This is a genomic window from Bradyrhizobium sp. 17, assembly GCF_023073515.1.
Taxonomy (GTDB): domain Bacteria; phylum Pseudomonadota; class Alphaproteobacteria; order Rhizobiales; family Xanthobacteraceae; genus Bradyrhizobium; species Bradyrhizobium canariense_D.
The window spans coordinates 1-111,364 of the sequence record NZ_JADPJQ010000128.1; the positions used below are offsets into that span (position 1 = coordinate 1).

Sequence of the window (111,364 nt, forward strand, 5' to 3'; positions counted from 1 at the left end):
CCGCCGAAACCGGCTCGGCCTCGGAAGAGGTGCTGCATTCGGCCAAGACGCTGTCGTCCGAAAGCACCCGCCTGCGCGCCGAGCTCGACCGCTTCATGGGGAATATCCGGGCGGCGTAGCGCTCGACCTTCGCGCCACGCCTCCGCCGTCGTCCTGGACAAGCGCAGCGCCGATCCAGGACCCATTACCCAAGGCGGAGTTGCCGGGCGAACTGCCAACTCCGAGTCATCGCCAAACCGCTCCCTGGGGTAATAGGTCCTGGATCGGCGCTGCGCTTGTCCAGGACGACCTGGCGCTCACTCCCTCCCGAACGCCCGCTTCAGCTCCACCTTTGCCCGCTCCAGCCGCGTGCGCTGCGTCTGCGGCAGCGTCTTGCCGGCGCGGTTGATGTAGAACGTCAGCATCGACAGCGCCGAGCGGTAGGCGCCGGTCTTGCGACGCGCGCTGTGCTCGGCCGAGCGCTTCAACGAAGCCGCGATCTCCTTCGCACTGGTCAGCTTGAACACGCCTTGTTTGAGGTCGAGCGCGTCGCTCTCTTTCGTCACGCGCTGTGACCAGCGCTTCGGTGCGGCGCGTCTGGTGCTCTTGCGCGCCGATGTTTTGCGAGAATGTGTCGTCTTTCTGGCATGAGCCATGCGTCAACTCCTTGCGGCTCCACCGAAAACCAGCGCCGTCAGCGGTCGTTCCTGCTGGAACCCGCCCCTGCCGCAGACGTTGTCGCAGGTGGCAGGCGGAATGCCGCACCCCCTTGATCGGATCGCCCCCATCCACGCCATGTGAACCGGGGCCATGTCCATTGGTCAGATGCAACAACGCGATGGAATTGCAGCGAAGCCCAGCGCCGAACGATGGACCTGTGGTCTCCACGGTGGCCGCGGCCGATCGCATCATCGAAACCAGCATTCCTGCACGGCTTGACGCGCTGCCGTGGAGCGGATTTCACACCCGCGTCGTGCTTGCGCTCGGCATCACCTGGATTCTGGATGGCCTCGAGGTGACCTTGGCCGGCGCGCTCTCCGGCGCGCTGAAGCAAAGCCCCTCCCTGCATTTCTCCAATCTCGATCTCGGCATTGCCAATTCCGCCTATCTCGCGGGCGCGGTGCTCGGCGCGCTCGGCTTCGGCTGGCTGACCGATCGCATCGGTCGCAAGAAGCTGTTCTTCATCACGCTCGCGCTCTATCTCTCGGCGACGGCCGCGACCGCTCTGTCATGGAATGTCGCGAGCTACGCGCTGTTTCGCTTCCTCACCGGCGCCGGCATCGGCGGCGAATATACTGCGATCAATTCGACCATCCAGGAACTGGTGCCGGCGCGCTATCGCGGCTGGACCGATCTCGTCATCAACGGCAGCTTCTGGATCGGTGCCGCCATGGGCGCCGTGGCGGCCATCGTGCTGCTCGATCCCGCGGTGATCGGCCCCGATCTCGGCTGGCGCCTCGCTTATCTCATCGGCGCGGCCATCGGCCTCGTCGTGCTCTTGATGCGGATGTGGATTCCGGAGAGTCCGCGCTGGCTGATGATCCACGGCCGTCCCGACCAGGCCCACGCGATCGTCGACGAGGTCGAGCGCTCGGTGCTCGGACACGGCCAGGAGACGAGCCACGCGCGTTTCGCCAGGATCCGCCTGAAAATGCGGACTCACACGCCGATCCGCGAGGTGGTGCACACGCTGTTCTCGGTCTATCGCCAGCGCGCGATGGTCGGCCTCGTGCTGATGATCGCGCAGGCCTTCTTCTACAACGCCATCTTCTTCACCTTTGCGCTGGTGTTGACCGATTTTTACGGGATCAGCGCCGATCATGTCGGCTGGTATCTGCTTCCCTTCGCCGCCGGCAATTTCCTTGGTCCGCTGCTGCTCGGCCGCCTGTTCGATACGCTCGGCCGCCGGACCATGATCATGTTCACCTACGGCGCGTCGGGCGTGTTGCTGGCGCTGTCGGGTTATCTGTTCTCGATCGGCGCCTTGAGCGCGCAAGGGCAGACCATCGCCTGGATGGTGATCTTCTTCTTTGCCTCGCCCGCCGCGAGCGCCGCCTATCTCACCGTCAGCGAGACTTTTCCCTTGGAAGTCCGCGCGCTCGCGATCGCGGTGTTCTATGCGGTGGGCACCGGCATCGGCGGCGTGATCGGCCCCGCATTGTTCGGGGCGCTGATCGACACGGGATCACGCACGAGCGTGTTCGCAGGCTATTTGCTGGGGGCGTTCCTGATGATCGCGGCCGCGATCGTGGCGTGGCGCTATGCCATCTCGGCGGAACGCAGATCGCTCGAAGAAATCGCGCGGCCGCTTGCGTCCATGGAGTAGACTATGAAATCGGAACTGGCTGAATTGGATCTAAAGCGCACCATGGTCGACGATGAAGCGCCCGATGCGGTGCCGGTGCCCCACGCACTCGTGCCGCATCTCAATGAAACAGCGATCCTGCTCGACATCGACGGGACACTGCTCGACCTGATGCCGACGCCGCGTGAGGTGTGGGTGCCGCCAGGCCTGTCGGAAACGCTGAACCGGCTGACGGAGCGCACGTCGGGCGCGCTGGCGATGGTCAGCGGGCGTTCGCTCAACGACATCGACCTGATCTTCGCGCCCGATGTCTTTCGCGCCGTCGCCGGCCACGGCGCCGAGATGCGGCTTTCCATTGACAACGAAGCCGATGCCGTCAGCGCGCCGCCGCTGGATAAGGAGCTGAAGCGGCGGCTCGCGGCGGTGGCCAAGCTCAGTCCCGGCATTCTGCTCGAAGACAAGGGCTATTCGCTGGCGCTGCACTACCGCCTTGCGCCGCATGCGGAGAAAGCGATCTACGAAGCCGTTTCGCTGATCCGCGCCGACCTGCCCAATGCGCCGATCGAGGTGCTGCCCGGAAAGTTCGTTTGCGAGATCAAGCATTCCGGTTTTACCAAGGCGACCGGCGTGCGCGAGTTGATGAAGCACGAGCCTTTCAAGGGGCGCCGTCCGATCTTCATCGGTGATGACGTCACCGACGAAACCGTGTTCGCGATCATGCCCGACATGAATGGGCTCGCCTTTTCGGTTGGTCGCCGCGCTATGGGGGTCAACGGGCACTTCGACGCCCCGAACGATGTGCGCACGTTCCTTGCGCGGCTGCTCGACGACTCAAGGTTGGAATAAGGCACCGACATCTCGGAGCCACATATCGCGTGCGTAATTCCTCCAGCGCGTCGCTTCATGCTGCGCGCGCCACGGTTCCAAATCCGGCTTTGTGTAGCGAAATCGTCAGGTTGCCTGGAGGTAAACCGGTTCCAACGCGCACGCCCGATTTTGGTTTCAATTGGTGCAAAGGATGATCAGGAACCATATTGATGAACGGCAGTTAAATGGGGTGGAATGAAACAGGAGGGGACGACCTGTGAACTTAGTCGTCGTTTCGAATCGCGTCGCGCGCGGCAAGCCCAATGAGCCCATGACGGGCGGTCTCGCGGCGGCCTTGCTACCCGTTGTGGAACATTCGGGCGCGATCTGGGTGGGTTCCTCGGGCCGTGTGCGTGACGGTCATCAGAAGGAGCCGTTTGCCGAGATCGAAGCACTGGGTTCGGGCGCGATTGCGACGCTGGACCTGCCGGCGGCGCACTATGGCGGCTATTACGAGGGCTTTGCCAATTCGGCGCTGTGGCCGGCGCTGCACTCGCGCAGCGATCTGATCCGCGTCTCGCGCGACGACTATGTCAGCTATCGCGAGGTCAACGCCTTCATGGCGCGCGCCTTGATGCGCTTCCGGAAAGCGCAAACCGCGTTCTGGGTGCAGGATTATCATTTCCTCGCGCTCGGTGCGGAGCTGCGGGATCTCGGCGTCGACGATCCGATCGGCTTCTTCCTCCATACGCCATGGCCTGTCGCCGCGGTGATGCAGGGCGTGCCCAATCATCGTGAGCTGATCACGGCGATGCTGGCCTACGACCTGATCGGCTTCCAGACCAATGACGATTGCCAGAATTTTCTCAGCTATGTCGCGGGCGAACTCGGCCTCGCCGTCGAAGACGGCGTTGCGATCTCGCAGCATGGCCGAACACGCTGCGAGGTGTTTCCGATCGGCATCGACGCCGAGAAGTTCGCGCAATACGCGGCGAAGTCGGCGTCGCATCCGGACGTGTCGCGGCTGCGCCGCAGTCTCAACGGCGAGCGGCTCGCGATCGGCGTCGACCGGCTTGACTATTCCAAGGGCCTCGTCAACCGCATCAGCGCGTTCGATCGGCTCTGGACCGAGCATCCGCACTTTGCGCGCAGCATTTCGCTGCTACAGATCGCAAATCCCTCGCGCGGTGCCATCGAAGCCTATGGCAATTTGCAGAACGAGGTCGCGCGGCTCGTGTCCGACGTCAACGGCCGCCACGGCGAGGCCGACTGGACACCGATCCGCTATCTCAACAAGGGCTTTAGCCAGGCCGTGCTCGCGGGCCTCTATCGCACCGCGCAGATCGGCGTGGTGACCCCGCTGCACGACGGCATGAACCTTGTCGCCAAGGAATACGTCGCTGCGCAAAATCCGGCTGATCCCGGCGTGCTGGTGCTGTCGAAATTCGCCGGCGCGGCCAACGAGCTCGACGCCGCGCTGCTGGTCAATCCGCATGACATCGACGGCATGGCGCGCGCGATCGCGGTCGCGGCGGCGATGCCGCTCACCGAGCGCAAGATGCGCTGGGATGCGATGATGAAGAAGCTGCGCGGCCACACCATCCAGCAATGGTCGGCGGATTTCGTCGCTGAACTGGAGAAGTGCCGGACGGAGAAGGCTGCAGTCGCGCCGCTCGCCAACCAGCCGCCGCAAGCGCTGCGCTGGCTCAAGTCGGCGATCTCAGGCGTGCGGTTGATCTAGTCTTCTTCTCCCCCGTTCTTTACAGCGAGGGCAGGGGCGAAGACGACAGCCTCAATAGCAGTACGACACGCCCTCCAGAATCGCACACTGCCGCTTGTTCGGCGCGTTCGGATCGTCGAGCGGCACCATGCCCTTGCCCTGGCCGACGAACACGCCGGGCCCGACATGCACTGAGCTCTTGTGGCCGATGATGACGCTTTGATGCGGCGTCGCGCTCGAGCGCGTGCCGTCCGGCCAGAGGATGGCATCGCCCGAAAGCATCCCGCGCCGTCCGTCGTCACAGCTGACATCAACCCCGTGCCGGGTGCAGACCTGGGCGGCGGCCGGTCCGGCGAAGGCAGCGGCAAGGGCCCAAATCAGGCTCAGCGCGGCAATGGTGTTGCGGATGGTCATGGTGCCCCCGGACGTGTTTGACGGTCTTGAGTGAATCGTCGCGCCAAACCCGCCGCCGGTTCAGCGGGCGGCCGGTTCCAAGCGTCGCCGTGGCGCCTGATATTGTCTATAAAGTACAATATCTTACGGAAAAATCATCCGATTTCCCCGCGATCCCTTGCAAAATCACCGGCGCCCCTTCAAGAGAGTGCGCTCCGGAGAGATGGCCGAGTGGCTTAAGGCGCACGCTTGGAAAGCGTGTGTGCGGGAAACCGTACCGTGGGTTCGAATCCCACTCTCTCCGCCATCAGCCCCGTGTCCGCTCCAATTGCCGCTGTCCAAATGGCGGCGTCAAAACCCGGTCGCGATGCGGCAACCTGGCCGCAGTTTATTCCATCATTCAACCAGTACATGCGTCGTGGGAAAAGCCCCAAAGGTGCATGAGCGTCTCTCGCGCGCCTTCGGCCGCCACAACGCGTCGTGAAGTCGCGCCATGCAGAAACGCGCCTGTACACGGTGGCGTGACCTCCATAACTTCCGCGGCGCAATGTGAGGAGATGCGACGTGGCGAAGAAGACGGCGACCAGGAAGAAATCTGCTGCGAAGAAAGCAGCGAAGACCTCCAGCAAGACAAGCGCCGTTCGCAAGGGCAAGGTCGCGAAGGCTGCAACCAAGCCGGTCAAGCAGGCAGCTCCGCGCAAATCATCGGCACCACGCCGCCCAAAAGGCCCGGCCTGGCAATGGTCGGCGGTCGAGACCGCAGCCGCCATCCGCTCCAGCGCCATCTCGGCGGTCGAGACCGTCGAGGCGCATCTCGAGCGGATGCGGGCCGTCAATCCGCGACTGAACGCGGTTGTCGTCGATCTCTCTGAGGAGGCGCTGGCCGCGGCGCATGCGGCCGACAAGCGGCGCGCGAAGGGCGGCGAGCTCGGCCTTCTGCACGGCGTACCGATCACGATCAAGGAGAACGTCGACTACGAGGGCCGTCCGAACTTCAATGGCGTCCCCGCCAACAAGGACCTCATCGCGCCGTCGGATTCGCCGGTGGTGCGCAACCTGAAGAAGGCTGGCGCGATCATCATCGGCCTCACCAACACGCCGGAATTCTCCTTCCGCGGCTTCACCGACAATCCCCTGCACGGGCTGACGCTCAATCCCTGGGATCCCAATATCACCTGCGGCGGCTCCTCGGGCGGTGCGGGTTCGGCGGTCGCCGCCGGCATAGGCACCATCGCGCACGGCAACGACATCGGCGGCTCGCTGCGCTGGCCGGCGCATTGCAACGGCGTTGCGACCATCAAGCCGACGCAGGGACGTATTCCGGCCTTCAACGCAAGCGCAACCGCCGAGCGGCCGATGCTGGCGCATCTGATGTCGGCGCAGGGGCCGCTCGCCCGCCACGTCGCCGACGTCAGGCTCGCGCTGGAGGTGATGAGCCAGCGCGATCCGCGCGATCCCTGGTGGGTACCGGCGCCGCTGGTCGGGCCGAAGCCGAAGGGGCCGATCAAGGTCGCGCTCGCCAGGATTCCTGAAGACATGGACGTCGATCCGCACGTCGCGGCGGCGTTGCGTCAGGCCGCCGATCACCTGGAGCGTTCCGGCTATCGCGTCAGCGAGGTCGATGTGCCCGACATCGACGGCGTCTGGCAGACCTGGTGCGACATCATCACCAACGAGACGATGGTGATGCAGGAGGCCGGCATGCTGAAGGTGACGTCGGAAGACTTCCACAAGGCGTGGGGCGGCATGAAAGCCAAGGCCAACGTGCTCGACCTCAAGGCCTGGATGCAGGCGACCGCCGCGCGCAACGGCCACATTCGCGCCTGGCAATTGTTCTTCGAGGAGTATCCGGTGGTGCTGGCACCGACCACGGTGAAGCCGACGCCTAGCCCGCGCGAGGACACTGTCAGCCCCCAGCGCGTGCGCGAGATTTTCTGGGGCGAGATCCGCTTCATCTCCGCGATCAACGTGCTGGGCCTGCCGGGCGCCGTGGTGCCGGTGACGCTGCACGATGGCCAGCCGATCGGCGTGCAGCTCATTGCCGGGCGCTATCGCGAGGATCTCGCGCTCGATGCAGCGGCCGCGATCGAGAAGCGCGCCGGCGTGCTCGCCCATCGGCTGTGGGAACAGATGGACTGATAGGGCAGCGAAGTTGTTTCCCTCTCCCCTTGTGGGAGAGGGTGGCTCGCCGCGCAGCGGCGAGACGGGTGAGGGGTCTCTCTCCGCTAACGCAAGCTTGGCCGTATGGATAGAGACCCCTCATCCGGCGCTTCGCGCCACCTTCTCCCACAAGGGGAGAAGGGAGTGCAGCGTGTTCGCTGCCGCCAACCGCAAAACTTCATTAATCCAATTTGACTTGAATTTTAGCCAATTCCCCAACAACCGTTAGGGTTACTTCCTCGATCTCTAGACGAATTATTGTCCGCTTTACCACCCGCCTCTAACAGAGGGACGGCGGACAACGCACATGCCTCATACAGGCCAATAAGTGCGGCCCGCTCCACGCGGAGGTGGCACGATGCGCAACGAGACGATCGCTATTCACGCCGGCTACGAGCCCGAAGCCACCACGCACGCGGTTGCCGTGCCGATCTACCAGACCGCGGCCTACGCCTTCGACAGCGCCGATCACGGCGCGGCGCTCTTCAATCTCGAGACCGAAGGCTATCGCTACAGCCGCATCGCCAATCCGACCAGCGCGGTGCTGGAAAAGCGTATCGCGGAGCTCGAGGGCGGCGTCGGCGCGCTTGCGGTCGCGACCGGGCAGGCCGCGCTGCATTTCGCCTTCGTCAACGTCGCCGATCACGGCGGCAACATCGTTTCCGTGCCGCAGCTCTATGGCACCACGCATACGCTGCTCTCGCACATCCTGCCGCGGCAGGGCATCACCGGCCGCTTCGCCGAGAGCGACAAGCCCGAGGCAATCGAAAGGCTGATCGACGAGAACACCCGCGCCGTGTTCGCCGAAACCATCGGCAATCCCGCCGGCAATGTCTGCGACATCGAAGCACTGGCGAAGGTCGCCCACGCCCACGGCGTGCCGCTGATCGTCGACAATACCGTTGCAACGCCCATCCTGCTCAAGCCGTTCGATTACGGCGCCGACATCGCCGTGCATTCGCTGACCAAGTTTCTGGGCGGTCACGGCACCACGCTCGGCGGCGCCATCGTCGACTCCGGAAATTTCCCCTGGGCCAAGCACGCCGACCGCTTCCCCGGTTACAACAAGCCGGATGCCTCCTATCACGGCCTCGTCTATGCCGAGCGCTTCGGCCGCACAGCCTATATCGAGCGCGCGCGCAGCATCTATCAGCGCACCATGGGTTCGGTGCTGTCGCCGTTCAACGCCTTCCTGCTGCTCCAGGGCATCGAAACCGTCGCGCTGCGCATGGAGCGCCACTGCGAAAACGCCCGCAAGGTCGCCGAATTCCTGCGCAAGGATCCGCGCGTGGCCTGGGTCAACTACACCGGCTTCCCGGACAGTCCCTATTATCCGCTGGTGCAGAAATATCTCGACGGCAACGCCTCGTCGCTGTTCACCTTCGGCATCAAGGGCGGCATGGAAGCCGGCAAGTCCTTCTACGATGCGCTGAAGCTGATCACGCGCCTCGTCAATATCGGCGATGCCAAGTCGCTGGCCTGCCATCCGGCCTCGACCACGCACCGGCAGATGTCGGCGGAGCAGCAGCGGGTCGCCGGCGTTTTGCCGGAAACGATCCGCTTGTCGATCGGCATCGAGCATTGCCAGGACATCATCGAGGACCTCGATCAGGCACTGGAAAAGGCCTGCCCGTCCGCGCGCCTCCAGGCCGCGGAGTAGGCGGCTGCGCCGATGACGATCCTGATCGACAGGGATCAAGCTATATCGAGCCCGGCGCTGGTGCCGGGAGCGGGCGATCTGGCGCGCGAGCCCGGCGGCACCGAGCTCACGATCGGGTTGATCAACAACATGCCGGATCCGGCGCTGAAGGCGACCGAGCGGCAATTCATGAAGCTGCTGCAAGCCGCAGCAGGTCCGCGCCGCATCCGCTTTCACTGCTTCTCGCTGCCTTCGGTGAAGCGCTCGCCGGAAGCGAGATGGCATGTCGAGAGCGAATACTCGGAACTCACCGAGCTCAGACGCCACAGGTTCGACGGCCTGATCGTGACCGGCGCCGAGCCGATCGCGCCTGAGCTCGACCAGGAACCGTATTGGCGCGATCTCACCGAGCTGATCGACTGGGCCAAGGTCAACACGCGCTCGACGATCTGGTCGTGCCTCGCTGCGCATGCCGCGGTGCTGCATCTCGACCGCATCGAACGGCGGCCGCTGCCGGCCAAATGTCACGGCATTTTCGACTGCGAAGCCGTGACCAGGGATCCGCTGACGCGGGCCGCGCCCGCTCCCCTCAAGGTCTCGCATTCGCGTCTCAACGAGATCGCCGAGAGCGACCTCGTTGAGGCCGGCTACCAGGTGCTGACGCGTTCGGCAAAGGCCGGCGTCGATACCTTCGTCCGCCAATATGCCAGCCGATTCGTGTTCTTCCAGGGCCATCCGGAATATGACGCGCTGTCGCTTCAGCGTGAATATCTGCGCGACATCGGCCGTTATCTCGCGCGTGAGCGCGACAATTATCCGCATCTGCCCGTGAGCTATTTTGACGCTTCGACCGAAGAGAAGCTGGTCCGCTTCGAGAAACAGGCAAGGCACCAGCGCCACCCCGCGCTCAGCAACGAGCTGCCCGCGCTGAATTTGCGTGCCGATATTGCCGCGGGCAGCGCCGCGGCGGCATTGTTCCGGAACTGGCTGCAATATCTCGGCGCGGGGACCGACGCGTCGGTGCTTGCACGTTAGGTCGGGACGACGGCATCGACGTTAGGACTAACGAAGTGTGTAGCTTGCCTCGAGCGGCGCACGAATGCTTCAGTGACGGCGGGGCAGACAGGAAATGCGAGTCGTGTGGTCGGCACTCCAGGGACGCGTGAGCAATCGGCTGGCCCGGCACTTTCGTGCCGCGCCGCACCGTCTGCCCGCGCATGCGCCCATGGTGAGCTTCACCTTCGACGATGCCCCCGATAGCGCCGCAGGCGAGGGCGCCGAGCTTCTGGAGCAGCATGGCGGCCGCGGTACCTTCTATCTCGCGGGCAGCCTGGTCGATCGTCCCTCGGACCATTGGCACGGCCTGTCGAACGACGCGATCGTGCGGCTTCACCGGGCGGGGCACGAGATTGCGTGCCACACCTTCTCGCACCAGAGTGCGGTCAATCTCGACGAGACCGCCATGGCCCGCGAGATCGAGCGAAACCGCAGCCATTTTCGCGGCATCGATTCCTCGATCACGCTCGAAAATTTTGCTTACCCCTATGGCATCGCGTCGGTGTGGCGCAAGCCGCAGCTCGCCAAGACCTTCCGCTCGGCGCGCGGCATCCTTCCCGGCGTCAATCGCGACGTCATCGATCTCCAGTTCCTGCGGGCCTCGCCCCTGGTCGATCGCGAGATCAATACGACGGGTGTCGATGGCTATTTCGACGAGGCGGTCGAGAGCGGCGGATGGCTGATCTTCTACGGTCATGACGTCGCCAACGCGCCGAGCCCGTATGGCTGCACGCCGGACCTGATGCGCCATGCGCTGCAGGCCGCCGCGAGGCGCGACATGCCGATCGTGACGGTCGCGGAAGCGCTGCGGAGGATCGGGGCGTAAGAAAGTTTTCTTCCCACGAAGGGTGGAAGGCGGCGTCCTGCGGAGCAAACAGCCTTGCCACGCCTGCGCGGTCATGCGACTGGCCTTGTGACGAATCTCACGGCCTCACCCCGACATGCCCATGTCCTCTCCTTCCACCGCTCCGCTGCCTGCGCCGGCCCAGGGCCGCGATGCGCTGTCGGTGCTGCGTTCGGTGTTCGGCCTGCCCGGGTTCCGCGGCGCGCAGGGCGAGATCATCCGGCACGTCACCGGCGGCGGCAATTGCCTGGTGTTGATGCCGACCGGCGGCGGCAAGTCGCTGTGCTATCAATTGCCGGCGCTGCTGCGCGAAGGCTGCGGTGTCGTGGTGTCGCCCTTGATTGCGCTGATGCGCGACCAGGTCGCCGCCATGCTCGAAGCCGGGGTCAACGCGGCCGCGCTGAACTCGTCGCTGACCCCGCAGGAAGCCTCCGACATCGAGCGGCGCCTGATCGTGGGTGATCTCGACCTGCTCTATGTCGCGCCGGAACGGCTGCTGACGCCGCGCTGCCTGGCGCTGCTGGCGCGGGCGAAGGTGGCGCTGTTCGCGATCGACGAGGCGCATTGCGTCTCGCAATGGGGCCATGATTTCCGCCCCGAATATGTCGGCCTGTCGATCATCGCCGAGCGCTTTCCCGACGTGCCGCGCATCGCGCTGACCGCGACTGCCGACGAATTGACCCGCAAGGAGATCGTCGAGCGGCTTCAGCTTGCAGACAGTCCGCACTTCGTCTCCAGCTTCGATCGTCCCAACATCCGTTATGAGATCGTCGACAAGCGCAACGCGGTGTCGCAGCTCAAGGATTTCATCCGGGGGCGTCACGCAGGTGATGCGGGCGTCGTTTATTGTCTCTCCCGCAAACGGGTCGAGGAGGTCGCCGCGGCGCTCGACGACGCCGGCATTGCCGCATTGCCCTATCACGCCGGGCTCGACAGCAGCGTGCGCTCGCGCAACCAGGACCGCTTCCTCAACGAGGACGGCATCGTCATCGTCGCGACCATTGCCTTCGGCATGGGCATCGACAAGCCGGACGTGCGCTTCGTCGCGCATCTCGATCTACCCAAGAGCATCGAGGCCTATTACCAGGAGACAGGACGCGCCGGCCGCGACGGCAAGCCGTCGGCGGCCTGGATGGCCTACGGTCTCTCGGACATCGTGCAGCAGCGCCGCATGATCGACGAGTCGAGCGGCTCCGACGAATTCAAGCGGGTCTCGATTGGCAAGCTCGATGCGCTCGTTGGCCTCGCCGAAACGCCGCACTGCCGGCGCCGGCGGCTGCTCGCCTATTTCGGCGAGATCGTGATGGGCGAGGGCTGCGGCAATTGCGACAATTGCCTGACGCCGCCGAAAATGCGCGACGGCAGGGTGCTGGCGCAAAAACTGCTATCCTGTGCCTATCGCACCGGGCAGCGTTTCGGCGCGATGCACCTCATCGACGTGCTGATCGGACGCCTGACCGAGAAGGTGACGCAGTTCGGTCACGACAAGCTCACCGTTTTCGGCATCGGACGCGAGCTCAACGAGAAGCAGTGGCGTACGGTGCTGCGGCAGCTCGTGGCGATGGGACATTTGCTGAGTGACAGCGAATCGTTCGGCGCGCTGAAGCTGACGGATTCGTCGCGCGGCGTGCTGCGGGGCGAAACGGAAGTGTGGCTGCGCGAAGAGGCGCCCGGCGTCCGGATCCGTTCGAGCCGCGCCAAGTCCCGCCGCGGTGATCTGGCCCCGGCAGCCGACGCGCCGCAGGGCGATGTCGATCCTGAATTGCGCGCGCGGCTACGAGCGTGGCGCTCGGACATTGCCCGCGCACGTGGCGTGCCGGCCTACGTCGTGCTGCATGACGCCACCATCGACGGCATCGTTCGCGCATGGCCGACCACGCTGGACGAACTGCGCAATGTGCCCGGCATCGGAGACAAGAAGCTCGAGCATTACGGCGACGAGCTGCTGCAGATCGTCAGGACGCGGTAGGGCGCGGGCACACCTCCGCCGTCATCCCGGACAAGCGCAGCGAAGCGGAGCGCCGATCCGGGATCCATAGCCACGGGCCGTAGGAAAAGGCACGCTGACTGCCTCAGCGTGTTTCAACAATTGGCAGTCGGGGTAATCGGTCCTGGCTTTCGCCAGGACGACACTCGTCGGGAGGTGCGCGCCGCCTCACATCACCGACGCGCTAGCCGTTCCGGAACGCATATCCATAGCCGTTCAGCGCCGGCGCGCCGCCGAGATGGGCGTAGAGGATCTTTGCGCCCTTCTCGAAATAGCCCTTCTGCGTGAGATCGATCAGGCCCTGCATCGACTTGCCCTCGTAGACGGGGTCGGTGATCATGGCTTCGAGACGCGCGGTGAGGCGGATTGCCTCCTTGGTTTCTTCCGACGGCACGCCGTAGGCGGGATAAGCATAATCCTCGATCAGCACGACGTCGTCGGCGACGAGATCCTTGCCGAGCTCGACGAGCTTGGCCGTGTTCTGTGCGATCGAGAGCACCTGCGCCTTGGTCTGCGCCGGGGTGAAGGAGGCGTCGATGCCGATCACCTTTCGCGCGCGGCCATCGGCGGCGAAGCCGACCAGCATGCCGGCATGGGTCGAGCCGGTGACGGTGCAGACCACGATGTAGTCGAACTTGAAGCCGAGTTCGGCTTCCTGCTTGCGCACTTCCTCGGCGAAGCCGACATAGCCGAGGCCGCCGAATTTGTGCACGGAGGCGCCGGCGGGAATCGCATAGGGCTTGCCGCCCGCCGCCTTCACCTCCTCGATCGCGTCCTCCCAGCTCTTGCGGATGCCGATGTCGAAGCCGTCGTCGACCAGGCGCACGTCGGCGCCCATGATGCGCGACAGCATGATGTTGCCGACGCGGTCATAGACGGCGTCCTCGTGCGGCACCCAGGCCTCCTGCACCAGGCGGCACTTCATGCCGATCTTGGCCGCGACGGCCGCGATCATGCGGGTGTGGTTGGACTGCACGCCACCGATCGAGACCAGCGTGTCGGCGTTCGAGGCGATCGCGTCGGGGATGATGTATTCGAGCTTGCGCAGCTTGTTGCCGCCATAAGCGAGGCCGGAATTGCAGTCCTCGCGCTTGGCATAGACCTCGACATTGCCGCCGAGATGCTTTGACAGCCGCTCCAGCTTCTCGATGGGCGTCGGACCAAAGGTCAGCGGATAGCGCGCGAATTTTTCGAGCATCGTCAGGTCATCCCGATTGGCGTTAATGTCTCCAAAAATGCTAGCATCGCTCTGCAAAAAGGTGCTTTCAAATATTGCGCCTCTATTGCGGATGATCTTGCGATAATGGACGAGATGTGTGGTATTCCTTTCGGACTAGGTACTAAGAACGGAAGCTTCTTCCATGTCCGCTCGTCTTGATCGTGTCGACCTTAAGATGTTGCGATTGCTGCAAAATAACGGCCGGCTCAGCAACGCCGAGCTGGCCGAAACCGTCGCCATCAGTCCCGCCACCTGCCATCGCCGCACCCAGCGCCTGTTCGAGCACGGCTTCATCGCCGCCGTCCGCGCCATCGTCGCGCCGAAGAAGGTGGCAAAGGGTACGCTGGTGATGGTCGGGGTCGTGCTCGACCGTTCGACGCCGGAGAGCTTTGCGATCTTCGAGCAGGCGATCACCAGGCTGAAATTCGTGCTCGACTGTCACCTCGTCGCCGGCGACTTCGACTATTTCCTCAAGATCCGCGTCGGCGACATGGAGGACTTCAACCGTATCCACGGCGAGCAACTGATCGCGCTGCCCGGCGTGCGCCAGACCCGCACCTTCTTCGTGATGAAGGAAGTCGTCGACAACGCGCCGCTGGAGTTTTGAGCGGCCTCACAACGCTTGTTCGACGATGCCGTCCGCGACCTGCTCCCGGCCGGCGTCCTCCGGCCGCATCGCGATCACCGCGATCAGCCCGAGGCCGACGCCGATCATCACATAGAAGATCGGCGCCAACGGGGAGCCGGTGAGCGCGATCAGCCATGTCACGAAGAACTGGGCAAAGCCGCCGAATACCAGCACCGCGACATTGTTGACGATGGCAAGCGCGGTCGAGCGGACCCGGATCGGGAACAGCTCGACCAGCGTGGTGCAGTAGACGCCGAGGAAGAAGGCGCTGAAGCAGCCGATGACGACCTGGGCGACCAGGAGCTTTGCGATCGACGGCTCGGAGATCACCCAGCTATAGAGCGGATAGAGCGAGACGAAATAGCCGATGAGCGAGACCAGCAGCAGCGGCTTGCGCGGGTAGCGGTCGGAGATGGCGCCGGCAATGGGGACGACGATCACCATCACGATCGCCGCGATCATCTGAACCAGGAAGCTCTGCATCAGCGGCAGCTTCAGCACCTCCTTGGCGTACGTCACGGTGTAGCCGAAGGTGACGTAGAACGACACGGCGCTCGCCACCACCATGCCTATGCCGATCAGGAAATTGCGGCCGGGATTCTTCAGCGCGGCGATGAAATCCTCCTTGTGCACCGTCGCCATGCTGCGCCGGGACGCTTCGGGCTCGATGACGCTGGCGCGCATATAGAGCAGGATCGGAACGATCACGAGGCCGACGAAGAAGGGAATACGCCAGGCGCCGGCGGCAAGCTGCTCCTGCGTGAAGGTCAGCGTCAGGGCGGCGCCCAGCACTGCGCCGAGCACGTCGGCCATGAGCTGGCCGGCGATCTGCCACGAGCCATAGAAGCCGGTGCGGCCGGGAGGCGCCGCTTCGATCAGATAGGCGGTCGAGGTACCGAACTCGCCGCCGACCGAAAAGCCCTGTAACAGCCGCGCCAGCAGCACGATCAGGGGTGCCCCAATGCCGGCCGTGGCGTAGGTCGGCGTCAATGCCAACAGCGCGACCGACAGCGCCATGATGCCCATGCCGAGCGTCATCGCCGCTTTCCGCCCCTTGCGATCGCCGAAATAGCCGAGCACGAGGCCGCCGATCGGTCGCATGAAGAAGCCGGTGCCGAACAGCGCGGTCGTCAGCAGTAGCGCGTTGATCTCACTGCCCGGAATTTTCGGGTCGACCGGAAAGAACAGGTTCTTGATGACCGGTGTCATCAGCGCGAACACGGTGAAGTCGTACCACTCCATTGCGTTGCCGGCGACCGCGGCCACGATGGCTTTCCTGTTCGTCTGCATCTCTCGCTTGCCTGTCCGGTTGCGCCTATTCGGCGAGTTGATGGGTGGCGTCGGCATCCTGCCATTCGTCGCCAACGAGTTCCGGCGTTGCGAAGGCCTTGAGGTTGGCGAAATGAATCTCGCGATCCTCGACGAAGAGGCGGCGGACGATGCCGCGCGCGAGCCGGTCGGCGCCCTCGCTGATCGCGGGAATATCGCCGGAAAGCTTTCCGTGGCTCAGCGTCGCCGGATAGTTGAAACAGTGCAGCCGTGCCAGCATCGGGCAGGCGCCTGACTGCTTCTCCAGGAACTGAAAGCTGTCGCCGAGGTCGGGCGAGTTTTCCAGCTCCGCATTGTCCATGCCGTCAGGCGTCGGGAAGCGGTCGCTCCAGAAGCGGATATGCGGCGCAAACGCGGCAAGCTCGTCGCGCAACGCGAGGTCGACCTTGAAGCCGGTTCCGAAGATGATGAAGTCGGTCGCATAGCGGCCCTTCGGCGTCGTCACCATGAGATGATCCTCTTTGACGACGAGATCATCGATCGGACTTGCGAGATGGAAATGCGCCTGCGGATAGGCGGAGACGCGCAGCACGCTCTGCCGCGGCGGCGGCGTCTGCGCTTTCAGCGTGTGATCGAGGAAGCGCCATTTCCAGTCGTCCGTCAGGCCGGCAAAGCCGTGCACGACCCCTTGGCTGCCGATACCGGTGAACTTGTTGACGCGCGGGATGTCCGCGCGCCGGATGAAGAGGTCGAGGCGCGCGGCGCCCGACTCCAGCGCCATCGCCGCGTTGTCCATCGCGGATGCGCCCGCGCCGACGACGGCGACGCGCTTGCCGCGGAGCTTTTCGAAGTCGATAGGATCGGCGGAATGCGCCCAGAAGCGCCGGTCGATGCCGTCGGCGAGCGGCGGCACGTAAGCGCCGCCGAGGCCGTCGCGCCCCGTCGCCAGCACGACATGCCGGGCGAGAATGTGTCGCGACGTGCCGCTCTCGCTGATGTCGAGAGCGAACAATTCATCGGGGCGCGCGTGGATACGCGCAACCGAGACCCCGTTGCGGACCGGCAGGCCCAGCACTTTGCGGTACCATATCAAGTAATCCATCCATACCGTGCGCGGCGCGCGGTCGAGCGCCTGCCACGCCTGCTCGCCATATTGCGCTTCGTAGAAGGCGCGGAAGGTCAGCGCCGGCATGCCCATCGCGGGGCCGGTCAATTCCTTGGGCGAGCGCAGCGTCCGCATCCGCGCGAACGTGACCCAGGGACCTTCCTCGCCTGCGCACGCGCGGTCGAGCACGAGCTGGTTGTCGACGCCGAGACGCTTGAGCATGGCGGAGGCGACAAGGCCGGCCATGCCGGCACCGACGATGACGACGTCGAAGACACCCTCGCCATCGACGACGCGGCGGGGCACCCATGACTTGGCGGGCAGTTCGAGCCAGGCCAGATCCTGCTTCAGGCGCGCTTCAAGTGCCCCGAGGCCCGCCGCACCAGGTGTCATCGTCATGAGGAAGCTTTCTCGAATTGACTGGTTTCGTCGCCGGCCTCGGCTAGCGCGGTGGCGCCGCTATGCAGCCTTGCGCCCGGCATCAGCGCGACCGCGGCGCGCAGTGCGCCGTTGAGTGCGGCAACCGTTGGCGTCGGCTCGCGCCCGGTCGGCGCAATCGCGGCGAACAGGAACGAAATGGACACGTCCAACGGCCGGGTGACGACGCCTTCAACCGGCAGGCTGGACGTCAGCACCGGCTCGACCACGGCGATGCCGAGCGACTGCTTGGCCATGGCAATCGCCGTCAGGGAAGCGTTGGTATCGATGACCCCAGCGGGCACGACACCTTCACGCTCCAGCGCCTCCTCCACGCGGCGGCGAAGCCGGTAGGGGTTGGCCATCGTCAGCAGCCGGACGCCACCAAGGTCCTTCAGGCGAATGACCTTCTTCTTCGCCAGCGGGTGATCCAACGCGAGGCACGCAACGCACGGCACCTCGCAGACCCACTGCACGTCGAGCCCGGGATGCTGGATCGGCAGGCTCGCAAGACCGAAATCGACCGACTGCGACAGCACCGATTGCACCACATTCTCGGCCGAGAGCGCCTGCACGTGGATCTGGCTTGGTAGCAACTCGCGTTCGAGCGCTGCGAGCGCAGCCGGGACGAAGCCGGCCGCCAGCGCCGGGATCGCCGCCAGGCTGAGCACGGGAAGCGCACCCGCGCCGATCGCGTTGGCGCGCTGGCGGATGTGCTTCAGGCCCATCAGAAGCCGCTCGACCTCGGCATGAAACAAGACGCCTTTCGGCGTCGGGCTGATGCGCGGGCCATTCCGGGTGAACAGGAGATAGCCGACGTCAGCCTCGAGATCCTGGATCTGACGCGTCGTGACCGGCTGCGAACGGCCGAGCAACCGTGCCGCACCCGTGATGCTGCCGGCCGACATCACGGCGGCAAAGGCCTCGAGAAGGCGAATGTCGATAACGTCCTGGTTCATGGTCTGGTGCCCGCATTATGCGAATATAGAATGAACAATATTTCTTGATGTGCAATAGGCATTATGAGAAGTTGAGGGTCATGTCGATGGAGCCGAACCCCTTTCGCCACCACAATCCGGCCGGACCGGCCTATCGGCGCGGCTGGGTCGATGAGGCCGTGGCGGCGATCGAGGCCGACCAGTGCCGCACCGCCGACACGCATCTGATCCGGCTGATCGTGCCGGCGCTATCAGGCATCGACATCTATCTGAAGGACGAGTCCACGCATCCGACCGGCAGCCTGAAGCACCGGCTCGCGCGCTCGCTCTTCCTCTACGCGCTCTGCAACGGCCACATCCGCGAAGGCACGCCCGTGGTGGAAGCCTCGTCGGGATCGACCGCGGTGTCGGAAGCCTATTTCGCACAGATGATCGGCGTGCCCTTCTATGCCGTGATGCCGCGCACGACATCGGCGGAGAAGATCGCCGCGATCGAGCATTATGGCGGCAACTGCCATCTGATCGATGACGGTCGTGCACTCTATGCGGAAGCGGCGGCGCTCGCCGCCCGCCTGAACGGCCACTATATGGACCAGTTCACTTTCGCCGAGCGCGCCACCGACTGGCGCGGCAACAACAACATCGCCGAATCGATCTTCACGCAATTGAAGGGCGAGACGCGTCCGTTGCCGGACTGGATCGTGATGGGGGCGGGCACCGGTGGCACCTCGGCCACGCTCGGACGCTATTTGCGCTATCGCCAGTACCCGACGCGGCTCTGCGTTGCCGATGTCGAGCATTCCGCCTTCTTCGACTGCTTCCGCTCGCAGGACCGCTCCCATGTTTGCGAGCGGCCTTCGCTGATCGAAGGCGTCGGTCGGCCCCGCTGCGAACCCTCCTTCGTGCCGGGCGTCGTCGATCGCATGATGAAGATCCCGGATGTCGCAACGATCGCAGCGATGAACGTGCTGTCGCGCCGGCTCCGCCGGCCAGTCGGCGGCTCGACCGGCACCAATTTCCTGGCGCTGTGCCGCATTGCCTCGGAGATGAGCAGCGCCGGTCAAACCGGATCGCTGGTCACGCTGATCTGCGATTCCGGCGAGCGCTACCGGCAGACCTATTATGATCCCACGTGGCTGAAAGCTCGCGGCCTTGATCCGATGCCGATCGAGGCTGCCCTGTCGGCGTTTCTCGATACGGCGCAGCCGCCGGCGCTCGCCGTCGAGGACGTCGCCAATCCACAGAGCTCGCGGAGCAATGCTTGACCACGCTGATCGAAACCATTGTCGGCGTGCCCGCGGCGTCGCGGCTCGGCCACGCTCTGAACGCCCGCACCGAGATTTTGCGCCTCAGCGAAGCGGCCCATGACGCGGTGCTGCTGCCGCGCGAGCCCGGCGGTCTGAGCCACGGCTTGCGGGCGGCACTCGCGGCGCGGATGTGCCGTCATGTCGGCGACGGGGCGCTGATCGCGCATTACGAATCCTACCTGGCGCATTCGAGCGATCTTGATTTGGCCGTGCTCACCCGGCCCGGCGGTGTGTGCGGCGATCCTCTTCACGATGCCATGGCCCGCCACGTCGATCTGCTGACGCTTTCGCCGCGCGAGGCGACGCGACAGGACATTGCGGCGCTGAAGGTGGCCGGCGTCAGCGAGGCCGATATCGTGCGGCTGTCCGAGCTTGGCGCCTTCGTGAACTACCAGCTGCGGGTCCTGGCCGGCCTCAGGCTCCTGAAAGAGGTCGAAGCCTGATGAGCGAGGTCGTCCATAGCTTCACCACCACGGTCCCGACCTGGTCGCCTTATGTCACGCCAGTCGAGCTCGCCTCGGCAACGCCCGAGCAGCTCGCGGCGATGAAGGTCACCCCCTCCAACAAGGGCGTCTCGCCTTACGTGCTGACGCTGGCGCATGACCCGGAGTCGCTCGCGGTGCGCTCGCCGCTGTTCAACCTCATTATGTATGGCAAGGACGGCCTGTCCCCGGCGGAGCGCGAGCTCGGCGCGCTGAGTGCCTCGGTCGTCAACCGCTGCATCTATTGCGCCGCCGTGCACGCCTCACGCTTCATCAATTACTCCGGGCGCAAAGAGGTCGTCGAGGAGATCTTTGCCGACGAGCGCGATGCCACGCTGGAGACGCGCCAGCAGGCATTGTTCAATTTCGCTACAAAACTCTCGACGACTCCGATCGAAGCGAGCGCAGACGATGCGCACGCACTTGGCGAGGCCGGGCTGAGCGAGCTTGAGCAGCTCGACCTGGTGCTGTCGGCCGCGATCTTCGGCTGGGCCAACCGGCTGATGCATACGCTGGGCGAGCCGCTGGTGCGGCCGGAAGCATCGTAACCGACGCCATCGGCTCGCCCCAAACCGAATGTCACGGCAACTTCACTTGCCTTGCGAGCGCCTGCGGGCGAGTTTCGCGGCTTCTTAACGAGGAGACCTGCCGTGCGCCTTCCCATTCTCGATCCGAAAGACCTGAGTGCCGAACAGAAGCCGCTCTATGACGACATGCGAGCGGGCATCAAGGACCACTTCAAGGGCTTTGTGAACATTTGCGCGACGACGGCGCGCTGCTCGGGCCCTGGAATCCATGGATCCGCGAGCCGCGCTTCGGCAAGCCTGTGTGGGAGCTGGTCAAGGCGATCGCGGCGAACCCGCTGCTGCCGGCTCCGGTGCGTGAGGTCGCGATCCTCGTCACCGGTTCGCATTTCCGCTCCGGCTACGAGCTCTATGCGCATGTGCTGGTTGCCGAGCAGCGCGGCCTCTCCGACGAGAAGCTCGCGACCATCGTCGCCGGACAGCGGCCGGTCGATCTCACCAAGCAGGAAGCCGTCACCTACGACGTGGCGTCCGCATTGGTCAGCGGCGGCGTGCTGCCGGAACTGACTTATCGGGCCGCGGTCAAGGAATTCGGCGAGCACGGTGCGGCCGAACTGTCCTATCTCGTCGGCGTTTACTGCATGGTGTCGGTCACGCTGAACACGTTCGACGTGCCGGTGCCGGACTGACCACACTGCCCCAGCTGCTGGACTGGACGGAAGCGTCACGGTACCCTGCCGCCGCCATGGCGATGCATTCGCCGGTCACGATCGAAGTGCAATGAAGAGGGAACGACAGCCATGGACACGTCACGCCGCATCCTGCTCGCCGGACTGGCGGGACTCGCCGTTGCGCCGACCGCCGCTGGAGCCGCGCCCTCGACCGCGGCCGATGATGTGACGGTCGCCGAAGAGCGCTTTGCGCGCATGATCGCAGCTGCGCATGCGCCCGAAATCACCTGCGCGCGACAGGCCGAGCGTTATGCGGATGCGCATTGGCCAAACTACGTCGCGGCGGCGCGTTCCGTCATCGGGGCAAGAGCGTGAGGCATTCTCTTTCCTCTCCCGTTGCGGGAGGCGGCAACACCAGGTGCTTCACGTCCCCACCGCCCGCCTGACCTGCTCACCGATCTGCGACAGCACGAGCTGCGCCTGCGGCAGAATTGCGCCCATGGCGTGGAAATTGTGGACCATGCCCTCGTGGCAGACGTGCTCGACCGTGACGCCCGCAGCGAGCAGCTTGCGGGCATAGGCATTGCCCTCGTCGCGCATCGGGTCGAACTCCGCGGTGTGAATGATGGCGGTCGGCAAGCCCGCAAGCCGTGTCGCGCGCAAGGGCGAGATGCGGGGATCGGCAGCGTCCAAGGCTTCGGGCAGATAGTCGGCGAGATCGGCTTCGATCGTGACGCGGTCGATCAGGTGGCCCTCGGCGAACGCCTCGCGCGAAGGCGAGGCCTCCTCGAAATCCAGCACCGGGCAGATCAGGCATTGCGCGACGATGGAAAGACCAGCTGTCTGCGCCGCCTCCTGACACACGATCGCAGCGAGCGTTGCACCGGCGGAATCGCCGCCGAGCACCAGACGCCCGGCGTCGATGCCGAGCGATGCGGCCTCGCGCGCCACCCATTCGGTGGCAGCAATCGCATCGTCCACGGCGGCGGGGAATTTGTGCTCTGGCGCCAGCCGGTAATCGACCGAGACGAGGCGGCAACCGGTCGCATGTGCCAACGCCGCCGCGATGCGGTCATGCGTGGCGATGCTGCCGGCAACGAGCCCGCCGCCGTGAAAGAACACGAAGCCGGGCGCGCGATCATCGGCGCCTGCGGGTGAATAGAGACGATAGGGCAGCGCGCCGCCGGGACCAGGCAGCACGCCGTCGGACGTCGGCACGTCAGGCGCATCGGCGCGCGCAAACTGCATCAGCTTTGCCAATGATTGCCGCCGTGCTTCCACGCTCGGCCGGCTCCGTGCCTGCGGCGCAGCCGCAGCCATCATGGTCAACAAGCGCTTTGCGAGCGGATCGAGCGGCATGGTGCTTCCTTTCCCCTCGCGGGAGGGTAACTCACCATTTTCCCGCAGGGAATCATTTAGAAATTGCGCCCAATAGTGGCGCTATAATGCGGCACCACGCCAAGGGAGAGGCCGGTCATGGCCGAGATCAAAAAGCCCATCGAATATTCGCCGAGCTGGACCTTCTTCGAGGGCAAATGGCACGACGGCAATGTGCCGATCATGGGCCCGCGCACGCATGCGGCCTGGCTCGGCTCGGTCGTGTTTGACGGCGCGCGGGCGTTCGAAGGCGTCGCGCCTGATCTCGACCGCCACGTCGCCCGCGCCAATCAATCCGCGATCAACTTTGGCCTGAAGCCGGTGGTCGATTCCGGAACCTGGATGACACTCGCAAACGAGGGCATCGCACGCTTCGCGCCGAATGCCGAGCTCTACGTTCGTCCGATGTACTGGGCGCGGAACGGCGCGGGCGGCGGCGTGCTGTTCGACCCCGAGACCACCGATTGGTGCCTGTGCATCTACGAGGCGCCGATGCCAAAGCCGGTCGGCAACGCGATCACGCTGTCGCCGTTCCGCAGGCCCACCGCCGAATGCGCCCCGGTTGAGGCCAAGGCCGCCTGTCTCTATCCCAACAATTCGCGCGCGCTTGCCGAGGCTGCCTCGCGCGGCTTCCAGAACGCGCTGATGCTCGACATGCTCGGCAACGTCGCGGAGTTCGGCAATTCCAACGTGTTCATGGCCAAGGACGGCGTGGTCTACACGCCGGTGCCGAACGGCACCTTCCTCAACGGCATCACCCGCCAGCGCGTCGTCAGCCTGCTTCGCGCCGACGGCGTCACCGTGGTCGAGAAGACGCTGCGTTACGCCGACTTCCTCGCCGCCGACGAGATCTTTTCGACCGGCAATTTCGCAAAAGTCGCGCCGGTGATCCGCATCGACGATCGCGAGCTGCAGCCGGGCCCGCTCTACACGCGCGCGCGCAAGCTCTATTGGGACTTTGCCCACGCAGTGAAGCTGGCGGCGTAGCTTCCCCACCTTCGCCGGTACGACGGCGGAGTTGTGGCAGCAAGGCGCGTTAGCGCGTGGCAGGAACCCCTACTCGTCCTTCTTCGACATCCGCTCGAGGCGTTCCTGCATGTCCTTCATCTGCTGGCGCAGATCGTCGATATTGCTGTCCTTTGGGGCTTCGGCGGCCGGCTCGGGCGCCGGCTCCGCGGAGCCCGCGGGGCGGGCTGCGCCGGGCGCGAAAGGCTTGAACATCGAGAAGGTCTGCTGGAACAGCTCCATGTTGCGGCGGACCTGTTCCTCCAGCGGCGCAAACGGGGTTCCCGACAGCGAGGTGGCGATCTGCTTGCGGAACTTCTCCTGCTCCTGAGTGAGCGAGGCGATGGCCTGCTCCAGATATTTCGGCACCACCATCTGCATGCTGTCGCCGTAGAAGCGGATCAGCTGGCGCAGGAAGGTGGTCGGGAGCAGGTTCTGGCCGGCCTTGTTCTCCTGCTCGAAGATGATCTGGGCAAGCACGGAGCGGGTGATGTCGTCGCCAGTCTTGGCGTCGTAAACCAGGAAATCTTCGCCATCCTTGACCATGGCGGCGAGGTCTTCCAGCGTCACGTAAGTGCTCGTCCCGGTGTTATAGAGCCGGCGGTTCGCGTATTTCTTGATCGTGGTGGGTTGGTCTGATTTCGCCATGGGCTCTCACTTGCAAGCGCGGAGAACGGGAACCTGACGGGCTATGCCGCAGGGCGGGAAGAGTACGCAACGCAACAAAATAAGCATTTTCAAAGGGGTCACGCTACCGTTTTGTGCGCCACGGTTAATCGGGCAGCAAAAACGTGCTTGCGAAAGCGCCAAGAACGCTATTTTGAATGCGCTGCGGGATGAATTCGGCCACCGGCCGATTGACATGCCTCAACGACGTTAACAGGATGCCGTCCGAGACTGGCGAGCCGTTTCCCCAGCCCCGTCTGCCCCCATTCAACCCAGGAGATGCCCATGTCAGACGATGTCGTCATCGTCAGCGCCGCCCGCACCCCGGTCGGAAGCTTCAACGGAGCGTTCGCAACCCTTCCCGCCCATGATCTCGGCGCCATTGCCATCAAGGCCGCGCTGGAGCGCGGCGGCATCGAGCCCGGCCGGGTCTCCGAAGTCATCATGGGCCAGATCCTGACCGCCGCCCAGGGCCAGAACCCGGCCCGTCAGGCTTCGATCAATGCCGGCATTCCGGTCGAGAGCCCGGCCTGGGGTGTCAACCAGCTCTGCGGCTCGGGCCTGCGCACCGTTGCGCTCGGCTATCAGGCGCTGCTCAACGGCGATTCCGAGATCGTGGTCGCCGGCGGCCAGGAATCCATGAGCATGGCTCCGCACGCCCAGTACCTGCGTGGCGGCGTCAAGATGGGTGCAGTCGAATTCATCGACACCATGATCAAGGACGGTCTGTGGGACGCCTTCAACGGCTATCACATGGGCAACACCGCCGAGAACGTCGCGCGGCAGTGGCAGATCACCCGCGCCCAGCAGGACGAGTTCGCGGTCGCCTCGCAGCAGAAGGCCGAGGCCGCGCAGAAGGCCGGTAAATTCAACGACGAAATCGTTCCCGTCACCATCAAGGGACGCAAGGGCGATGTCGTCGTCAGCGCCGACGAATATCCGCGCCATGGCGCAACGGTCGACGCGATGGCGAAGCTTCGTCCCGCCTTCGAGAAGGACGGCACGGTCACCGCGGGCTCGGCGTCCGGCATCAACGACGGCGCTGCTGCCGTGGTGCTGATGACCGCCAAGCAGGCCGCCAAGGAAGGCAAGAAGCCGCTCGCGCGCATCGTGTCCTGGGCGCAGGCGGGCGTCGATCCGAAGATCATGGGCTCGGGCCCGATCCCGGCCTCGCGTGCCGCGCTGAAGAAGGCCGGCTGGAACGTCGGCGATCTCGACCTGATCGAGGCCAACGAAGCCTTCGCTGCGCAAGCCTGTGCCGTCAACAAGGACCTCGGCTGGGATACCTCCAAGGTCAACGTCAACGGCGGCGCGATCGCGATCGGCCATCCGGTCGGTGCCTCCGGCGCCCGCGTGCTGGTGACGCTGCTCCACGAGATGCAGAAGCGCGATTCGAAGAAGGGCCTCGCCACGCTGTGCATCGGTGGCGGCATGGGTATCGCGATGTGTGTGGCGCGCGACTGAGATAGTTGACGCGTCATTTGCGCGTGCGCTGCACACGTGACTGAGTGCGTTGCACGCGATTAAAAAGGCAGCGGTTGCAAATCAAATATTCTTCGCAACCGTACAAGCCTCGACTAAAGAGAAACGCCCGGCTCGACGCCGGGCGTTTTGTTCTTGATGTCCGTCAAACGTCCCCCATAATCCGCACTTAAAAACGATCACTCAGAAACGTCCGAAGAGTCCAAGGGAAGGAAATACGATATGGCACGTGTTGCATTGGTGACGGGTGGTACGCGGGGCATCGGAGCTGCGATCAGCAAAGCGCTGAAGGCGGCCGGCTACAAGGTTGCGGCGAGTTATGCCGGCAACGACGCGGCGGCGGAGAAGTTCAAGGCCGAGACCGGCATCGCCGTCTACAAATGGGACGTCAGCAGTTTCGATGCATGCGCCGAGGGCGTGAAGAAGGTCGAGGCGGACGTCGGGCCGATCGACGTGCTCGTCAACAATGCCGGCATCACCCGCGACACCGCCTTCCACAAGATGACGCTCGAGCAGTGGAACGCCGTCATCAATACCAATCTCGGTTCGCTGTTCAACATGACGCGTCCCATCATTGAAGGCATGCGTGCGCGCAAGTTCGGCCGCATCATTTCGATCTCGTCGATCAACGGCCAAAAGGGACAGTTTGGCCAGGTCAACTATTCCGCGGCGAAGGCCGGTGACATCGGCTTCACCAAGGCACTTGCGCTCGAGAACGCCAAGGGCGGCATCACCGTCAACGCGATCTGCCCCGGCTACATCAACACCGAAATGGTGCAGGCAGTGCCAAAGGACGTCCTGGAAAAGAACGTGATCCCGCAGATCCCGGTTAACCGGCTCGGCGAACCGGAAGAGATCGCACGTGCGGTCGTGTTCCTGGCGGCGGACGAGGCCGGCTTCATGACCGGCTCGACGCTGACCATCAATGGCGGCCAATATCAGGCCTGATGGCGCCCATTCTCTTGGCGCAACGTCGCTGAGGCAAAATATGTAGCTTCAGTCGCGACAAGGCGATAGTGAGGACGAAAATGCCCGGCCTTGTGCCGGGCATAAACGTCCTCAGAGCCTTTGATCGATGACTCCCCGCACCGCAACGCTGATCGGATTGACCGCGATCCTGATGTGGTCGCTGCTGTCAGTGATGACGGTGGCGACCGGAAAGATCCCGGCATTCCAGCTGGCCGCGATGACGTTCGCGATCGGCGGGCTCGTCGGCCTGCTCACCTGGATCGGCCGCGGCGCAGCGGCCAAAAGCCTGCGTCAGCCGCTGGTCGTGTGGATCGTCGGTGTCGGCGGACTGTTCGGCTATCACGCGCTGTATTTCCTCGCGCTGCGCTTTGCGCCACCGGCTGAAGCCGGCCTGCTGAATTATCTGTGGCCGCTCCTGATCGTGCTGTTCTCGTCGTTTCTGCCGGGCGAGCGGCTTGCCGTGCATCACGTCGTTGGCGCCCTGCTCGGCCTCGTCGGCACCGTGCTGCTGTTCGCCGGTAACACCTCGGGCTTCACGCAGGGACAATTGCCGGGTTTGGCCGCGGCCTTCATCGCAGCGTTCGTGTGGGCGATCTATTCGGTGTTGTCGCGGCGACTGAAGGCGGTGCCGACCGATGCGGTCGCGGGATTCTGCCTCGCCACCGCGGTGCTCGCCGCGCTGATGCATGGACTGCTTGAAACCACGGTGTGGCCGGACACGACGCTGCAATGGCTCTCCGTCATCGCGCTCGGCATCGGTCCCGTCGGTGCTGCGTTCTACGCCTGGGACATCGGCATGAAGCGTGGCGACATCCGCGTGCTCGGCGCCGCCTCCTATGCGACGCCGCTGCTCTCGACCGGCTTCCTCATCGCCGCTGGCTTTGCCAATGCCAGCGCCAACATCACCATCGCCGCGATCCTGATCGCCGGCGGCGGCCTGATTGCGGCGAAGGACATGTTGCTGCGGAAGCGGTAGCATCATTGCCGGCGCAAGCCGAAGCGACAGGGCCTTAGGGCTCCCAGCCCTTCGGCGCGAGCTCGAACTTCGCGAACTCGAAGGCGGGCGCCACGGTGCAGCCGACCAGGGTCCACTCGCCGGTGGTCTCTGCCGTCTGCCACGCATCGGCCGGCACGATCGCCTGCGGCCGCTCGCCGTTCAACAGGTCCGTACCGAGCCGTACCTCGTGCTGGGAGCAGCCTTCGTGCGCTATCCGCAGGGTCAGCGGGCTGCCGGCGTAATAGTGCCAGCTCTCGACAGCATCGATGCGATGCCAGTGCGAACGCTCGCCGCGCGCCAGCAGAAAATAGATCAGGGTCGAGCGCGCGCGGCCGTTGGCGTCGGTGGTCTGGTCGCGAAACGTCTCTCGGTAATGCCCGCCTTCGGGATGCGGGCGGAGTTCGAGGCGCGCGATGATCTCGGCTGCGGTCGGCATCGATTCCCGTCAGGATCTGTTCTTCAAGACTTGTTCTTGCGCTCGCGCAGCTCGCCGAACACCGCGGTGGCATCCGCGCCCTTCATGTGCAGCCTGGCTGCGATCGAGGGTTCGTCGGCGCGCAGGAACACGTTTGTCCGCTTCTCGTCACCAAGCAGCGCGGGAATGGTCGGCTTGTTCTCGGCCCGCAGCCTCGCCACCTCCGCCGCGCGCGACTGCAGCGCCGCATTGTCGGGGTCGACGGTCAGCGCGAACTTGACGTTGGAGGCCGTGTATTCATGGCCGCAATAGAGCTTGAAGTCGTCGGGCAGGGCACGCAGCTTCAGAAGCGAATCCCACATCATCGGATAGGTGCCCTCGAACACGCGGCCGCAGCCGATCGAGAACAGCGTGTCGGCGGCGAACAGCGCTTTGTCGGTGTCGAACACATAGGAGATGTGGTCGAGCGTGTGGCCGGGCGTCTCCAGTACGCGCCCCAGCAAGCTGCCGACCCTGACGATTTCGGCATTGGCGACGCGCAGGTCGACGTCTGCGATCTCCGTCGTCTTGTCATGCGGCGCGACGACGCGGCAATTGTATTTCTGCTTGAGTTCGGCGACCCCGCCGACATGATCGCCATGATGATGGGTGATCAGAATGTCGGTGAGCTGCCACCCCTCGCGCTCGAGCGCCCTCACGATGGGGCCGGCCTCCGGCGCGTCGATCGACGCCGTCGCCTTGGTTTCCACATCGTGGATGAGGTAACCGAAATTGTCGTTTAAACAGGTGAAAGTACGAATTTCGGCGGCCATGTCATCTCCGATCGCGCTCAGCTCCGTCAGACAAATATGGCGTTAACGTTGCGCAGGCAATGCAATATTCCGCGCGCGGGGGCCGCCTCGTGCATGTTACATTGCGATCATGACCATTGATGTCGTCGACCTCCGCGAGTTCTACTCCCGTCGCCTCGGGATTGTGGCGCGGCAAATGATCAATCGCGGCATTCGGGAGCGCTGGCCGCGCGTCGATGGCCAGCGGGTGCTCGGCTTCGGCTATCCCACGCCCTATCTCGGGTTGTTCCGCGAGGACGCGGAGCGCTGCATCGCCTTCATGCCCTCGGCCCAGGGCGTCCTGAAATGGCCCACCGGACGGCCGGCGCTTGCCTCGCTGGTGGACGAGTTCTCGCTGCCGCTTCCCGACGCCGCGGTCGATCGCATCCTGCTGGTCCACGCACTGGAAATGTCGGACGATCCGGCCGCGCTGCTGCGCGAGGCATGGCGCGTGCTGTCGCCGTCCGGTCGCGTGATTGCGGTCATCCCGAACCGGCGCGGGGTGTGGACCCGCACCGACAGCACGCCGTTCGGTCACGGCCGGCCCTATTCGCGTTCGCAGATCACGGACCTGTTGCGCCAGACCTGGTTCACCCCGACCGCCTGGGGCGAGGCGCTGTTCATGCCGCCCTATGCCGGGGGCTGGGTGCTGAAATCCGCACAGATGTGGGAGCGGGCCGGCGCGGCGCTGTCGCTGCCCTTCGCCGGCGTGCACATCGTCGAGGCGACCAAGCAGGTCTACCGCGCGATCCCCGCCAAGCGCGAGCGGGCGCGGCTCATTCCATCACTGGCGAAGCCGGTGCTGGTACCATCCTCGACGACGGCGACGCGCGGCTAAAAACAAATCGTCCCGGACATGCCGGGACGATTCGGGTCAGGACATCTGGCGCAAGATGTCCGGCGAAAGGCTTACTCGCCGGGAGCCACTTCGTCGCTTGAGGCGGCCGGAGCGGCTTCGCGCTCGGGGCGCGGGCCATTCGGGCGGCGGCGCCGCCGCGGAAAGCGCTCGCCACCACCACCTTCGAAGCCGGCCTGGCCGGGCGCGCCACCGCTCACCTGCGGCTGCGGGCCGGTGATGAAGGAAGGCAAACGATCGACGCTGACGGCGTCGGCGACGACGGGCTGAGGCTGGTTCAGCGGTAGCGGTTGCGGCTGGGGCTGATATTGCGGCTGCGGACGATGGTCGCGTTCGCGATGCTCGCGCGGCTGCTGGTTGTCGCGCTGATAAGCATGGTTGTCGCGGGGCTGATGATCACGCGGCTGATGATCGCGCGGGCCGTCGCGGTCGCGGGTGAAGGGCGGCGGTGGCGGCTGTGGGACAAAACCCGGTTCCTGGCCGAAATTCGAGAAATTCTCGCCGTCGTCCTCGCCGTCGTCACCGCTGTTGTTGCTGATGGGCTCGTCGCCGCGCGGTTGCTGGTTCTGCCGGAACTGTTCCTGAGCCGTCGCGATCAGACGAAAATAATGCTCGGCATGCTGGTAGTAGTTCTCGGCCGCAACGGGGTCTCCGGAGGAGCGCGCGTCGCGCGCGAGCTGGAGATACTTTTCAGCAATATGCGAAGCCGTGCCGCGGATCTTGATGTCAGGTCCGTTGGACTCGTAGACCCGGGTCATCGGGTTCTGGCCGCGCCGGTTATTATTGTTGTTATTGTTATTATTATTGTTGCGGTTGCGCATCCGCTGCTTGTTCTGACCGTTTCTCATGTCCTGCCTTTAATTCCAGCCCTAAAGGTTGCACGCATTACTGATTGCCGAGAGTGACCTGATGACAGCGGTTCACATCGCTTGCGCGCAACCGCACGCAAGAGCGGATTGATCCCTGCCGATGTTCGTCGACCGTCGCGTTCAACAAAAGACGCGTTCCCCACCGCCAGCATCCATCGCCAGCGAACCCATTCATATCGCCTGCCGAAACAAGCCCTGCTTTGTTGCGTAAGTCTTCAAGCGCAATATCAGGCTTTCGTTCACGTTGCGGTCGGTAAGCAGCGCAGCTCAAATGGCCATCGCGCTCAACAGGACCTGCGGCTTGGAACCATTATCAGTAAGCTCTCGCCCGAGAGCCCGGCTTTCGCCCGTAGGTCTACGGGGCCGGCACCGATGTGTTGATAGGAAGGTAGTCGTTCCCAAGGGATATTCCAAGAGGTTTTTTGCAGCCCAATCCGGCTTTTATGGGGGCATTTTCCGGGCCGAAACCGCCCGTGGGATGCCCGCCAGATCGGCCTTGGGCGGCCTGTCCACGACCAACGCGGCAGCCGTCATCAAGGTTTCAATATTGCGGGCCTGGCCCTGTCCGGCCTCGACGATCAGTGCTCCGCCGGGAGCGAGACGTTCAGTCGCCTGCGGGATCAGGGCGCGATAGGCGTCGTAACCGTCATTGCCGCCGTCGAGCGCCAGGTGCGGATCGTGCTCGCGCACCTCGATGCTCAATTTCGGAATTTCGGCCGACGGGATATAGGGCGGATTCGACACGACGAGGTCGAACGGGCCGCGGAGCGCCGCTGCGTAGGAGCAGCCGACGAAGCTGGCGCGGTCGGCGAGGCCAAGAGCCGCGGCGTTGTCTCTGGCGGTCTTGAGCGCGGTCAGACTGAGATCGGTGCCGACGCCGACGGCGCCGGGAATTTCGTGCAGCAGCGCGAGCAGGATGGCGCCGGATCCGGTGCCGATATCGGCGATGCACGGGCGCCGTCCCGAATTCGTAAGCCCATGAAAGATCTCGAGCGCCAGTTCGACCACGGCCTCGGTATCCGGCCGCGGGACCAGCGTCGCCTCGGATAGCTGGAACGGCAGGCCCCAGAATTCCCGAGCGCCGAGAATGCGGGCGACGGGCTCATGCGCGAGCCGGCGCTGCGCATACGCTTCCAGCCGCGCAGCCTCTTCAGGCGCGAGTTGTCGGCCCGCCTGCGTCACCATCCCGGTCAGATCAAGCCTCAGCGCAGCTCCGACGAGCAGGCGCGCATCGAGGGCGGGCTGCTCGATGCCGGCCGATTGCAGCCGTGCCGCAAGCACGCGCCGCGCACTCTCGATGCTGTGTCCTGGATCGAAATCTGTCGCCAATGGAACCATCCTGCCTAGCATCGTGGATAGATCGGCTGGCTTGCTTGCGTCAATGAAAAGGAGCGCGTCAGATCGCGCCTCGCAACCAAGGAGGGTCCATGACGCCCTACGACGATCAGAACGTCTTCGCAAAGATCCTGCGTGGCGAGATCCCCTGTTTCGAGGTTTTCAGGGACGACCGTAGCCTCGCCTTCCTCGACATCATGCCGCGTTCGCCCGGGCACACGCTGGTCGTTCCCCGGGCGCCGGCACGCGGCATCCTCGACATCGCGGATGACGACCTCGCCGCGGTCGCCCGAACCGCCAAGCGGATCGCGATTGCCGCGATGAAGGCGTTCGACGCCGAGGGCATCATCCTTCAGCAGTTCAGCGAGCCGGCCAGCGGCCAGGTGGTCTTTCACCTGCACATGCACGTCATGCCGGTCAGGGCCGGAATCGAGCTGCTGCCGGCGCAGACGCGCAAGGAGGACACGGCGGTGCTCGCCGCTCACGCCAGGCGAATGATCGCCGCTCTCTAGACGCCGAGATAGCGCTGGAGCAGCTCCGGCTGGGCCTTGAGCTCCCGCGCCGGCCCTTCGTGCACGATATGTCCGTTGTTGATGATGTAGATCCGTGTCGCCAGCGCCAGCGTCGCCGCCAGGTTCTGCTCGACCAGCACGATGGTCTGGCCGGCGGCGGCGAGCTCGCGGCAGGCCTTGACCAGATCGTGGACGATGACGGGCGCGAGTCCCTCGAACGGCTCGTCCAGCAGCACGATCTTGGGATCACGCACGAGCGCCCGTGCGATCGCGAGCATCTGCTGTTCGCCCCCGGATAGCTCGGTGCCGCGGTTGTTGCGCCGCTGCTTCAGCCGCGGAAACATCTCGTAGATGCGATCGAGCGGCCAGCGTTTCGGCGCGGTGATGCCGGCGAGGACGATGTTTTCCTCCACCGACAGGCTGCCGAAAATGCGGCGTTCCTCGTGCACGAGCTGCATGCCGGCCTGCGCGATTCTGTGGCTCTTGCGCCCGGCGATATCGATGCCGTCGAATTTCACGCTGCCGCTACGCGGCGTCACGACGCCCATAAGGCTCTTCAGCGTGGTGCTCTTGCCGGCGCCGTTGCGTCCGAGCAGCGCCACCACCTCGTGACGCTCGACATGCATGGCGACGTCGAACAGGATGTGGGAGTCCCCGTAATAGCTGTTCAGGCCGTTGACCTCGATCAGGCTCATGCCGCGATCTCTCCGTGCACGCCACCGAGATAGGCTTCCTGGACGGCGGCGTTGGCCTTGATTTCCTCCGGCGTGCCGGAGACCAGCACCCGGCCTTCCTGGAGCACGGTGACGCGCTCGACCAACTCGAACAGCGAATCCATGTCGTGGTCGATGATGATCATGGTACGGCCGCGCGCGATCGACTTGAGCAGCTTGACGGTCTCGAGACGCTCTCGCGGGCTCATGCCGGCGAGCGGCTCGTCAAGCAGCAACAGGCGCGGCGACGTGGCGAGCGCAAGCCCGATTTCCAGCCTGCGCTTCTCGCCATAGGCGAGCTCGGACACGGGCGTGTCGGCACGACGGGTCAGGTTCACCAAAGCGAGCGTGTGCGCCACCTGCTCCGTCAGGCCCTTGACGCCGCCGAGCGTGCGGAACAGGTCGAGCCGGAATTTTCCGCGCAGTTCGGCAAGGGCTGCGATCGTCAGGTTCTCCCGCACCGTCAACCCGGTGAAGAGCTGGTTGACCTGGTAGCTTTTGGTCAGTCCGAGCTGGCAAACCTCGGTGACCTTCAATCCCGTGATGTCGCGGCCCTCGAACACGATCTGGCCGGAGCTCGGCGCGATCTCGCAGGTCAGCATCTTGAAAAAGGTTGATTTGCCGGCGCCGTTGGGGCCGATGATCCCGCGCAGCTCGCCCCGATTGACGCTGAAATCGATGTCGCTGTTGGCAACGAGGCCGCCATAGCGCTTGGTCAGGCCGGTGGCTTTCAGGATCGGCCCGGAATAGGCGGGGTGCTCGACCTCCTTGGCCTGCATCGGCGCCGGTGGAGGTTGCAGCCTGGCCTCGGTGTCAGCGGCGTCCTGCTCCATCTCCGCATCCGTCTGCTTTCGCTTTCCCGAGACGAGGCGGTAGAGATCGGCAAGGCCGCCGATGATGCCGCCGCGCAGGAAGCAGACCAGCAGCACGAACACGACACCCAGCACCAACTTCCAGGCTGCGCCGAGGCCCAGTGCGGACTGCAGGAAGTCCTGAAGGAACAGCCAAACGGTTGCGCCGACCAGCGGTCCGAACAGCGTGCCCCTGCCGCCGATGGCCGTCTGCATCACGAGCTGGCCCGAGGTGTCGAAGGTGAAGGCGTCGGGCGGCATGAAGGCCTGGAGCACGCCGAGCAGTCCGCCGGCGAAGCCCGCGTAAGCGGCTGCGATCACGAAGGCGGTCAGCTTGTAGCCATGGATGTTGTGGCCGACGGCCGTGGCGCGCAGCGGATTGTCGCGGATCGCACTCAGAACCGCGCCGACCGGCGAGCGCACGATCCTGAGGGCGATGACAACGCCGACGAAATAGCACAGCGCGATGAACTGATAGAGCGACCAGCCATTGGTGAAGTGGATGGAGATGAAGCCGAGATTGAAGCTCGGCGTCGGCACGCCGGGCAGGCCGTTTTCGCCGCCGGTGAAATCGGAAAGTGGATTGAATTCGACGAAGAAGAACACTTCCGCGATTGCCACGGTGATCATCGCGAAATAGATGCCGGTGCGGCGCAATGCGATCAGGCCGATCAGGTAGCCGGTCGCTGCGGCCGCGATCATGCCGATGATCAGCGCGCCCAGCACGTTGCCGAAGCCCGCGCGGGTCAGCAGGTAGGCGGCGACGAAGCCGCCGGTGCCGTAGAAGGCGGACTGGCCGAACGAGAGCAGGCCGGTGAAGCCGAACAGGATGTCGAAGCCGAGCCCGAACAGGCCCCAGACCAGGATCCTGTTCACGGTGTTCGGCGCGAACCCGAGATGAGGCAGCACGAAGGGGGCTGCGATCAAGCCGATCGCAGTCAGGGCTTCGATCAGGAAGGGGCGTTGCTTGAGCATCAGGTGATCGCTTACTCGCGGCCCTGGACGCCGAGCAGGCCATGCGGTCGTACCACGAGTACGAGCGTCATCGCCGCAAACAGCATCACATAGGCATAGCCGGGGTTGAACATGGAGGTGACGCTGATGATCTCGCCGGCGATCAGGCCGCCGAGAATTGCGCCGGGGAACGAACCGACGCCGCCGATCACCACCACCACGAAAGTCTGGACCAGGATGTCGTCACCGATGCCCGGTGTCAGCGACACCACCGGCGCGTTGACGATGCCGGCAAAGCCGGCGGCCATTGCGCCGATGCCGAAGACCACCATGAAGACGCGATAGACATTGATGCCAAGCGAATCCACCATCACCGAATCCTCGATGCCGGCGCGCACAATCATGCCCAGCCGGGTCCGGTAGAGCACGATGAACAATGCGCCGAGGGCGATCGCGACGATGCCGACGACGGCGAGGCGGTAGGTCGGATAGAACATGAAGCCGAGATTGGTGATGCCCTGGAATAGCGCCGGCGGCGGCACCAGCTGCGACTGGCTCGAGAAGATCAGGCGCACGAGCTCGACGAAACAGATGCCGAGCCCGAAGGTCACGAGCAGCTGATCCTCGTGCGGACGATGATAGAAATGACGGATGATGCCGCGTTCCATGAGAACGCCGAGCAGCATCACGAACAGGGAGCCCGCGATCACGGCAAGGGTGAACGACTCCGTGTACTGATAGGCGACGAAGCCGGCATAGCCGCCGATCATGAACATCGCGCCGTGTGCGAGGTTGAGCACGCCGAGCGTGCCGTAGATGATGGTCAGGCCGGAGCTGATCAGCGCGAGCAGGGCGCCGAGCGCGAGCCCGTTGAAAAGCTGTGAAACGAGGTTGGGCCAACTTATCATGCGACAATCGCTGTTGTGGCGCGCGATGTTGCGCGTCAGAAAAAGGCGACGCCGCGGGACCGGAGTGCAGTCCGCGGCGTCACAGGGGTTGGCGAGGTCTCAGCTGTAGTCGCCGAGATGGCAGCCGAAGGCGTCGGGCTTCTGCATCAGGCCTTCACCCGGGACGATCTCGACGACGTCGTACCAGTCTTCCTTGTTCTTCATGTCCTTCTGCTGCTTGCCCTTGACGATGATCACCGGGCGGACGCATTGGTGATCCTCCGGGCGGTAATGGACGTCGCCGACCAGGGAGGGGATCGTCTCGCCCTTCTCGTAGGTCTTGATCACGTCAGGCGGACTGAAGCTGCCGGCCTGCTCGCACATGTGCGCCCAATGCGCGAAGCTGACATAGGCGTTCTCGGCGCCCCATTCGGGCTTGTAGCCGTACTTCTTCTCGAACGCTTCGTTGAACATTTTCGCCAGCGGGAACTTGTCCTCGATGGTCCACCAATAGTCGGTGGCGGCGTAGACGCCCTGCATCAGGCCCCCGGTCTCGCGCGCGATGAAAGGCACCTGGTACGGCACGACCAGCTTCATCTTGTCGAGCACGCCAAACTGCTTGGCCTGTTGTGTCGACAGTACCGCGTCGTGGCCCCAATTGACGTTGATCAGCACGTCGGCGCCGGAGTTGGCGACGTTCAGCAGGTATGAGGAATAGTCGGGGGCGCCGAGCGGGGCGACCTGGTTGGTCACGGTGGTCCAGCCGGCGGTCGCCAGGAAGTCCTGCATCGATTTGGTAACGGTGTGGCCGTAGGTGTAGTCGGGCGTCAGATACGCCGCCTTCTTGCCCTTGCCGAACTCACGTACCATCACCGGGCCGATCGCTGCGGCCGCAGTCTGGCCGTAGAAGTTCTGGCGAAAGCCGTAGCGGACGCAATCCTTGCCGGTGGTGTCGTTCGAGCCGGAAATGCCGCATACGAAAATCACATGTTCGCGCTGGGCGAGCTTGTTCAGCGCCACCGCAACGGCGCTCGACGTGCCGCCGGTGATCATGATCGCCTTGTTCTCGCTGATGAAGCGCTGCTGCGCCTGCACTGCCTCGTTCGGCTTGGCCGCGGAATCGGCGACGCCGAACTTCAGCTCCTTGCCGAGCACGCCCTTGCTGGTCTTGGGCGAGATCTTCTTGATCAGCTCGTGGCCTTCATTGATGTGCTCGATCGCGAGCTGGTAGCCCTTGAGCTCGTCTTCACCCTGCACGGCATAGGTGCCGGTGCGCGGCACCGAGATGCCGATGAAGGCGGTGGAGCCCGAGACCCCTGCGGGGTAGGAGCCGATCGCCGGCTTGTCCTCGGCAAACGCCGGCATCCCCGGCAGAACCGCGCCACCGATGAGGCCCGCGGTGGTCTGAAGCAGGCCACGGCGCGAAAGGCCGCGGCGGATGAGATTGTCAGTCATGATCGTTTCCTCCTAACGTCGTTCTTGTTTGCAGGCAAAGCACGACCTGTCCGACGGCAGCCGGCCTCGAAGGCCTGTCCGCGCCGGGCACGTCACATCCGCGTGTAGCTCTTGGGCGCAAGCATTGCTTGTGAACGCCTTCTGTCAATTTCGTCTTTGGTCGAACGCCGAAAATTATCTCGTGAAAACATATCGCATCACGATATATATTAGCCTTTGTGAGTACGAGGCTGGCGGGTTCGGCGAGAGAAATGGCGCGGCAGACGACAGTGGCGGGTACCCGAAAGCGACGGTCGTGGCCGCAAGGTGCGGAGCGGCAGGAGGCGGCGTGGCCGGAAGAGGTGAGCGGGCAGCGGGCGACACCGCAGTCCGGCGATGCCTCGCGCATGCCCGATCCGCGCAACTGGCCGGCCGGCCGGCGCGGGCCCGCCGTCGGCCCCGTTCAGGCGAAGCGCGCGCCCGGTCCGATGCAGAAGCTGAGCGTGCGCGCCCAGAACGTCCTCAAGGAACTCGCGGTCGAGCTCACTGCCGAGCAACCGCCGAAGGGGAATTGGTCGCCCTCGCGCGAATTGCTGCTTGCGCTGACGGCCGAACGCCTCGCGACCGCGCGCAATTGCGGTCCTCACACGATGAGGGAAATCATCGACTGGGCGCAGGGCTGTGGCGTGACGATCAAGCCGGTGATCCCGCCCGGCGGCTCGCTGTCGCAGATGTGGGCCGAGTTGATTAGCAATGCATCCGCGGGTGCCTTGACCAGCGCCGAGATTGCCGGCGCGCTGCAGCGCTCGATCCGGCGAAAGAGCGTCCGTATCCCGATCGCGTTCCAGGTCATCCTGGTGAAGATCCTGCTGTCCAGCTTCGAATAGGTGGCGATATTTGTGTGTCCGGGGCGCCGGTCGGTTGGTTCGGCTTGGCCTTCCTTGCTAGTCTCGGTGAGGCCGCCCGTTGCACCGGCTGGCTCGACGTCGCAGGCAGGGAATGGCCCCATCGAAGCGGAAGACGACACGCCCGGCGCGTGCTGTGCCCACAAAGGGTGGCGCGATGCGCGAGGCCGACTACGGGGCGCTTGCGCAGTTTCGCTATCAGCTCCGAACCTTCCTGGCCTTCAGCGAAGCCGCGGCCCAGAGCGCCGGCTTGACGCCGCAGCAGCACCAGGCGCTGCTGGCGATCAAAGGATTGGCCGCCCCTGACGGCGCCAGCGTCGGCGACATCGCGCGCTTCCTGCTGATCCGGCACCACACCGCGGTGGAGCTGGTGGATCGCATGGCGAAACTGAAGCTGATTGGCCGGGAAGCCGACCCGGATGATGCGCGGCGCGTCCTGGTCAAGCTGACAGCGAAGGGCGAGCGGAAGCTGCGATCCCTCTCGCGCATCCATCTGGACGAGCTCAGCGCCGCCGCGCCCGGTTTGGGCAAGATCCTGCGAGCGTTTCGAGCCAAGAGACGCTGAGGACACGCTGAAGAAAGCGCGAAGCCGCGAGCTCTACGCCGCCGCGCCCTGAGCGGCGAGCTGCGCGGCCTGGTGCTCGGTGGTCAGTGCGTCGGTCAGTTCGCCCAGCGCTTCGCCCGCCATCACCTGCGGCAGCTTATAGAGCGTCAAATTGATGCGGTGATCGGTGACGCGTCCTTGCGGGAAATTATAAGTGCGGATGCGCTCGCTGCGGTCGCCGGAGCCGACCTTCTCCTTGCGCTCGGCCGAGCGCGCCGCGTCGAGGCGTTGCTGCTCGGCGTCGTAGATGCGCGAGCGCAGGATGTTCATGGCGGAAGCGCGATTCTTGTGCTGCGAGCGGCTATCCTGCATCATCACCACGATGCCGGTCGGGATGTGGGTGATGCGGATCGCTGATTCGGTCTTGTTGACGTGCTGGCCGCCGGCGCCTCCGGCGCGCATCGTCTCGATACGCAAATCATCGTTCCGGATCTCGACGTCGACCTCCTCCACCTCGGGCATCACGGCGACGGTGGCGGCAGATGTGTGGATGCGCCCCTGCGTCTCGGTGTCCGGCACGCGCTGCACCCGGTGCACGCCGGACTCGAACTTCAGCTTCGAGAACGCGCCGCGGCCCTGCACCTCGGCGATGATTTCCTTGTAGCCGCCGACGCTGCCTTCGCTGGCCGAGATCACCTCGACCTTCCAGCCCTGCAGGGCCGCGAAGCGCTCGTACATCCGGAACAGGTCGCCGGCAAACAGCGAAGCCTCGTCGCCGCCGGTGCCGGCGCGGATTTCCAGCACCACGTTGCGATCGTCCATGGCGTCCTTCGGCAGCAGCGCGACGCGGATCTTCTGGACCAACTCCTCGATCTTCGGCGTCAGCTCGCCGCGCTCGGCTTCCGCCATGGCGCGCATCTCGGCATCGGTCGCGGGATCGGCGATCAGCGCCTCGGTGTCGGCGAGCTCCTTGAGGGCCGAACGATAGGTCTTGACCGCTTCGATCAATGGCGTGAGCTCGGCGAGCTCACGCGTGATCTGCACATAGCGTTCGGAGGCGAGCTGACCGAGCGATTCGGCCTCGAGTGAGGCGTGATGCGCGAGCAGGACGTCCAGTTTGGCTTCGGGGAGTGACGACATCGGTTCGGTCTCAAATGCGGAAAAGGGCGAGGCGGCAGGAGGGGGCGACAGGCCCGCTACAAGGCCAGGCCTTCGGCCTCGGCAAATTCCGTCAGCTTCTGCCGGATCGAGACGCTGCCGGCGGGCGCGTCCAGCAACGGCCCGAGCATCGCCTCGGCCTTCTTGGCGTCGAGATCGAGCACCATGGCCTTGACCGGGCCGAGCGCGGTGGCCGAGAGCGACAGCGAGCGATAGCCCATCCCGATCAGCGCCAGCGCGCCGATCGGTTTCGACGCCATCTCGCCGCAGAGCGACAGCGATTTGTTCGCGGCTTGCGTCTTGCGTGCGATGTCGCGAAGCGCGCGCAGGATCGGCGCCGACATGGTGTCGAAGCGCTCCGAGACTTTCGCGTTGCCGCGGTCGACCGCGAACAGGAACTGGAACAGATCGTTGGAGCCGACCGAGATGAAGTCGACCTTCTTCAGGAGCTCGTCGAGCTGATAAAGCAGCGCCGGCACCTCGACCATGGTGCCGATGTCGATCCGCTCCGGCAGCGTGTGGCCGTGCTGGCGCAGATAGGTCAGTTCGCGTTCGACCAGCGCCTTCGCAGAATCGAATTCACCCACCTCCGAGATCATCGGGAACATGATGCGCAGCGCGCGGCCGCCGCCGGCGCGCAGCAGTGCGCGGATCTGGCCGCGCAACAGGCCGGGACGATCGAGCCCGAGCCGGATCGCGCGCCATCCGAGCGCGGGGTTCTCCTCGATTACCGCCTCCATATAAGGCAGCGCCTTGTCGCCGCCGATGTCGAGGGTGCGGAAGGTGACGGGCTTGGTGCCGGCGGCATCCAGCACGGTGCGATAGAGCGCGAGCTGGTCGCTGGTGCGCGGCAGGCTCTGGCCGACCATGAATTGCAGCTCGGTGCGGAACAGGCCGATGCCGGCGCTGCCGGTGTCTTCGATGTGCGGCAAGTCGATCGCGAGACCCGCATTGATCATCAGCTCGACCTTCTGGCCGTCCTTGGTGACGCAGGGCCGGTCGCGCAGCGCCAGATACTGCGCCTGGCGGCGGGCCCGGAAGCGCACGCGCTCGGCGAAGGCCGCTTCGACCTCCTGCGATGGGCGCACATAGATCATGCCGGAGGTGCCGTCGACGATGACGGCGTCGCCGGGATCGGCGATACCAGGCGCGTTCGGGACTTCGCCGACCGCGGGAATGCCGAGCGCGCGCGCCACGATCGAGACGTGGGAATTGGCGGTGCCTTCCTCCAATATGATGCCGCGCAGGCGCTTGCGGTCATAGTCGAGCAGCGCCGCCGGGCCCATCGCGCGCGCGATGACGATGGCGTTGTCGGGCAATTGTTCGCGTGACGGCGCGTGATCCTGGCCGACCAGCTGTCGCATCAGGCGATAGCCGAGATCCTCGAGATCATGCAGCCGGTCGCGCAAATAGGGATCTGTCGAGCGCAGCATGCGCGCGCGGGTGTCGGATTGCACACGCTCGACGGCGGCTTCCGCCGTGAGGCCGGTGGCGACCGCCTCGTGCAGCTTGTGCGACCAGCCCTGGTCGTTGGCGAACATGCGGTAGGCTTCCAGCACCTCGCGATGCTCGCCGCCCTCGGCGACGTCGCCGCGCTCCAGCATGCGGTCGAGATCGGCGCGCAGCTTGGCGAGCGCGGTGTCGAGCCGCTTGATCTCCTTTGGCAGGTCCTCGGCGATGTAGTCCTTGATAACCACGCGCGGCTCGTGCAGCACGACATGGCCGAGTGCGATGCCTTCCGACAGGATGGCGCCGACCTTCTGCGCCGAATGGCGCGCCGCGGGCTCATGGCCTGGCTGGGCCAGCGCAGACAGCTCGCCGGAGGCGATCAGCTCCGCCAGCACCATCGCGGTGGTCTGAAGCGCCTCGAGCTCCTCCTCGACATAGTTGCGCTTGGCGCGATTCTGCACCACCAGCACGCCGAGCGTGTTGCCGGCGCGCAGGATCGGCACGCCGAGGAAGGAGTGGTAAATCTCTTCGCCGGTCTCCGGGCGGAACGAGAAGGCCGGATGGCTTTGCGCATCGCTTAGGTTGAGAGGCGTTGCCTCGCTCGCGACCAGGCCGACCAGGCCCTCATGGGCGCTGAGCACGGTGTGGTGCACCGCCTCGCGGTTGAGGCCTTCGGTGGCATAGAGCTCGAGCGTGTTGTCGACGCGCAGCACATAGACCGAGCACACCTCGGCCACCATGTTGGCGGCGATCAGCACCACGATCTTGTCCAGCCGCTCCTGGGCCGAGACCTGCTCCGCCATGGTTTCGCGGAGCCGTCTCAACAAGACGCGGGGACCTCCCGACGCGCTCCGCATGAACCGTCAATCTCCTCCGTCTGCCGGGGCCGAAAGGACCCGCGGCGGCTCGCCCAGAAATCCAGAAAAACAACAAATTTGCTCGTCCGGCGCCAGCCCCGGCGGTTGCCTGGGCCGAATCAGCACCGCCTCAACTGGGGCACAGTTTCTGGCAGCCCACCCAGTTCGCCGTATAGCGAATTGGGGCTTGTTTTGCCAAGCAAAACGCCTGCCAAACGCGAAAGTGTGGACACCTTCGCGTTTGCTGCGACCGCTAAGAGAAAATTAGCCTAAGCCTGATCGAGACCGTAGAGCGTGTGCAGGGTGCGCACCGCAAGCTCGGTATAGGCGGTGTCGATTAGAACCGAGAATTTGATCTCGGAGGTTGTAATGGCCCGGATGTTGATATTCCGTCCTGCGAGGGCCGAGAACGCCTGGGCGGCAACGCCGGCATGGCTGCGCATGCCGCTGCCGATCACCGAGATCTTGGCGACATCGGTAGCCGTGTCGAGCCGGGCATAATTGATCTGGCTCTTGGCCGCGGTAATCGTCTCCTTGGCCCTGGTGTAGTCGGCGGCCGGGACCGTGAAGGTGAGGTCGGTGGTCTTCCCGTCCTCGGAGACGTTCTGCACGATCATGTCGACGTTGATGTTGGCATTGGCGAGCGGGCCGAAGATCGACGCCGCCACGCCGGGCTTGTCCTCGATCTGGCGTACCGAGATCTGGGCCTCGTCCTTCGAAAAGGCGATGCCGGTGACGATGTGGCTTTCCATGATCTCCTCCTCGCTGCAGATCAGCGTGCCGGGCGGCTGGTTGGCATGCGGGTCGATATCCTCGGGCTTGTCGAAGCTCGAGCGGACGAAAATTGGCATGTTGTGGACCATGCCGAGTTCCACCGAGCGGACCTGGAGCACCTTGGCGCCCTGGGAGGCCAGCTCCAGCATGTCTTCAAATGCGATCTTGTCGAGCCGGCGCGCCTTCGGCACGATTCGCGGATCGGTGGTGTAGACACCGTCGACGTCGGTGTAGATGTCGCAGCGGTCCGCCTTCACGGCGGCGGCGATCGCCACGGCCGAGGTATCGGAGCCGCCGCGGCCGAGCGTGGTGATGCGGTTGGTCTCGGGGTTGATGCCCTGGAAGCCGGCGATCACGGCGACTTCCTTGCGCTCCCTGAAGCGCTTGATGATCTCGCTGCCGTCGATGCCCTCGATCCGGGCCGAAGCATGGGCGTCGCTGGTCGTGATCGGGATCTGCCAGCCCTGCCAGGAGCGGGCCTGGATACCCATGCCCTGAAGCACGATGGCAAGCAGGCCGGACGTCACCTGTTCGCCCGAGGCGACCACGGCGTCGTATTCGCGCGCGTCGTGCATCGGCGAGGCCTCGGTGCACCAGGCCACCAGCTCGTTGGTTTTACCGGACATCGCCGAGACGACCACGGCCACTTCATGGCCGGCGTCGACCTCACGCTTCACATGGCGTGCGACGTTGCGGATACGTTCGATGTTGGCGACGGACGTGCCGCCGAATTTCATCACGAGGCGGCTCATGACGACGCGTGCATTCCTTCATAAGGATCAGTATGGTGGCCCGCACTGGACGGGCCTCGCGGACACCGACCGCGCGTATACATAGCGGCGGGGCCGGGGGCAAGCGGGTTCCTGCGGGGCAGGGTGCGGGGTAGTGGGTTAACCGAGATCATGGCGCGCTATATCGACGAGATCCTGCAGCCTGGCGAGAAGGTGCTGTATTCGACCAATGCGCACTGGATCTTCTATTTTCCGGCGATCCTGGCCTGGATCGTGGCGCTGGTCCTGTTCGTCCTGTCCCGGCAAACCACCGTCGAGGGGCTCGTCATGCTCTGTCTGGTTGCGGCCGGCCTGGTCGCTCTGGCGGCGCTGTACTGGACTGTGAAGGGCTGGTTCCATCGCTTTACCACCGAGACCGACGTGACCAATTTGCGGGTCGTGCACAAGACCGGCTTCATCAAGCGCCGCACCTTCGAGATGGCGCTGGACAAGGTCGAGAGCGTCGATGTCGATCAGACCATTCTTGGACGAATTCTCAACTACGGCGACGTGACGATTCGCGGCGTCGGCGAGGGGATCGAGACGATCAAGACCATCGCCTCGCCGCTCGCCTTCCGTAGTTCGATCACCACGCGGTAGGACCGCGCGTAACCATGAGCATGCAGCAAGATACTTCCGTAACCGCAAGCACCTCGCCGGGCTCGACCGTCGATGCCGCCGAGATCGCGAAATTCTCAAAGCTCTCGGTCGAGTGGTGGGATCCCAACGGCAAGATGGCACCGCTGCACCGGATCAACCCGCTGCGGCTCGGGTATATCCGCGATGCCGCCTGCCGCAAGTTCGAGCGCAACGCGCGCAGCCTCAACTGCCTCGGCGGTCTGCGCGTGCTCGACATCGGCTGTGGCGCCGGCCTGCTCTGCGAGCCGTTGTCGCGCCTGGGTGCGCAGGTCATCGGCGTCGATCCGTCGGTCAGCAACATCGCGGCCGCCAAGCTGCATGCCGACAAGGCGCACCTCGCGATCGACTATCGCTGCACCACGGTTGAGGAGATCGACCCGCGCGAGCGCTTCGACATCGTTCTGGCGATGGAGGTGGTCGAGCACGTCGTCGACGTCGGCGTTTTCCTGAAGCGCTGCGCCGCGATGCTGAAGCCGAACGGCCTGATGGTGGTCTCGACGCTGAACAGGAACTGGAAGAGCTTTGCGCTTGCCATCGTCGGCGCTGAATATGTCCTGCGCTGGCTGCCGCGCGGCACCCACGAGTGGAACAAGTTCGTCACCCCCGACGAGCTGACGAAATACCTGCTCGACAACCGCCTGGTCATCACCGAGCAGACCGGCGTCGTCTACAGCCCCTTCGCCGACAAATGGACCCTCTCGTCAGACATGGACGTGAACTACATGGTGGTGGCGGAAGGCATGGTGTGAGGCGTTGCCGCTTCCAAACATTCGGCGTCGTCCTGGCGAAAGCCAGGGTTTAGTTAGGCGAAAACTGATAATTACGAGTCTTCGCCAAACCACTCCCTGGGGTAATGGGTCCTGGATCTGCGCTTCGCTTGTCCAGGACGACACCGAATTCGTCAGGCAAGCATCGCACCCATGACATCCGCGTGATTGACCTGCTTGAGCGCGAGCGGCACGTTGACTCAACGTCCTCTCGCTCCCAGCGCAGTCCCACCCATGTTGACCATCGCCAGCCTCTGGATTCCCTTCACCGTCATTGCCGCGCTCGGCCAGGTCGCGCGCAATGCGATGCAGCGGTCGCTGACGAAGCCGCTGGGGACCTGGGGCGCAACCAATATCCGCTTCCTGTTCGGCTTTCCGTTCTCGCTGCTTTTCCTGGCGGTGGTGCTGGTCGCCACCGGCGATCATCTCGATATGCCGCCCGGTGTGTTCTGGCCGTGGCTCCTGCTCGGCGCGCTCAGCCAGATCGTCGCGACCGGCCTGATGCTGCTCGCCATGAACGACCGCTCCTTCGTGGTGACGACGGCCTATTTGAAAACCGAGGCGATCCAGACCGCCATCTTCGGCTTCGTCTTCCTCGGCGATCATCTGACATGGCTGAAGGTGCTTGCGATCGTGATCGCGACAATCGGCGTCGTCATCACCGCGCTGCGGCCCGGCGGCGAGAAGAGCTTTGCCGAATTGAAGCCGACCATCACCGGCCTCGTCGCGGCCGCGGCCTTCGCGCTCTCTGCGGTCGGCTTCCGCGGCGCCATCATCAACGTGCCTGATGTCTCGTTCGTGACTGCGGCATCGTTCACGCTGGTGCTCGGCCTGTTCGTGCAGACGCTGATCCTGACGGTCTATCTGCTCTGGCGGGCGCCAAAAGTGCTTCAGTCGATCCTGAGGCTTTGGAAGCCATCGCTGCTCGCCGGCTTCATGGGCGCCTTCGCCTCGCAGTTCTGGTTCCTGGCGTTCGCGCTGACGGCCGCCGCCAATGTCCGCACCCTCGCTTTGATCGAGGTGCTGTTCGCGCAAGGCGTGGCGTACTATTCGTTCAAGCAGCCGATCGCGCCGCGCGAGATTATTGGCATCGTGCTGATCGTGGTCGGCGTGGCGGTGTTGGTGGGAGTCTAATTCCGATCTTCCGGCAGCGTCGGCAGCGGCGACACCTCGATGCCTTCGTCGATCAGCGACTTGGCCTCGTCGGGCGAGGCCTCGCCATAGATCGGACGGTGCTCCTTGTCGCCGTAATGCATCGCGCGGGCTTCGGTGGCGAATCGCTCGCCGACATTGTCGGCGTTCTTCACGATGTGATCGCGCAGCTCTTTGAGCTTGGCGCGCAGCTCGCGCTCCTGCGCCATCAGCAGCGAGGTCGGTGCGGATTGCGCAGCTTCGGGCGCGGTCATCGTGGCGGTGGGCTCAGGCGGGGGCGTGGCGCGTCCGCGGCCCTTCTTGCCGACGATGCGCGGCGCCATGATCGCCTTGTCGACCTTGGCCGAGCCGCAAATCGGACAGGTCACGAGCTTGCGCTTCACCTGCTGGTCGTACGCGGCCGAGCTCTGGAACCAACTCTCGAAGTCGTGGCTCCGGTCGCAGCGGAGCGCGTAGCGGATCATGCCGATCCCCGCACCAGGTGCAGATGATCCGGCCCCGCCTTGGGGTCGGCGACGCCGAAGCGGCGGCCGTGCTGGAGTGAGGGTATCGCGCGGCGCGCGGTCTCGACCTTGGCCGGATCGATTTTTGCCATGATGATGCCGGGCTCGACATCGCCTTCGGCGAGGATCTCGCCCCAGGGATCGATGATCAGCGAATGGCCATAAGTCTCGCGCTTGTTCTCGTGCAGGCCTGCCTGTGCCGCGGCGAAGATGAAGCAACCGGTCTCGATCGCGCGCGCACGCAACAGCACGTGCCAATGCGCCTCGCCGGTCTTGCGGGTAAAGGCCGAGGGCACCGTGATGAAGTACGCGCCGCTTTCGGCCAGCGCGCGGTAGAGCGCGGGGAAGCGCACGTCATAACAGATCGTCAGGCCGACGCGGCCCCAGGGCAGGTCGGAGATCACGGCCGTCTCGCCCGGCTGGTAATTGGCGGATTCGCGATAGCTCTCGCCGTCAGGCAGCTCGATATCGAACATGTGGATCTTGTCGTAGCTCGCGAGCACATTGCCCTCGGGCCCGATCAGGAACGAGCGGTTGACCGCTTTCTCGTCCGAAAAGCGCAGCGCCAGCGAGCCGACATGGATGTGGATCTTCAGTTCCGCCGCGAGCGCCCGGTACGCCCTCAGCGAGCTGTCGTCGTCTTGGCTCTGGAGGTGCTCGAACAGGGCCTTGCGGTTGAGCTGCATCATGTTGCTGACTTCGGGCGTCTGCACGTAGTCGGCGCCATTGGCTACAGCCTGGCGGATCAGCCTGGTGGCCTGCGCGAGGCTGGGCTCGGGCATCAGGCCGGTGCGCATCTGCACCATAGCCGCCGTGAAGGTCCTGTTGTCGCTCATGACTCCGCCTTGACGCTTTCGAGCATGCCGTCGAGCTTGCCTTCGCGATCGAGCGCGTAGAGCTCGTCGCAGCCCCCGACATGGGCTCCGCCGATCCAGATCTGAGGGAAGGTCGAGCCCTCGCCGGCGCGATCGTACATCTCCTGGCGCCAGGACGGGTTCTTGGCGATATCGAACTCCGTGAACGTCGCCTTCTTGCGGGTCAGCAGCGACTTGGCGGCGGAACAATAGCCGCAGCCCGGCCTCGTGTAGATCTCGACAGCAGCGGTCATCTTGTCTGGCGCTCTCATGTCATGAATTCATTGAATTATATGGGACTTCACCGGCTCTCGACAACCCGGGCAAACACCAGCACGTCCACTTGCGCCGCTTTGGCCCGGAGCAGGGCCCGCGCACACGCATCCAGCGTCGCGCCCGACGTCAGGACGTCGTCGATGAGGACAATGCGCCGACCCTGGACGTCCGCCTGGCGGTCGGGGGATACCTGGAATGCGCCCTGCACATTGGTGGCGCGCTGGGCCCGCGACAGGCCGATCTGCTGCTCGGTCGCGCGTACCCGGCGCAGCACCTCAGCCTTCACTTTCACTCCGCTCTGCCGCTCGATGATCCGCGCCAGCGCCCCGGACTGGTTGTAACGGCGGCGCCAGGCCCTTCGCCAATGCAGGGGAACGGGCACCAGCATGTCAGCCTCGGCGAGCAGTTCGCCGCCCGCGCGCGCCATCCAGCGGCCCATGGCGGGCGCCAAATCCGTGCGATCCTGGTATTTCAGCGCATGCACCAGGGTGCGCGCGACGTCGTCATAACGCACCGCGGCGCGCGCCCGCTGGTAGGCCGGCGGGCTCGCGATCGCCTCCATCGACAGCATGTCGGGCCCGGGATCGTACACAAAAGGAATGCCGAGCCGCGGGCAGTAGGGCCGTTCGATGAACGACAGCCGCGCCCAGCACGCCGCGCACACGCCCTCGCCGTCGACCGGCTCGCGGCAGGACACGCACAGCGTCGGCAGCGCGATGTCGAGTGCAAGCCTTGGCAGATGCGCCATCACACCTCGGCAGGCCTGAAGCGCGCCGCGCAAATGGCTGGAAATGGAGCGTGGTGGTGATGCCTCGGCGTCCATTGGGCAAGGCTAGCGCCGTCCTGCGCCACGCTCAAGTCAATGGGCTGTTCTCGTCCGCGCCCGGCCTACGGCTCTTTCGGCAGCACGGGCCGGAAGAACGATCGCTCATAACGGCGAAAGCAGCGCGTTTGCCTTGCGAACTCGATCGCTTTCTGGACGTCCGGATCTTCGGCGCTGTCCTTCCGATATTGTTCGTACGCCGCGAAGCTCGGGAAGCTGAACATCGCGAGGGCGACGTCGCTGGCGCCTTCCGATGGCAGGAAGTACCCGTGGTGGATGCCGCCGAATCTTGGCACTAGTTCCAGCCACATCCTGCCATAGGCTTCGAATTCGGCGAGCTTGTCCGGGGGGATCTCGTATCGCAGATAACAGGTGATCATCGTTTGACGCTCCGGCGCCGCGGGCCTGGTGCGGATTGCTAGTTTGGAACACGGGGGCCGGTGTCGGCTCCATGAGGCAAGGCTAGCGCCGCGCGCAGTGGATTGCCAGAACCAGCATGATCGGCGTAACCAGCGGCATGGCTCAAGACCCACAAACCCCGCCCGCTTTGTTCGATCGTGCTTTGCTGCGCGCGCGACAGCGCCGCGCGCAGGCGCAAGGTGCCGCGAGCTTCCTGCTGGATCGGGTCGCCGAGGACATCTCCGACCGGCTTGCCGCGGTAATGCGGGAGTTTCACACGGCGGCCGATCTCTGGACGCCCGGCGAGGGTCTCGCGGTGCTGCGCGCGCGACTGCCCTCGATCGAGCGCATTGAGCTCGATGCGTCGGGTGCGGAGAAGCTACCCTTTGCACCGGAGAGCCTCGATCTCGTGGTCTCGGCGCTGGCGCTGCAATTCGCCAACGATCTGCCGGGTGTGCTCGCGCAGATCCGTCGCGCGCTGAGGCCGGACGGGCTGCTGCTGGCGGCGATGATCGGCGGCGACAGCCTGACCGAGCTGCGCCAGGCCTTTGCCGCCGCCGAGGCCGAATGCGAGGGCGGCGTATCGCCGCGAGTCGCACCGTTCGCCGATCTGCGCGACGTTGGCGCGCTGTTGCAGCGGGCGGGGTTTGCGCTGCCGGTCACCGATGTCGACCGCGTCGTGGTGCGCTACGCCAACGCGTTCGCGCTGATGCAGGATATCAGGCGCATGGGCGCCGCCAATGTGCTGATCGAGCGGCGACGCACGCCCAGCCGGCGATCGACGCTGCTGCGGATGGCTGAAATCTACGCGGAACGCTTTGCCGACGCCGACGGCCGCATCCGTGCGACATTCGACATCATCTGGCTTTCCGGCTGGGCGCCGCATGCGAGCCAGCAGCAGCCGCTCAAGCCTGGATCAGCGAAGGCGAGCCTGGCGGAAGCGGTGAAGAAGGCCGGAGGGACGTAAGCTCTTTCCGCCGTCATGGCCGGCATGCCGTCCGAGGGACGGCGTCGCTTCCGCTCGCCTATGTCCCGGCCATCCACGCCTCTCGGTTCAGCACGAAGATCGTGGATGCCCGGGACAAGCCCGGGCATGACGCCGAGAGTGTGGTGCCCGCTTCGAATTCACATCAACAAATCAATCAAATGCGGGATCAGCGGAATGTCCGCGGGCGGCATGGGATAGTCGCGCAGCTTGTTGGCGCGAACCCAGGCCAGGGCCTGGCCTTCGCGCGGCGTGACCTGTCCCTCCCAGCGCCGGCAAATGAAGAGCGGCATCAGGAGGTGGAAGGTCTCGTAGCCGTAGCTCGCGAACGTCAGCGGCGCCAGACAGGGTTCGGCGACGGTGATGCCGAGCTCCTCGTGGAGTTCGCGGATCAGGCTCTGTTCCGGCCGCTCGCTGGGCTCGCACTTGCCGCCGGGAAATTCCCAAAGGCCGGCCAGCGTCTTGCCCTCGGGGCGCTGCGCGATCAGGACGCGCTTGTCGGCGTCGACCAGCGCGCAAGCCACCACGAGCGTCAGTTTGAGATCAGCCATGCCGCTTTCATTAGCCGCAATCGCCGTGCGGTTCTACCGGCTCGGCCGGCGATATTTCAGCTGCATGGATACTGTACGGCGGAGGAAACGCGTGGAAACAGGTAATAGTTCTCGCCGATCGGGATAGTCCCGGTGATCGCATAGCCAAGGTTGGGCGTGTATTGATACGTCACCTCGCCGAGTATCAACGATGTGTTGGAAGGTGAGGGCGTGCCGAGGGCCGCTGGCAAAATCACCTGCTGAGCTACTGGCCGCGCGGTGCCGTTGAGTGCTTTGCTCCAGGTCACCGTCGCTTTGCCGCTGGCGTCCGTGGATACTTCCGACACGACTACCGTCGTATTCGCTGAGGCATAGGGAGCGATCGTCACCGCCGATGCTCCAAGCATGGTGCTTAGCGATGCATCGGTGACGCACGCGTTTCGTGACACCAGGTCCGCGACCGTGTGGGCGGTTTCGCTGACCTTGACGCTGATGGCGAGCCCGTTCCCGAGTTCGACGCCGCCCACATAGAGCAGCAGCATGAACGGCACCACAATCGCGAATTCCACCGCGGCCACCGCGCGCGTGTCGGCCCACAAGTTTCGCACGTAATGAAGCATCCGGCTCATGAGTTGACAAAGGCCTCGTTCATGAAAGCCGTGGATGACATGATCAGGCGTTTGCCATTCGACTGGTTCGCCAGATTGAAGCCGAGCGGACCTAGGAAAACCGGCCATTGATACATCACCCGCACGACAACGATGTCGCCCTGATTGCCGGGGTTGAATTTCCAGACGTTCGTCACGTTGCCGCTGCCGTCAAACGTCAGGGCTGGCGCGCCAGTGTTCGCCGAAGACCATGATCCGGCTACTTGGACGTCGATCATCATCTTGCTGCAGTCGAACAAGATCACAACGTTGGAGCAGACTGCAGTGGCAAACTGGGCTTGGGTCATGCTCGCGGCCTGCGCCTGCCCCGTCAGGATCGCCCGGCTCGATTGGTTCACCACTTGCTCCAGGAGCTGCTGGGCAAAGAAAACAAGGAAGGTCTGGATGATTCCGAGCAACAAAGCGATGAATGCCGGACCGATCAGCGCGAACTCGACCGCGGTTGCGCCGTTCCGGTCGGCAAGGAACGCGCGCCAGCGGCGGCGTTTGGTTGTGGGCACGGCGTGCGCGGCGGTCATGACTGCTTTCTCTACTGGGTCAGGCGCGGATCGGACGCGACCTTCAGGAACAGGCTCTGGAGCGCGGACGTAATGTCGTCGTCGGTCGCCACCTTTTTGTACAAATCGGGCGACGAGGCGCAGGCTTGCAGATTTGTCTCGATCTGGCTGGTCGAGCCGGTGGACGTGCTGTTGAAGGGGTAGATCCATGAATCGTACCAGCCGTTGGATGTATGTAGCGCCGAGTCGTCGTATTCGGTGTAGATCACCGCGATACGGATCTTCCTGTTCTTGATGGTGGTGCAGATCGCGGGGTCGAGCGGTTGCTGGCAGCGCTTACCAGTGAGTTTCTTATTGCAGGAGTTCGTGTACGGGTCGGTCGTGATGTTCACGTCCTCAAGGCCGTCGGTAACGAGGAAGACGACTTCCTGTGGCGTATCGTTGGCGACATTGGTGCCGTTCCCCGGAGTCGGCATGATCTTGTTGAGAGCGCTTAATCCGCCCGCAATGCTGGTGTCGGCGTCGCTATTATTGTTCGACGATGTCAGCCAGTTGTTCTTGTAGACCGGCAGGACCTGAATGTTGTCGGCCTTGCTCTGGATGGTCGCTACCGTGTAGCTGGTCGTTGTGGCAGGCGTCGTGGGAGTTCGCACCACCCCAGGTTTTCCGGAAGGTGCGAAGACCGCCGAACTGCTGCCGCTTGTCGGAGAATTGTTTAGAGCAGTATCGAAGGTATAGATCGCAACCCCATACGTATTTCTGTTGATGCTCGATATCTGATAGGCCGTATTCATCAGCGATTTGACCGCTTGCGTTACCCGATCGATCCGTAACGTGAGGCCAAGATTGCGAGCAAGTTGGTAGTTATCAATCCCGCCTGGATTGCCCAGATTGTCCGCGGCAGGATTAGTCTGGTGGCATGCGAATCCGCATCCTTTCGTCCCGGTCGATGAATCGACCTGCTTTTGCGTGTTCGCGATCAGCGTTTTGATGTCGCTCGAGGTCGCGCCGATCGCCATGGAAGGCGAGGCGTCCAGCAAGAGATAGAAATCGATGTTGGGCGCGCCCTGGTTGCGTGTCGCTGCCTGGCCTGCGAACGGCCAACTCACCTGCTTGAGCACGCTCGGGAAGGCGTTGTTTGCGGCCGCAGTGTAGCAAACCTGGACGTTGCGAACGACTTGGTTGTTTGAGTTGACAGGGTCAGCAAAGACAGAGTCCAGGCCGGGGCAGGGAGCGTAGGTACAGTAGCCCGTTGTGGAGTCGGGTTTGCTGCAATTGACGGTGACCGTGAGAGTTGGCGGTGCGGCCAGGTTGTTGTTGCTGACCAGGCCATTCGCGGTGATGTTGAAAACGTTCTTCGCTGTGGTTTGGGCGACCTGCGGGCTCTTCTGCATCATCGTCGAGGTGACGGCGGCGACGGCGGCAGCATCGACGGCAGAGTCGAGATCAACCTTCATGTGCTGCGTATGCGTATAGTCCAGCGCCATCCCGAGCAGAAAGATTGTCGGAACCATCACAATTGCAAACATCACGGCGACGTTGGCCTTGCGATTTCTGGCAAAACGATACAACCAAGCCCGAAGCATGATCTTCATCCTAATCGCCGTGGGTCCCGGCAGAGGCAATTTCTCTGGCCGATCGGGGATCGAGGACCGGGAGCGCAACCGGGCGGCCTCTGACGACCTCTCGGCAGAGCGGAACTTTGAAGATGGGCTGTTAAGTAAAGCTTACGCCGATGTCGCGAACATGGGTGGCCGAAAATCCGACGCTGCCGGATCGAGCGGCATCATTAACGAAAGCTAAAGGCAGCCAGGAAATTGAAGCGAGCTCCTCGCCCGGCTGCATGCTGGACCTCGTTCTCCGGTGGAGAACCAAGAGAGGGACATCAGATTCACGACCTGTAATCCCCGTTGATCGCGACATACTCCTTGGTGAGGTCGCAGGTCAGTACGCGGTCGCGGCCCTTGCCGAGGCCGAGCGAGACCTTGATCGCGATCTCCGGCGCCTTCATCGCTTCCGACACCTGCGCCTCGTCATAGGACGGATCTCGCGCCCCGCTCCTGGCGACGCGGATGCCGTTGAAGGAGATCGAGAGCTTGTCGCGGTCAGCCGGCTCGCCGGCCTTGCCGACCGCCATCACCACGCGGCCCCAATTGGCGTCCTCGCCGGCGATTGCGGTCTTCACCAGCGGCGAGTTCGCGATCGACATCGCGATCTTGCGCGCCGAGGCCTTGGTCTTGGCGCCCTCGACGGTGATCTCGACCAGCTTGCGCGCGCCTTCGCCGTCGCGGGCCACTTGCTCGGAAAGATTGGCGAGCACCTGGTTGAAGGCCTTGACGAAGGCTTTCAGGCGCGGGTCGGTGGCGCGACTGATCTTCGGCGCGCCGTGTTCCGCAGCAGCACCGGTGGCAAAGGCCAGCAGCGTGTCCGAGGTCGAGGTGTCGCCGTCGATCGTGACCGCGTTGAAGGTGTCCTCGACGCCGCTTTTGAGCAGCGCCTGCAGCGCGGCAGGCGCGATCGGTGCGTCGGTGAAGATGAAGGACAGCATCGTCGCCATATCGGGCGCGATCATGCCGGCACCCTTGGCCATGCCGTTGATGGTGACCTTGGCTTTGCCGAGCTTCACGGTCGCGGTCGCGACCTTCGGGAAGGTGTCGGTGGTCATGATCGCCTTGGCGGCGGCGAGATAATCGCCGGCCTCGGCGGTTTCCGCGAGCCTCCCGAGCACGCCGTCGAACTTGGTCGCATCCAGCGGCTCGCCGATCACGCCGGTCGAGGCCAGGAAGATCTCACCCTCGGTGCATCCGACGGCCTTGGCCGCGATCTTCGCGGTCAGTGCCGTGGAGCTGCGGCCGGTCTTGCCGGTGAAGGCATTGGCGTTGCCGGAATTGACCACCAACGCGCGGGCCTTGCCGCCTTTCAGCTTGGCGCGGCACCATTCCACCGGCGCGGAGGGACATTTCGACTTGGTGAAGACGCCTGCGACCGCGGTGCCCTTGTCCATCACCGCCAGCAGCACGTCGGTGCGGTTCTTGTAGCGAATGCCGGCTTCGGCCGTCGCGAGACGGACCCCCGCGATCACGGGCATGTCGGGAACGTGTTTCGGGGCGAGGGGGGAAACGGAGGAGGACATCGGGGCGCCTTGGTGGGATCTGGACATGCAGATGCCCGGCGCGGGGGCCGGGCATCACAAAGGCTTAGATACTCTTCACGTCACCGAAGTGACAGCGAATTCTTACTTCTTCGCCGGGGGCGCCATCTTGCTGTCGGACGGCTTGGCGTCAGCCGGCTTGGCCGCATCGGCCGGCTTGGCGTCCTTTGCCGCATCCGCCGGCTGGTCCAGCCGCTCGACCTTGGCTTCCGCGCGCAGCTTGGCGACGTAATCGGCCTGGGCCTTGCGGGTGACATACTGCTCGATCTGCGCCTTGACCTGCTCGAAGTCCGGCGCCTTGCGGCTGCGCTTTTCCTCGACCTTGATGACGTGCCAGCCGAACTGCGACTTCACGGGGTCGGAGATCTTGCCCGGCTCGAGCGCGAAGGCGACCGCCGAGAATTCCGGCACCATCTGCTCCTTGGTGAAGAAGCCGAGGTCGCCGCCGTCGGCCGAGCCCGGATCCTTGGACTTCTTCTTGGCGAGTTCGGCGAAATCGGCGCCCTTGTCGAGTTCGGCCTTCACCGCCTTGGCCTCGTCCTCGGTCTCGACCAGGATGTGGCGGGCGTGCACTTCCTGCTCGCCGGTGATCTGCTTGGAGGCCTCCTCATAGACCTTCTTCATGGCATCCGGGGTGGTGGCGGCCTTGCCCTCGCCGGCGAGCAGGCTGTCCATCAGCAGGCGGTTGCGGGCGAACGCGAGCCGCTTCTTGAACTCCTCGCCCTCGGCGAGCTTCTTGTCCTCGGCGGCCTTGCCGACGATCTTCATGTCGATCAGGAAGGACAGGACGTTCTCGTCCTTGGTCGCCGGGTCCATCTGGGCGAGGCTCGGCCCGAGTTCCTCTTCGGCCATGGCGACGTCGCTCTTCTTGATTTCCGCGCCATTGACCTTCGCCAGCACCGGATCGTCGGCAGCCCGGCCGGGACCCGCGATCAGCGCCAGCGCAAGGCAGCCCACGAGGGCGGTGGCGAGGCCGAAGCGCAGGCCGGTTCTGGTTACCGGGAACGAGGTGGTCATGGAAAATCCTTTTGTTGAAGCAGGGGGCTGCTCGAGCGGGGCGGACACTCGCCCAATTCAGGGGGCCTTGGCAACGCGAAAAGTCTGTCAAAATGATGAATTAGCCGCAATGCACCCGCCGTTGACAAGGCCCTGACCGGGCCATATCTCTGCCCGGTCGCGTCCATGCGATGGCGTTTATTTTGCTGCGTTTTTGGCCGTTGAACCCAGACTTGCCCAACTCCCACCCATATGGCGGATGGACCCCCCGCAGACGGGGCTCTGGCGCCCAGCAGGCGTCACGGTGAGTTGATAGGCAGGCGGGTGACAACCTCTTGGCTGCAACGCGAACGCGGTTGAATCGCGAACACAGGAACTAAGCATGATCGGCGCGCTCGCCCGCAAGTTTTTCGGCTCCGCCAACGACCGGCGGGTGAAGGGATATCAGTCCCGCGTCAACGCGATCAACGCGCTGGAGCCCGAGGTCTCGAAACTCTCCGACGAGGCCCTCAAGGCCCGCACCGTCGAGTTCAGGAAGCAGCTCGCCGAGGGCAAGACCCTTGACGACCTGCTGGTCCCCGCTTTCGCCACGGTCCGTGAAGCCGCCAAGCGGACGCTCGGCCAGCGCCATTTCGATGTCCAGCTGATCGGCGGCATGGTGCTGCACGAGGGCGACATCGCCGAGATGAAGACCGGCGAAGGCAAGACCCTGGTCGCAACGCTCGCGGTCTACCTCAACGCGCTCGCCGGCAAGGGCGTCCACGTCGTCACGGTCAACGACTACCTCGCCCGCCGCGACTCCGCCTGGATGGGCCAGATCTACGGCTTCCTCGGCCTGACCACCGGCGTGATCGTGCACGGCCTCGACGATTCCGAGCGCAAGACGGCCTATGCCTGCGACATCACCTACGGCACCAACAACGAATACGGCTTCGACTATCTGCGCGACAACATGAAGTACCGGCTCGAGGACATGGTCCAGCGGCCGCACTTCTACGCGATCGTCGACGAAGTCGACTCCATCCTGATCGACGAAGCGCGCACGCCGCTGATCATCTCCGGCCCGCTCGACGACCGCTCCGACTTCTACAACACCATCGACGGCTTCCTGCCCAAGCTCGACAAGTCCGACTACGACGTCGACGAGAAGCAGCGCACGGTGACGCTGACCGAAGCCGGCATGGAGAAGATCGAGACGCTGCTGCGCGATGCCGGCCAGCTCAAGGGTGAATCGCTCTACGACGTCGAGAACGTTTCCGTCGTGCACCACATCAATCAGGCGCTGCGCGCCCACACGCTGTTCACGCGCGACAAGGACTACATCGTCCGCGACGACGAGGTCGTCATCATCGACGAGTTCACCGGTCGCATGATGCAGGGCCGCCGCTATTCGGAAGGCCTGCATCAGGCCCTGGAAGCCAAGGAGCACGTGCAGGTCCAGCCGGAAAACCAGACGCTGGCCTCGATCACCTTCCAGAACTATTTCCGGATGTACGAAAAGCTCGCGGGCATGACCGGCACGGCGCTGACCGAAGCCGACGAATTGTTCGACATCTACAAGCTCGAGGTCGTGGAGATCCCGACCAATTTGCCGGTCGCCCGTCTCGACGAAGACGACGAGGTCTATCGCACCCAGAACGAGAAATACGCCGCGATTCTGGCCGAGATCGAGCGCGCCAATGCGCGGCTGCAGCCGGTGCTGGTCGGCACCGCCTCGATCGAAAAATCGGAAGTGATCGCCGAATATCTCAAGAAGCACGGCTATCGGCAGATCGATTTCGGTAACGAAAATTCGATGCAGAAGCTGTACGCGGCGGCCCGCGCCGGCAAACCGGCAAAGCTGTTCGCGGTGCTCAACGCGCGCTTCCACGAGCAGGAAGCCTACATCGTCGCGGAAGCCGGCGTCCCCGGCGCGATCACGATCGCGACCAACATGGCCGGCCGCGGCACCGACATCAAGCTCGGCGGCTCGCTGGAAATGCGCATCCAGCAGGAGGCCGCTTCGATCGAGGACGAAGCCGAGAAGGCCTTGAAGATCGAGCAGATCAAGGCCGACATCGAGCACTTCCGCGACATCGTGCTGAAGGCCGAGGAAGAGGTCGAGATCGAGCCCGCGAAGGGTTCGAAGCCCGCCAAGACCGTGAAGAAGCCCGGCGGCCTCTACATCATGGGCTCCGAGCGCCACGAATCCCGCCGCATCGACAACCAGCTCCGCGGCCGCTCCGGCCGTCAGGGCGATCCCGGCCGCTCGAAATTCTTCCTGTCGCTGGAAGACGATCTGATGCGCATCTTTGGCTCGGATCGCCTCGACAGCATGTTGCAGCGTCTCGGCCTGCAGGAGGGCGAGGCCATCATCCATCCCTGGATCAACAAGGCGCTCGAAAAGGCGCAGCAGAAGGTCGAGGCGCGCAACTTCGATATCCGCAAGAATTTGCTCAAGTTCGACAACGTCCAGAACGACCAGCGCAAGGTGATCTTCGACCAGCGCGTCGACCTGATGAAGGACGACAGCGTCGCCGAGACCGTCGCCGACATGCGCCACGCCTTCATCGACGACCTCGTCGCCAAGCACGTGCCCGAGCATGCCTATGCCGAGCAGTGGGACGTCGCGGGCCTGAAGGAAGAGCTCAAGCGCGTGCTCGATCTCGACCTGCCGGTCGAGGACTGGGCCAAGGAAGAGGGCATCGCCGACGAGGAGCTGCTCACGCGCATCGAGACCCGCGCCGACGAGCACATGGCCGCAAAGGTCGCGCAATGGGGTCCCGACGTGATGCGTTACGTCGAGAAGACCATCCTGCTGCAGACGCTCGACCATCTCTGGCGCGAGCATCTGATCATGCTCGACCATCTGCGCCAGGTCATCGGCCTGCGCGGCTACGGCCAGCGCGATCCGCTGCAGGAGTACAAGACCGAGGCGTTCAACCTCTTCCAGGAGATGAGCGCGCATCTGCGCGAGGCCGTCACGGCGCAGCTGATGCGGGTCGAGATCGTGCCGCCGGAGCAGGAAGCCCCGGTGCTGCCGCCGATGGAAGCGCACAAGTTCGACCCGAACACCGGCGAGGACGAAATGGCGCTCGCGAGCGTCACGCTCGGAGCGCAGGCCACCGACGCGGCGTTGCGCGATCCCAAGAACCCGGCAAGCTGGGGCAAGATCGGCCGCAACGAGGATTGCCCCTGCGGCTCAGGCAAGAAGTACAAGCACTGCCACGGGCGGTACGCTTAGCGATCAGGTGTGAGGTGCGACGTCGGCGCCTCACATTCCACTGTCGTCGCCCGGTTTAGCCGGGCGACCCAGTACGCCACGGCTTCTCGGTTCAATCACGTCAGTCTCTGGAATACTGGATCGCCCGATTAAATCGGGCGATGACATCGAGTATGGGGCGCGCGGCTCCATCTCCTTCGCCGGGACGACCGTGTGGAGAGAGCTTGCTAAACACGCCAGCTCAATTCGAGCTGTCGATCAAGCTCTCCAGCAGCCGCTTCAATTCGCTCGTCGATTTGTCGCCGTAGCTCTCGAGGATGTGCTCTTCCTGGTCGACCGCGAGCGAGTTGAGCTTCTTGCTCAGCACCTTGCCGCGATCGGAGATGAACATCAGGACCTTGCGGCGGTCGTTCGGGTCCTGCACGCGGTAGACCAGCGTGTCCGAGACCATGCGATCGATCATCTTGGTCAGCGTCGGATGGTTGAGCAGCACGGCATCCGCGAGCTCTCCCATCGAATGGCCGTTGCCATCCGACAGGACTTTCAGAATGCGCCACTGCTCGACGGGCACGCCTTCCTTGCTCAACCGCAGTTCGAGCTGCCGGTTGATCTCCCGGTTGGCTTGCGCGAGCAGGTACGCGAGGTGTTCGGTGATCGGGGTGTTCGGTTTTGCCACGGCTAAGACTTTGTCTTGACCCAAATGAGTGAATGTCTTGCAATCGATGCTGCATCTATATGCACTTCAATTCTTGAATATTCAATATTTTCAAAATAGGATATTGCCCAACAATAGGGCGGGTGCCGCGGCCGCCTGCTGAATGAGCTTTCAAGTCTGGTATCAGACAGGAGTTGGCGTGCGCGCGACGGTAAACTTCCCGGCTCACGGCGGTCCGGCGTTACCGCCGTCCTTGCTGTTCAGGAATCTGTCGCCCGCGGCAGCGGATTTCGACCTGTCGCCGGCTGATGCGCATTTCATGAAGCGCCGCGGCGCACACAACAAGCTCCGCATCGGGGGCTTCATTTGCTGCACCGGCTCGCCCGGTGTCTGGGGCCCGTGCGCGACAAGCAGCGCGCAGCTCGCGGTCGCCGAGATCAACAAGCGCGGCGGCATTCTCGGGCGCGAGATCGAGCTTTCGATCTACGATGCCGGCGGGCCGCTCGACGGGATTCTGAGCCGCGCCGAGCAGGCGATCGCTTCCGATGAGATCGACCTCATCGTGGGACTGCATACCAGCGCGGTGCGTGTGGCGCTGCGCAAGGTCACGACCCGCCACCGTATCCCCTACATCTATACGCCCGTCTACGAGGGCGGCGAGCAGACGCCGGGTGTCATGGCGATCGGCGAGACGCCGCGCTGGCAGAGCCGCCCCTCCATCCACTGGCTTGCCGACGTCAAGAAGGCGGCGCGCTGGTACCTGATCGGCAGCGATTATGTCTGGCCCTGGCAGTCGCACCGCGCGGTGAAGCGCTACATCAAGGAGGCCGGCGGCCATGTCGTCGGCGAAGAGTTCGTTCCCCTCGGCGAAGACAACCACGAGCCGCATCTGGAGCGCATCCGTGCCGCGAGGCCTGACGTCGTCCTGATCTCGTTGATCGGCACCGACAGCATCACGTTCAATCGCGCGTTCGGCGAATGCGGCCTCGGCGCCACGACGCTGCGGCTGGCCGGGGCGATGGACGAGACCGTGCTGCTCGGAATCGGCGCCGACAACAGCGAAAATCTGTTCTGTGCCTCCGGCTATTTCCCGGGCATCGGATCGCGGGCCAACGACGACTTCCAGAGCCGCTATCGCGCGATGTTCGGACCGAACGGCCCCCCGATCGGCTCGCTCGGTCAATCCAGCTATGAGGGACTGCGCTTCCTTGAGGCCGTGGCAAACAAGGCGGGCACGTTGGCGATGGGGCCCATGCTCGCGGCCGGCCGCAACATCGTCTATGGCGGCGCGCGCGGCCCCGTCACCGTCAGGAACGGTCATACCCGGATGCAAATGTATCTCGCCGGCGCGGATGGCCTCGATTTCAAGCTGATCAAACCGATCTGACGCCGGCGCCCCATCTGCAAACGCCCGAATCCAAAATAATACTTGAAAAGGAAAATATTTCCGTCTGTAATATCAAGGTAGAGCCGATGGGCGCGCCCGCACACGCGCGCCAATGAGGCTCCAATGCCAGGGATTCCAATTCCAGGGATCAAGAAGCCTTTGAGGAGAGCGCCGTGACAGTTGTCCTTCCCACGCCAGCCCAATTGCGCAGTGTCGCCGACCAGTGCGGCCTTTCGCTGACCGACGACGATGTCGCCTCGTTCCGCGGTCTGATGCAGGGCTCGATCGAGGCCTACAATCTCGTCGGAGCCATGCCGGACGAGGTGCCGGAGGTCAAATATCCGCGCACGCCGGGCTATCGGCCCTCGCCGGAAGAGAACCCGCGCAACGCCTGGTATCGCAAGTCGACCGTGAAGGGGGCGGCGAGTGGCAAGCTCAAGGGCAAGACGGTCGCCCTGAAAGACAACATCATGCTCGCCGGTGTTCCCATGATGAACGGCTCGGCGACGCTCGAAGGCTACGTGCCCGATTTCGACGCCACCATCGTCACCCGCATGCTCGATGCGGGCGCCGAGATCGCCGGAAAAGTCCATTGCGAATCCTTCTGCATGTCCGGCGGCAGCCACACCAATGCGGTCGGCGCCGTCCACAATCCGCACAAGATGGGCTATTCGGCCGGCGGCTCGTCGTCAGGCAGCGGCGTCGTCGTCGCGCTCGGCGAAGTCGACATGGCGATCGGCGGCGACCAGGGCGGTTCGATCCGCATGCCGTCCTCGTTCTGCGGCACCTATGGCATGAAGCCGACCTGGGGCCTCGTGCCCTACACCGGCATCATGCCGATCGAGGTGTTCGTCGACCACACCGGCCCGATGACGGCGACCGTCGCCGACAACGCGCTGCTGCTGGAGGTGCTGGCCGGCGACGACGGCTACGACCCCCGCATCAAGGCGCCCAAGGTCGAGGAGTACACCAAGGCGCTCGGCCAGGGCGTCAAGGGCATGAGGATCGGCATCCTCAAGGAAGGCTTTGAGCAGGCGACGGCCGAAGCCGCCGTGAACGAGAGCGTGCGCGAGGCCGCAAAGCGATTCAAGGATTTGGGCGCCACGGTCGAGACCGTTTCGATCCCGATGCATCTCATGGGTCCCGCGATCTGGACGCCGATCGGCACCGAGGGCATGACCCAGACCATGATGTATGGCGACGGCTATGGTCTGTCCCGCTCCGATCTCTACTCGACCACGCTGATGGACTTCCATCGCGGCTGGCGGCGGCAGGCGGATTCTCTGTCCGAGACCACAAAGCTGTTCCTGCTGCTCGGCACCTACATCAACAACACCTTCGGTCCGCGCTATTACGGCAAGGCTCTCAACATCTCCCGACGCCTGACCGCGGCTTACGACAAGGCCTTCAAAGACTACGATTTGCTGCTGCTGCCGACGACGCCGATGAAGGCGACGAAGCTGCCGGAGCCCACGGCCAGCCGCGAAGACTATGTCGCGCGTGCGCTGGAGATGATCTCCAACACCGCGCCGTTCGACATCACCCATCATCCGGCGATGTCGCTGCCCTGCGGCATGGTCGACGGCCTGCCCGTCGGCCTGATGCTGGTCGGCCGCATGTTCGAGGAATCCACCATCTACCGCGCCGCCCACGCCTTCGAGCAGATCGGCGACTGGAAGAAGATGTGAGCGAGGGACTCATGCAGACGGACGTAACAGGGAAGCGTTTTCGGACGCGTCAAGACATCAAGCCGGAGCCCCGTTCCGATTCCTTCGGAACGGGAAAGGCTCCGGCGCATGGCTAACGCGTTCGTCGCGGCGTTCGAGATCCTGAGCTTTGGTGCGATCATCGTCCTGATCGTGCTGGGGCTCGGGATCATCGCCAGCATGATGGGCATCTTCAACTTCGCGCAGGGCGAGTTCGTCCTGCTCGGGGCCTACATCACCTATCTTGCCTACGCCAATGGCCTGCCGATCTGGGCCGGCATGGTCGCCGCACCATTCATTGTCGGCGCGCTCGGCTTCGTGCTGGAGGCGCTGATCATCCGACGCTTCTACGCAGCCCCCATCGTCGCCATGCTCGGCACCTATGCGCTCGGCCTGATCATCCGCGAATCCGTGCGCGGCTTGATCGGCGGCTTCTATCTCACCGTGCCGGAGCCGATCGGCGGCTCGATCGATATCGGTGCCATGCACATCTCGGCCTGGCGCTTCACCATCATCATCATCACGGCGCTGGTGATGGGCGGCTGCTATCTGCTGCTGGCGCGCACCAGCTTCGGCCTGCGCGTGCGCGCTACCCTGGAAAATCCTTCGCTGGCCCGCGCCTCCGGAATCTCCACGCCGCTGATCTACGGCGCCACCTTTGCGTTCGGCGCGGCGCTTGCTGGCCTTGCCGGCGCACTGATCGTGCCGGTGTTCAGCCTGTTCGCCGATCTCGGCCTGCGCTTCCTGATCCAGGGCTTTGTCGCGGTCATGGTCGGCGGCGTCGGCTCCTTCATCGGGCCGGTCGCGGGCGCCGGCGTCATCGGCACGCTCAGCGCCGCGCTGCCCTGGGTGATGGCGCCCGTCGTGGCCGATGTCCTCGTCTTCGTTCTCGCCATCGTCTTCATCAAATTCCGGCCGCAGGGCCTCATTGCTGGAAAAGGGGTTTAGTCACATGTCCGATCGTTCTCAGCTCTCCCGTCGCCGGTTCCTTTCGAATCTCGCCTTTGCCTCCGGTGCAGTCGCAACCGGCGTCGGCAGTTGGGTGATCCCGGCGCCCTGGGCCAATGCGGCCGAAGCCCCGATCAAGGTCGGCATCGCCACCGACCTCACCGGGCCGATTGCCTACGCCGGCAATGCCGACGCCAACGTCGCCAAGATGGTGATCAAGGAGATCAACGCCGGCGGCGGTCTGCTCGGCCGCCCGCTCGAGCTCTTTGTCGAGGACACCGCCTCGAACGAATCCGTCGCGGTCGGCAACGTCCGCAAGCTGATCCAGCGCGACAAGGTCGACATGGTATTGGGCGGCATCACCTCGTCGATGCGCAACGCCATCAAGGACCCGATCGTCGCGCGCGGCAAGACGCTCTACATCTATCCGCAGCTCTACGAAGGCAAGGAGTGCACGCCTTATCTGTTCTGTACCGGGCCGACGCCGGCGCAGCAGTGTGACGAGTTCATTCCCTGGCTGATCAAGAACGGCGGCAAAAAGTTCGCGCTGCCGAGCGCCAACTATGTCTGGCCGCACACACTCAACGTCTACGCCCGCAAGGTGATCGAGGCCAACGGCGGCGAGGTCGTGTTCGAGGAATACTATCCGCTTGACCAGGTCGACTTCTCCTCGACCGTCAACCGCATCATCTCCAACAAAGTCGACGTCGTCTTCAACACCGTCATCCCGCCCGGCGTCGGTCCGTTCTTCAAGCAGCTCTACGAGGCCGGCTTTCTCAAGAATGGCGGACGGCTGGCCTGCGTCTACTATGACGAGAACACGCTCAACATCAATCAGGCGGCCGAGATCGAGGGTCTCGCCAGCTGTCTCGATTATTTCAAGGTGCTCACCAAGGAGAACCCGTTCGACGCAAAAATCCAGGCGGCCTACGAGAAGGATTTCCCGGGCAACTTCCTGTTCGCTGCCGGCAGCGCCGCCACCGGCACCTATCGCGGCCTGAAACTGTGGGAAGCCGCCGTCAAGGAAGCCGGCAAGGTCGATCGCGACTCGGTCGCCGCTGCGCTCGATCATGCCAAGATCGCCGAAGGTCCCGGCGGACCTGCCGAGATGGTGCCGGGCAAGCGCCACTGCAAGATGAAGATGTACACCGCTGTCGCCAAAGGCGGGAACTACGAGATCGTCGGACGCAGCGACGGACTCGTCGATCCCAAGGAATGCTAGAGTCGAATGCCGAAAGCGATGGGCGCAGCGAAGCAGGCAGTCCCCGCCGAGATCGGCGGGGAGCAGAACGTTGCCATGGTTGAACACGGATCAGCAGGGCAAGCCGGTTCGGTGCGGAAAATCCTGCCGATCGTGGAGGGCGTCGTGCTCGTCGTGGCGCTGCTCGCCCCGCTGGTGCTGCAGGACTACCTCACGGTGTTCGCGACGCGCGTGATCATCCTCGCGCTGTTCGCACTGTCATTCGACCTGGTGTGGGGCTATGCCGGCATCATGAGCTTCGGCCAGGCGCTGTTTTTCGGCTCGGCCGGCTATGGCGTGGCGCTGCTCGCGCGCGATCTCAACATTACCAACATCTTCCTGGTGCTGCCCGCGGGCACCATGATCGGGCTCACCTTTGCGCTACTGCTGGGCGGCTTCCTGCTGCTTGGACGGCATCCCTCCAGCGTGATCTTCGTCTCGCTGGGCACGCTGACCGGATCCTACGCCGCCGATCGGCTTGCGCGCGGCTGGTACTATCTCGGTGGCCAGAACGGCATCCCCTCGATCTCCTCGATGACGCTCGGCAGTTACGAGTTCTCGGAAGGGCCGCCGTTCTATTATCTCGTGCTTGGCCTGCTCGTCGTGGTCTATCTCCTCTGCCGCTTTCTGGTGCGCTCGCAGTTCGGGTTGGCGCTCGCGGGATTGCGCGAGAACGAGCAGCGCATCGCCTTTTTCGGCTACAAGGCGCAGCATCTGAAGGCGATCATTTTTGCGATCGGAGGCGCAGTGGCCGGCCTCGCCGGCAGCCTCTATGCCTTCCACGAAGGTTTCGTCTGGCCCAACATGGTCGGCGTCGTGGTCTCGACGCAAGTGGTGCTCTATGTGCTGTTCGGCGGCTCCGGCACGCTGATCGGCGCCGTCATCGGTGCCGTCATCGTTGAGGGCGTCAGCTTCTGGCTCTCGGACAATTACCGCGAGGTCTGGCCGATCATCCTTGGCGTGCTGCTCCTGCTGGTGATTCTGTTCCGGCCGCTCGGCCTGATCAGCTTCGTGCTCGGCGAGCGCGAGCGGGTCGGCAGCTTTGGTGGCAAATCCAGGAAGACCGGGAAGGAGAAGCGCGATGCCGCTCCTTGAAGCCAGCGGCGTCAAGAAGATCTTCGGGAAGCTCACCGCGCTCGACGGCGCCGCGCTGACCGTCGGCGAGAACGAGTTTCACGGCCTGATCGGCCCGAACGGCTCCGGCAAGAGCACGCTGATGAAGTGCATCGCCGGCGCCGAGGTGCCGACACAGGGCAAGGTCTCCTTCGTCAACGCCGATATCACCGCGTTCACGCCGACCGAGCGTGCCCGCGCCGGTATGAGCTTGAAATTTCAGATCACATCCGTGCTGCCGACGCTGACGCTCTACGACAACATTCTGCTCGCGCTGCAGGCGCAATCCTCGCTGTTCGATCTCGTGTTCTCGCGCACGCGCGGGCTCTTGCACGATCAGGTCATGACCATGCTGACGCAATTTCGCCTCGCCAACCGCGCTTTCGACGCGGCGGCGGCGCTGTCGCACGGCCAGCAGCAATGGCTGGAGATCGCGATGGCGCTGGCCTGCAAGCCGAAGCTTCTGCTGCTGGACGAGCCGACCGGCGGCATGAGCCTGGAGGAGCGCCGCGTCACCGGTGAATTGCTGCAGCCGATCAAAAAGCATTGCTCGCTGGTCATCGTCGAGCACGATCTCGATTTCATCCGCGACATCTGCGATCGTCTCACCGTGCTCGACCAGGGCAAGGTGCTGGCGTCCGGCACGGTGTCGGAGATCCAGGCCAACAAGGCCGTCCAGGAGATTTATTTGCGCCGTGCCTGAATTTTTGGACATCAAGCATCTCGACGCCGGCTATGGTCGCAGCCAGGTCCTGTTCGACGTCAACCTCGGCATTCCCTGGCGCGGCGGTGTCGCCGTGCTGGGCCGCAACGGCGCCGGCAAGACCACGCTGATGAAGACCATCGTCGGCGAACTGCCGGCGTGGAAGGGCGAGGTCGCCTTCGATGGCCGCGACATCAGCCGCCGCGCGACCCAGGAGCGGGTGCGCGCCGGCATCGGCTACGTGCCGCAGGAGCATTCGGTGTTCGCGCGCCTGTCGGTGCGCGACAATCTCGCGGTCGGGTCGCTCGCGAGCAGGAAAGCCGACGCGGTCGAGCACGTGCTGACCATCTTCCCAAAGCTCGGCCAGCGCCTCGACCAGCCCGCCGGCACGCTTTCCGGCGGCGAGCGCAAGATGCTCGCCATCGGCCGCGCCATGCTGGGCGATCCAAAACTTCTTCTGCTCGACGAGCCGACCGAAGGCGTCTGGATCGGCGTAATCGAGGAGATCACCGAGCGCCTGATCGAGCTTGCGAAAACCATCGCCGTCATCATCGTCGAGCAGCACCTCGACCTCGCGCTCCGCGTCGCCGATTACGCCTACGTGCTGGACCGCGGCCGCGTCGCGCTGCAAGGCGAAGCGGGCGAGGTGAGGGGCAATCCGGAGCTGCTGCGGTATCTGGCGCCGTAGGGCGCGCGTGAAGCGCGTCGCTCTCACACCGAACTCGGCTGTCATGCCCCGCGAAGGCGGGGCATCCAGTACGCCGCAGCTTCTCGATCGATAAGGGGTGCCTCTGGAATACTGGATTCCCCGCCTTCGCGGGGAATGACGGCGTCAGGCTGGGATGGATCGAAGAGATTAAGCGGAGCGCCCGCTTTACTTCACCGCCCCAAACCGGCTGTCGAACGAGTTCGATTGCACCACCGGCGCGGCGCCCATGATCTGGGTCGCTTCACCCGCGCCATCCGACACCGACGGCTTCAGCGTCGGGCGGGTTGCGGCGAGGCGGGTGTCGGGCTTCGCAGCTTCGGCGGGTTTGGCAGCGGCAACAGCCGGCTTCGGTGCATCCTTCGCTGCGTCCTTGGACGTGTCGCGGCCCGGTACGAACCGGGTCACCGCGGCCTTCAGCCGGGACGCTGCGGTGGGCGGCGTCGTGGTCGTCGTTGCAGCCGGAGCGACGGATGCCGTGGCCTGCGGCGGCGGCGTGGTCGCCGTGGCGTCGGCATTGCCCACACCCATCTTGCGGCCGAGATTGGAGAAGAAGCCGGATTTCTCGGGCGGAGCTGCGGTGGCGACGCGGGCGCTGGCGGCGGGCGCGCTGACGGCGACGACCGGCTCTTCCTGCGGCGAGGGCGCGGCTGCATCGAGATTCGGCTTCGGCGGATTGACGTGTCCAGGGATGGTGCCCGGCGCCTTCGCCATCGCCAACATCTGGAGCGTGGTGCCTTCGGCGCCCTCCGACAGGCCGGTCGAGCCTTCCGGAATCTTCGCGGCAAAGATCTTGTTCATGCCGCCGTCGATGCCGGTGTTCATGCGCGCAACGGGCGTGCCGCGCGAAACCAGCTTGTTGTACTCCGCCTGGTCGCGCGCATCCTTCTCGCGCACGGCGCTGGCGATCTCCTCGGGGATCACATAGGCCGGGCACTTAGCGGACGCGTCGAACACCGGATCGCGCTTGGCGTCGGGCGGCTTCGCCGCGTCGAACACGTACTTCTTCTCGCAGAAATCGACCTTCGGCTCCTGCCGCGTCACCTCGAAATGATCATAGCCTTCCTTGATCATCTTCCAGAACGGCATGTTCGGATTGTTCCGGTGCTTGGCCATGTTCACCGGCGTCATCTTGAACGGATAGGCCTGCAACTGGAACGCCTTCTGGCCGCCGAAGAAGGACTCGCGCCCGAGCGAATAGATCTCGGCGATCTGCTCGTCCGTCATCGCGTAGCAGCCGCGCGACGAACAATCGCCATGCACCATCAGCTGCGACCCGCTGCGGCCCAAAGCCTTGTCGAACGCGTTCGGATAGCCCGTGTTGAACGACAAATAGTACGCCGATTGCGGATTCATCTGGCCCGGATTGATCGAGTAGAATCCTTCCGGCGCCTGACGATCGCCTTCGCGCACCTTCGGGCCGAGATCGCCCGACCAGCGACAGATCGGATAGGTCTTGAGCAGCGCGAACTGGCCGTTGCGGGTCTGCTTCCAGACCTCGAGCTCGGCCTCCTGCTTGAACAGGCGCACCAGGATCGGTGATTGCAGATCCATGTTCTTCTCGACCATCGCGGCGAGAAGCTTTGGCGGCACCGGCTGGTTGGCCTTGGCATTGGTCGCAAGCGAAACCTGGTCGGTGTCGCAGCCGGCCAGCACGAAGCTGGCGGCAAGCGCCACCGAAACCAGAAACGCGCGAGCAAGCGAACGAGAAATCAAGATGGACCCCACACCGTCCAAGGCATCGCGCGCAAACCCCAATCTTGAAGCATGATCCGACCGGAGACCGGGACCCGTCGCGACGGGCTTTTTCGCAATCACGCTCCAGCGCTTATGCCCTGAAGCCATTGATTAAAATTCTAACCTCTGGGTCATGTGGTCGCAACCCGCACGGGGATCACGAGCCCGTTGGCCCAAAGGCGTGGTCAACGAAGACTTAAACTGGGCTGAAACTTGGGCCTTTCGGCCAAACCAGCACTGAGATCGCTGATTTGGGCAAAAAAAGGGTTAACGCGGGGTTACCGGGGGCCTCCGGGACGGTTTGGCCGGCCTCAAATTCAGCGTCGTCTCGGCGAAAGCCAGGACGACGGCGGAGGGGGACGCGTCCAACGGGCCCCAAAGCCCGCCCGAATCAGCCCAGTTTCCGGCCAATATCGAGGAATTTCTGCCGCCGATGCTTGCGGATGGCGTCCCCGTCCAGACCCCGGAGTTCGTCAAAGGCCTTGGCAATGGCGTCGCCCGTGGTGGCGATCATGGCGGCGGGGTCGCGATGGGCGCCGCCGACCGGCTCCTTCAGGATGCTGTCGATCACGCCGAAGCGGAGCATGTCCTGGGCCGTGATCTTCATGTTGTTGGCGGCTTCCTGCGCCTTGGAGCCGTCGCGCCAGAGGATCGAGGACGCCGCCTCGGGCGAGATCACGCTGTAGATCGCGTGCTCCAGCATCAGGACCTTGTTGGCGGTGGTGATGGCGATGGCGCCGCCCGACATGCCCTCGCCGGTGATGATGGCGACGTTCGGCACGGTCAGCGCCATGCAGGCATCAGTCGAACGCGCGATCGCCTCGGCCTGGCCGCGCTCTTCCGCGCCGATGCCGGGATAGGCGCCGGCGGAATCGGCGAGCGACAGCACCGGCAGGCCGAACCGCTCCGCCATCTCCATCAGCCGCACGCATTTGCGATAGCCCTCGGGCCGCGCCATGCCGAAATTATGCTTGATGCGGCTCTCGGTGGAATCGCCCTTTTCCTGGCCCATCACGCAGATGGCCTCGCCGCGGAAGCGGCCGAAGCCGGCCACCAGCGCCTCGTCCTCGCCGAACTTGCGATCGCCGGCGAGCGGGGTGAACTCGGTGATCAGGCCCTTGATGAAGTCGTTGAAATGCGGCCGCTGCGGATGCCGCGCGACCAGCGTTTTCTGCCACGGCGTCAGGTTCAGATAGAGGTCGGCCATCGCCTGCGCCGCCTTGTCCTCGATCCGCCCGATCTCCTCGGCGATGTCGCTGCCGGAGGCCGCAAGCGTCCGCAATTCATCGAGCTTGGAATCGAGCTCGGCGACGGGCTTTTCGAAATCGAGATAGCTGCGCATCTGGTCTGGCATCAACTCAATATAGGGAGGACGGGGCGAGGCGGCGAAGCGGATTCGATGTCGCGGAAAGAAGTGTAGGTTCGTCAATGAGTTGGCTTGTGTGCTCGCAACGAGCGCAGGCCAAATCATCGTGAGGCCCCGGCTCTTTCTGCGGAGATGTGGCCGAAGTCAAGGCGGTTTCATCGTTCCAGTACCGTAGCCCGGATGAGCGAAGCGATATCCGGGGCAGGTCGCCCGATCGTCAATCCCGGATGTCGCTTCGCTCATCCGGGCTACTGCAGCTACGGCAGCAACTATTTCTCCGCCAGCGGGTGCAGGTCGCGGACCAGGCTCTTCAGCCGCTCCTCGACCACGTGGGTGTAGATCTGGGTCGTCGAGATGTCGGTGTGGCCGAGCAGCGTCTGCACGATGCGCAAATCGGCCCCGTTGTGCAGCAGGTGGCTGGCGAAGGCGTGGCGCAGCACGTGGGGGGAGACCAGCCGGGCCTGCAGGCCCGAAGCGACCGCGAGCTCCTTCAAGTCGCGGGCAAAATGCTGCCGCGTCAGATGCCCGCTCTCGCCGAACGAGGGGAACAACCATTTGGAGGCCGCCACGCGGTTCTTCTTGTCGGTCTTGTTGTTGTCCTTGGCCGCCTCCGTCGCCGCGAGATAATCGGCCATCGCCTGGCGCGAGGCCTCGTTGAGCGGCACCAGCCGTTCCTTGTTGCCCTTGCCGCGCACCACGATCATGCGGGCGTCGCGCTTCGCGGCCGTACGTGGCAGCGCCACCAGTTCGGAGACGCGCAGGCCGGTGGCGTAGAGCACCTCGAGCAGACAATAGAGTCTCAGGGCGCGCAGCCGTTTCGAGAGCGAAGCATCCTCCGCCTCGCTCAATTCCTTGGCGCGGCGGAGCATGCGGTCGACATCGGCAATCGACAGCACCTTCGGCAGGCCGCGGCCACGCTTCGGCCCGGACAGGATCGCCGCGGGATCGTCGGTTCTGATGCGTTCGTTCAGGAGGAAGCGATAGAGATGCCGCATCGCCGATAGCCGTCGCGCGACGCTGGTGGACTTGAAGCCGCGCGTGTCGAGATCGGCGAGATAGTCGCGCAGCGTCTGTGTTTCCGCGTCCGCGAATGCATGGCCGACGCGGCCGAGAAACTCGGAGAAGTCGGTGAGGTCGCGGCGATAGGCGTCGAGCGTATTGGGGCCGGCGCCCTGTTCCGCCGCGAGCATGTCGAGGAACAGGCCGGTGAGTTTTGTGTCTGAGGACTTGTTATCGGAAGATCTGGCACGCATGCCCGCAGCCTAGCTGCTATTTCTTGAGAAACTTATCCGGCGGGATCGTCACCGTCATTTCCCGCGGCTTGGGATTGACGAAGTTCGCCAGCGCGAAGACCACGCCATAGACGATGCCGGCGATCACGGCGACGACCGTCAGGAAGCGGAACAGGCTGGGCATCGGCAGGATCTCGGAGAGGGTCTCGGTCAGGGGCTTGGCGGGCAAATTAACCAATGAAATCATCCAACACGTTCGCCGTTTCGTGGCAAGAGTCCTCTGGCGAGGGCCCCTGCGGGGTCGTATAGGTGGCCAAAGGATGCCGCCATTGGCGGCAGATCGAGCGAGACCCATTCGAGCGAGACAAATGCCCGACGCCGCGTTGCCGATCCAAGCCTCGCCCGAGGCCGACATCCTGTCGGCGCTGGGGACGCGCTCGATCGTGCTCGTCGGCATGATGGGGGTGGGCAAATCCACCATCGGCCGCCGCATGGCTCTCCGGCTCAAGCTGCCCTTCGTCGATGCCGACACCGAGATCGAGGCGGCGGCCGGCATGACCATACCGGAAATCTTCGAGCGTCATGGCGAGCCGCATTTCCGCGACGGCGAGGCCCGCGTGATCGCGCGTCTGCTTGACGGCGGTCCCATCGTGCTGGCGACCGGCGGCGGCGCCTTCATGCGCGAGGAGACGCGGGCCCGCATCGCCGCGAAGGCGATCTCGATCTGGCTCAAGGCCGATCATGACGTCATCATGCGCCGTGTGCGCCGGCGCGCCGACCGTCCGCTGCTCCAGACCGCCGATCCCGAAGGAACCGTGACGCGCCTGCTCACCGAGCGCGAGCCGGTCTACGGCCATGCCGACCTCACCATCGCCTCGCGCGACGTGCCGCACGACAAGATCGTTGAGGAGACCATCGAGACGCTGCGCGCGCATCTTTGCGGCGAACGGGCGTCCCCGCCACCAGCCGACGTCGCGAGTGCCGCACGATGACCGCGCCTTTGAAACATTCAGATCCCGTCAATGTCGAGGTCGCGCTGGGGAATCGCGCCTATGACATCGTCATCGGCCGCGGCGTGCTGGCCTCGCTCGGCGAACGCGTCGCGCGCCTGCGCCCCGGCGTGCGCACCGCGATCGTGACGGATCGCACCGTCGCGAAATACTGGCTCGAACCCGCCGAGGCGTCCCTCGCAGCCAGCGGCGTTCCGACATCGCGCATCGTCGTCGAGGAAGGCGAGATCTCCAAGACCTATGCCGGGCTCGAAAAGGTCAGCGAAGCCCTGATCGCCGCCAAGATCGAGCGCAACGATCTCGTCATCGCGCTCGGCGGCGGCGTGGTCGGCGATCTCGCCGGCTTTGCGGCGGCGATCCTGCGTCGCGGCGTCGACTTCGTGCAGGTGCCGACCTCGCTGCTGGCGCAGGTCGATTCCTCCGTCGGCGGCAAGACCGGCATCAACTCGCCGCAGGGCAAGAATCTGCTCGGCGCCTTCCACCAGCCGGTGCTTGTGATCGCCGACACCGCCGTGCTCGACACGTTGTCGCCGCGGCAGTTTCGCGCCGGCTATGCCGAGGTCGCCAAATACGGCGTGCTCGGCGACGAGGCCTTCTTCGCCTGGCTCGAGAACAACCATTCCGACATCTCCAAAGGCGGTTCGGCGCGCGAGCATGCGATCGCGACCTCCTGCCGCGCCAAGGCCGGCGTCGTCTCGCGCGACGAGCGCGAGACCGGCGAGCGTGCGCTGCTCAATCTCGGCCACACGTTCGGCCATGCACTAGAAGCCGCGACCGGCTTCTCCGACCGCCTGTTTCACGGCGAGGGCGTTTCGATCGGCATGACGCTGGCGGCGCAGTTTTCGGCGAAGCTCGGCATGATCGGCGAAGCCGATGCGATGCGAGTCGAGCGTCACCTCATTGACGCCGGCTTGCCGACGCGCTTGCAGGACATCGCGGGCTTCGCGCAGGAGGGGCTTGCCGATGCCGACGCGCTGATGACGCTGATGGCGCAGGACAAGAAGGTCGAGCGCGGCAGGCTCACCTTCATCCTGCTGGAGGCCGTGGGGCGGGCCGTCGCCGTGAAGAACGTCGAGCCGGCTCCGGTGCGCGACTTCCTGAAGGACAAGCTCGCGCAAAAGGCATGACGCGAGGCTGAACGGCGCTACAGCGTTTTCGCGCGAAGTGGGTACCGGTTCGCGTAAGTAACGCGTCAAAACAAGAAACCAGAGTGGTTCATGGATTGGCTCGGATTCACCATCGTCATTCTCTGCCTGCTGGTCTCCGGCTTCTTCGCCGCGAGCGAGACCGCACTGACGGGCGCCTCGCGCGCCAGCATGCTGCGGCTCTCCAAGCAGGGTAATCGCGACGCCGACGTGGTTTCGCAGCTGCTCGACATGCGCGAGCGCCTGATCGGCGCCCTGCTGCTCGGCAACAACATCGCCAATATCAGTGCATCCGCCCTGGCCACCAGCATTTTCACGGCCTGGTTCGGCGACGTCGGCGTGCTCTATGCCACCGGCTTGATGACCGCACTGGTCGTGATCTTCGCCGAGGTGCTGCCCAAGACCATCGCGATCAACGCGCCCGACCGTATGGCGCTCGCGGTCGCGCGCCCGATGCGGCTGACGATGTACGTGCTGGGGCCGCTGCTGCGGATCGTGGAAGTCATCGTGCGGCTGTTGATGCGCCTGTTTGGCCTTGCCGGCGAGCACCAGGCGATCCTGTCGCCGACCGAGCGCCTCCGCGGCGCGGTCGACCTGCTGCATCATGAAGGCAAGTTTGAGAAGCACGACCGCGACATGCTCGGCGGGCTGCTCGATCTGCGCGAGCTCCAGGTCTCCGACGTCATGATCCATCGCACCGAGATGACGATGATCAACGCCGACCTGCCGCCGGAGGATCTGGTGCGCGAGGTGCTGGCGGCCGAATACACCCGCATCCCGCTGTGGCGCGAGAAACCGGAAAACATCATCGGCGTGCTCCACGCCAAGGATCTGCTGCGCGCGATCCGCGCGTCCGACGGCGACACCTCGCGCATCGACGTCTCGACCATCGCGCTGCCGCCCTGGTTCGTGCCGGAAATGCGGCCCGTCTCCGAGCAGCTCAAGGCGTTCCGCCGCCGCAAGACTCATTTCGCCCTGGTCGTCGACGAGTACGGCGAAGTTGAAGGCCTCGTGACGCTGGAAGACATTCTGGAAGAGATCGTCGGCGACATCTCCGACGAGCATGACGTCGTGGTCGCGGGCGTGCGCGCCCAGCCGGACGGCTCGGTCGTCGTCGACGGCTCGGTCCCGATCCGCGATCTCAACCGCGCCATGGACTGGCACCTGCCCGACGAAGAGGCAACGACGGTCGCCGGCCTCGTCATTCACGAGGCGCGCTCGATCCCCGACCGCGGCCAGAGTTTCACCTTTCACGGCTTCCGCTTCCGCGTCCTCCGCCGCGAACGCAACCGCATCACCGCGCTCCGTATTTCACCGGTGCCGCGCGAGACGGAAATGGAGGAAGCCAAGCGGCGGCGGGCGGGGACGTCGTTTTGAAGCGGTAGCTGTCATCGTCCGCCTTGTGCGCGCTTGCGCACTGGGGCGGACGATCCAGTAAGCCGCAGCGGCTCGATTCTAGCCGCGCCGCCTCGGAGTACTGGATGCCCGCCTTTGCGGGCATGACAGCCGCATCGGCGAGCTAGCTGCCGCCTTCTCCCGGCGCTTGCGCGTGGATCGCCAGCGCGTGCACGCTGCCGGAGAGTTCCGCGGCCAGCGCCGAATTTATCATGCGGTGGCGATCGACCCGGCTCTTCCCTTTGAAGGCGGAAGACACAATATAAACCCGAAAGTGCGTCTCGCCGCTCGGCCGATGGCCGGCGTGGCCCTCATGCAAATGTGACTCGTCGACGACTTGCAGGCTTTCCGGCGTGAAAGCTTCCTGCAACTTGTTGCTGATAGTGTCTCTGATGGCCATCTGGGTCATTACGGTGCGAGATCGCTCTCCGTATTGGATAGGCCGCCTCTAGCGGCCGTTCAAGGACGCCTCAGCATAGTTTCGGCTATGCTTTTCAGCTAATTGCAATGTCAAGACTTGAAGGTTTTTGCATTGCGTAGTCAAAGTCAGCCATGCCGATCGATTCATCAAAGTTCTTCGACTCCATCCGGATCAAGCCGAAAGGCAAGCAGCCGGAGGTGAAGCCGCGCGACGCCGTGGTCAATTGCGAATGGACCGGGTGTCAGAACAAGGGCGCGCATCGTGCGCCCAAGGGTCGCGACAATCAGCGTGAGTACTGGCACTTCTGCCTGAACCACGTGCGCGAGTACAACCAGAACTACAATTTTTTCTCCGGCATGAATGCCGACGCTGTCGCGCGCTATCAGAAAGATGCGCTGACCGGTCATCGTCCGACCTGGAAGATGGGCGCCAATGGCGGCGTCAAGAAGGGCGCCGAGGCCGAGATCGACGGCGCCTTCGATCCGTTCAGCATGTTCCAGGAGCTGAACGGCCGCACCGGCTGGCGCGCCGGCCCGCAGGCCGCGCCCAAGGCCGAGACGCGCAAGATCATGAACGCCGAGCGCAAGGCGCTTCAGGTGATGGGCCTCGCCCCCGAGTCCACGCTCGCCGACGTCAAGTCCAAGTACAAGGCGCTGGTGAAGCAGCACCACCCCGATGCCAACGGTGGCGACCGCTCCACCGAGGATCGCCTGATCGAAATCATCAAGGCGTATAATTATCTGAAGACCGTGGTGCGCGAGGCGTAGGCTTCGCGCGCGCTTTCTTCCCTTCTCCCCTTGCGGGAGAAGGTGGCGCGAAGCGCCGGATGAGGGGTTTCTCTCGGCGAATTCAACTGCAAGATATGAGGGTGTCGAGACAACCCCTCACCCGTCTCGCCGCTTTGCGGCGAGCCACCCTCTCCCGCAAGGGGAGAGGGGAAGCACGCGCTCCGGGCTACGCATTCCCTACGCCTTCGGCATCGCGCCCACATATGACGAGCTCGGCCGGATCAGCCGCCCGGTCCGCTGCTGCTCCCGCGCATGCGCCGTCCAGCCGGCTGCGCGCGCCACGGCGAAGATCGGCGTGAAGGCCTGCCTCGGAATCGCCAGCGCATCGAGCAGGATCGCGGTGAAGAACTCCACATTGGTCTCCAGCGGCCGGTCCGGATTCTTCTTGCGCAAGGCTGCGCGGATATAGGCCTCGACCTCGCCGGCAAACGGCAGGTCGGCGCCGTCCGAGGCCAGCGCCTCGATCGCGGTCTTGAGCACGTCGGCGCGGGGATCGCGCACGCGATAGACGCGGTGGCCGAAGCCCATCATTCGCTCGCCGCGGGCGAGTGCCGCGTCCACCCAGGGCTGGATGCGCTCGCGCGAGCCGATCGCGTCGAGCATTTCCAGCACCGGCTCCGGCGCGCCGCCATGCAGCGGACCCGTCAGCGCGCAATAGCCGGCGGTGACGGCGGCAAACAGATCTGCGTGCGTTGAGGCCACCACGCGCGCGGTGAAGGTCGAGGCGTTCATGCCGTGGTCGCTGGCGGTCACGAGATAGGCGTCCAGCGCCCTGACCTCGCGTGGTTCGGGCGCGCGCCCGTGCAGCATGCGAAGCGTATCGGCAGCCTGGCTCACGTTCGGATCGGGCGCCACGGGATCGAGACCCCTAGCCCGGCGGACGAGCGCGCCCGCAATCACCGGGAATGCGCCGACGATCGTCGCCTCATGGGCGAGCCCGTGCTCGGCGCGAACTCCCGCGACCGCCGCGCGAAATCCGTCGATGATGCCCATGCCGCGCGTTGCCGGCAGCAGCTCATCCAGCCGCGCGAAGGCGCGCTCGCGTGCGGCGCCCAGGCTCGCGCGCACATCGGCTTCGCTCAGCGTGGTCGTGCTGGCGCCGTTCCAGAGCCGGGCGGTGACGCCCTCAAAGCTCGACTGGCTCGCCAGTCGGCCAACATGCTCGCCGGCGATGATCAACTCGCCGCGCTCGCCGTCGACATGGCTCAGCACGGTTTCGGCCGCGGGAACGCCGTCCAGCCCGATCTGGCTCTTGGTGAGGTGGATGTTCATGGCCCAAATCTCCTTTGCACCAGCCAAAGATCAGGCCTCTCGACAGATTGATCAATCTTGATTACATTAATCAATATGAAAAATTCGGAAGGTCTCTACCTCTCCGCCCGGGAAGCCGCCGCCGAGCTCGCGATCTCGCCGGCCACGCTCTACGCCTATGTCAGCCGCGGCCTGGTCCGCTCCGAGCCGACGCCCGACTCGCGCAAGAACCGCTATCGCGCCGAGGACGTCCGGGCGCTGAAGGAGCGTCGGGTGCCGTCGCCGGAGCCGCGCGGCCTGCGCAGCTTCGATGCCGATCTGCCGGTCATGGACACGGAGATCTCCACCATCACCGAGGAGGGCGCGATCTATCGCGGCGTCAATTGCGTCGATCTCGCGGAGAACGACACGCTGGAGCACACGGCGACGCTTCTGTGGGACGTCTCCGGCGTCGATCCCTTTGCGCCGGACAATTTTCCCGCGGTGTCCGATGAGATGCGCCTGATCGCGCAGGCCGCGCGGCGCGCCGCGCCGATCGATCGCGCCATTGCCGTGCTGGCGCTCGCATCGAGCGCCGATCCCCGCGCCTTCACCCGCGCGCATGATGGACGTGCGATGGTCGGTGCGCGCATCGTCCGGCTCCTGGTCGCGACCATGCTCAATACGGAGCCGTCCGCCGAGCCGCTGCACCAGCAGATCGCCAGTGCCTGGGCTCCCGACAACAAGCACGCGGCCGATCTCATACGCCGCGCGCTGGTTCTGCTCGCCGAGCATGAGTTGAACGCGTCCACCTTCACCGCGCGTTGCGCAGCCTCGACCGGTCTTAATCTTTATGATTCCGTCATCGCCGGCCTCGCCGCGCTGAAGGGACCGAAGCACGGCGGTGCCGGCGTGCTCGCCTCGCAGCTCGTCAAGGCACTGGTCGATCGTGACGTCGAGCCAATGGTCCGGGAGCGTGTCGCGCTCGGCGAACGCTTTGCCGGCTTCGGTCACGGCGTCTACAAGCGGGGCGATCGGCGCGCGCAATCGCTGCTCAACGCGCTCTCTCGCGCAGGCGCACCGCGCAAATTCACCAAGGAGGTGCCCGAGCGGATCGCGGAGGCGACCGGCGAACTCGTCAATATCGACTACGCGCTCGCGGTGCTCGTGCACGCGCTGCGCCTGCCTGGCGGCAGCGAGCTCGCCCTGTTCGCGATGGCCCGCAGCGTCGGCTGGATCGCACATGCGAGCGAGCAGTTGCAGTTCGGCAAGCTCATCAGGCCCCGGGCGAGGTATGTCGGGCCGGCACCGGGGCGGAGGGGAGGCGCTGCTAGCTAGGATCGCTGCTGCGGTCGTCCTGGCGGAAGCCCGTGCTCGGGTACCTGATCAATCCGCAAGCCCTAACACGAACGCCAAAGCAATCCCAATCCGCGCCATATCCTGGCTGCCGAGGCGCCCGATCTTCTGTCCGATCCGTTCGCGTCTCACGGTGATCGGCTTGTCGGCCATCGCCTGCGATCTCAGTCGTAATCCATTTTCGCGGGTTGGCTCGATAGTCACCCGAAAATCCGGGGCGTGCGCCAGTTCGGAAGTCAACTGGCAGATCACGACGGAGGCATGAGTTTCAGGGAAAGCGTCGCTCTGCACGATGACCGCCGGGCGGGGTTTGCCATAGTCGCCCGTTGCAGCGACGGTCACGACGTCACCGCGTTGCATCTGCATCAAACTCGGAGACCGACTCGATCCACTGCAGCGCGTTGCGCTCGCGATCGGGGTCGAGGCTGGCAACTTGCTTCGCCACCCGTCGTCGAACTGACCGCGAGCGAGCATCAGCTACGACGAGGCGCAGTTCGCGCAAGCCCCGCAGCCGCCTCCGCTGGCGCATCATTTTCATTCTTTCAGCGGGTGCAGTCATTGGAAACGATCCCATGTAACGCGTTACAATGTAACGCGTTACGGCTTGGAGGCAAGGGCCGCCACGTTGCGAAGTCCCCAAACCGCAGTGCGCCGCTCGACGCTATCACCCTCGCGGCTTCGCCACCGCCACGCCGCCGCCGTTCCGGCGGCGATAGATCCAAACCGCCAGGCCTACGACGATTGCCACGCCGACCACGGTCAAAATCCACATATGCTTATACGGATGCCCATGGTGCGGCAGCCCGGCATATTCGTGCAGGGCCGACACCGCCAAAACGCCCGGCAGCACATGCGCCGGCGCCCAGACCAGGATCGCCGGGATGTTGATGGCGTAGAAGCGGGCCGGGGGCATGCCGAGCGCGCCCGCCGTGACCGGGACGAAGGCACGGATCGGCGGCACGAAGCGGGCGAAGAACACCGCCCAGGTGCCGAAGCGGTGGAAGAAATTCTCGCTCTGTTCGACCACACGCGGATAATTGGTCAGCGGCCAGGTGTTGAGGATCTCCCGTTGTTGCCGGTGTCCGATCCAGTAGGCCGAACCATCGCCGAGCACTGCGCCGAGCGCCGCCGCCAGCAACACCCATTGCAGCTTGAGCTCGCCGCCCGGGACCAGGGCGCTCAGCGCCAGGATGATCGTCGAGCCGGGGATGACCGACCCCACCACCGGAACCGCCTCGAGCAGGGCCGCCAGAAACAGGGTCAGATAGGCCAGCCACGCATGGGCCGAGACGAATGAAATGAGGGGATCGAGAAAGGACGTCACATCGTCTCTGCGGTGGGATTGGGCCTTGGGGTTCGGACCCTATATTCAGACCCTACAAAGTAATGAGCGGCGGTAAAAGTGCCACCCGCGTCGGCAGGACGGTGCCTTCGGCACGAAATTCAGGCGTGATTCGCAGGGCAGCCTTCCAAAAATCGCGTTCCTTGCCTATCTAAATGAAAAGACAACGGAACTTTGATCGGGGGGCGGGCTTCTGCCCGCCCGTTGTCTCTGATAGGTTCGCAACAGCACCCAGCCGCAGCCAACGTGCAATAACTGGTCTCGGGATCGCCCGGGACCTCGGAGGATTGATGACGACCGCCGCGATGTCCAAAGTTGAGGAAGTTTCCGGTTTGCCCGACATGAAGGTGTCGGTGCGCCAGGTGTTCGGGATCGACAGCGATCTCGAAGTCCCCGCCTATTCCGAAGTCGATCCTCACGTCCCCGAAGTCGATTCCGATTACCGCTTCGACCGCGCCACCACGCTCGCCATTCTCGCCGGCTTCGCCCACAACCGCCGCGTCATGGTCACGGGCTATCACGGCACCGGCAAATCCACCCATATCGAGCAGGTCGCTGCGCGACTGAACTGGCCCTGCGTGCGCGTCAACCTCGACAGCCACATCAGCCGTATCGACCTCGTCGGCAAGGACTCGATCGTGGTCCGCGACGGCAAGCAGGTCACCGAATTCCGCGACGGCATCCTGCCCTGGGCGCTCCAGCATAACGTCGCGCTGGTGTTCGACGAATACGACGCCGGCCGCCCGGACGTGATGTTCGTGATCCAGCGCGTGCTGGAAGTCTCCGGCCGGCTGACGCTGCTCGACCAGAACAAGGTGATCAAGCCGCATCCGGCATTCCGCATGTTCTCGACCGCCAACACCGTCGGCCTCGGCGACACCTCGGGCCTCTATCACGGCACCCAGCAGATCAACCAGGGTCAGATGGACCGCTGGTCGATCGTCACCACGTTGAACTATCTCAGCCATGACGAGGAAGTGGAGATCGTGCTGGCCAAGGCCAAGCACTATCGCACCACGGAGGGCCGCGACATCGTCAACAAGATGGTTCGCCTCGCCGACCTCACCCGCAACGCCTTCGCCAATGGCGATCTGTCGACGGTGATGAGCCCGCGCACGGTGATCACCTGGGCGGAGAACGCCGACATCTTCAGCGACATCGGCTTTGCGTTCCGGGTCACCTTCCTCAACAAATGCGACGAGCTCGAACGTCCCCTCGTCGCCGAGTTCTACCAGCGCTGCTTCAACGCGGAGCTGCCGGAATCGTCGGTGAACGTGGCGCTCAGCTGATCGCTCTCGGTGTGTCGTCCCGGCCGAGTGCGCAATTGCGCACGGGGGCCGGGACCCATACCGCGAGGTCTCTCTGTGAAGCGACGCTGCTAATTTCTCCTGACGCAATGATTGCCGGCGGTTATGGGTCCCGGCCTTCGCGGGGACGACGGGTAAGGGCGAGATGAGCACCACCTCCAACTCCAAATTCCGCAACACCAAGGAAGCCCCGACCGAGCCGTTCAAGCGCTCGGTGGCCTCCTGCCTGAAGGCGATCGCCAAGGCGCCCGAGCTCGACGTCAGCTTCGCCGCCGAGCGTCCCGGGCTCGCGCCGGGCAAGGCGCGGCTGCCCGAGCCCGCGCGAAAGATGACCAGGCGTGATGCCGCCATCGTGCGCGGCCACGCCGATTCCATCGCGCTCAAGCTCGCCTGTCACGATCCGAAGGTGCATCGCAAGCTGATGCCGGGCAATCCGCAGGCGCGCGGCGTGTTCGAGGCGGTGGAGCAGGCCCGTGTCGAGGCGATCGGCGCGCGGCGCATGGCGGGCGTTGCGAAAAACCTCACCGCGATGCTCGACGACCATTTCCATCGCGGCAAGTTCGACGAGATCACCGATCGCGCCGACGCGCCGCTCGCCGACGCGCTGGCAATGCTGGTGCGCGAGCGCCTGACCGGCATGGCGCCGCCGACGGCCGCCAAGAAGATGGTCGATCTCTGGCGCCCTATTCTCGAAGACAAGATCGGCAGGCGGCTCGACCGGCTCGATACCGTGGTCGAGGACCAGACCAGGTTCGGCGATGCCGTGCATGATCTGCTGACGGCGCTCGAGATCGGCGACGAGCGCAGCGCCGACAGCGAAGACAATGACGAGAACGACGAGAACCAGGACGGCGACAACGATCAGTCCGGCGCCGAGGGCTCGCCCGATTCCGACGCCGCGCAGGAGATGAGCGCCGATCAGGCCCAGGCGTCGAGCGAGGAGATGAGCGAGAGCGCGATGGAAAGCGCGCAGGCCTCGACCTCCGACACCTTCGACGACGGCGAGCTCGGCGACGACGAGACGCCGGGCGAGGCGACGCGGCCGAATTCGCACGGCAAGAACGAGCCGCGCGGGCCGGAATATCACGCCTTCGCGCCGAAGTTCGACGAGGTCATCGCCGCCGAAGACCTCTGCGACCATGACGAGCTGGAGCGGCTGCGCGCCTATCTCGACAAGCAGCTCGCGCATCTGCAGGGCATCGTCGCCCGTCTCGCCAACCGGCTGCAGAGGCGCTTGATGGCGCAGCAGAACCGCGCCTGGGAATTCGATCTCGAAGAGGGCATTCTCGACCCCGCGCGGCTGTCGCGCGTGGTGACCGATCCCTATCACCCGCTGTCCTTCATGCACGAGAAGGAGGCGACGTTCCGCGATACCGTGGTGACGCTGCTGCTCGACAATTCCGGCTCGATGCGCGGGCGGCCGATCACGGTCGCGGCGACTTGCGCCGACATCCTCGCCCGCACGCTGGAGCGTTGCGGCGTCAAGGTCGAGATTCTCGGCTTCACCACGCGCGCCTGGAAGGGCGGGCAATCGCGCGAGGCGTGGCTTGCCGCCGGCAAGCCGGCCAGCCCCGGCCGCCTCAACGATCTCCGCCACATCATCTACAAGTCGGCGGACGCCCCCTGGCGTCGTGCGCGGAAAAACCTCGGCCTGATGATGCGCGAAGGGCTGTTGAAGGAGAACATCGACGGCGAGGCGCTCGACTGGGCGCACAAGCGCCTGCTCGGCCGGCCCGAACAGCGCAAGATCCTGATGATGATCTCGGACGGCGCGCCGGTCGACGATTCCACGCTGTCGGTCAATCCCGGCAACTATCTCGAGCGGCACCTGCGCCACATCATCGAGGAGATCGAGACCCGCTCGCCGGTCGAGCTGATCGCGATCGGCATCGGCCATGACGTGACGCGCTATTATCGCCGCGCGGTGACGATCGTGGACGCCGAAGAGCTCGGCGGCGCCATCACCGAAAAACTCGCCGAACTGTTCAGCGAGACCAACACCGCGCCCACGCAGCCGGCCAACCGCCCGCGACGCAAACTGCATTCGTGAGCAACCATCGGTCCCGCCGCAGCTTTATCGGCCACGCGGCGGCGGGATTTTCCACTCTCGCACTGTCTCGCCTGGCGCAGGCACAGCCGGCGCCGAAGCCGGCGCTGATCGAGCACGCCGTCGCCGCGCCCGTTGGCATCGAGGTCAACGCGCGGCCGATCCCGAATTTCGAGCCGCGCGACCGCGCGCGCACGCGGTTCGGTTCGCTGGACTATCGCGGCGGCCTGGTGCTGACCTCGCCGCATCGCGGCTTCGGCGGCCTGTCCGGCTTCCGCTTTCTCGACAGCAAAGGCGAGCGCTTCCTCGCGATCTCCGACCAGGGCACCTGGTTCACCGGTCGCATCCGTTATTCCGGGCGGATCATGACCGGCCTCGGCGACGTCGAGGCCGCGCCGGTGCTCAATGCGGAGGGGCGGCCGATCACGGAGAAGCGGCTGTGGTACGACACCGAGTCGCTCGCGCGTGACGGCGACCTCGTCTATGTCGGGCTCGAGCGCGTCAACCAGATCATGCGGTTCGATTTTGCGAAGGGCGGCACACGCGCGCGCGGCGAGGTGCTGCCGACCCCGCCGGCGGTGCGCAAACTGCCCTACAACAAGGGGCTCGAGGCGCTGGTGTTCGTTCCAAAGGGGCAGCCGCTCGCGGGCACCTTGATCGCGCTGTCGGAGGGCGGCTTCGATGCCGACGGCAATCTGATCGGATTTTTGCTCGGCGGCCCCACACCCGGCCAGTTCAGCATTCGCCGCACCGACCAGCAGCTCATCAGCGACGCGGTGCTGCTGCCCTCGGGCGATCTCCTGATCCTCGAACGCAAATTCTCCTGGTTCACCGGCGTCGATATCCGCATCCGCGCGATCCCCCTGAAATCGATCGCGCCGGGCGCATTGGTCGACGGCCCCGTGCTGTTCAAGGCCGATCTCGGCCACGAGATCGACAACATGGAAGGCATCGACGCCCACGTCACGGCTGACGGCGAGACCGTGCTGACATTGGTGTCGGACGACAATTTCTCGATGCTCCAGCGCACCCTGCTGCTGCAGTTCGCGCTGGTGGAGTAGGGCGGCGCGGCCGCAATGCATCCCCCGCGAGCCGCCATGCCCCCCGCGCGGCTGGCAATCGGCGCATCGCCCACTACACTCTCTCCATCTCCCTGCCCCCCATCCCGGAACTCCCCCGCATGAGCGCCCTGTTTTCCCCGATCAAGCTGCGCGGCCTGACTTTGAAGAACCGCATCGTGGTGTCGCCGATGTGCCAATATTCGGCCGAGGACGGCGTCCCCACCGACTGGCACTTCACCCACATCAACAATCTCAGCCTGTCCGGCGCCGCGATGTTCTGCATCGAGGCGACCCATGTCGAGGCGATCGGCCGCATCACGCCGGGCTGCCTCGGGCTCTACAGCGATGCCGCCGAGGCCGCGCTGAAGCAGATCCTCACCTCGGTGCGGAAACATTCCTCGACCGCCGTCGCAATGCAGCTCGCGCATGCCGGCCGCAAAGCCAGCAGCGCGCGGCCCTGGGACGGCGGCCAGCTGATTCCGCAGGACGCGGGCGGCTGGCAGACCGTGGCGCCGTCGGCGCTGCCGCACAAGGAGGGCGAGGCCGCGCCGCTGGCGCTCGATGCCGCCGGCCTCAAGCGCATCCGCGAGGCCTTCGTCGATGCCGCCAAGCGCGCCGATCGCATCGGCATTGACGCGGTCGAGCTGCACGGCGCGCACGGCTATCTCCTGCATCAATTCCTGTCGCCGATCTCGAACAGGCGCACCGACGAATATGGCGGCTCGCTCGAGAACCGCATGCGCTTCCCGCTGGAGGTCTACGACGCGGTCCGCGCCGTATTCCCGCACGACAAGCCGGTCGGCATGCGGGTGTCGTCGACCGACTGGGTCGAGGGCGGCTGGGACCTGGCGCAGACCATCGCATTCGCAAACGCGCTGAAGGCGCGCGGCGTCGACTGGATCGATGCCTCCTCCGGCGGCGTCTCGCCGCTGCAGAAGATCGCACTCGGCCCCGGCTATCAGGTGCAGTTTGCAGAGGCCATCAAGCGCGAGACCGGTTTGCCCACCATCGCCGTCGGCCTGATCACCGAGCCGAAGCAGGCCGAAGAGATCGTCGCATCCGGCAAGGCCGACATGGTCGCGCTCGCCCGCGGCTTGCTCTACGACCCGCGCTGGGCCTGGCACGCCGCAGCCGAACTCGGCGGCGAGGTCGAAGCCCCGCCGCAATACTGGCGCTCGCAGCCCTCGACCCAGAAGGCGCTGTTCGGCAAGACCACGTTCGGGGCGCGGTGAGAGAGGCGAGTCTGGCGCGAGGACCGCGCCGCAAACTCGTCATTGCGAGGAGCCCTTGCGACGAAGCAATCCAGGCTGTGTCCGCGGAAAGATCCTGGATTGCTTCGCTGCGCTCGCCATGAGGATGGGGAGGCAGCCATGCGACACACGCCAAGGTCGTTGCTCCGCGTACCTTTTGGTCCCGTGCCGTTCCGCCTCACGCATCCGTAAACCCTCTCAGCTTCCACCCCACCCAAATCTGGCCTAACCTCGCGTGCGTCCAACGCCTCGCGGAGGCCCGCCATGCGATTTCGTGTTCGAAAAGCTGCCCACGTCATCGAGCGCGTGGGCCTTGCGATGGCGGGCGCGGCGTGCGGGCTGTTTGTCGGCGCTTATGTGGGATCGGCGATCCCCGCGCTCACCACCGAGGGGTTCCTGCTGCTGATGATGGTGCTGGGCTTCGTCGGCTTCTATCTCGGCATCGACACGCCGCAATTGCCGTTCGACGAGGCCCACGGCGACATCGACGCCGCGGAACTGTTGAGCGCCGCCGGCACGCTCTGCGCCACGCTCACCGCGCTCGCCTCCGTCGCCATCATCGTGCTCCGCCTCGATCCGCACATCGCCTGGAGCTGGTTCGCCTTGTTCGGCTGGATCGCCGGCGTCGCGATGCAGATCGTCGCGGGCGCAAAGGCGCGGATGCGGAAACCGTGAATTTGTTGTGTTGGGAGAGATCGCGCCGCAAGTACACTGCGTTCCCTCCCCCTTGTGGGGGAGGGCTAGGGAGAGGGGTAGCCACACGGCGTGCTCTGTCGAATGAAGCGACACTCTGTTGCCATCGCTTCGCACGTAACTAACACCTTTTGCTGGGCCACCCCTCTCCCCAACCCTCCCCCACAAGGGGGGAGGGAGCCGAGCGGAGTGTGGAGCGCGGCCTTGTTCAGCAGCTGGAAGGAGTCAAAACACCACTCCCACCTTCGTGCCGCGCTTCCACGCCACGCGGCAGCGTTTTTTCGTGTTCACATGCAGCAGCTCGAAGCGATCGGGAATCTTCACCTGGCCGCCGAGATCGACGCAGGCACCTCCGGGCGAATAGTCGATCAGCGTGCAGGGGATCACCGGCGCGCGCGGGTCGGTGATGATCTTGGCCTGGCGGGACACCAGGCCCGCGGGTTTGACGCGGGCATGTCGTCGCGGATGCATTGGCACTCTCCTCCAATTTCCGCGGATGGCGCGGGTGGTCAGGAGATGATGCCCAGGAGTTGATTCGATCCGGCTAAGGCGGGGCGGAGAATTTTAATGAAAAGTATCGGCGAATGGAGAAAGCGGCGGTAGCGGGGTGGGAAGGCTTCCCCCTCTCCCCTTGTGGGAGAGGGTGGATCGCCACGAAGTGGCGAGACGGGTGAGGGGTCTCGCACGGCATACTAAGCTTTCGCGTTCGCGGCGACAACCCCTCATCCGGCGCCATAGCCGATGCGAAGCATCGGCGTTTTCAAGAACGGCGGCCGAAGACCGCCTATGCCACCTTCTCCCACAGGGGGAGAAGGGAAGGCCCTCACCCCACCACGATCTCCCCCGACTCCGCCACCATGCCCACACCCGGCGGCAGCGGCATCGGCACCGTCACATACTCCTTCGGCAAATTCACCGGCCGATAGTCCGGCTCCACCGCCATCCGCTTCAACACGCTCTCATGCACATGCGCGCCTTCGGGGATCAGGCGCGGTTCGCAATCGGGGATGTAGAACCCGAGAAACACCTTCCGCGCCGGCCATTCCCGGTACTTGGCGCTCTTCGGCAGATATTCCAGCACGCGCCAGGGCGCCGTCATCGAATCATGCAGCTCGCCGGTCTTGCCGGTGTAAGCCGGCGGCACGTATTGGAACGGCGAGTTCTTGCGCTGGATGCCCCAGGCGAGCTGGTTCACCGTGCGCGGGTTGAAGTTCAGCCCCGCCTTGGTCGCCTCCTCGATCATCCAGAGCAGCGGATATTTGGACTCGCCGCTCTCGACTTCCGGATAGCCGCCACCGACGTCGCAATGCACGCCGGCGAACCACACCTGCAAAATGTCCTGCGGCTCCTTCTTGTCGTCGGGCACGAAGCGGTTGCGCCAGTACTCCTGCGGCTCCTCATACTGCTTGAGGCGGAACATGCAGCGCCGCTCGTCGATGGCGATCGCCTGGCGGAAGATGTTGACGCTGGGATTGCGCAGCGTGAAGGCGAGCTCCTCGAAGCTCGGCAAATAGCCCCGGTCGGCGCGCGGCACGATCACGCTCGCCACCGTGTCCCAGACGCCGATGAAGTGGATGGTCGGCCAGCGCGACGAGGTGATGCGTGCGAACTGCGCGGCGAGATCGAACTTGTTTTTCGGCAGCGGCCCGCTGTCGTCAAAACCCTCATCGATGAGGTCGCTGACATCGTTGCCGCGCCCGGTGCCGGAATATTGCTTGTAGGCGACGAGGCCACTGCCTGCGAGGTTGGCCTGCTCCGGCGAGATCAGGCCGATCTTGTGGATCAGCCCCGCCAGCACGCGAACCGTGTAGGCACCGCGCGAAAAACCGAACAGGTAGATCCTGTCGCCCGGCGCGTAATGCTCGACCAGGAAGCAATAGGCCGACAGCGTGTTGTCATCGAGCCCGTAGCCAGTGGCGAGCCCCAGCACCAGATTGACGTTGGCTTTCCAGCGGTGCCACGTCGACGGCTCCGTCACCGTGCCGACCCCGGGATCGTAGAACACCATCTGCCGCGGCCGCGTCTTGTCGGTCTTGCGCAGGCAGCGATAGAGCTTCAGGACGTTGGAGATGTTTTCGGAAATCTCGTTGCCGGTGCCGTCACAGCAGATGACAAGGTTCTTCGGCTCGGATGTGTGCTCGGCGTTGCGCTCGTGATCCACAGGATGCCCCTCCCGCTGATGCTACCCGGGCGAGTATAGCGGAAAAGGGCGGGGAGAGGGAGATGACGCTTCTTCTCCTCTCCCCTTGCGGGAGAGGGTGGATCGCCGCGAAGCGGCGAGACGGGTGAGGGGTCTCTCTCCGCGTGCGAATCTCTCGCGTCAGAACTCCCGGAGACAGACCCCTCATCCGGCGCCATAGCCGATGCGAAGCATCGGCGTTTTCAAGAACGGCGGCCGAAGGCCGCCTATGCCACCTTCTCCCGCAAGGGGAGAAGGGAAGGCGCCCGCCGGCTACTTCTTCTTCTGGCCGATCTCCGGCTGCCAGGCCGCGTCCTTGCGGCTTGGCGCTGCGGCGCTGGTCTTGATCTTGTCCTTTTTCGGCTTCTTGGTCTCGCGGTTGCTGCGTTGCTGTCCCTTGGCCATGACGTCGTCTCCTCCTGGGTTTCGAGTTCGTCCGCGTGCGAGATCGGCGCTGCAATGGTCGCTGGGCGGGGCTGTGAGATGCACCCGCCCGAACCAATGAAGATCGCCGCTGCGCACACGAGGCGCGAAAGATGCAGCGCAACATCGACGCGCGGCAATTGCGTGAGCTGCGCTGACGTGGTCGAGCGTACGCCCGCGTCCTGCCGATTGCGAGGACTAAAACGCCGCGCACGAGCACCGCGCTTGCGCCGTAAGTCCCGGCCCACGCTGACATAATGCTGGCTATTGCCGGGTAACAAGCGCATGGTCGTGACCAGCTGGTGTCGGTTGGGGCCCCTTCTTTGCGAAAGGCAGGCGCGCATGACCATCCGCTCGCGGCGAGAAACCATCACCTTCAAGCATCCATTCCACATCCGCGGCCTCGAGCGCCAGTTGCCGGCCGGCGCCTATGAGGTCGTCACCGACGAGGAGATGATCGAGGGCCTGTCCTTCGCATCCTATCGCCGCGTCGCCACCATGATCACGGTGCCCTCCGAAGGCGTGCGCGGTGCGACGGAGATGCTGTCGATCGGCTCGGTCGACCTGGCGGATGCCCAACGTATCGACGCGAGTGCCTGACATGACTGACATCCCGGTCGATCTCGACAGCCACCGCGGCATGGCCGCCCAGAAGGCAACCGATCTGCGCCGCGCGCTGGCCGATGTCGAGGCCCAGGTCAGGGAGCTGCGCGAGCGCGAGGCCGAGCTTGAAAACCGCATGATGTCGGTGCCTGCCACGTCCTGGCCGGAGGCCGCCGTGAAGGCCCGCCATCTGCTCAACCTCTATGCCGCGAGCCTGCCCACCGAGGACACCCGCCACCGCGCGCTGGTGGCCGCCCTGTTCGACGATTTCGCAAGGCTCAACGGCGACGGCTGAAGGCGAGGCAACGCGCGCAAACACCGGCGTCGTCCTGGCAGAGTGCGCAATTGCGCACGGAGCCGGGACCCATAACCACCGAAGTCAGTTTTTGTGCACCCTCGTGCCACAGCCTGCTTCGATAACGCTGACCGGCGCCGCCCCCAGTGCGCAATTGCGCAAGTCCGGCACGACGCGGACGCAAAAGGAGTACCCCATGACGCTCACCAGCAGCCGCTTCATCGCCCACGACCAGGACCGCGGCATCGTCCAGTTCTCGATGCAGGACGGCGCGAAGGAGATCGCCTGCGCGATCTCGACCTCCGCCATGGACGACCTCGAGCGCGGCCCGCGCGCCCGGCCCAGCGAGCGCGAAGAGCAGTTCACGCGCCTGCGCGAACGCATCGAAGCCTGCACCGGACGCAAATATCAGGCGACGGAGTTCGAAGGCACGCCGCCGGGGATCGTGCTGCGGAGCATTGATTTTCGGGGGTAGGGGAACGGCGTGGGCTAGAAGTATGGCGGAGCCGGGCCGTCGGTTCCGTCGCGTGGCTGTCTGGACGAATATGAAGGAACTTCATTTTGGAGAAATGAGATCGGTGAGTTGGATTGGTCTAAACACAATATAGTTTGTTCGGGCCTACTGCCGCTTAGCGATAGAGCAGTAGAAATGGAAAGCCTTCAAGACTGCAATTGTCGCGCTGAGGTCAGCGTGTGTTCCAAACTGCCGTATCATTTTTCGGAGTAGGGCTTTTCCATCTCGCGTGAGCTCCCAATGAACCTTGTCGGCCACTTTGTCTGCTCGGATCACTGCGCTCGGATGGTCCTGAACTAAGAGATCAAAAAAGTGGTTTGGCAGTAGATCCTCTAGTTCCCAATTCAACCCTTTGTAGGCCAGGTTTTCCCGTTCAAAGGCCTTTTGGAGAGTCTTGGGATCGAGATTGCCGCTCGTTGGCATGTGTGGATGAAGCCGGAAGACGTCACGAAACTCCACAATACTTGTGTCCAAAGCAGTCGCAGCTCTTACTGCCTGTTGGCCTGCCTTGTCATTGTCGAATAGTGCAAGAAACCGATAGGCAGGTCGACCGCTTCTGGTTAGGCAGGTGCGCGAATAACTTCGCAAGCTGACCAATTCGCGAATGACGCCCTGTGTACCTCCTCGGTCTCGTTCGCCGGCGGCAATGATTGCTAGATCCGTTCCAATCAAGTCTTGACCGGTAGCCTCCCGTTCAAGGCGAGCAGCAAGCTCAAGTATCTCCACATCACTAGCGGTGTTAGGTCCCGATCTTCGATAACAAGAAACTGCTCTAATATCGGGCGCTCCGGTTCGTCGATTTCCGTTATGTCAAAGCGCTGAATACGGCCAAACTGATCCCGTACTCTGATGGTCTTTCGCTGTTCCGCAAATCGCTCGACATAGCGATGCAAAACGCTTTCGATAAAGCGATCCGGCGATTCGCGGGATAGGCTAGCGCTAGCGAACCCGGTTGACCGTTCCAGCCATTGGTTCAGCACAGTCTCTGCATTTTCCAACTCAGAAGTGATCGTTAATTGTGTGCGAAAACCGGACTCCCACAAATCGCTCAGTTCTTGAGGTATCGGATAGTCGTTGCCTGCAACTACAAGAACTTGGCGAACTCCCGAGCGGCGGAGGTCCTCCACCATCGTCATTCTTCTCAGCCTATTTTCAAATTCCGAGGTGGAGCTTCCCTCACGTCCATTGAGCAAGTAGATGGGCAAACAGCGCTGGGGAAAAGTGATGCGCGACGGATCGCTATCGACGATCTGCACGAAGCCCCTTCGTCTAGCCATATCGTCGCCGGAGCGCGATCCTTGATCGAGCGCTGAGATCAACCGCTTGTCAGAAACCTCGGATAAGACTAGCCGCCAAGGCAAGCCTAGGAATGATATCAAAGTTTCGAGTTGGGGGCATTCCTTCGGCAGGTCGATCAGCCAAAGTGCAATGTCGCGGCTGTCGAGGTTCGACAGGAGATTGTCCGAAGCTCCGTCGACAAGAAAAAGTTTCTTTTGGTTCATTTTCCCGCTCCCATGCCGTCATGGCGTTGCCTCGATGCCTTCCAAACGGGATGCACCGTTTGATTGTAGGAGGAAGCGCGGTGTTATCAACAAAAACGGCCGGATCTTCCGATCCGGCCGTCACGCAAAACTCTTCCAGCTAAGCCTACGCCTCGCGACGCAAGCCCTCGCCCGATTCGAAAATTCTTAGCTCGCCTTCTTCTCCGGCGCCGGGGTCGGGCCGACCTTCTTCTGGATGGCGCGCTTCAGCTCGAGGGCGCGGGGCGACAGCACGGCGGCCTTGGCCTTGAGCAGGAAGGGATCGAGGCCGCCATTGTGGTCGACGCTCTTGATCGCGTTGGTGGAGACGCGCAGGCGCACGTTGCGGCCCAGCGCTTCGCTGATGAAGGTCACGTTGACCAGGTTCGGCAGGAAGCGGCGCTTGGTCTTGATGTTGGAGTGGCTGACCGTGTGGCCGACCTGGGGGCCCTTGGCCGTCAATTCGCAGCGGCGAGACATGGCAAAATCCTCAATCTTTCCCAACGATGTGCGGCCGCCATTCGGGGCGCCACGGGCAAATTCTCTGTCCTTGCAGGGAGCGGGCGGACGTATAGGGGGGAAGCGGCGGGACGTCAAGGTTTTGGGGCGGGTTTCGTGCTCCAAGGTAGCTGTCATCGCCCGGCTCGCCGCCTTCGCTGAAGCTTCGGCGGGCCGAGCACCCGTGTGGGCCTCGGCGTAGCCTTGGCGGAGCCGGGACCGGGCGATCCAGTACTCCGCGCCGGTGCGGCTGACCAGAGGGGCCGCGGCGTACTGGATGCCCCGGTCAAGCCGGGGCATGACGGCGGTGGAGGTGGCGGGGTGAGGTGCGCTTTCAGTCCCACCCCCGATCACCAAAACGGCAATGATTATCGCGCCTTACCATCACATAAAGGGCGTATTCGCGCCCGAAAAGTCCGGTGGAGTTCCGGACGCCGACAGGCCCGGACGCATTGCTTGGCGCGGTATTTGGCTTAAGTAACAACCGTTCGCGCCCCGATTGGATTGTTTCGTGCTCACAACGCCTCATCTTGCGCCGAGCCTGCGCCCAAAAGAGCTGCGCTCAGCGGAGCGGCGCGCGAGGAATCCGCGCGTAAGCCATCCTCGCTCTGCCGGCCGCTGGGTCATGGCGGCCCTTGGCGGGCTGGTGTTGGCGTGGGCGGCGGAGCCCGCGGCGGCGCAGGGCAAGCTCGAGGCGCAATATGAGGCGACGCTGGCGGGCATTCCCGTCGGCAAGGGCGCCTGGAACATCGACATCCAGGACGATGTGTTCGCGGCCGCGGCCTCCGGCGGCACCTCGGGGCTGCTGAAATCCTTCGCGGGCGGGTCCGGCACCGGCGCCTCGCAGGGCCGCGTGGTCAACGGCGCGCTGGTCGCGACCGGCTATCAGGCCTCCACCACCACCTCGAAGAAGACCGAAGAGATCCGCATCACGCTCGACAAGGGCAATGTGAAGGATTTTGCCATCCTGCCGGAGCCGCCGGTCGATCCCGACCGCATCGTCGTCACCGACGCGCATCGCCGCGGCGTCTGGGACCCGATGACGGCCTCGCTGGTGCGCGTATCCGGCACCGGCGACGTGCTGTCGGCGGACGCCTGCCACGGCAGCGCCGCCGTGTTCGACGGCCGCATGCGCTACGAGCTCAAGCTCGATTTCAAGCGCATGGAGAACGTGAAGGCGGAGAAGGGCTATCACGGCCAGGTCGTGGTCTGCTCGCTCTATTTCGTGCCCATCGCCGGCTACATCCCCGACCGTCCGGTGATCAAATATCTCGCCGCCCAGCGCAACATCGAGGTCGCGTTCGCACCGATCGCCGGCACGCGCATCCTGGTCCCGTTCTGGCTGAAAGTGCCGACCCCGCTCGGGCCGGCCATGCTGGAAGCAACCAGCTTCATCACCAGCGCCCAGCCGCCCAAGGTCGCGAAGACGCAGTAGGGCTGGGTGCCGTAGCCCCGCTGCCGTAGCCCGGATGGAGCGCAGCGTAATCCGGGGTTCTTTGCTTCGGCCCCCGCATTGCGCTCCGCTCCATGCGGGCTACGGACCTCCCTTTTGGTGAAAATAAACATCAATGATTTCAACAACATGCCTACTGTGCATGGGGTTGTTTTCGCGCATTTTGTTTGGAGGGGGTCGAGAACCGGGAATCCATTTGACTCCTCCCCGATTCTGATTCGACTCCGCGCCGTCCCCAGCTTTAACGAATCCGCCATCGAAACGTCGCTTGTGCGGCGGAGCAAAACTCCATCTAGTGCGAACCCACAAGCCTCCCGCGACATCTTGCGTGAACGGAACAGGACTCAAGGGGGAGTCAGCGATTCGGCCGCGATTCGTTCTCAACTCGTTCCGAAGCTTAAAGCCAACGGGAAAAGCGTCGCAAAGTGAGACAGTTGCGCTGGGTTCAGGGAGAGGCGCCGCATTCTCCGCCGTCATGCCCCGGCTTGACCGGGGCATCCAGTACGCCGCGCCCTCTCGGTTTGATCTGCGCCGCCTCTGGAATACTGGATCGCCCGGTCGAGCCGGGCGAGGACAGCAGTGTGTGAGGCGAGCCCTTCGCGCCACCGCCCCAAAACAGCACTGACATTCGCCCCAATCGCCATTACCTAATCCCCCAGATGCCTTTTTCCTCCTCCCCCTTCGCTTCCGAGCGGCTTCCCGGCGCCGGCGTCACTGCGGTGCTTGGTCCCACCAACACCGGCAAGACCCATCTCGCCATCGAGCGGATGCTCGCGCATCCCTCCGGCATGATCGGGCTGCCGCTGCGCCTGCTCGCGCGCGAGGTCTACAACAAGATCGCAGCAAGGGTCGGCCCCGACGCCGTCGCGCTCGTGACCGGCGAGGAGAAGATCAAGCCGAAAGCGCCGCGCTATTGGGTCTCGACCGTCGAGGCGATGCCGCGGGATCTCGACGTCTCGTTCCTTGCCGTCGACGAGGTGCAGATCGCATCCGATCTGGAACGCGGCCACGTCTTCACCGATCGCATCCTCAATCGCCGCGGCCGCGACGAGACGCTGCTGCTCGGCGCTGCGACCATGCGCCCGATCATCGAGCGGCTGCTGCCGGGCGTCTCCATGATCACGCGGCCGCGCCTGTCGCAGCTGGAATTCGCGGGTGATCGCAAGATCACGCGGCAGCCGCGCCGCACCGCCATCGTCGCCTTCTCGGCCGACGAGGTCTACGCCATCGCCGAGCTGATCCGCCGCCAGCATGGCGGCGCCGCCGTGGTGCTGGGTTCGCTGTCGCCGCGCACCCGCAACGCGCAGGTCGCGATGTTCCAGAACGGCGAGGTCGATTACCTCGTCGCCACCGACGCCGTCGGCATGGGCCTCAATCTCGACGTCGACCACGTCGCCTTTGCCTCCGACCGCAAGTACGACGGCTACCAGTTCCGCCGCCTGACGCCGTCCGAATTCGCTCAGATCGCCGGCCGCGCCGGCCGCGCCACCCGCAACGGCACCTTCGGCACCACCGGCCGCTGCGGCCCGTTCGAGCCCGAGCTCGTCAATGCGCTGCAGAACCACACCTTCGATCCCGTGAAGGTTTTGCAATGGCGCAATTCGAAGCTGGATTTTGCTTCCCTCGGCGCGCTCCAGGTCTCGCTGAACCTGGCCCCCGGCCACGAGGCGCTGACGCGCGCGCCGATTGCCGAGGACATGCGCGTGCTCGACCACGCCGCCCGCGACGCCGAGGTGCGCGATGTCGCGCATGGCAAGGACGCCGTGGAACGGCTGTGGGAGGCCTGCCAGGTCCCGGATTATCGAAAGCTGTCGCCGGCCGCCCATGCCGAGCTGGTGACGACGCTGTACGGCTTCCTGATGCGGAAGGGATGCATCCCCGACGCCTGGTTCAGGACCCAGATCGACCAGGCCGACCGCGTTGACGGCGATATCGACACGCTGTCGGCCCGGATCGCGCAGATTCGCACCTGGACCTTCGTCGCCAATCGCCCCGACTGGCTGAAAGACCCCGAACGCTGGCAGGGGATCGCCCGCGAGGTCGAAAATAAATTATCGGATGCGCTCCATGAACGCTTGACTGAGCGTTTCGTTGATCGCCGGACCAGTGTATTGATGCGCCGCCTGCGGGAGAACACGAGCTTGAATACGGAAATCGGCAAGACCGGCGAAGTCATCGTCGAAGGCCATGTCATCGGCCGCCTCGATGGCTTCACCTTTGCACCGGATGCGGCGGAAGCCGGCTCCGATGCGAAAGCGTTGCAGGCTGCAGCGCAGGCCGTGCTCGCCGGCGAGATCAACGCGCGCGCCGAAAAACTGGGCAACGCACCGGACGAGCAGTTCGTGCTGACCTCGGAAGGCATCATCCGCTGGACCGGCGACGCCGTGGCGCGGCTGTCTGCCGCAGAGGAAGCGCTGCATCCGCGCATCCGCATCATCTCCGACGAACGCCTCACGGGCGCCCCCCGCGACAAGGTGCAGGCGCGGCTTGAGCTCTGGCTCAAGACGCATATCGAAAAGCTGCTCGGGCCGCTGTTCGAGCTCAGCAAGGCCGAGGACGTCACCGGCATCGCCCGCGGCATCGCCTATCAGCTCGTCGAGGCGCTCGGCGTGCTGGAGCGCCCGAAGATCGCCAACGAGCTGAAGGATCTCGACCAGCCCTCGCGCGCGACCTTGCGCAAATACGGCGTCCGCTTCGGCGCCTATCACCTCTATTTCCCCGGCCTGCTCAAGCCGGCCGGGCGTGCGCTGGCCGCGCTGCTCTGGGCGCTGAAGCAGGACAATGTCGATCCCTCCGCGCTGTCGGGCGCGCAGCATCTGGCGAGCTCGGGCCGCACCTCGTTCCCGGTCGACAAGCAGCTGCCGCGCGATGCCTATCGCGTGCTCGGCTACAAGCAGGCCGGCGAGCGCGCCGTGCGCGTCGATATCCTCGAGCGCCTGGCCGATCTGATCCGTCCGGCGCTGGCCTGGCGCGAGAACGCGTCTGGCGAAAAGCCCGCCGGGGCATTCGACGGCCGCAGCTTTGTGGTGACGCAGGCGATGACCTCGCTCACCGGCTCCGCCGGCGAAGACTTTGCCTCCGTGCTGCGTGCGCTCGGCTATCGCATGGACAAGCGCCCGCCGCTGCCGGCGAAGCCCGCCGCGGCTGTTGTCGAGACGCCTATTGCTGAGGCGCCTGTTGCTGAAGCCTCCAGCGAAGAGACGCCCGCAACCGAAACGCCGGTCGAGGACGCCGCAACCCCTGCGGATGCCGCGATCGAAGCCGCTGCCGAGCCTGTGACCGTCGAAGACGCGCCCGGGATGGAGCAGCACGACGAGCCCGCGCATGACGAGCCGGCGCTCGAAGCTTCCGTCACGCCGGAAGACGCTCCCGGCATCGCGCCACCTGCGGAAGAGCCTGTTGCCCCCGCTGAAGCTGTCGAAACCGCACCTGCCGAAACCGCGCCTGCAGAGACCGCTGCAACTGAAGCCGCTGCGTCGGCCGATGCGGCAGCGCCGGTGGAAGCCGCGGCCGCGCCCGCCGAGCCCGAGCTCATCGAGGTCTGGCGTCCCGCGGGCCGTCACGATGATCGCAAGCCGCGCCACGAGCGCCATCGCAACCAGCGTCATCACCAGCCGCGTCCACAGGCGGGCGCTGAAGCCGGCGCTGCGCCTGCCGAAGGCGAAGCCCAGCCTGCCGCCGACGGCGAGAAGCGCGGTGAGCGCCATCGCCATGGCGGCGGTCATCGTCGAGATGGTGGCAGGGACTTCCGCAAGCCGCGAGAAGGTAGCGCCGAAGCTGCGCCGCGTCCCGAGGGCCGCGACGACAAGAACCGCCGCTTCGAGGGCAAAAATGGCGGCAACAAGGACCGCGACAACAAGGACCGCAACAAGGGCAAGTTCGGCGGCGATCGCGACAAGGGCCGCGATAACCGTGGCCGCGACCGCGACAAGGGCCGCGACCGCCAGGGCGGACCGTCGCTGCGTCCCTACGCATCGAGCGCCACCCCGCGCGAGCGCGATCGTCCGGTCGATCCGAACTCGCCGTTCGCGAAGCTCGCTGCGCTGAAGGAGCAGCTGTCCGGGCGTAAGGAGTGAGCCCACGACCGAGCGGCAGCGCATCGACAAATGGCTGTGGCACGCGCGGGTGGTGAAGGCGCGCACCTCCGCGGCCGCGCTTGTCGAGTCCGGCCATGTTCGCGTCAACGGTGCACGCGAGAAATCGCCGGGGCATGCGATCAAGATCGGCGACGTGCTCACCATCGCGCTCGATCGCACCGTGCGCGTCTTGAAAGTCATCGCCTTCAACGAGCGCCGCGGCGACGCCGCCTCGGCCTGTGTGCTCTACGAAGAGCTCGGTGAAGGCCCGCCAAGTTCTCAGCGCAATTAATTGCGCTTTGAATTCATTTCTTGGTCGATCAAGCGCATAAAGCCGTCATGATCGGCCGTTCCTGAGCTTGCGGCGCCGGGCCATCCGCGCTACGCAAGCCGCGACTTTTAAAAGAGCTTTTCGGAGCGTTGGATGACTTACGTCGTCACTGAAGCGTGCATCAAGTGCAAGTACACCGACTGCGTCGAGGTCTGCCCGGTCGACTGTTTCTATGAGGGCGAGAACATGCTCGTCATCCATCCTGACGAGTGCATCGACTGCGGCGTGTGCGAGCCGGAATGCCCCGCCGATGCCATCAAGCCGGACACGGAACCGGGCCTGGAAAAGTGGCTCACGGTCAACGCCGACTACGCCAAGAGCTGGCCGAACATCACCCAGAAGAAAGAATCACCCGACGACGCCAAGGATTTCGACGGCATGGAGGGCAAGTTCGACAAGTATTTCTCGCCGAACCCCGGCTCCGGCGACTAATTCGGGTCAAACTTAACCCTATTAGCGGCCTTACCGCCGAAAACTAGGCCTTAACACCCCTAAATCATTGATTTTTGCGGGAAATGTGCTATATTGGGCACATTGAGCCGAACCCTGGTTAGCCCCGTCGGCCCCGTTGGGTTCCCGTGAAACCAAATGTCGAACAGGGGCGTGGCAGTTTCCGCGCGCAGGCTGTGTCACAGAAAACGCGTAAAAAGAGTACTTCAGCGAAGGCTTCCCATAAGGACGCCAAGAAAGTCGCCGCGGCCAGCCGTAGCGCATCCAAGGGTCGGACCGCGACGAAGGCGCCGGCTGCAAAGTCCTCGAAGAACAAAAGAAGCGCAATGCCTAACAAGACTGCCAAGCCGGCCGCGAAAGCGACCGTTGCCAAGCCTGTTGCCGCCAAGCCCGCCGCCAAGCCCGCTGTTGCCAAGGCTCCCGCTGCCAAGCCCGCCGCAAAGGCTCCTGTTGCTGCTGCTCCTGCCAAGGCCCCTGTTGCTGCCGCCAAGCCGGCCGTGAAGCCCGCGGCTGTTGCGCCGAAGGTCGAGGAAAAGAAGGTTGTGACCCAGCGTCAGGGCTTCAAGGCCAACGAATTCGTCGTCTATCCCGCTCACGGCGTCGGCCAGATTCTGGCCATCGAGGAGCAGGAGATCGCCGGCGCGAAGCTCGAGCTGTTCGTCATCAACTTCATCAAGGACAAGATGACGCTGCGCGTGCCGACCGCCAAGGTCGCCAATGTCGGCATGCGCAAGCTCTCCGACCCCGCGCTGGTGAAGCGTGCGCTCGAGACCCTCAAGGGCCGTGCCCGCGTCAAGCGCACCATGTGGTCGCGCCGCGCCCAGGAATACGAAGCGAAGATCAATTCGGGCGACATCGTCGCTATCGCGGAAGTCGTGCGCGACCTCTATCGCTCCGAGTCGCAGCCCGAGCAGTCCTACAGCGAACGCCAGCTCTATGAAGCAGCGCTCGACCGTCTCTCCCGCGAGATCGCGGTGGTGCAGCACTCGACCGAGACCGAAGCGGTCAAGGAGATCGAGGCCCAGCTCGCCAAGAGCCCGCGCCGCACTGGCGCCAAGTCCGAAGCCGCCGAAGGCGAGGCCGATGCGGACGCCGAGGGCGATAGCGACGAGACCGAGGGCGGCGCCACGGTCGCCGACGAGGCCGCGTAAGCGTCTCGCGCGTCGAACGCAACAGATCAAAGCCCGGTCTTACGGCCGGGCTTTTTGTTTTGGAGACGCTGACCGCCCCGGTTCGGGGACGTCAGCGGGCGGAATTGCTTTGAGCCTATGCGGTCCTGAGCAGGATCAAACCCGCGATGCGCTTCCCGAAGCGCCGCGCCCGGTCTCGCGGTCGTCTCCGCGCGCGTCAGTCGCAACCGTCGACCACCAGGCGCCCAACGCATCGATCAACGGCACCAAGGTGTGGCCGGCGGCGGTCAGATCGTACTCGACCCTCAACGGGTATCCGTCGAATTCCGTGCGAGTCACGATACCGGCGTCCTCCAGCTTGCGAAGCTCGAGGGCGAGCATCCTGTGCGAGATGGTCGGATTGTCCCGACGCAAGTCGCTGAACCGTTTGGTGCCCTGTTTCAAATAGTAGATCAGAAGCGTAGGCCACCGGCCGCTCAGGATCTGCATCACTTCCTCGATGGGACATCTCGAAACGAGATCTTTCATCGGCGGGCTCCAGGTTACAAAAATGTTCGCAATTTACTTGATGGAGCGAGCGACTAGGGTTCGGGACCGCTGCGCAGCGTGATCATCAGAAATCACGGAGAATAGATCGATGGATCCAATCCTACTTTACGGCTTCCCGATGGGAAGCTCCATGGGACTCGTTGCAGCTCTTGAATGGTTTGGCAGGCCATATCGCCTGTGTCGCGTCGACATGCTGGGCGAGATGCTGAGCCCGTCATACGCCAAGATCAATCCGCGACACGAGACGCCTGCACTTATAACGGACCAGGGCGATGTGCTGACGGAAACCATGGCGATCGCGGCTTGGCTCGAAGCCAGGGATACCGAACGGCGCATCAGCTTTGATCCGTTGTCGCCGCAAGCCGATCGCATGCACCAGCTGATGGCGTTCGTGAATACCGGCTTTACCGGCGCCTTCGCGCCGCTTTGGGTCGCAATGGAAGGCGTGGCGATGGACGACGCCATGCGTTCGGCCTTGCGGGAGTTCGGAAGGAGAAAGGTGATCGAACGTCACGACAAGCTCGAAGGCATGATCGAGCCGGCAAGGTTCCTGCTCGCCGACCGGCCGACCCTCGCGGACGCCTTGCTGGCAGGTGTGGCGCGCTGGCTCGACTTCCACGCTGTCGCGGACAGGAGCCGCTGGCCAAAGCTGGCCGCGCTGCGCCAACAACTCGAGGCCGATCCCGGGGTCATCTACGCCACCGCCGTGGAGAGCGGCAGCAATGATCCGGGAACAGGATCCTGCGCAGGCCACACCGCCCTGGCCGACGTCATCGCGCGATATGGCAAGCAAGCCTAACCAGTGGAGAGGAGGAGCGGCTTCGATCCGCTCCTCCTCACTTCACCGGCCGCTTCTCGAGCTTCCGCGCCAGCGTCCGCCGATGCATCCCGAGCCGCCTTGCGGCTTCCGAGATGTTGAAATCGGTTTCGATCAGGGTCTGGTGGATGCGTTCCCACTCCAGCGTCTTAATCGATGTCGGCCGGGCGTCGAGCGCGACCTCGGCATTGCCTGCGGCCTTGTTGAAGGCGGCCTCGATGTCGTCGGTGTTCGACGGCTTTGCCAGATAGTGGCATGCGCCGAGCTTGATGGCCTCGACGGCGGTGGAGATGCTGGCAAAGCCCGTCAGCACCACGATCAGCATCTCCGGATCGTGCGTGTGCAAGAGCTCCACGCAGGCCAGTCCCGAGGCGCCGCCGAGCTTGAGGTCGACGACGGCATAGCCAAACGATCGCTCCTCCAGGACTTTCCGCACATCCTCGATCGAGGCGGCGAGCACGACCTCGTAGTCGCGGCGCTCGAACGAACGCTTCAGGGTGCGGGCGAAGCCGGCATCGTCCTCGACGACGACGAGCGAACGATCAGGCGTCAAAGCTGCCTCCGATCGCGAGCGTTGCGAGCGGCAGCGTGAGGCGGACCGTAGCGCCGCGCTTCCTGTGGTTCTCGGCGGTCACGCTGCCCCCTAACTTGCGCACCACGTTCACCACCAGGAACAGGCCGAGCCCGCCGCCGGCGCGGCCCTTGCTCGATTGATAGGGCTTTCCGAGCTGTGCCAGCATCTCCGGCGCAAAGCCGGGGCCGCGATCGCTGATCGACAGCACGAGATGATCGCCCTCGCGCCCGGCAACGAGCTCGACCCAGTCGCGCGAGACCTCGTAGGCGTTGTCGAGCACGTTGAAGATCACCTGCTTCAGCGCGACGTCCGAGACGATTGCGACGTCTTCGCCGAAAGTGTTGACGAAATACAACGTGCGCGCCGAGCGCGCGTCGCGCCACTCTTCCACGAGCGCGGTGACGAAAGCCGCCACCGTCGTCGGCGACGATCCCTCGCCGCGGGCTTCGCCCGCCGACACCAGAATGCCTGTCACGATCGACTTGCAGCGTTGCAGCGAGGTCTCCATCTCCTCGAGGTCCTCGGCCAGCTCCTGATCGGCGGCGAGGTCGGGCATGCGGCGCCAGTCGCCGAGGATGACCGAGAGCGAGGCGAGCGGCGTGCCGAGCTCGTGAGCCGCGCCGGAGGCGAGCAGGCCCATGCGCACGATATGATCCTGCTCGGCGGCATGCTGGCGCAGCGCCGCCAGATGCGCGTCGCGCTCGCGCAAATTCCTGTTGATGCGGGTGACGAACACCACCAGCAGCACGGCGTTGAGCACGAAGCCCAGCAGCATGCCGGCAACCGTGAGGGTGTAGGTCTCGCTCAGCGGGTTCGGCGGCAGATCGAGCGGTCGGTAGGCGACGGTCAGCCAGACGAAGCTCGCGCAGGTCAAGGCGACCAGCGACCAGGTCGAGCGGCCATCGAGCAGCACCGCGCCCAGCGTCACCTGGAGCAGGAACAGCGAGGTGAAGGGATTGGTGGCGCCGCCGCTGAGGTAAAGCTGCGCGGTCAGCGCGGCGACGTCCAGCATCAGGGCGACCAGCAACTCATTGTTGGTGATCGCGGCGCGATGGCGCACCCAGACCAGGCTGGAGATGTTGAGAAATATCAGGGCGCCGATTACCGCGCCCATGCGGGTGAGGGGCAGGGGAATGCCGAGCCACACATGCACGCCGCCGATGGTCACGATCTGGCCGACCACTGCGGTCCAGCGCAGCTGGATCAGCAGCGCCATGTTCTTGCGGTTGGTCTCGTCGTCGGTTGGCGCTGTGCCGATCAGCTCGCTGCGCGCGTCCGCCTGCGATTGCAGCGTGACGGCGCTGTGCGTTCTTCCGTTGTCAGGTGGGCTCGCCGATCGTTCCAGCATCTGATCCCGTCCTGCGGGCGACAGCATCGAGGCCGCCGGCCGCTTCGTGGGCGAAGCCGCTCCAGGGCTCCTTGCGGCGGAACAGCCCGCCGCCGAATGTGACGAAAAGTCTGCCGGCCAGCATGAACGCCAGAGCAAACCACGTCAGCGCGTAGATCAGGTGGTTATTGGGAAAGCTGATCACGGTCAATCCGCCGATTGGGCCGCTGCCGGATTGTGATCGAGCGTCGGCATCGATGAAAAAGGGCGCGACGTGGTCGAGGCCGCGTGCCGTCGCAATCGCTGCGACATCCCGCGAGTACCAGCGATTGTGCTCCGGCACGTTGTTTCTGAGGAATCCGCCTTTTGGCTCCGTCACGCGCAACAGGCCGGTGATCTCGACCTGGCCTTGCGGGTTGCCGTCCCAGCGCGTCGACGCATCGCGCCGGTCGGACGGCACGAAGCCGCGGTTGACCAGGACCAGCGTGCCGTCGTCGCGCCTGAGCGGTGTCAGCACCCAATAGCCCGGGCCTTCTTCGGTGACGGCCTGAGCCAGGGTCTCGCGGTCATGCAGGAACCGGCCGGAGACGCTGACGTGTCTGTATTCGTCGTTTGCGGCGGAGACGGTCGGCCATGCCGCCGGGGAGGGGATCGGCTGGGCCGGGGCATGAACGCGCTGCTCGACGCGATCGATCAGCGCCAGCTTCCAGGCGCGGCGCTCGATCTGCCAGACGCCGAGCGCGATCAGAAGTGCAATGGCCGTGAGCGAGAGGATCGTGAGCCACAAGGGCGGGCGCGCTGCGTTGCTGCGCGTCCCGTTTGCCTCGCTCGTCACGGTCCGGGTCTCGTTCATTTCATCCCGGTCATCTGGTGGATCGGCATCATGTTGCTGTTGAGGTGGTTCATCACCCACAGCGAACCCGACAGGGCGATCACCACCATGACGATGGTGAAGATCAGCGCCATCATGCTCCAGCCGTTCTCTGACGTCGTGTTCATGTGCAGGAAGTAGATCATGTGCACGACGATCTGCACGACCGCGAAGGCCATGATCACCAGCGCGGTGATCTGCTTGCTCGGAAGCGCGCCGCTCATCACCAGCCAGAACGGGATCGCGGTGAGCACGACCGAGAGCACGAAGCCGAGCATATAGGTCGAGAACGAGCCGTGGGCATTGGCGTGGCTGTCGCCGTGATGATGATCGTCCGCGTGGGCGGCGTGAGTATCGGTGTTCATCGCAGAACTCCCAGGAGATAGACGAAGGTGAAGACGCCGATCCAGACCACGTCCAGGAAGTGCCAGAACATCGACAGGCACATCAGGCGGCGGCGATTGGCGTCGATCAGGCCGAACTTCCAGACCTGCACCATCAGGGTCACCAGCCAGATCAGGCCACAGCTGACGTGCAGGCCATGGGTGCCGACCAGGGTGAAGAAGGCGGACAGGAAAGCACTACGCTGCGGCGTCGCGCCCTCATGGATCATGTGGGCGAACTCGGACAGCTCGATGCCGATGAATGCGGCTCCGAACAGGCCGGTGATCGCCAGCCAGATCTGGGTCTGCGCGATCTTGTTCTGCTGCATCGTCAGCATGGCAAAACCATACGTGATCGACGACAGCAGTAGCATCGAGGTGTTGACCGCGACCAGCGGCAGCTCGAACAGATCCTTCGGCGCCGGGCCGGCGGCGTATTTGCCGCCGAGCACGCCGAAAGTGGCGAACAGGATCGCGAAGATGAGACAGTCGCTCATCAGATAGATCCAGAAGCCGAGCGAGGTGCTGTAGCCTTCCGGATGCGGGTGTTCGTCGGCGAGGTAGAAGACCGGCTCGCCGGTTTGCGTGGGATTGACAGCGACAGTCATTTACTTGGCTCCGGCGAGCAGCTTGGTGCGCGCGTCTTCGGCCCGGATGACGTCCTCGGCCGGAATATCGAAATCGCGGTGATAGTTGAAGGTGTGACCGATGCCGACGGCGAGCATCGCGATGAAGCTCGCGGCCGCCAGCCACCAGATGTACCAGATCAGGCCGAATCCCATCGCGGTGGCGAAGCCGGCGAGGATGATGCCGGTGCCGGTGCTGCTCGGCATGTGGATCGGCTTGAACCCGGTGAGCGGGCGCTGATAACCGCGCTTCTTCATGTCCCACCACGCGTCGTTGTCGTGAGCGACGGGGGTGAAGGCGAAGTTGTAGGCCGGCGGCGGCGAGGAGGTCGCCCATTCCAGCGTGCGCGCGTCCCAGGGATCGCCGGTGACGTCCTTGAGCTGCTCGCGCCTGAGGAAGCTGACGGCGAACTGCATCAGCATCGAGAGGATGCCAAGGAAGACCAGGAAGGCGCCAATGCCGGCGACGATGAACCAGATCTGCAGGCTCGGGTCGTCGAACACACGGAGCCGGCGGGTCACGCCCATCAGTCCGAGCACATAGAGCGGCATGAAAGCGAGGTAGAAGCCCGTGACCCAGAACCAGAACGACAGCTTGCCCCAGAACGGGTCGAGCTTGAAGCCGAACGCCTTCGGGAACCAGTAGCCGATACCGGCGAACGCGCCGAACACGACGCCGCCGATGATTACGTTGTGGAAGTGCGCGATCAGGAACAGGCTGTTGTGCAGGACGAAGTCGGCCGGCGGCACCGCGAGCAGCACGCCGGTCATGCCGCCGAGCACGAAGGTCAGCATGAACGCGATCGTCCACATCATCGGCAGCTCGAAGCGGATGCGGCCGCGATACATCGTGAATAGCCAGTTGAACATCTTCGCGCCCGTCGGGATCGAGATGATCATCGTGGTGATGCCGAAGAAGGAGTTGACGCTGGCGCCCGACCCCATCGTGAAGAAGTGGTGCAGCCAGACCAGGTACGACAGGATGGTGATGACCACCGTGGCGTAGACCATCGAGGTGTAGCCGAACAGCCGCTTGCCCGAGAAGGTCGAGGTCACTTCCGAGAAGATGCCGAAGGCGGGGAGAACCAGGATGTAGACCTCGGGATGACCCCAGATCCAGATCAGGTTCACGTACATCATCGGGCTGCCGCCGAAATCGTTCGTGAAGAAGTTGGTGCCGACGTAGCGATCGAGCGAGAGCAGCGCGAGCACGACGGTCAGAACCGGGAAGGAAGCGACGATCAGCACGTTGGTGCAGAGCGCGGTCCAGGTGAACACCGGCATCCGCATCATGGTCATGCCGGGGCACCGCAGCTTGACGATGGTGCAGATCAGGTTGATGCCGGACAGTGTCGTTCCGACGCCCGCGACCTGTAGCCCCCATATGTAATAGTCGACGCCGACATCCGGACTGTAGCCGATGTTCGACAGCGGCGGATAAGCGAGCCAGCCGGTGCGGGCGAATTCGCCGATGAACAGCGAGGCCATCACCAGCACCGCGCCGCCGACCGTCATCCAGAAGCTGAAATTGTTCAGGAACGGGAACGACACGTCGCGCGCGCCGATCTGGAGCGGCACGACGAAGTTCATCAGGCCGGTGACCAGCGGCATCGCCACGAAGAAGATCATGATCACGCCGTGGGCGGTGAAGACCTGGTCGTAGTGATGGGCGTTGAGATAGCCCTCCGAGCCGCCGAAGGCGAGCGCCTGCTGCAACCGCATCATCAGCGCGTCGGCGAAGCCGCGCAGCAGCATCACGATGCCGAGGATCATGTACATGATGCCGATGCGCTTGTGGTCGACGCTGGTGAACCACTCGCTCCAGAGATAACCCCAGACGCGGAAATAGGTCAGGCCGGCGAGCATGATGAGGCCGCCGGTCGCCACCACGGCAAACGTGCCGACGACGATCGGCTCGTGCAGCGGCAGCGATTCGAAGGTGAGCCGGCCGAAGATGAGCTTGAGAAGATCAGGAGACATGCGGGATCTCTTTACGAATCTGACTTCGGACGTTGTCCGAGGAAGAAGGACGAGGACTTCAGCGGCGTGAAACTCGGCCGCTTCAGGCCGGCGCCGAGCAGCGGCGCGGTGTCGACAGGTGCCGTGATGGAAGCGGTGGTCCTGCCCTGCGGCGCATCGGGCGTGCAGGTGCCGGCGACGAAAGTCGGCTCCGGCCCAAGCGCGGTGCCGCGGCGGGCGTACTTGTCGTAGGCCAGCGGCAGGGTGTTGTTCAGGCCCTCATGGCCGAGGCCGCCCTTGGCGTCGATCGCCATCATCTCGCTCTGGCACATCTTGCCGGTCTCGACGCACATGTTGAGGATCAGGCGGTAGAGATCGGAATCCACGGTACCGTAGCGCCGCACCGGCTCGTTCTGGCTGGGCTTTTCGAGCTGGAGATATTCGGCGCGGCCGAGCGAGCCGCCGCCGGACTTGGCGCTGGCGATCCAGGCGTCAAAGCCCTTGTCGTCGAGACCCTGGAAGTTGAAGTGCATGCCGGAGAAGCCGGCCCCGCTGTAGTTCGCCGAAAAGCCCCGATAGCTGCCGACGTGGTTCACGACGGCGTGGAGCTTGGTCTCCATGCCCGGCATTGCGTAGATCTGGCCGGCCAGCGCGGGGATGTAGAACGAGTTCATCACCGAGGACGCGGTGATGCGGAAGTTGATCGGACGATCGACGGGAGCTGCCAGATCGTTGACGGTGGCGATGCCGTAATCCGGATAGATAAAGAGCCACTTCCAGTCGAGCGCGACGACGTCGACCTCGAGCGGGGCCTTGGACTGGTCGACTGCGCGGTCGGCATGGATGCGGCCGAGCGTGCGATAGGGGTCGAGCAGGTGCGTGCCCATCCAGGTCAGCGCGCCAAGGCAAACAATGATCAGAAGCGGCGCCGACCAGATCACCAGCTCGAGGCTGGTCGAGTGGTCCCATTCCGGCTCGTAGCGGGCGTCGGTGTTGGACTGCCGGTAGCGCCAGGCGAACAGCACCGTCAGGGCCATCACGGGGACGACAATCAGGAGCATCAGGACGGTGGAGATGATGACAAGGTCGCGCTGCTGCGCCGCGATATCGCCGGCCGGCGCCAGCACGACGTAGTTGCAGCCACTTAGCATAACCGCCAAGGGTAGCATCGCCAGGATCTTGAAACGGGACACGGGCCGAGCCTTATGAGAATGAGTTTCTTTTGCGGGGCCAAGGGGTAGCTGCGGCGCAGCAATCCCAACATTGGACAATTTGTCCAATGTTGCAGTGCGGGATGTTGCGCCAGACAGGATTCGATTGCCTGGCGCCTCGCCGGGCAGTCGGCTTTGGTTTCAGAACGTTAAGGGCGCGCGAATGGCGATGGCACAGACCCCCGCAATGGCAGACCACTCGGGCGAGCACGGCCACGACCAGGCCAGTCCCGGCGAGATCGCCATCGGCGTCATCATCGGCCGCACCTCGGAATTCTTCGACTTCTTCGTTTTCGCGATCGCCTCGGTGATCGTGTTCCCGCGCCTGGTCTTCCCGTTCACGAGCGAACTGACCGGCACCCTCTATTCCTTCATGATCTTCGCGCTGGCCTTCATGGCGCGGCCGATCGGCACCGTCATTTTCATGACGGTCGACCGCGAGTACGGCAAGACGGCCAAGCTGATCTCGGCGCTGTTCCTGCTCGGCACCGCCACCGTCGCGATCGCGTTCCTACCCGGCTATCACGAGATCGGCGCTGCCGCGATCTGGCTGCTGGCGCTGGCGCGCATCGCACAGGGTCTGGCCTGGGGCGGCGCCTGGGACGGCATGGCCTCGCTGCTGGCGCTGAACGCGCCGCCTTCAAAGCGCGGCTGGTACGCGATGGTGCCGCAGCTTGGTGCGCCGCTTGGTCTGATCGTGGCGAGCGGGCTGTTCGCCTATTTCGCCGGGAATCTGTCGGCCGACGATTTCTTCGATTGGGGCTGGCGCTATCCGTTCTTCGTCGCCTTCGCCATCAACGTCGTGGCGCTGTTCGCGCGCCTGCGCATGGTGACGACGGAAGAATATGCCTCGCTGTTCGAGACCCGCGAATTGCAACCCTCGCGCATCTCCGAGACCGTGGCGCGCGAAGGCCAGAACATCATGCTCGGTGCGTTTGCGCCGCTGGCGAGCTTCGCGCTGTTCCACATGGTCACGGTGTTTCCGCTGTCCTGGGTGTTCCTGTTCACCCGCGAAAGCCCGGTGCGCTTCCTGATCATCGAGATCGTCGCCGCCGTGTTCGGCGTCGGCGCGATCGTGCTCTCCGGCGTCATCGCCGATCGCGTCGGCCGCAAGTCGCTGCTGATGGGATCGGCGATCGCGATCGCGATCTACAGCGGCTTTGCCCCGCAGCTGCTCGATGCCGGCGCGTTCGGCGAGACCATCTACATGGTGATCGGCTTCATCCTGCTCGGCCTCTCGTTCGGCCAGTCCTCGGGTGCGATCGCCTCGAACTTCAAGCAGGCGTATCGCTACACGGCCTCGGCGCTGACCTCCGACATGGCCTGGCTGTTCGGCGCAGGCTTTGCACCGCTGGTCGCTCTGTTGCTGGCGACCAATCTCGGCGTCATCGCCTCGGGTGCGTACCTGCTGTCAGGCGCGTTCTGGACCTTGCTCGCGCTCTGGCTCAGCGGCCAGCGCGAGGCCGGCGATATGGACGCGGGCGGTTAGGGCGTGAGCTGCAGCTACAAGCGAATGTCGTCCCGGCCTAGTGCGCAATTGCGCACGGGGGCCGGGACCCATACCGCGTGATCTATCGAACGCGGGTGTTCTTAATCCCGAACGACCAGCGCCCGCCAAATTGCTCCCTGGGGTTATGGGTCCCGGCCGACGCCGGGACGACAGCGGAGTTTGCGGAACCACCGCGCGTCAATCCGCCACGACCTTCACACGATCGCGCACCTTCACCTGCGCGTTGCGATCGAGCCCGTTGAGCACGCGAAAACGCTCGGCCGGGTGGTCGACGCCGGCCATGCGGTGGGAGAGCGATTCCACGGTGTCGCCAGGCTGTACGGTGATGACCTTGATGCGCAGCGGGCGCGCGGCCTGGATCTCGTCGAGCGTCAGGCGGCGGAATGAACCGACGGTCTCGCGCGCATTGCGCTCGCTCTCGGTCGACTTCTGCCGTGCCGCGAAGATGAAGCGGTAGACGTCGCTGCCGAAGCGCAGCGCATAGACCTTGAACTGCCACTGGTCGCCCTTGGCGGTGGCGGACGCAGCCGGAAAACCGTTGATGGTGATGTCCTCGGTGGAGGCCTTCTCGACGCCCTCCATCCAGCCGGAATTCAGGTAATCGCCCAGCGACTGTTCGGCCGGCACCCGCACGACGTCGAAGCGCATCGCCTGCGAGCCGCCGTCGCGCACGCCGATCACGGCCTGCGCGGTGTTGTCGAGCGTAAAATTGTCCGGCGCCTGGAA

Annotated in this window: 108 protein-coding genes, 1 tRNA gene and 1 pseudogene (1 of these 110 cut by a window edge); 55 read left to right on the forward strand and 55 right to left on the reverse strand. The window is 64.5% G+C overall.

The features are described 5' to 3' along the window. Positions 1-296 precede the first annotated feature (296 nt). Positions 297-635 carry a DUF3175 domain-containing protein gene (locus tag IVB13_RS35075; protein WP_018452857.1) on the reverse strand — a complete coding sequence of 113 codons (339 nt, stop codon included), beginning with the start codon at positions 633-635 and terminating at the stop codon, positions 297-299. 182 nt (positions 636-817) lie between these two features. On the opposite strand from IVB13_RS35075, the gene IVB13_RS35080 reads away from it, so the two are divergent. The 3 genes from IVB13_RS35080 (at position 818) to IVB13_RS35090 (ending at position 4,832) form a co-directional block, all read left to right on the forward strand. Next, a complete protein-coding gene (locus IVB13_RS35080) occupies positions 818-2,305 on the forward strand; it encodes an MFS transporter (RefSeq protein WP_026232409.1) in 1,488 nt (495 codons plus the stop codon). A gap of 3 nt (positions 2,306-2,308) precedes the next feature. Next, complete coding sequence (otsB, locus tag IVB13_RS35085) at positions 2,309-3,130, forward strand: trehalose-phosphatase (RefSeq protein WP_018452859.1); 822 nt, start codon at positions 2,309-2,311, stop codon at positions 3,128-3,130. 238 nt (positions 3,131-3,368) lie between these two features. Beyond that, entirely contained in the window at positions 3,369-4,832 is a 1,464-nt protein-coding gene (locus IVB13_RS35090; RefSeq protein ID WP_018452860.1) for a trehalose-6-phosphate synthase, read from the forward strand. A gap of 51 nt (positions 4,833-4,883) precedes the next feature. On the opposite strand, the gene IVB13_RS35095 is transcribed toward IVB13_RS35090, so the two are convergent. Beyond that, positions 4,884-5,225 carry a hypothetical protein gene (locus IVB13_RS35095; RefSeq protein WP_018452861.1) on the reverse strand — a complete coding sequence of 114 codons (342 nt, stop codon included), beginning with the start codon at positions 5,223-5,225 and terminating at the stop codon, positions 4,884-4,886. Between the two features lie 196 nt (positions 5,226-5,421). Between IVB13_RS35095 and IVB13_RS35100 the strand changes: the two genes are divergently transcribed. From IVB13_RS35100 to recQ, 6 genes are all read left to right on the forward strand, one after another. Continuing rightward, positions 5,422-5,511: transfer RNA gene (locus tag IVB13_RS35100), tRNA-Ser, on the forward strand. A gap of 257 nt (positions 5,512-5,768) precedes the next feature. Continuing rightward, complete coding sequence (locus tag IVB13_RS35105; protein ID WP_018452862.1) at positions 5,769-7,343, forward strand: amidase family protein; 1,575 nt, start codon at positions 5,769-5,771, stop codon at positions 7,341-7,343. A gap of 379 nt (positions 7,344-7,722) precedes the next feature. Next, positions 7,723-9,024, forward strand: coding sequence for an O-acetylhomoserine aminocarboxypropyltransferase/cysteine synthase family protein (locus IVB13_RS35110; RefSeq protein ID WP_085348411.1), 1,302 nt, complete (start codon positions 7,723-7,725; stop codon positions 9,022-9,024). A gap of 12 nt (positions 9,025-9,036) precedes the next feature. Then, positions 9,037-10,038 carry a homoserine O-succinyltransferase gene (locus IVB13_RS35115; RefSeq protein ID WP_018452864.1) on the forward strand — a complete coding sequence of 334 codons (1,002 nt, stop codon included), beginning with the start codon at positions 9,037-9,039 and terminating at the stop codon, positions 10,036-10,038. A 103-nt stretch (positions 10,039-10,141) separates the two neighbouring features. Then, positions 10,142-10,885, forward strand: a complete 744-nt coding sequence (locus tag IVB13_RS35120) for a polysaccharide deacetylase family protein (RefSeq protein ID WP_026232410.1) — start codon at positions 10,142-10,144, stop codon at positions 10,883-10,885. Between the two features lie 121 nt (positions 10,886-11,006). Beyond that, the gene (gene recQ, locus IVB13_RS35125; RefSeq protein WP_018452866.1) at positions 11,007-12,872 is read left to right on the forward strand and encodes a DNA helicase RecQ; all 1,866 of its coding nucleotides are present in this window, start codon (positions 11,007-11,009) and stop codon (positions 12,870-12,872) included. Between the two features lie 202 nt (positions 12,873-13,074). On the opposite strand, the gene IVB13_RS35130 is transcribed toward recQ, so the two are convergent. Continuing rightward, the gene (locus IVB13_RS35130) at positions 13,075-14,088 is read right to left on the reverse strand and encodes a 1-aminocyclopropane-1-carboxylate deaminase (RefSeq protein WP_085348408.1); all 1,014 of its coding nucleotides are present in this window, start codon (positions 14,086-14,088) and stop codon (positions 13,075-13,077) included. A gap of 163 nt (positions 14,089-14,251) precedes the next feature. Between IVB13_RS35130 and IVB13_RS35135 the strand changes: the two genes are divergently transcribed. Further along, complete coding sequence (locus IVB13_RS35135; RefSeq protein WP_026232411.1) at positions 14,252-14,716, forward strand: Lrp/AsnC ligand binding domain-containing protein; 465 nt, start codon at positions 14,252-14,254, stop codon at positions 14,714-14,716. A 6-nt stretch (positions 14,717-14,722) separates the two neighbouring features. On the opposite strand, the gene IVB13_RS35140 is transcribed toward IVB13_RS35135, so the two are convergent. From IVB13_RS35140 to IVB13_RS35150, 3 genes are read right to left on the reverse strand one after another with little or no spacing between them, the layout of a single operon-like run. Then, positions 14,723-16,027, reverse strand: coding sequence for a citrate-proton symporter (locus tag IVB13_RS35140; RefSeq protein WP_247492185.1), 1,305 nt, complete (start codon positions 16,025-16,027; stop codon positions 14,723-14,725). A 25-nt stretch (positions 16,028-16,052) separates the two neighbouring features. Beyond that, the gene (locus IVB13_RS35145; protein ID WP_018452870.1) at positions 16,053-17,510 is read right to left on the reverse strand and encodes an NAD(P)/FAD-dependent oxidoreductase; all 1,458 of its coding nucleotides are present in this window, start codon (positions 17,508-17,510) and stop codon (positions 16,053-16,055) included. Further along, positions 17,507-18,487 carry a LysR family transcriptional regulator gene (locus tag IVB13_RS35150; RefSeq protein WP_018452871.1) on the reverse strand — a complete coding sequence of 327 codons (981 nt, stop codon included), beginning with the start codon at positions 18,485-18,487 and terminating at the stop codon, positions 17,507-17,509. Before IVB13_RS35150 ends, IVB13_RS35145 begins: the two co-directional genes overlap by 4 nt. Positions 18,488-18,573: 86 nt before the next feature. Between IVB13_RS35150 and IVB13_RS35155 the strand changes: the two genes are divergently transcribed. The 5 genes and pseudogenes from IVB13_RS35155 (at position 18,574) to IVB13_RS35175 (ending at position 21,825) form a co-directional block, all read left to right on the forward strand. Further along, a complete protein-coding gene (locus IVB13_RS35155) occupies positions 18,574-19,731 on the forward strand; it encodes a PLP-dependent cysteine synthase family protein (protein WP_039798756.1) in 1,158 nt (385 codons plus the stop codon). Next, on the forward strand, positions 19,728-20,216 hold the full coding sequence (locus IVB13_RS35160) for a hypothetical protein (RefSeq protein ID WP_018452873.1): 489 nt from the start codon (positions 19,728-19,730) through the stop codon (positions 20,214-20,216). The genes IVB13_RS35155 and IVB13_RS35160 overlap by 4 nt, the downstream gene beginning before the upstream one ends. Further along, positions 20,216-20,803: a peroxidase-related enzyme gene (locus tag IVB13_RS35165; protein WP_018452874.1), complete on the forward strand. Its 588-nt coding sequence runs from the start codon at positions 20,216-20,218 to the stop codon at positions 20,801-20,803. The genes IVB13_RS35160 and IVB13_RS35165 overlap by 1 nt, the downstream gene beginning before the upstream one ends. A 102-nt stretch (positions 20,804-20,905) precedes the next feature. Further along, positions 20,906-21,468: pseudogene (locus tag IVB13_RS35170) on the forward strand (carboxymuconolactone decarboxylase family protein). A gap of 111 nt (positions 21,469-21,579) precedes the next feature. After that, a complete protein-coding gene (locus tag IVB13_RS35175) occupies positions 21,580-21,825 on the forward strand; it encodes a hypothetical protein (RefSeq protein ID WP_018452876.1) in 246 nt (81 codons plus the stop codon). A gap of 48 nt (positions 21,826-21,873) precedes the next feature. Here the strand turns inward: IVB13_RS35175 and IVB13_RS35180 are convergent, their stop codons facing one another. After that, positions 21,874-22,809, reverse strand: coding sequence for an alpha/beta hydrolase (locus IVB13_RS35180; RefSeq protein ID WP_018452877.1), 936 nt, complete (start codon positions 22,807-22,809; stop codon positions 21,874-21,876). Positions 22,810-22,926: 117 nt separating this feature from the next. On the opposite strand from IVB13_RS35180, the gene IVB13_RS35185 reads away from it, so the two are divergent. Continuing rightward, a complete protein-coding gene (locus IVB13_RS35185) occupies positions 22,927-23,814 on the forward strand; it encodes a branched-chain amino acid aminotransferase (protein ID WP_018452878.1) in 888 nt (295 codons plus the stop codon). A gap of 69 nt (positions 23,815-23,883) precedes the next feature. Here the strand turns inward: IVB13_RS35185 and phaR are convergent, their stop codons facing one another. Continuing rightward, positions 23,884-24,480: a polyhydroxyalkanoate synthesis repressor PhaR gene (gene phaR / locus IVB13_RS35190; protein ID WP_018452879.1), complete on the reverse strand. Its 597-nt coding sequence runs from the start codon at positions 24,478-24,480 to the stop codon at positions 23,884-23,886. 303 nt (positions 24,481-24,783) lie between these two features. Between phaR and IVB13_RS35195 the strand changes: the two genes are divergently transcribed. The 3 genes from IVB13_RS35195 to IVB13_RS35205 all read left to right on the forward strand — a co-directional run bounded on the left by IVB13_RS35195 (position 24,784) and on the right by IVB13_RS35205 (position 27,925). After that, a complete protein-coding gene (locus IVB13_RS35195; protein WP_018452880.1) occupies positions 24,784-25,962 on the forward strand; it encodes an acetyl-CoA C-acetyltransferase in 1,179 nt (392 codons plus the stop codon). 240 nt (positions 25,963-26,202) lie between these two features. Next, on the forward strand, positions 26,203-26,928 hold the full coding sequence (gene phbB / locus IVB13_RS35200; protein ID WP_018452881.1) for an acetoacetyl-CoA reductase: 726 nt from the start codon (positions 26,203-26,205) through the stop codon (positions 26,926-26,928). Between the two features lie 127 nt (positions 26,929-27,055). Further along, positions 27,056-27,925, forward strand: coding sequence for an EamA family transporter (locus IVB13_RS35205; RefSeq protein WP_018452882.1), 870 nt, complete (start codon positions 27,056-27,058; stop codon positions 27,923-27,925). A 34-nt stretch (positions 27,926-27,959) separates the two neighbouring features. Here IVB13_RS35205 and IVB13_RS35210 read toward each other — a convergent pair whose 3' ends face one another. Continuing rightward, entirely contained in the window at positions 27,960-28,382 is a 423-nt protein-coding gene (locus tag IVB13_RS35210) for a cupin domain-containing protein (RefSeq protein ID WP_018452883.1), read from the reverse strand. Positions 28,383-28,405: 23 nt separating this feature from the next. Then, positions 28,406-29,173 carry a hydroxyacylglutathione hydrolase gene (gloB, locus tag IVB13_RS35215; RefSeq protein ID WP_018452884.1) on the reverse strand — a complete coding sequence of 256 codons (768 nt, stop codon included), beginning with the start codon at positions 29,171-29,173 and terminating at the stop codon, positions 28,406-28,408. Positions 29,174-29,282: 109 nt separating this feature from the next. On the opposite strand from gloB, the gene IVB13_RS35220 reads away from it, so the two are divergent. Further along, complete coding sequence (locus tag IVB13_RS35220; RefSeq protein WP_007599158.1) at positions 29,283-30,029, forward strand: methyltransferase domain-containing protein; 747 nt, start codon at positions 29,283-29,285, stop codon at positions 30,027-30,029. Between the two features lie 71 nt (positions 30,030-30,100). Here the strand turns inward: IVB13_RS35220 and IVB13_RS35225 are convergent, their stop codons facing one another. Together IVB13_RS35225 and prmC are read right to left on the reverse strand one after the other, a co-directional pair. Beyond that, positions 30,101-30,895, reverse strand: a complete 795-nt coding sequence (locus IVB13_RS35225; RefSeq protein ID WP_018452885.1) for a DUF4167 domain-containing protein — start codon at positions 30,893-30,895, stop codon at positions 30,101-30,103. Between the two features lie 462 nt (positions 30,896-31,357). Beyond that, on the reverse strand, positions 31,358-32,254 hold the full coding sequence (prmC, locus tag IVB13_RS35230) for a peptide chain release factor N(5)-glutamine methyltransferase (protein ID WP_018452886.1): 897 nt from the start codon (positions 32,252-32,254) through the stop codon (positions 31,358-31,360). Between the two features lie 89 nt (positions 32,255-32,343). On the opposite strand from prmC, the gene IVB13_RS35235 reads away from it, so the two are divergent. Beyond that, entirely contained in the window at positions 32,344-32,763 is a 420-nt protein-coding gene (locus IVB13_RS35235; protein ID WP_018452887.1) for an HIT family protein, read from the forward strand. Here IVB13_RS35235 and IVB13_RS35240 read toward each other — a convergent pair. The 4 genes from IVB13_RS35240 to IVB13_RS35255 all read right to left on the reverse strand — a co-directional run bounded on the left by IVB13_RS35240 (position 32,760) and on the right by IVB13_RS35255 (position 37,623). After that, complete coding sequence (locus IVB13_RS35240) at positions 32,760-33,458, reverse strand: ABC transporter ATP-binding protein (RefSeq protein ID WP_018452888.1); 699 nt, start codon at positions 33,456-33,458, stop codon at positions 32,760-32,762. The two genes, IVB13_RS35235 and IVB13_RS35240, sit on opposite strands and share 4 nt — an antisense overlap. Then, positions 33,455-35,302 carry a branched-chain amino acid ABC transporter ATP-binding protein/permease gene (locus IVB13_RS35245; protein WP_018452889.1) on the reverse strand — a complete coding sequence of 616 codons (1,848 nt, stop codon included), beginning with the start codon at positions 35,300-35,302 and terminating at the stop codon, positions 33,455-33,457. Before IVB13_RS35245 ends, IVB13_RS35240 begins: the two co-directional genes overlap by 4 nt. 11 nt (positions 35,303-35,313) lie before the next feature. Then, a complete protein-coding gene (locus tag IVB13_RS35250) occupies positions 35,314-36,189 on the reverse strand; it encodes a branched-chain amino acid ABC transporter permease (RefSeq protein WP_018452890.1) in 876 nt (291 codons plus the stop codon). A gap of 99 nt (positions 36,190-36,288) precedes the next feature. Beyond that, the gene (locus tag IVB13_RS35255) at positions 36,289-37,623 is read right to left on the reverse strand and encodes a substrate-binding protein (protein ID WP_018452891.1); all 1,335 of its coding nucleotides are present in this window, start codon (positions 37,621-37,623) and stop codon (positions 36,289-36,291) included. Positions 37,624-37,874: 251 nt separating this feature from the next. Here IVB13_RS35255 and IVB13_RS35260 point away from each other — a divergent pair, with 251 nt between their 5' ends. Together IVB13_RS35260 and IVB13_RS35265 are read left to right on the forward strand one after the other, a co-directional pair. Next, positions 37,875-38,489 (forward strand): hypothetical protein, encoded by a 615-nt coding sequence (locus tag IVB13_RS35260; protein ID WP_018452892.1) that lies wholly within the window; start codon positions 37,875-37,877, stop codon positions 38,487-38,489. 175 nt (positions 38,490-38,664) lie between these two features. Next, positions 38,665-39,072, forward strand: a complete 408-nt coding sequence (locus IVB13_RS35265; protein ID WP_345946345.1) for a helix-turn-helix domain-containing protein — start codon at positions 38,665-38,667, stop codon at positions 39,070-39,072. Positions 39,073-39,105: 33 nt separating this feature from the next. Here IVB13_RS35265 and prfA read toward each other — a convergent pair whose 3' ends face one another. From prfA to IVB13_RS35280, 3 genes are all read right to left on the reverse strand, one after another. Next, positions 39,106-40,191: a peptide chain release factor 1 gene (gene prfA / locus IVB13_RS35270; protein WP_085348398.1), complete on the reverse strand. Its 1,086-nt coding sequence runs from the start codon at positions 40,189-40,191 to the stop codon at positions 39,106-39,108. Positions 40,192-40,247: 56 nt separating this feature from the next. Next, entirely contained in the window at positions 40,248-42,515 is a 2,268-nt protein-coding gene (ptsP, locus tag IVB13_RS35275) for a phosphoenolpyruvate--protein phosphotransferase (protein WP_026232414.1), read from the reverse strand. 269 nt (positions 42,516-42,784) lie between these two features. Then, positions 42,785-44,041 (reverse strand): aspartate kinase, encoded by a 1,257-nt coding sequence (locus IVB13_RS35280; RefSeq protein ID WP_085348397.1) that lies wholly within the window; start codon positions 44,039-44,041, stop codon positions 42,785-42,787. A 150-nt stretch (positions 44,042-44,191) separates the two neighbouring features. Here IVB13_RS35280 and IVB13_RS35285 point away from each other — a divergent pair, with 150 nt between their 5' ends. From IVB13_RS35285 to IVB13_RS35295, 3 genes are all read left to right on the forward strand, one after another. After that, entirely contained in the window at positions 44,192-44,659 is a 468-nt protein-coding gene (locus tag IVB13_RS35285) for a PH domain-containing protein (protein WP_018452897.1), read from the forward strand. A gap of 14 nt (positions 44,660-44,673) precedes the next feature. After that, positions 44,674-45,447, forward strand: coding sequence for a bifunctional 2-polyprenyl-6-hydroxyphenol methylase/3-demethylubiquinol 3-O-methyltransferase UbiG (ubiG, locus tag IVB13_RS35290; RefSeq protein ID WP_018452898.1), 774 nt, complete (start codon positions 44,674-44,676; stop codon positions 45,445-45,447). A 252-nt stretch (positions 45,448-45,699) separates the two neighbouring features. Next, positions 45,700-46,599 (forward strand): EamA family transporter, encoded by a 900-nt coding sequence (locus IVB13_RS35295; RefSeq protein ID WP_018452899.1) that lies wholly within the window; start codon positions 45,700-45,702, stop codon positions 46,597-46,599. Here the strand turns inward: IVB13_RS35295 and IVB13_RS35300 are convergent. The 5 genes from IVB13_RS35300 to IVB13_RS35320 all read right to left on the reverse strand — a co-directional run bounded on the left by IVB13_RS35300 (position 46,596) and on the right by IVB13_RS35320 (position 49,453). After that, the gene (locus IVB13_RS35300; RefSeq protein WP_018452900.1) at positions 46,596-47,081 is read right to left on the reverse strand and encodes a DUF1178 family protein; all 486 of its coding nucleotides are present in this window, start codon (positions 47,079-47,081) and stop codon (positions 46,596-46,598) included. The two genes, IVB13_RS35295 and IVB13_RS35300, sit on opposite strands and share 4 nt — an antisense overlap. Next, positions 47,078-47,956, reverse strand: coding sequence for a carbon-nitrogen hydrolase family protein (locus IVB13_RS35305; RefSeq protein WP_018452901.1), 879 nt, complete (start codon positions 47,954-47,956; stop codon positions 47,078-47,080). Before IVB13_RS35305 ends, IVB13_RS35300 begins: the two co-directional genes overlap by 4 nt. After that, complete coding sequence (gene grxC, locus IVB13_RS35310; RefSeq protein ID WP_018452902.1) at positions 47,953-48,228, reverse strand: glutaredoxin 3; 276 nt, start codon at positions 48,226-48,228, stop codon at positions 47,953-47,955. Before grxC ends, IVB13_RS35305 begins: the two co-directional genes overlap by 4 nt. A 47-nt stretch (positions 48,229-48,275) precedes the next feature. Further along, positions 48,276-49,073: a ComF family protein gene (locus IVB13_RS35315; protein WP_026232415.1), complete on the reverse strand. Its 798-nt coding sequence runs from the start codon at positions 49,071-49,073 to the stop codon at positions 48,276-48,278. Positions 49,074-49,138: 65 nt separating this feature from the next. After that, complete coding sequence (locus tag IVB13_RS35320; RefSeq protein WP_007599187.1) at positions 49,139-49,453, reverse strand: NIPSNAP family protein; 315 nt, start codon at positions 49,451-49,453, stop codon at positions 49,139-49,141. A 116-nt stretch (positions 49,454-49,569) separates the two neighbouring features. Between IVB13_RS35320 and IVB13_RS35325 the strand changes: the two genes are divergently transcribed. After that, positions 49,570-50,439, forward strand: a complete 870-nt coding sequence (locus IVB13_RS35325) for a methyltransferase domain-containing protein (protein WP_026232416.1) — start codon at positions 49,570-49,572, stop codon at positions 50,437-50,439. 158 nt (positions 50,440-50,597) lie between these two features. Here IVB13_RS35325 and IVB13_RS35330 read toward each other — a convergent pair whose 3' ends face one another. The 6 genes from IVB13_RS35330 to IVB13_RS35355 form a co-directional block, all read right to left on the reverse strand. Continuing rightward, positions 50,598-51,008 (reverse strand): (deoxy)nucleoside triphosphate pyrophosphohydrolase, encoded by a 411-nt coding sequence (locus IVB13_RS35330; protein WP_018452905.1) that lies wholly within the window; start codon positions 51,006-51,008, stop codon positions 50,598-50,600. A 56-nt stretch (positions 51,009-51,064) separates the two neighbouring features. Beyond that, positions 51,065-51,607 carry a TadE/TadG family type IV pilus assembly protein gene (locus IVB13_RS35335; protein WP_245288361.1) on the reverse strand — a complete coding sequence of 181 codons (543 nt, stop codon included), beginning with the start codon at positions 51,605-51,607 and terminating at the stop codon, positions 51,065-51,067. Between the two features lie 5 nt (positions 51,608-51,612). Further along, the gene (locus IVB13_RS35340; RefSeq protein ID WP_018452907.1) at positions 51,613-52,173 is read right to left on the reverse strand and encodes a TadE/TadG family type IV pilus assembly protein; all 561 of its coding nucleotides are present in this window, start codon (positions 52,171-52,173) and stop codon (positions 51,613-51,615) included. 11 nt (positions 52,174-52,184) lie between these two features. Continuing rightward, the gene (locus tag IVB13_RS35345; protein ID WP_245288362.1) at positions 52,185-53,747 is read right to left on the reverse strand and encodes a pilus assembly protein TadG-related protein; all 1,563 of its coding nucleotides are present in this window, start codon (positions 53,745-53,747) and stop codon (positions 52,185-52,187) included. Between the two features lie 296 nt (positions 53,748-54,043). Continuing rightward, positions 54,044-55,285 carry a bifunctional glutamate N-acetyltransferase/amino-acid acetyltransferase ArgJ gene (gene argJ / locus IVB13_RS35350; protein WP_026232418.1) on the reverse strand — a complete coding sequence of 414 codons (1,242 nt, stop codon included), beginning with the start codon at positions 55,283-55,285 and terminating at the stop codon, positions 54,044-54,046. Positions 55,286-55,387: 102 nt separating this feature from the next. Further along, positions 55,388-56,320, reverse strand: a complete 933-nt coding sequence (locus IVB13_RS35355) for a peptidylprolyl isomerase (RefSeq protein WP_018452911.1) — start codon at positions 56,318-56,320, stop codon at positions 55,388-55,390. Positions 56,321-56,681: 361 nt separating this feature from the next. Here IVB13_RS35355 and secA point away from each other — a divergent pair, with 361 nt between their 5' ends. Then, complete coding sequence (secA, locus tag IVB13_RS35360) at positions 56,682-59,522, forward strand: preprotein translocase subunit SecA (protein WP_204512793.1); 2,841 nt, start codon at positions 56,682-56,684, stop codon at positions 59,520-59,522. Positions 59,523-59,742: 220 nt separating this feature from the next. Here the strand turns inward: secA and IVB13_RS35365 are convergent, their stop codons facing one another. After that, positions 59,743-60,177, reverse strand: coding sequence for a MarR family transcriptional regulator (locus IVB13_RS35365; RefSeq protein WP_007599198.1), 435 nt, complete (start codon positions 60,175-60,177; stop codon positions 59,743-59,745). 178 nt (positions 60,178-60,355) lie between these two features. On the opposite strand from IVB13_RS35365, the gene IVB13_RS35370 reads away from it, so the two are divergent. The 7 genes from IVB13_RS35370 (at position 60,356) to IVB13_RS35400 (ending at position 67,941) form a co-directional block, all read left to right on the forward strand. After that, positions 60,356-61,543: a substrate-binding domain-containing protein gene (locus IVB13_RS35370; protein WP_085384113.1), complete on the forward strand. Its 1,188-nt coding sequence runs from the start codon at positions 60,356-60,358 to the stop codon at positions 61,541-61,543. A 173-nt stretch (positions 61,544-61,716) separates the two neighbouring features. Continuing rightward, a complete protein-coding gene (locus IVB13_RS35375) occupies positions 61,717-63,231 on the forward strand; it encodes an amidase (RefSeq protein WP_026232420.1) in 1,515 nt (504 codons plus the stop codon). A 108-nt stretch (positions 63,232-63,339) separates the two neighbouring features. Beyond that, the gene (locus tag IVB13_RS35380) at positions 63,340-64,197 is read left to right on the forward strand and encodes a branched-chain amino acid ABC transporter permease (RefSeq protein WP_018452915.1); all 858 of its coding nucleotides are present in this window, start codon (positions 63,340-63,342) and stop codon (positions 64,195-64,197) included. A gap of 4 nt (positions 64,198-64,201) precedes the next feature. Next, complete coding sequence (locus IVB13_RS35385) at positions 64,202-65,419, forward strand: substrate-binding protein (RefSeq protein ID WP_018452916.1); 1,218 nt, start codon at positions 64,202-64,204, stop codon at positions 65,417-65,419. 6 nt (positions 65,420-65,425) lie between these two features. After that, complete coding sequence (locus IVB13_RS35390) at positions 65,426-66,532, forward strand: branched-chain amino acid ABC transporter permease (protein WP_018452917.1); 1,107 nt, start codon at positions 65,426-65,428, stop codon at positions 66,530-66,532. After that, positions 66,519-67,253 (forward strand): ABC transporter ATP-binding protein, encoded by a 735-nt coding sequence (locus IVB13_RS35395; RefSeq protein WP_018452918.1) that lies wholly within the window; start codon positions 66,519-66,521, stop codon positions 67,251-67,253. The genes IVB13_RS35390 and IVB13_RS35395 overlap by 14 nt, the downstream gene beginning before the upstream one ends. After that, a complete protein-coding gene (locus IVB13_RS35400) occupies positions 67,246-67,941 on the forward strand; it encodes an ABC transporter ATP-binding protein (protein ID WP_026232421.1) in 696 nt (231 codons plus the stop codon). Before IVB13_RS35395 ends, IVB13_RS35400 begins: the two co-directional genes overlap by 8 nt. 186 nt (positions 67,942-68,127) lie before the next feature. Here the strand turns inward: IVB13_RS35400 and IVB13_RS35405 are convergent, their stop codons facing one another. The 4 genes from IVB13_RS35405 to IVB13_RS35420 form a co-directional block, all read right to left on the reverse strand. After that, on the reverse strand, positions 68,128-69,675 hold the full coding sequence (locus IVB13_RS35405) for a murein L,D-transpeptidase family protein (RefSeq protein WP_231189755.1): 1,548 nt from the start codon (positions 69,673-69,675) through the stop codon (positions 68,128-68,130). 412 nt (positions 69,676-70,087) lie between these two features. Next, positions 70,088-71,050 (reverse strand): acetyl-CoA carboxylase carboxyltransferase subunit alpha, encoded by a 963-nt coding sequence (locus tag IVB13_RS35410; RefSeq protein ID WP_007599220.1) that lies wholly within the window; start codon positions 71,048-71,050, stop codon positions 70,088-70,090. Positions 71,051-71,331: 281 nt separating this feature from the next. Beyond that, positions 71,332-72,315 (reverse strand): site-specific tyrosine recombinase XerD, encoded by a 984-nt coding sequence (xerD, locus tag IVB13_RS35415; protein WP_018452921.1) that lies wholly within the window; start codon positions 72,313-72,315, stop codon positions 71,332-71,334. A gap of 16 nt (positions 72,316-72,331) precedes the next feature. Further along, on the reverse strand, positions 72,332-72,478 hold the full coding sequence (locus IVB13_RS35420) for a hypothetical protein (RefSeq protein WP_035669499.1): 147 nt from the start codon (positions 72,476-72,478) through the stop codon (positions 72,332-72,334). A 184-nt stretch (positions 72,479-72,662) separates the two neighbouring features. On the opposite strand from IVB13_RS35420, the gene IVB13_RS35425 reads away from it, so the two are divergent. The 3 genes from IVB13_RS35425 to IVB13_RS35435 all read left to right on the forward strand — a co-directional run bounded on the left by IVB13_RS35425 (position 72,663) and on the right by IVB13_RS35435 (position 75,826). Further along, complete coding sequence (locus IVB13_RS35425; RefSeq protein ID WP_018452923.1) at positions 72,663-73,286, forward strand: shikimate kinase; 624 nt, start codon at positions 72,663-72,665, stop codon at positions 73,284-73,286. Beyond that, positions 73,283-74,431 carry a 3-dehydroquinate synthase gene (aroB, locus tag IVB13_RS35430; RefSeq protein WP_247299191.1) on the forward strand — a complete coding sequence of 383 codons (1,149 nt, stop codon included), beginning with the start codon at positions 73,283-73,285 and terminating at the stop codon, positions 74,429-74,431. The genes IVB13_RS35425 and aroB overlap by 4 nt, the downstream gene beginning before the upstream one ends. 90 nt (positions 74,432-74,521) lie before the next feature. After that, positions 74,522-75,826 carry an HlyC/CorC family transporter gene (locus tag IVB13_RS35435; protein ID WP_018452925.1) on the forward strand — a complete coding sequence of 435 codons (1,305 nt, stop codon included), beginning with the start codon at positions 74,522-74,524 and terminating at the stop codon, positions 75,824-75,826. A 142-nt stretch (positions 75,827-75,968) separates the two neighbouring features. Here the strand turns inward: IVB13_RS35435 and IVB13_RS35440 are convergent, their stop codons facing one another. Further along, positions 75,969-76,244 (reverse strand): BolA family protein, encoded by a 276-nt coding sequence (locus IVB13_RS35440; RefSeq protein WP_026232423.1) that lies wholly within the window; start codon positions 76,242-76,244, stop codon positions 75,969-75,971. A gap of 152 nt (positions 76,245-76,396) precedes the next feature. Between IVB13_RS35440 and IVB13_RS35445 the strand changes: the two genes are divergently transcribed. Then, complete coding sequence (locus IVB13_RS35445) at positions 76,397-77,032, forward strand: DnaJ domain-containing protein (protein ID WP_018452927.1); 636 nt, start codon at positions 76,397-76,399, stop codon at positions 77,030-77,032. A gap of 198 nt (positions 77,033-77,230) precedes the next feature. On the opposite strand, the gene IVB13_RS35450 is transcribed toward IVB13_RS35445, so the two are convergent. Next, complete coding sequence (locus tag IVB13_RS35450; protein WP_018452928.1) at positions 77,231-78,325, reverse strand: citrate synthase/methylcitrate synthase; 1,095 nt, start codon at positions 78,323-78,325, stop codon at positions 77,231-77,233. A 75-nt stretch (positions 78,326-78,400) separates the two neighbouring features. Here IVB13_RS35450 and IVB13_RS35455 point away from each other — a divergent pair, with 75 nt between their 5' ends. Further along, positions 78,401-79,621 (forward strand): citrate synthase family protein, encoded by a 1,221-nt coding sequence (locus IVB13_RS35455; protein WP_085358851.1) that lies wholly within the window; start codon positions 78,401-78,403, stop codon positions 79,619-79,621. A gap of 48 nt (positions 79,622-79,669) precedes the next feature. On the opposite strand, the gene IVB13_RS35460 is transcribed toward IVB13_RS35455, so the two are convergent. The 3 genes from IVB13_RS35460 to IVB13_RS35470 all read right to left on the reverse strand — a co-directional run bounded on the left by IVB13_RS35460 (position 79,670) and on the right by IVB13_RS35470 (position 80,963). After that, positions 79,670-80,005, reverse strand: a complete 336-nt coding sequence (locus tag IVB13_RS35460; protein WP_018452930.1) for a type II toxin-antitoxin system PemK/MazF family toxin — start codon at positions 80,003-80,005, stop codon at positions 79,670-79,672. Beyond that, on the reverse strand, positions 79,986-80,198 hold the full coding sequence (locus IVB13_RS35465; protein ID WP_143273843.1) for an antitoxin MazE-like protein: 213 nt from the start codon (positions 80,196-80,198) through the stop codon (positions 79,986-79,988). Before IVB13_RS35465 ends, IVB13_RS35460 begins: the two co-directional genes overlap by 20 nt. A gap of 105 nt (positions 80,199-80,303) precedes the next feature. After that, the gene (locus IVB13_RS35470; protein WP_018452932.1) at positions 80,304-80,963 is read right to left on the reverse strand and encodes a DedA family protein; all 660 of its coding nucleotides are present in this window, start codon (positions 80,961-80,963) and stop codon (positions 80,304-80,306) included. 308 nt (positions 80,964-81,271) lie between these two features. On the opposite strand from IVB13_RS35470, the gene cobS reads away from it, so the two are divergent. The 5 genes from cobS to IVB13_RS35495 all read left to right on the forward strand — a co-directional run bounded on the left by cobS (position 81,272) and on the right by IVB13_RS35495 (position 87,321). After that, complete coding sequence (gene cobS / locus IVB13_RS35475; protein WP_018452933.1) at positions 81,272-82,270, forward strand: cobaltochelatase subunit CobS; 999 nt, start codon at positions 81,272-81,274, stop codon at positions 82,268-82,270. A gap of 163 nt (positions 82,271-82,433) precedes the next feature. After that, entirely contained in the window at positions 82,434-84,338 is a 1,905-nt protein-coding gene (gene cobT, locus IVB13_RS35480; RefSeq protein ID WP_018452934.1) for a cobaltochelatase subunit CobT, read from the forward strand. Next, complete coding sequence (locus IVB13_RS35485; protein WP_018452935.1) at positions 84,335-85,396, forward strand: esterase-like activity of phytase family protein; 1,062 nt, start codon at positions 84,335-84,337, stop codon at positions 85,394-85,396. The genes cobT and IVB13_RS35485 overlap by 4 nt, the downstream gene beginning before the upstream one ends. A gap of 119 nt (positions 85,397-85,515) precedes the next feature. Continuing rightward, positions 85,516-86,628: an NADH:flavin oxidoreductase/NADH oxidase gene (locus tag IVB13_RS35490; RefSeq protein ID WP_018452936.1), complete on the forward strand. Its 1,113-nt coding sequence runs from the start codon at positions 85,516-85,518 to the stop codon at positions 86,626-86,628. A gap of 282 nt (positions 86,629-86,910) precedes the next feature. Further along, positions 86,911-87,321, forward strand: a complete 411-nt coding sequence (locus IVB13_RS35495) for a hypothetical protein (protein ID WP_026232425.1) — start codon at positions 86,911-86,913, stop codon at positions 87,319-87,321. Positions 87,322-87,564: 243 nt separating this feature from the next. Here the strand turns inward: IVB13_RS35495 and IVB13_RS35500 are convergent, their stop codons facing one another. The 3 genes from IVB13_RS35500 to IVB13_RS40265 all read right to left on the reverse strand — a co-directional run bounded on the left by IVB13_RS35500 (position 87,565) and on the right by IVB13_RS40265 (position 89,923). Next, positions 87,565-87,810 (reverse strand): PilZ domain-containing protein, encoded by a 246-nt coding sequence (locus IVB13_RS35500; protein ID WP_007599245.1) that lies wholly within the window; start codon positions 87,808-87,810, stop codon positions 87,565-87,567. Between the two features lie 352 nt (positions 87,811-88,162). Further along, positions 88,163-89,500 (reverse strand): DUF2235 domain-containing protein, encoded by a 1,338-nt coding sequence (locus tag IVB13_RS35505; protein ID WP_018452938.1) that lies wholly within the window; start codon positions 89,498-89,500, stop codon positions 88,163-88,165. Between the two features lie 291 nt (positions 89,501-89,791). Beyond that, positions 89,792-89,923, reverse strand: coding sequence for a hypothetical protein (locus tag IVB13_RS40265; protein ID WP_007599247.1), 132 nt, complete (start codon positions 89,921-89,923; stop codon positions 89,792-89,794). Between the two features lie 360 nt (positions 89,924-90,283). On the opposite strand from IVB13_RS40265, the gene IVB13_RS35510 reads away from it, so the two are divergent. The 3 genes from IVB13_RS35510 to IVB13_RS35520 all read left to right on the forward strand — a co-directional run bounded on the left by IVB13_RS35510 (position 90,284) and on the right by IVB13_RS35520 (position 91,314). Further along, positions 90,284-90,541, forward strand: coding sequence for a hypothetical protein (locus IVB13_RS35510; RefSeq protein ID WP_018452939.1), 258 nt, complete (start codon positions 90,284-90,286; stop codon positions 90,539-90,541). A 1-nt stretch (position 90,542) separates the two neighbouring features. Beyond that, positions 90,543-90,839, forward strand: a complete 297-nt coding sequence (locus IVB13_RS35515; RefSeq protein ID WP_018452940.1) for a hypothetical protein — start codon at positions 90,543-90,545, stop codon at positions 90,837-90,839. 196 nt (positions 90,840-91,035) lie between these two features. Continuing rightward, entirely contained in the window at positions 91,036-91,314 is a 279-nt protein-coding gene (locus IVB13_RS35520) for a DUF1488 family protein (protein WP_018452941.1), read from the forward strand. Positions 91,315-91,458: 144 nt separating this feature from the next. Here IVB13_RS35520 and IVB13_RS35525 read toward each other — a convergent pair whose 3' ends face one another. The 3 genes from IVB13_RS35525 to rpmB form a co-directional block, all read right to left on the reverse strand. Next, positions 91,459-92,025: a hypothetical protein gene (locus tag IVB13_RS35525; RefSeq protein ID WP_247492187.1), complete on the reverse strand. Its 567-nt coding sequence runs from the start codon at positions 92,023-92,025 to the stop codon at positions 91,459-91,461. Beyond that, positions 92,022-92,855: a hypothetical protein gene (locus IVB13_RS35530; RefSeq protein WP_247492189.1), complete on the reverse strand. Its 834-nt coding sequence runs from the start codon at positions 92,853-92,855 to the stop codon at positions 92,022-92,024. The genes IVB13_RS35525 and IVB13_RS35530 overlap by 4 nt, the downstream gene beginning before the upstream one ends. Before the next feature lie 186 nt (positions 92,856-93,041). After that, complete coding sequence (rpmB, locus tag IVB13_RS35535; RefSeq protein ID WP_026232426.1) at positions 93,042-93,353, reverse strand: 50S ribosomal protein L28; 312 nt, start codon at positions 93,351-93,353, stop codon at positions 93,042-93,044. Between the two features lie 643 nt (positions 93,354-93,996). On the opposite strand from rpmB, the gene IVB13_RS35540 reads away from it, so the two are divergent. From IVB13_RS35540 to IVB13_RS35560, 5 genes are all read left to right on the forward strand, one after another. Further along, positions 93,997-94,806, forward strand: a complete 810-nt coding sequence (locus IVB13_RS35540) for a DUF3108 domain-containing protein (protein ID WP_085384094.1) — start codon at positions 93,997-93,999, stop codon at positions 94,804-94,806. Between the two features lie 677 nt (positions 94,807-95,483). Then, positions 95,484-98,900 (forward strand): helicase-related protein, encoded by a 3,417-nt coding sequence (locus IVB13_RS35545; RefSeq protein WP_018452946.1) that lies wholly within the window; start codon positions 95,484-95,486, stop codon positions 98,898-98,900. A gap of 22 nt (positions 98,901-98,922) precedes the next feature. Continuing rightward, the gene (locus IVB13_RS35550; protein WP_346731672.1) at positions 98,923-99,192 is read left to right on the forward strand and encodes an RNA-binding S4 domain-containing protein; all 270 of its coding nucleotides are present in this window, start codon (positions 98,923-98,925) and stop codon (positions 99,190-99,192) included. Positions 99,193-99,324: 132 nt separating this feature from the next. Then, entirely contained in the window at positions 99,325-99,663 is a 339-nt protein-coding gene (gene fdxA, locus IVB13_RS35555; RefSeq protein ID WP_018452948.1) for a ferredoxin FdxA, read from the forward strand. A gap of 344 nt (positions 99,664-100,007) precedes the next feature. After that, positions 100,008-100,832: a CarD family transcriptional regulator gene (locus IVB13_RS35560; protein ID WP_018452949.1), complete on the forward strand. Its 825-nt coding sequence runs from the start codon at positions 100,008-100,010 to the stop codon at positions 100,830-100,832. Between the two features lie 135 nt (positions 100,833-100,967). Here the strand turns inward: IVB13_RS35560 and IVB13_RS35565 are convergent, their stop codons facing one another. Further along, positions 100,968-101,339 (reverse strand): helix-turn-helix domain-containing protein, encoded by a 372-nt coding sequence (locus IVB13_RS35565; RefSeq protein ID WP_018452950.1) that lies wholly within the window; start codon positions 101,337-101,339, stop codon positions 100,968-100,970. A 109-nt stretch (positions 101,340-101,448) separates the two neighbouring features. Between IVB13_RS35565 and IVB13_RS35570 the strand changes: the two genes are divergently transcribed. Then, positions 101,449-102,159 (forward strand): glutathione S-transferase family protein, encoded by a 711-nt coding sequence (locus tag IVB13_RS35570; protein ID WP_247492204.1) that lies wholly within the window; start codon positions 101,449-101,451, stop codon positions 102,157-102,159. A 37-nt stretch (positions 102,160-102,196) separates the two neighbouring features. Here the strand turns inward: IVB13_RS35570 and IVB13_RS35575 are convergent, their stop codons facing one another. From IVB13_RS35575 to cyoA, 7 genes are read right to left on the reverse strand one after another with little or no spacing between them, the layout of a single operon-like run. Further along, positions 102,197-102,730: a response regulator transcription factor gene (locus tag IVB13_RS35575; protein ID WP_018452952.1), complete on the reverse strand. Its 534-nt coding sequence runs from the start codon at positions 102,728-102,730 to the stop codon at positions 102,197-102,199. Next, positions 102,720-104,099 (reverse strand): ATP-binding protein, encoded by a 1,380-nt coding sequence (locus IVB13_RS35580; protein WP_018452953.1) that lies wholly within the window; start codon positions 104,097-104,099, stop codon positions 102,720-102,722. Before IVB13_RS35580 ends, IVB13_RS35575 begins: the two co-directional genes overlap by 11 nt. Next, positions 104,071-104,931 (reverse strand): SURF1 family protein, encoded by an 861-nt coding sequence (locus IVB13_RS35585; protein WP_018452954.1) that lies wholly within the window; start codon positions 104,929-104,931, stop codon positions 104,071-104,073. The genes IVB13_RS35580 and IVB13_RS35585 overlap by 29 nt, the downstream gene beginning before the upstream one ends. Then, positions 104,928-105,314, reverse strand: coding sequence for a cytochrome o ubiquinol oxidase subunit IV (cyoD, locus tag IVB13_RS35590; protein ID WP_018452955.1), 387 nt, complete (start codon positions 105,312-105,314; stop codon positions 104,928-104,930). The genes IVB13_RS35585 and cyoD overlap by 4 nt, the downstream gene beginning before the upstream one ends. Next, positions 105,311-105,940: a cytochrome o ubiquinol oxidase subunit III gene (cyoC, locus tag IVB13_RS35595; protein WP_018452956.1), complete on the reverse strand. Its 630-nt coding sequence runs from the start codon at positions 105,938-105,940 to the stop codon at positions 105,311-105,313. Before cyoC ends, cyoD begins: the two co-directional genes overlap by 4 nt. Further along, complete coding sequence (gene cyoB, locus IVB13_RS35600) at positions 105,941-107,938, reverse strand: cytochrome o ubiquinol oxidase subunit I (RefSeq protein WP_018452957.1); 1,998 nt, start codon at positions 107,936-107,938, stop codon at positions 105,941-105,943. A gap of 11 nt (positions 107,939-107,949) precedes the next feature. Next, positions 107,950-109,110, reverse strand: a complete 1,161-nt coding sequence (gene cyoA, locus IVB13_RS35605) for a ubiquinol oxidase subunit II (RefSeq protein WP_247492206.1) — start codon at positions 109,108-109,110, stop codon at positions 107,950-107,952. A gap of 181 nt (positions 109,111-109,291) precedes the next feature. Here cyoA and IVB13_RS35610 point away from each other — a divergent pair, with 181 nt between their 5' ends. Next, complete coding sequence (locus tag IVB13_RS35610; protein ID WP_007604615.1) at positions 109,292-110,617, forward strand: MFS transporter; 1,326 nt, start codon at positions 109,292-109,294, stop codon at positions 110,615-110,617. Between the two features lie 198 nt (positions 110,618-110,815). Here IVB13_RS35610 and IVB13_RS35615 read toward each other — a convergent pair whose 3' ends face one another. Continuing rightward, positions 110,816-111,364 carry the 3' end of a M48 family metalloprotease gene (locus IVB13_RS35615; protein WP_018452960.1) on the reverse strand. The gene runs 843 nt beyond the window's last position, so only the last 549 of its 1,392 coding nucleotides appear in the window; its start codon lies beyond the right edge, outside the window; it ends in the stop codon at positions 110,816-110,818.

Coding starts and splice junctions, on each gene's coding strand:
- aroB (WP_247299191.1), top strand. CDS start 73,283: ATGACCGCGCCTTTGAAACATTCAGATCCCGTCAATGTCGAGGTCGCG.
- IVB13_RS35450 (WP_018452928.1), bottom strand. CDS start 78,325: ATGAACATCCACCTCACCAAGAGCCAGATCGGGCTGGACGGCGTTCCC.
- IVB13_RS35305 (WP_018452901.1), bottom strand. CDS start 47,956: ATGAGCGACAACAGGACCTTCACGGCGGCTATGGTGCAGATGCGCACC.
- IVB13_RS35280 (WP_085348397.1), bottom strand. CDS start 44,041: ATGAGCCGCCTCGTGATGAAATTCGGCGGCACGTCCGTCGCCAACATC.
- IVB13_RS35255 (WP_018452891.1), bottom strand. CDS start 37,623: ATGACTGACAATCTCATCCGCCGCGGCCTTTCGCGCCGTGGCCTGCTT.
- recQ (WP_018452866.1), top strand. CDS start 11,007: ATGTCCTCTCCTTCCACCGCTCCGCTGCCTGCGCCGGCCCAGGGCCGC.
- IVB13_RS35565 (WP_018452950.1), bottom strand. CDS start 101,339: ATGAAAGATCTCGTTTCGAGATGTCCCATCGAGGAAGTGATGCAGATC.
- IVB13_RS35300 (WP_018452900.1), bottom strand. CDS start 47,081: ATGATCCGCTACGCGCTCCGCTGCGACCGGAGCCACGACTTCGAGAGT.
- phbB (WP_018452881.1), top strand. CDS start 26,203: ATGGCACGTGTTGCATTGGTGACGGGTGGTACGCGGGGCATCGGAGCT.
- IVB13_RS35515 (WP_018452940.1), top strand. CDS start 90,543: ATGACTGACATCCCGGTCGATCTCGACAGCCACCGCGGCATGGCCGCC.
- grxC (WP_018452902.1), bottom strand. CDS start 48,228: ATGACCGCTGCTGTCGAGATCTACACGAGGCCGGGCTGCGGCTATTGT.
- IVB13_RS35340 (WP_018452907.1), bottom strand. CDS start 52,173: ATGACCGCCGCGCACGCCGTGCCCACAACCAAACGCCGCCGCTGGCGC.
- ubiG (WP_018452898.1), top strand. CDS start 44,674: ATGAGCATGCAGCAAGATACTTCCGTAACCGCAAGCACCTCGCCGGGC.
- secA (WP_204512793.1), top strand. CDS start 56,682: ATGATCGGCGCGCTCGCCCGCAAGTTTTTCGGCTCCGCCAACGACCGG.
- ptsP (WP_026232414.1), bottom strand. CDS start 42,515: ATGCGGAGCGCGTCGGGAGGTCCCCGCGTCTTGTTGAGACGGCTCCGC.
- IVB13_RS35295 (WP_018452899.1), top strand. CDS start 45,700: ATGTTGACCATCGCCAGCCTCTGGATTCCCTTCACCGTCATTGCCGCG.
- IVB13_RS35135 (WP_026232411.1), top strand. CDS start 14,252: ATGTCCGCTCGTCTTGATCGTGTCGACCTTAAGATGTTGCGATTGCTG.
- IVB13_RS35330 (WP_018452905.1), bottom strand. CDS start 51,008: ATGGCTGATCTCAAACTGACGCTCGTGGTGGCTTGCGCGCTGGTCGAC.
- IVB13_RS35425 (WP_018452923.1), top strand. CDS start 72,663: ATGCCCGACGCCGCGTTGCCGATCCAAGCCTCGCCCGAGGCCGACATC.
- IVB13_RS35080 (WP_026232409.1), top strand. CDS start 818: ATGGAATTGCAGCGAAGCCCAGCGCCGAACGATGGACCTGTGGTCTCC.
- gloB (WP_018452884.1), bottom strand. CDS start 29,173: ATGGCCGCCGAAATTCGTACTTTCACCTGTTTAAACGACAATTTCGGT.
- IVB13_RS35460 (WP_018452930.1), bottom strand. CDS start 80,005: ATGCAGATGCAACGCGGTGACGTCGTGACCGTCGCTGCAACGGGCGAC.
- IVB13_RS35130 (WP_085348408.1), bottom strand. CDS start 14,088: ATGCTCGAAAAATTCGCGCGCTATCCGCTGACCTTTGGTCCGACGCCC.
- IVB13_RS35355 (WP_018452911.1), bottom strand. CDS start 56,320: ATGACCACCTCGTTCCCGGTAACCAGAACCGGCCTGCGCTTCGGCCTC.
- IVB13_RS35095 (WP_018452861.1), bottom strand. CDS start 5,225: ATGACCATCCGCAACACCATTGCCGCGCTGAGCCTGATTTGGGCCCTT.
- IVB13_RS35240 (WP_018452888.1), bottom strand. CDS start 33,458: ATGAGCCTGATCGAGGTCAACGGCCTGAACAGCTATTACGGGGACTCC.
- IVB13_RS35075 (WP_018452857.1), bottom strand. CDS start 635: ATGGCTCATGCCAGAAAGACGACACATTCTCGCAAAACATCGGCGCGC.
- otsB (WP_018452859.1), top strand. CDS start 2,309: ATGAAATCGGAACTGGCTGAATTGGATCTAAAGCGCACCATGGTCGAC.
- IVB13_RS35420 (WP_035669499.1), bottom strand. CDS start 72,478: ATGCCCAGCCTGTTCCGCTTCCTGACGGTCGTCGCCGTGATCGCCGGC.
- IVB13_RS35185 (WP_018452878.1), top strand. CDS start 22,927: ATGGCCGAGATCAAAAAGCCCATCGAATATTCGCCGAGCTGGACCTTC.
- IVB13_RS35220 (WP_007599158.1), top strand. CDS start 29,283: ATGACCATTGATGTCGTCGACCTCCGCGAGTTCTACTCCCGTCGCCTC.
- IVB13_RS35455 (WP_085358851.1), top strand. CDS start 78,401: ATGAAAAATTCGGAAGGTCTCTACCTCTCCGCCCGGGAAGCCGCCGCC.
- IVB13_RS35325 (WP_026232416.1), top strand. CDS start 49,570: ATGATCGGCGTAACCAGCGGCATGGCTCAAGACCCACAAACCCCGCCC.
- IVB13_RS35180 (WP_018452877.1), bottom strand. CDS start 22,809: ATGCCGCTCGATCCGCTCGCAAAGCGCTTGTTGACCATGATGGCTGCG.
- IVB13_RS35440 (WP_026232423.1), bottom strand. CDS start 76,244: ATGGCCATCAGAGACACTATCAGCAACAAGTTGCAGGAAGCTTTCACG.
- IVB13_RS35490 (WP_018452936.1), top strand. CDS start 85,516: ATGAGCGCCCTGTTTTCCCCGATCAAGCTGCGCGGCCTGACTTTGAAG.
- IVB13_RS40265 (WP_007599247.1), bottom strand. CDS start 89,923: ATGGCCAAGGGACAGCAACGCAGCAACCGCGAGACCAAGAAGCCGAAA.
- cobT (WP_018452934.1), top strand. CDS start 82,434: ATGAGCACCACCTCCAACTCCAAATTCCGCAACACCAAGGAAGCCCCG.
- IVB13_RS35335 (WP_245288361.1), bottom strand. CDS start 51,607: ATGCTTCATTACGTGCGAAACTTGTGGGCCGACACGCGCGCGGTGGCC.
- IVB13_RS35145 (WP_018452870.1), bottom strand. CDS start 17,510: ATGACGATGACACCTGGTGCGGCGGGCCTCGGGGCACTTGAAGCGCGC.
- phaR (WP_018452879.1), bottom strand. CDS start 24,480: ATGGCGAAATCAGACCAACCCACCACGATCAAGAAATACGCGAACCGC.
- IVB13_RS35540 (WP_085384094.1), top strand. CDS start 93,997: ATGGCGGCCCTTGGCGGGCTGGTGTTGGCGTGGGCGGCGGAGCCCGCG.
- IVB13_RS35320 (WP_007599187.1), bottom strand. CDS start 49,453: ATGATCACCTGTTATCTGCGATACGAGATCCCCCCGGACAAGCTCGCC.
- IVB13_RS35245 (WP_018452889.1), bottom strand. CDS start 35,302: ATGCTCAAGCAACGCCCCTTCCTGATCGAAGCCCTGACTGCGATCGGC.
- IVB13_RS35520 (WP_018452941.1), top strand. CDS start 91,036: ATGACGCTCACCAGCAGCCGCTTCATCGCCCACGACCAGGACCGCGGC.
- IVB13_RS35395 (WP_018452918.1), top strand. CDS start 66,519: ATGCCGCTCCTTGAAGCCAGCGGCGTCAAGAAGATCTTCGGGAAGCTC.
- IVB13_RS35500 (WP_007599245.1), bottom strand. CDS start 87,810: ATGCATCCGCGACGACATGCCCGCGTCAAACCCGCGGGCCTGGTGTCC.
- IVB13_RS35570 (WP_247492204.1), top strand. CDS start 101,449: ATGGATCCAATCCTACTTTACGGCTTCCCGATGGGAAGCTCCATGGGA.
- IVB13_RS35390 (WP_018452917.1), top strand. CDS start 65,426: ATGCCGAAAGCGATGGGCGCAGCGAAGCAGGCAGTCCCCGCCGAGATC.
- fdxA (WP_018452948.1), top strand. CDS start 99,325: ATGACTTACGTCGTCACTGAAGCGTGCATCAAGTGCAAGTACACCGAC.
- IVB13_RS35510 (WP_018452939.1), top strand. CDS start 90,284: ATGACCATCCGCTCGCGGCGAGAAACCATCACCTTCAAGCATCCATTC.
- IVB13_RS35140 (WP_247492185.1), bottom strand. CDS start 16,027: ATGCAGACGAACAGGAAAGCCATCGTGGCCGCGGTCGCCGGCAACGCA.
- IVB13_RS35210 (WP_018452883.1), bottom strand. CDS start 28,382: ATGCCGACCGCAGCCGAGATCATCGCGCGCCTCGAACTCCGCCCGCAT.
- IVB13_RS35175 (WP_018452876.1), top strand. CDS start 21,580: ATGGACACGTCACGCCGCATCCTGCTCGCCGGACTGGCGGGACTCGCC.
- IVB13_RS35235 (WP_018452887.1), top strand. CDS start 32,344: ATGACGCCCTACGACGATCAGAACGTCTTCGCAAAGATCCTGCGTGGC.
- IVB13_RS35165 (WP_018452874.1), top strand. CDS start 20,216: ATGAGCGAGGTCGTCCATAGCTTCACCACCACGGTCCCGACCTGGTCG.
- IVB13_RS35495 (WP_026232425.1), top strand. CDS start 86,911: ATGCGATTTCGTGTTCGAAAAGCTGCCCACGTCATCGAGCGCGTGGGC.
- IVB13_RS35315 (WP_026232415.1), bottom strand. CDS start 49,073: ATGGACGCCGAGGCATCACCACCACGCTCCATTTCCAGCCATTTGCGC.
- IVB13_RS35560 (WP_018452949.1), top strand. CDS start 100,008: ATGCCTAACAAGACTGCCAAGCCGGCCGCGAAAGCGACCGTTGCCAAG.
- prfA (WP_085348398.1), bottom strand. CDS start 40,191: ATGTCGTCACTCCCCGAAGCCAAACTGGACGTCCTGCTCGCGCATCAC.
- IVB13_RS35150 (WP_018452871.1), bottom strand. CDS start 18,487: ATGAACCAGGACGTTATCGACATTCGCCTTCTCGAGGCCTTTGCCGCC.
- IVB13_RS35465 (WP_143273843.1), bottom strand. CDS start 80,198: ATGACTGCACCCGCTGAAAGAATGAAAATGATGCGCCAGCGGAGGCGG.
- IVB13_RS35195 (WP_018452880.1), top strand. CDS start 24,784: ATGTCAGACGATGTCGTCATCGTCAGCGCCGCCCGCACCCCGGTCGGA.
- IVB13_RS35580 (WP_018452953.1), bottom strand. CDS start 104,099: ATGCTGGAACGATCGGCGAGCCCACCTGACAACGGAAGAACGCACAGC.
- cyoB (WP_018452957.1), bottom strand. CDS start 107,938: ATGTCTCCTGATCTTCTCAAGCTCATCTTCGGCCGGCTCACCTTCGAA.
- IVB13_RS35155 (WP_039798756.1), top strand. CDS start 18,574: ATGGAGCCGAACCCCTTTCGCCACCACAATCCGGCCGGACCGGCCTAT.
- IVB13_RS35265 (WP_345946345.1), top strand. CDS start 38,665: ATGCGCGAGGCCGACTACGGGGCGCTTGCGCAGTTTCGCTATCAGCTC.
- IVB13_RS35260 (WP_018452892.1), top strand. CDS start 37,875: ATGGCGCGGCAGACGACAGTGGCGGGTACCCGAAAGCGACGGTCGTGG.
- IVB13_RS35530 (WP_247492189.1), bottom strand. CDS start 92,855: ATGAACCAAAAGAAACTTTTTCTTGTCGACGGAGCTTCGGACAATCTC.
- IVB13_RS35610 (WP_007604615.1), top strand. CDS start 109,292: ATGGCGATGGCACAGACCCCCGCAATGGCAGACCACTCGGGCGAGCAC.
- IVB13_RS35545 (WP_018452946.1), top strand. CDS start 95,484: ATGCCTTTTTCCTCCTCCCCCTTCGCTTCCGAGCGGCTTCCCGGCGCC.
- IVB13_RS35225 (WP_018452885.1), bottom strand. CDS start 30,895: ATGAGAAACGGTCAGAACAAGCAGCGGATGCGCAACCGCAACAATAAT.
- argJ (WP_026232418.1), bottom strand. CDS start 55,285: ATGTCCTCCTCCGTTTCCCCCCTCGCCCCGAAACACGTTCCCGACATG.
- xerD (WP_018452921.1), bottom strand. CDS start 72,315: ATGCGTGCCAGATCTTCCGATAACAAGTCCTCAGACACAAAACTCACC.
- rpmB (WP_026232426.1), bottom strand. CDS start 93,353: ATGTCTCGCCGCTGCGAATTGACGGCCAAGGGCCCCCAGGTCGGCCAC.
- cyoD (WP_018452955.1), bottom strand. CDS start 105,314: ATGAACACCGATACTCACGCCGCCCACGCGGACGATCATCATCACGGC.
- IVB13_RS35410 (WP_007599220.1), bottom strand. CDS start 71,050: ATGCCAGACCAGATGCGCAGCTATCTCGATTTCGAAAAGCCCGTCGCC.
- IVB13_RS35345 (WP_245288362.1), bottom strand. CDS start 53,747: ATGAAGATCATGCTTCGGGCTTGGTTGTATCGTTTTGCCAGAAATCGC.
- IVB13_RS35585 (WP_018452954.1), bottom strand. CDS start 104,931: ATGAACGAGACCCGGACCGTGACGAGCGAGGCAAACGGGACGCGCAGC.
- prmC (WP_018452886.1), bottom strand. CDS start 32,254: ATGGTTCCATTGGCGACAGATTTCGATCCAGGACACAGCATCGAGAGT.
- IVB13_RS35285 (WP_018452897.1), top strand. CDS start 44,192: ATGGCGCGCTATATCGACGAGATCCTGCAGCCTGGCGAGAAGGTGCTG.
- IVB13_RS35385 (WP_018452916.1), top strand. CDS start 64,202: ATGTCCGATCGTTCTCAGCTCTCCCGTCGCCGGTTCCTTTCGAATCTC.
- cyoC (WP_018452956.1), bottom strand. CDS start 105,940: ATGACTGTCGCTGTCAATCCCACGCAAACCGGCGAGCCGGTCTTCTAC.
- cobS (WP_018452933.1), top strand. CDS start 81,272: ATGACGACCGCCGCGATGTCCAAAGTTGAGGAAGTTTCCGGTTTGCCC.
- IVB13_RS35115 (WP_018452864.1), top strand. CDS start 9,037: ATGACGATCCTGATCGACAGGGATCAAGCTATATCGAGCCCGGCGCTG.
- IVB13_RS35110 (WP_085348411.1), top strand. CDS start 7,723: ATGCGCAACGAGACGATCGCTATTCACGCCGGCTACGAGCCCGAAGCC.
- IVB13_RS35435 (WP_018452925.1), top strand. CDS start 74,522: ATGGATTGGCTCGGATTCACCATCGTCATTCTCTGCCTGCTGGTCTCC.
- IVB13_RS35380 (WP_018452915.1), top strand. CDS start 63,340: ATGGCTAACGCGTTCGTCGCGGCGTTCGAGATCCTGAGCTTTGGTGCG.
- IVB13_RS35205 (WP_018452882.1), top strand. CDS start 27,056: ATGACTCCCCGCACCGCAACGCTGATCGGATTGACCGCGATCCTGATG.
- IVB13_RS35250 (WP_018452890.1), bottom strand. CDS start 36,189: ATGATAAGTTGGCCCAACCTCGTTTCACAGCTTTTCAACGGGCTCGCG.
- IVB13_RS35445 (WP_018452927.1), top strand. CDS start 76,397: ATGCCGATCGATTCATCAAAGTTCTTCGACTCCATCCGGATCAAGCCG.